Annotated in this window: 89 protein-coding genes, 1 tRNA gene, 2 pseudogenes and 1 riboswitch (1 of these 93 running past the window's edge); of the genes and pseudogenes, 61 read left to right on the forward strand and 31 right to left on the reverse strand. The window is 75.0% G+C overall.

Features of this window, described 5'->3' with window-relative positions; genetic code table 11:
• On the forward strand, window positions 1-660 hold the final stretch of the coding sequence (locus AC5K6T_RS11740) for an ABC-F family ATP-binding cassette domain-containing protein (protein ID WP_493208226.1). The gene continues 987 nt to the left of window position 1, outside the view; the window shows 660 of its 1,647 coding nt (coding positions 988-1,647); the start codon falls outside the window, past its left edge; the stop codon is at window positions 658-660.
• A gap of 138 nt (window positions 661-798) precedes the next feature.
• Here the strand turns inward: AC5K6T_RS11740 and AC5K6T_RS11745 are convergent, their stop codons facing one another.
• The 5 genes from AC5K6T_RS11745 to AC5K6T_RS11765 form a co-directional block, all read right to left on the reverse strand.
• Window positions 799-2,478 carry an ABC transporter family substrate-binding protein gene (locus AC5K6T_RS11745; RefSeq protein WP_493208228.1) on the reverse strand — a complete coding sequence of 560 codons (1,680 nt, stop codon included), beginning with the start codon at window positions 2,476-2,478 and terminating at the stop codon, window positions 799-801.
• 21 nt (window positions 2,479-2,499) lie between these two features.
• The gene (locus AC5K6T_RS11750) at window positions 2,500-5,601 is read right to left on the reverse strand and encodes a dipeptide ABC transporter ATP-binding protein (protein WP_493208230.1); all 3,102 of its coding nucleotides are present in this window, start codon (window positions 5,599-5,601) and stop codon (window positions 2,500-2,502) included.
• Between the two features lie 31 nt (window positions 5,602-5,632).
• Complete coding sequence (locus AC5K6T_RS11755; protein ID WP_493208232.1) at window positions 5,633-6,619, reverse strand: ABC transporter permease; 987 nt, start codon at window positions 6,617-6,619, stop codon at window positions 5,633-5,635.
• Window positions 6,620-7,084: 465 nt separating this feature from the next.
• Window positions 7,085-9,976 (reverse strand): helix-turn-helix transcriptional regulator, encoded by a 2,892-nt coding sequence (locus AC5K6T_RS11760; RefSeq protein ID WP_493208233.1) that lies wholly within the window; start codon window positions 9,974-9,976, stop codon window positions 7,085-7,087.
• Between the two features lie 486 nt (window positions 9,977-10,462).
• Window positions 10,463-10,792 carry a hypothetical protein gene (locus AC5K6T_RS11765; RefSeq protein WP_493208235.1) on the reverse strand — a complete coding sequence of 110 codons (330 nt, stop codon included), beginning with the start codon at window positions 10,790-10,792 and terminating at the stop codon, window positions 10,463-10,465.
• A gap of 328 nt (window positions 10,793-11,120) precedes the next feature.
• Between AC5K6T_RS11765 and AC5K6T_RS11770 the strand changes: the two genes are divergently transcribed.
• On the forward strand, window positions 11,121-13,769 hold the full coding sequence (locus AC5K6T_RS11770; RefSeq protein ID WP_493208237.1) for a helix-turn-helix transcriptional regulator: 2,649 nt from the start codon (window positions 11,121-11,123) through the stop codon (window positions 13,767-13,769).
• A 144-nt stretch (window positions 13,770-13,913) separates the two neighbouring features.
• Here AC5K6T_RS11770 and AC5K6T_RS11775 read toward each other — a convergent pair whose 3' ends face one another.
• Window positions 13,914-15,644, reverse strand: coding sequence for a ricin-type beta-trefoil lectin domain protein (locus AC5K6T_RS11775; protein ID WP_493208239.1), 1,731 nt, complete (start codon window positions 15,642-15,644; stop codon window positions 13,914-13,916).
• 637 nt (window positions 15,645-16,281) lie between these two features.
• Between AC5K6T_RS11775 and AC5K6T_RS11780 the strand changes: the two genes are divergently transcribed.
• On the forward strand, window positions 16,282-17,862 hold the full coding sequence (locus AC5K6T_RS11780) for an IS1182 family transposase (RefSeq protein ID WP_493206409.1): 1,581 nt from the start codon (window positions 16,282-16,284) through the stop codon (window positions 17,860-17,862).
• A gap of 239 nt (window positions 17,863-18,101) precedes the next feature.
• Here the strand turns inward: AC5K6T_RS11780 and AC5K6T_RS11785 are convergent, their stop codons facing one another.
• Together AC5K6T_RS11785 and AC5K6T_RS11790 are read right to left on the reverse strand one after the other, a co-directional pair.
• Complete coding sequence (locus tag AC5K6T_RS11785; RefSeq protein WP_493208241.1) at window positions 18,102-18,560, reverse strand: transglycosylase SLT domain-containing protein; 459 nt, start codon at window positions 18,558-18,560, stop codon at window positions 18,102-18,104.
• 79 nt (window positions 18,561-18,639) lie between these two features.
• Window positions 18,640-19,614: a peptidoglycan DD-metalloendopeptidase family protein gene (locus tag AC5K6T_RS11790; RefSeq protein WP_493208243.1), complete on the reverse strand. Its 975-nt coding sequence runs from the start codon at window positions 19,612-19,614 to the stop codon at window positions 18,640-18,642.
• 713 nt (window positions 19,615-20,327) lie between these two features.
• On the opposite strand from AC5K6T_RS11790, the gene AC5K6T_RS11795 reads away from it, so the two are divergent.
• Window positions 20,328-21,650 (forward strand): ricin-type beta-trefoil lectin domain protein, encoded by a 1,323-nt coding sequence (locus tag AC5K6T_RS11795; RefSeq protein WP_493208245.1) that lies wholly within the window; start codon window positions 20,328-20,330, stop codon window positions 21,648-21,650.
• Between the two features lie 170 nt (window positions 21,651-21,820).
• Here the strand turns inward: AC5K6T_RS11795 and AC5K6T_RS11800 are convergent, their stop codons facing one another.
• The 6 genes and pseudogenes from AC5K6T_RS11800 to AC5K6T_RS11825 form a co-directional block, all read right to left on the reverse strand.
• A complete protein-coding gene (locus tag AC5K6T_RS11800; protein ID WP_493208247.1) occupies window positions 21,821-21,979 on the reverse strand; it encodes a transposase in 159 nt (52 codons plus the stop codon).
• A 28-nt stretch (window positions 21,980-22,007) separates the two neighbouring features.
• Window positions 22,008-22,313, reverse strand: a pseudogene (locus tag AC5K6T_RS11805) (transposase); the annotation flags it as partial.
• Window positions 22,314-22,392: 79 nt separating this feature from the next.
• Window positions 22,393-22,842 carry a hypothetical protein gene (locus tag AC5K6T_RS11810; protein WP_493208249.1) on the reverse strand — a complete coding sequence of 150 codons (450 nt, stop codon included), beginning with the start codon at window positions 22,840-22,842 and terminating at the stop codon, window positions 22,393-22,395.
• Window positions 22,843-22,921: 79 nt separating this feature from the next.
• Window positions 22,922-23,407, reverse strand: coding sequence for a transposase family protein (locus AC5K6T_RS11815; protein ID WP_493208250.1), 486 nt, complete (start codon window positions 23,405-23,407; stop codon window positions 22,922-22,924).
• Between the two features lie 343 nt (window positions 23,408-23,750).
• On the reverse strand, window positions 23,751-26,180 hold the full coding sequence (locus AC5K6T_RS11820) for a Tex family protein (RefSeq protein ID WP_493208251.1): 2,430 nt from the start codon (window positions 26,178-26,180) through the stop codon (window positions 23,751-23,753).
• A gap of 133 nt (window positions 26,181-26,313) precedes the next feature.
• Window positions 26,314-27,066, reverse strand: a complete 753-nt coding sequence (locus tag AC5K6T_RS11825) for an enoyl-CoA hydratase/isomerase family protein (protein ID WP_493208253.1) — start codon at window positions 27,064-27,066, stop codon at window positions 26,314-26,316.
• A 425-nt stretch (window positions 27,067-27,491) separates the two neighbouring features.
• Between AC5K6T_RS11825 and AC5K6T_RS11830 the strand changes: the two genes are divergently transcribed.
• Window positions 27,492-28,001 (forward strand): ATP-binding protein, encoded by a 510-nt coding sequence (locus AC5K6T_RS11830; protein ID WP_493209307.1) that lies wholly within the window; start codon window positions 27,492-27,494, stop codon window positions 27,999-28,001.
• Between the two features lie 426 nt (window positions 28,002-28,427).
• Here the strand turns inward: AC5K6T_RS11830 and idi are convergent, their stop codons facing one another.
• From idi to galE, 3 genes are all read right to left on the reverse strand, one after another.
• Window positions 28,428-29,021 (reverse strand): isopentenyl-diphosphate Delta-isomerase, encoded by a 594-nt coding sequence (idi, locus tag AC5K6T_RS11835; RefSeq protein WP_493208255.1) that lies wholly within the window; start codon window positions 29,019-29,021, stop codon window positions 28,428-28,430.
• Window positions 29,022-29,185: 164 nt separating this feature from the next.
• The gene (locus AC5K6T_RS11840; RefSeq protein ID WP_493208257.1) at window positions 29,186-30,118 is read right to left on the reverse strand and encodes a cation diffusion facilitator family transporter; all 933 of its coding nucleotides are present in this window, start codon (window positions 30,116-30,118) and stop codon (window positions 29,186-29,188) included.
• 132 nt (window positions 30,119-30,250) lie between these two features.
• Window positions 30,251-31,219: a UDP-glucose 4-epimerase GalE gene (galE, locus tag AC5K6T_RS11845; RefSeq protein WP_493208259.1), complete on the reverse strand. Its 969-nt coding sequence runs from the start codon at window positions 31,217-31,219 to the stop codon at window positions 30,251-30,253.
• A gap of 315 nt (window positions 31,220-31,534) precedes the next feature.
• On the opposite strand from galE, the gene AC5K6T_RS11850 reads away from it, so the two are divergent.
• The 20 genes from AC5K6T_RS11850 (at window position 31,535) to AC5K6T_RS11945 (ending at window position 53,296) form a co-directional block, all read left to right on the forward strand.
• The gene (locus AC5K6T_RS11850) at window positions 31,535-33,511 is read left to right on the forward strand and encodes a DUF5941 domain-containing protein (RefSeq protein ID WP_493208261.1); all 1,977 of its coding nucleotides are present in this window, start codon (window positions 31,535-31,537) and stop codon (window positions 33,509-33,511) included.
• Complete coding sequence (locus tag AC5K6T_RS11855) at window positions 33,508-34,260, forward strand: phosphocholine cytidylyltransferase family protein (protein ID WP_493208262.1); 753 nt, start codon at window positions 33,508-33,510, stop codon at window positions 34,258-34,260. Before AC5K6T_RS11850 ends, AC5K6T_RS11855 begins: the two co-directional genes overlap by 4 nt.
• A complete protein-coding gene (locus tag AC5K6T_RS11860; RefSeq protein ID WP_493208264.1) occupies window positions 34,248-35,309 on the forward strand; it encodes an iron-containing alcohol dehydrogenase family protein in 1,062 nt (353 codons plus the stop codon). The genes AC5K6T_RS11855 and AC5K6T_RS11860 overlap by 13 nt, the downstream gene beginning before the upstream one ends.
• Complete coding sequence (locus tag AC5K6T_RS11865; RefSeq protein WP_493208266.1) at window positions 35,287-36,066, forward strand: CDP-alcohol phosphatidyltransferase family protein; 780 nt, start codon at window positions 35,287-35,289, stop codon at window positions 36,064-36,066. Before AC5K6T_RS11860 ends, AC5K6T_RS11865 begins: the two co-directional genes overlap by 23 nt.
• A gap of 38 nt (window positions 36,067-36,104) precedes the next feature.
• A complete protein-coding gene (locus AC5K6T_RS11870; RefSeq protein ID WP_493209308.1) occupies window positions 36,105-36,950 on the forward strand; it encodes a glycosyltransferase family 2 protein in 846 nt (281 codons plus the stop codon).
• Window positions 36,951-37,037: 87 nt separating this feature from the next.
• Window positions 37,038-37,967 carry an ABC transporter permease gene (locus AC5K6T_RS11875; protein WP_493208268.1) on the forward strand — a complete coding sequence of 310 codons (930 nt, stop codon included), beginning with the start codon at window positions 37,038-37,040 and terminating at the stop codon, window positions 37,965-37,967.
• Window positions 37,960-38,736, forward strand: a complete 777-nt coding sequence (locus AC5K6T_RS11880; protein WP_493208270.1) for an ABC transporter ATP-binding protein — start codon at window positions 37,960-37,962, stop codon at window positions 38,734-38,736. Before AC5K6T_RS11875 ends, AC5K6T_RS11880 begins: the two co-directional genes overlap by 8 nt.
• Window positions 38,737-39,197: 461 nt before the next feature.
• Window positions 39,198-40,100, forward strand: a complete 903-nt coding sequence (gene hpnC / locus AC5K6T_RS11885; protein WP_493208272.1) for a squalene synthase HpnC — start codon at window positions 39,198-39,200, stop codon at window positions 40,098-40,100.
• Window positions 40,097-41,047: a presqualene diphosphate synthase HpnD gene (gene hpnD / locus AC5K6T_RS11890; protein WP_493208274.1), complete on the forward strand. Its 951-nt coding sequence runs from the start codon at window positions 40,097-40,099 to the stop codon at window positions 41,045-41,047. Before hpnC ends, hpnD begins: the two co-directional genes overlap by 4 nt.
• 161 nt (window positions 41,048-41,208) lie before the next feature.
• A complete protein-coding gene (locus AC5K6T_RS11895; protein WP_493209310.1) occupies window positions 41,209-41,328 on the forward strand; it encodes a DUF6380 family protein in 120 nt (39 codons plus the stop codon).
• Window positions 41,325-42,761, forward strand: a complete 1,437-nt coding sequence (hpnE, locus tag AC5K6T_RS11900; RefSeq protein WP_493208276.1) for a hydroxysqualene dehydroxylase HpnE — start codon at window positions 41,325-41,327, stop codon at window positions 42,759-42,761. Before AC5K6T_RS11895 ends, hpnE begins: the two co-directional genes overlap by 4 nt.
• Entirely contained in the window at window positions 42,758-43,894 is a 1,137-nt protein-coding gene (locus tag AC5K6T_RS11905) for a polyprenyl synthetase family protein (protein ID WP_493208278.1), read from the forward strand. The genes hpnE and AC5K6T_RS11905 overlap by 4 nt, the downstream gene beginning before the upstream one ends.
• Before the next feature lie 121 nt (window positions 43,895-44,015).
• Window positions 44,016-46,019 (forward strand): squalene--hopene cyclase, encoded by a 2,004-nt coding sequence (gene shc / locus AC5K6T_RS11910; protein WP_493208280.1) that lies wholly within the window; start codon window positions 44,016-44,018, stop codon window positions 46,017-46,019.
• Window positions 46,019-46,660, forward strand: coding sequence for a phosphorylase family protein (locus AC5K6T_RS11915; RefSeq protein ID WP_493208282.1), 642 nt, complete (start codon window positions 46,019-46,021; stop codon window positions 46,658-46,660). Before shc ends, AC5K6T_RS11915 begins: the two co-directional genes overlap by 1 nt.
• Before the next feature lie 5 nt (window positions 46,661-46,665).
• Entirely contained in the window at window positions 46,666-47,688 is a 1,023-nt protein-coding gene (gene hpnH, locus AC5K6T_RS11920) for an adenosyl-hopene transferase HpnH (RefSeq protein WP_493208283.1), read from the forward strand.
• 4 nt (window positions 47,689-47,692) lie between these two features.
• Window positions 47,693-48,850: a flavodoxin-dependent (E)-4-hydroxy-3-methylbut-2-enyl-diphosphate synthase gene (gene ispG / locus AC5K6T_RS11925; protein ID WP_493208284.1), complete on the forward strand. Its 1,158-nt coding sequence runs from the start codon at window positions 47,693-47,695 to the stop codon at window positions 48,848-48,850.
• 26 nt (window positions 48,851-48,876) lie between these two features.
• Window positions 48,877-50,937: a 1-deoxy-D-xylulose-5-phosphate synthase gene (dxs, locus tag AC5K6T_RS11930; protein ID WP_493208286.1), complete on the forward strand. Its 2,061-nt coding sequence runs from the start codon at window positions 48,877-48,879 to the stop codon at window positions 50,935-50,937.
• On the forward strand, window positions 50,934-52,352 hold the full coding sequence (locus tag AC5K6T_RS11935; protein ID WP_493208288.1) for an aspartate aminotransferase family protein: 1,419 nt from the start codon (window positions 50,934-50,936) through the stop codon (window positions 52,350-52,352). The genes dxs and AC5K6T_RS11935 overlap by 4 nt, the downstream gene beginning before the upstream one ends.
• A gap of 96 nt (window positions 52,353-52,448) precedes the next feature.
• Window positions 52,449-53,180: a helix-turn-helix domain-containing protein gene (locus AC5K6T_RS11940; protein WP_493208289.1), complete on the forward strand. Its 732-nt coding sequence runs from the start codon at window positions 52,449-52,451 to the stop codon at window positions 53,178-53,180.
• On the forward strand, window positions 53,177-53,296 hold the full coding sequence (locus AC5K6T_RS11945) for a DUF6126 family protein (RefSeq protein ID WP_493208291.1): 120 nt from the start codon (window positions 53,177-53,179) through the stop codon (window positions 53,294-53,296). The genes AC5K6T_RS11940 and AC5K6T_RS11945 overlap by 4 nt, the downstream gene beginning before the upstream one ends.
• A 67-nt stretch (window positions 53,297-53,363) precedes the next feature.
• On the opposite strand, the gene AC5K6T_RS11950 is transcribed toward AC5K6T_RS11945, so the two are convergent.
• Window positions 53,364-54,161 (reverse strand): tyrosine-protein phosphatase, encoded by a 798-nt coding sequence (locus AC5K6T_RS11950; protein WP_493208292.1) that lies wholly within the window; start codon window positions 54,159-54,161, stop codon window positions 53,364-53,366.
• A gap of 894 nt (window positions 54,162-55,055) precedes the next feature.
• Window positions 55,056-55,213, forward strand: a riboswitch (cyclic di-AMP (ydaO/yuaA leader).
• A gap of 4 nt (window positions 55,214-55,217) precedes the next feature.
• On the opposite strand from AC5K6T_RS11950, the gene AC5K6T_RS11955 reads away from it, so the two are divergent.
• From AC5K6T_RS11955 to AC5K6T_RS11965, 3 genes are all read left to right on the forward strand, one after another.
• The gene (locus tag AC5K6T_RS11955; protein WP_493208294.1) at window positions 55,218-56,228 is read left to right on the forward strand and encodes a M23 family metallopeptidase; all 1,011 of its coding nucleotides are present in this window, start codon (window positions 55,218-55,220) and stop codon (window positions 56,226-56,228) included.
• Between the two features lie 261 nt (window positions 56,229-56,489).
• Window positions 56,490-57,275, forward strand: coding sequence for an SGNH/GDSL hydrolase family protein (locus tag AC5K6T_RS11960; RefSeq protein ID WP_493209312.1), 786 nt, complete (start codon window positions 56,490-56,492; stop codon window positions 57,273-57,275).
• 164 nt (window positions 57,276-57,439) lie between these two features.
• Window positions 57,440-58,204, forward strand: coding sequence for an SIMPL domain-containing protein (locus AC5K6T_RS11965; protein WP_493208295.1), 765 nt, complete (start codon window positions 57,440-57,442; stop codon window positions 58,202-58,204).
• 38 nt (window positions 58,205-58,242) lie between these two features.
• Here AC5K6T_RS11965 and AC5K6T_RS11970 read toward each other — a convergent pair whose 3' ends face one another.
• Window positions 58,243-58,866, reverse strand: a complete 624-nt coding sequence (locus tag AC5K6T_RS11970) for a TetR family transcriptional regulator C-terminal domain-containing protein (protein ID WP_493208296.1) — start codon at window positions 58,864-58,866, stop codon at window positions 58,243-58,245.
• A gap of 140 nt (window positions 58,867-59,006) precedes the next feature.
• Complete coding sequence (locus AC5K6T_RS11975) at window positions 59,007-60,185, reverse strand: glutamate dehydrogenase (RefSeq protein WP_493208298.1); 1,179 nt, start codon at window positions 60,183-60,185, stop codon at window positions 59,007-59,009.
• Between the two features lie 429 nt (window positions 60,186-60,614).
• Between AC5K6T_RS11975 and AC5K6T_RS11980 the strand changes: the two genes are divergently transcribed.
• From AC5K6T_RS11980 to AC5K6T_RS12005, 6 genes are all read left to right on the forward strand, one after another.
• Window positions 60,615-61,802 (forward strand): MBL fold metallo-hydrolase, encoded by a 1,188-nt coding sequence (locus tag AC5K6T_RS11980; RefSeq protein ID WP_493208300.1) that lies wholly within the window; start codon window positions 60,615-60,617, stop codon window positions 61,800-61,802.
• A 381-nt stretch (window positions 61,803-62,183) separates the two neighbouring features.
• On the forward strand, window positions 62,184-63,050 hold the full coding sequence (locus tag AC5K6T_RS11985; protein WP_493208302.1) for a DUF4132 domain-containing protein: 867 nt from the start codon (window positions 62,184-62,186) through the stop codon (window positions 63,048-63,050).
• Window positions 63,047-68,173: a DNA-binding protein gene (locus AC5K6T_RS11990; RefSeq protein ID WP_493208303.1), complete on the forward strand. Its 5,127-nt coding sequence runs from the start codon at window positions 63,047-63,049 to the stop codon at window positions 68,171-68,173. The genes AC5K6T_RS11985 and AC5K6T_RS11990 overlap by 4 nt, the downstream gene beginning before the upstream one ends.
• Window positions 68,174-68,257: 84 nt before the next feature.
• Complete coding sequence (locus AC5K6T_RS11995) at window positions 68,258-69,430, forward strand: ATP-binding protein (RefSeq protein ID WP_493208305.1); 1,173 nt, start codon at window positions 68,258-68,260, stop codon at window positions 69,428-69,430.
• 110 nt (window positions 69,431-69,540) lie between these two features.
• Complete coding sequence (locus AC5K6T_RS12000; RefSeq protein ID WP_493209314.1) at window positions 69,541-73,575, forward strand: DUF5682 family protein; 4,035 nt, start codon at window positions 69,541-69,543, stop codon at window positions 73,573-73,575.
• A gap of 83 nt (window positions 73,576-73,658) precedes the next feature.
• Complete coding sequence (locus AC5K6T_RS12005; protein ID WP_493209316.1) at window positions 73,659-75,755, forward strand: hypothetical protein; 2,097 nt, start codon at window positions 73,659-73,661, stop codon at window positions 75,753-75,755.
• 160 nt (window positions 75,756-75,915) lie between these two features.
• On the opposite strand, the gene AC5K6T_RS12010 is transcribed toward AC5K6T_RS12005, so the two are convergent.
• Complete coding sequence (locus AC5K6T_RS12010) at window positions 75,916-77,241, reverse strand: MFS transporter (RefSeq protein WP_493208307.1); 1,326 nt, start codon at window positions 77,239-77,241, stop codon at window positions 75,916-75,918.
• Window positions 77,242-77,392: 151 nt separating this feature from the next.
• Between AC5K6T_RS12010 and AC5K6T_RS12015 the strand changes: the two genes are divergently transcribed.
• The 9 genes from AC5K6T_RS12015 (at window position 77,393) to AC5K6T_RS12055 (ending at window position 86,507) form a co-directional block, all read left to right on the forward strand.
• On the forward strand, window positions 77,393-78,424 hold the full coding sequence (locus AC5K6T_RS12015) for an ABC transporter substrate-binding protein (protein WP_493208308.1): 1,032 nt from the start codon (window positions 77,393-77,395) through the stop codon (window positions 78,422-78,424).
• Window positions 78,414-79,610 carry a FecCD family ABC transporter permease gene (locus AC5K6T_RS12020; protein WP_493208310.1) on the forward strand — a complete coding sequence of 399 codons (1,197 nt, stop codon included), beginning with the start codon at window positions 78,414-78,416 and terminating at the stop codon, window positions 79,608-79,610. The genes AC5K6T_RS12015 and AC5K6T_RS12020 overlap by 11 nt, the downstream gene beginning before the upstream one ends.
• Window positions 79,607-80,407 (forward strand): ABC transporter ATP-binding protein, encoded by an 801-nt coding sequence (locus AC5K6T_RS12025; RefSeq protein ID WP_493208311.1) that lies wholly within the window; start codon window positions 79,607-79,609, stop codon window positions 80,405-80,407. Before AC5K6T_RS12020 ends, AC5K6T_RS12025 begins: the two co-directional genes overlap by 4 nt.
• Window positions 80,408-80,415: 8 nt before the next feature.
• Entirely contained in the window at window positions 80,416-80,649 is a 234-nt protein-coding gene (locus tag AC5K6T_RS12030; RefSeq protein WP_493208313.1) for a hypothetical protein, read from the forward strand.
• 11 nt (window positions 80,650-80,660) lie between these two features.
• Window positions 80,661-81,515 carry a Rossmann-like domain-containing protein gene (locus AC5K6T_RS12035; RefSeq protein ID WP_493208315.1) on the forward strand — a complete coding sequence of 285 codons (855 nt, stop codon included), beginning with the start codon at window positions 80,661-80,663 and terminating at the stop codon, window positions 81,513-81,515.
• Complete coding sequence (locus AC5K6T_RS12040; RefSeq protein ID WP_493208317.1) at window positions 81,512-82,585, forward strand: GHMP family kinase ATP-binding protein; 1,074 nt, start codon at window positions 81,512-81,514, stop codon at window positions 82,583-82,585. Before AC5K6T_RS12035 ends, AC5K6T_RS12040 begins: the two co-directional genes overlap by 4 nt.
• Window positions 82,543-83,619: a pyridoxal-phosphate dependent enzyme gene (locus tag AC5K6T_RS12045; RefSeq protein WP_493208318.1), complete on the forward strand. Its 1,077-nt coding sequence runs from the start codon at window positions 82,543-82,545 to the stop codon at window positions 83,617-83,619. Before AC5K6T_RS12040 ends, AC5K6T_RS12045 begins: the two co-directional genes overlap by 43 nt.
• 423 nt (window positions 83,620-84,042) lie before the next feature.
• On the forward strand, window positions 84,043-85,353 hold the full coding sequence (locus tag AC5K6T_RS12050) for an MFS transporter (RefSeq protein ID WP_493208320.1): 1,311 nt from the start codon (window positions 84,043-84,045) through the stop codon (window positions 85,351-85,353).
• On the forward strand, window positions 85,350-86,507 hold the full coding sequence (locus AC5K6T_RS12055; RefSeq protein WP_493208322.1) for a sugar ABC transporter permease: 1,158 nt from the start codon (window positions 85,350-85,352) through the stop codon (window positions 86,505-86,507). Before AC5K6T_RS12050 ends, AC5K6T_RS12055 begins: the two co-directional genes overlap by 4 nt.
• A gap of 240 nt (window positions 86,508-86,747) precedes the next feature.
• On the opposite strand, the gene AC5K6T_RS12060 is transcribed toward AC5K6T_RS12055, so the two are convergent.
• Window positions 86,748-87,929, reverse strand: coding sequence for an acyl-CoA dehydrogenase family protein (locus AC5K6T_RS12060; RefSeq protein WP_493208323.1), 1,182 nt, complete (start codon window positions 87,927-87,929; stop codon window positions 86,748-86,750).
• Window positions 87,930-88,080: 151 nt separating this feature from the next.
• On the opposite strand from AC5K6T_RS12060, the gene AC5K6T_RS12065 reads away from it, so the two are divergent.
• Both AC5K6T_RS12065 and AC5K6T_RS12070 read left to right on the forward strand, forming a co-directional pair.
• Window positions 88,081-89,880: a CoA transferase gene (locus AC5K6T_RS12065; protein WP_493208325.1), complete on the forward strand. Its 1,800-nt coding sequence runs from the start codon at window positions 88,081-88,083 to the stop codon at window positions 89,878-89,880.
• Window positions 89,877-91,664: a class I adenylate-forming enzyme family protein gene (locus AC5K6T_RS12070; protein WP_493208327.1), complete on the forward strand. Its 1,788-nt coding sequence runs from the start codon at window positions 89,877-89,879 to the stop codon at window positions 91,662-91,664. Before AC5K6T_RS12065 ends, AC5K6T_RS12070 begins: the two co-directional genes overlap by 4 nt.
• An 88-nt stretch (window positions 91,665-91,752) precedes the next feature.
• Here AC5K6T_RS12070 and AC5K6T_RS12075 read toward each other — a convergent pair whose 3' ends face one another.
• The 3 genes from AC5K6T_RS12075 to AC5K6T_RS12085 are packed head-to-tail and all read right to left on the reverse strand — an operon-like array spanning window position 91,753 to window position 94,054.
• Window positions 91,753-92,595 carry a metal ABC transporter solute-binding protein, Zn/Mn family gene (locus AC5K6T_RS12075; RefSeq protein WP_493208328.1) on the reverse strand — a complete coding sequence of 281 codons (843 nt, stop codon included), beginning with the start codon at window positions 92,593-92,595 and terminating at the stop codon, window positions 91,753-91,755.
• Window positions 92,526-93,422 (reverse strand): metal ABC transporter permease, encoded by an 897-nt coding sequence (locus tag AC5K6T_RS12080; protein WP_493208330.1) that lies wholly within the window; start codon window positions 93,420-93,422, stop codon window positions 92,526-92,528. Before AC5K6T_RS12080 ends, AC5K6T_RS12075 begins: the two co-directional genes overlap by 70 nt.
• Window positions 93,419-94,054 carry a metal ABC transporter ATP-binding protein gene (locus AC5K6T_RS12085; RefSeq protein WP_493208332.1) on the reverse strand — a complete coding sequence of 212 codons (636 nt, stop codon included), beginning with the start codon at window positions 94,052-94,054 and terminating at the stop codon, window positions 93,419-93,421. The genes AC5K6T_RS12080 and AC5K6T_RS12085 overlap by 4 nt, the downstream gene beginning before the upstream one ends.
• A gap of 652 nt (window positions 94,055-94,706) precedes the next feature.
• Between AC5K6T_RS12085 and AC5K6T_RS12090 the strand changes: the two genes are divergently transcribed.
• From AC5K6T_RS12090 to AC5K6T_RS12145, 12 genes and pseudogenes are all read left to right on the forward strand, one after another.
• Window positions 94,707-96,122 (forward strand): glycoside hydrolase family 5 protein, encoded by a 1,416-nt coding sequence (locus AC5K6T_RS12090; protein ID WP_493208334.1) that lies wholly within the window; start codon window positions 94,707-94,709, stop codon window positions 96,120-96,122.
• A gap of 614 nt (window positions 96,123-96,736) precedes the next feature.
• Window positions 96,737-98,887 carry a sensor histidine kinase gene (locus AC5K6T_RS12095; RefSeq protein ID WP_493208335.1) on the forward strand — a complete coding sequence of 717 codons (2,151 nt, stop codon included), beginning with the start codon at window positions 96,737-96,739 and terminating at the stop codon, window positions 98,885-98,887.
• Window positions 98,888-98,982: 95 nt separating this feature from the next.
• Window positions 98,983-99,417 carry a roadblock/LC7 domain-containing protein gene (locus tag AC5K6T_RS12100; RefSeq protein ID WP_493208337.1) on the forward strand — a complete coding sequence of 145 codons (435 nt, stop codon included), beginning with the start codon at window positions 98,983-98,985 and terminating at the stop codon, window positions 99,415-99,417.
• A 2-nt stretch (window positions 99,418-99,419) separates the two neighbouring features.
• Entirely contained in the window at window positions 99,420-99,791 is a 372-nt protein-coding gene (locus AC5K6T_RS12105; RefSeq protein ID WP_493209318.1) for a DUF742 domain-containing protein, read from the forward strand.
• Window positions 99,769-100,389 (forward strand): GTP-binding protein, encoded by a 621-nt coding sequence (locus AC5K6T_RS12110; RefSeq protein ID WP_493208339.1) that lies wholly within the window; start codon window positions 99,769-99,771, stop codon window positions 100,387-100,389. Before AC5K6T_RS12105 ends, AC5K6T_RS12110 begins: the two co-directional genes overlap by 23 nt.
• Before the next feature lie 49 nt (window positions 100,390-100,438).
• Window positions 100,439-101,014, forward strand: a complete 576-nt coding sequence (locus AC5K6T_RS12115; protein WP_493208340.1) for a GAF domain-containing protein — start codon at window positions 100,439-100,441, stop codon at window positions 101,012-101,014.
• Window positions 101,015-101,433: 419 nt separating this feature from the next.
• Window positions 101,434-102,462, forward strand: coding sequence for an L-threonine 3-dehydrogenase (gene tdh, locus AC5K6T_RS12120; protein ID WP_493208342.1), 1,029 nt, complete (start codon window positions 101,434-101,436; stop codon window positions 102,460-102,462).
• Window positions 102,463-102,500: 38 nt separating this feature from the next.
• Window positions 102,501-103,700, forward strand: a complete 1,200-nt coding sequence (locus AC5K6T_RS12125; RefSeq protein ID WP_493208343.1) for a glycine C-acetyltransferase — start codon at window positions 102,501-102,503, stop codon at window positions 103,698-103,700.
• A gap of 18 nt (window positions 103,701-103,718) precedes the next feature.
• Window positions 103,719-104,627 carry a LysR family transcriptional regulator gene (locus tag AC5K6T_RS12130; RefSeq protein WP_493208345.1) on the forward strand — a complete coding sequence of 303 codons (909 nt, stop codon included), beginning with the start codon at window positions 103,719-103,721 and terminating at the stop codon, window positions 104,625-104,627.
• Window positions 104,628-104,754: 127 nt separating this feature from the next.
• A pseudogene (locus tag AC5K6T_RS12135) lies at window positions 104,755-104,928 on the forward strand (GNAT family N-acetyltransferase); the annotation flags it as partial.
• 33 nt (window positions 104,929-104,961) lie between these two features.
• On the forward strand, window positions 104,962-105,318 hold the full coding sequence (locus AC5K6T_RS12140; RefSeq protein ID WP_493209320.1) for an MmcQ/YjbR family DNA-binding protein: 357 nt from the start codon (window positions 104,962-104,964) through the stop codon (window positions 105,316-105,318).
• Window positions 105,319-105,497: 179 nt separating this feature from the next.
• Window positions 105,498-105,571: transfer RNA gene (locus AC5K6T_RS12145), tRNA-Pro, on the forward strand.
• Between the two features lie 280 nt (window positions 105,572-105,851).
• On the opposite strand, the gene AC5K6T_RS12150 is transcribed toward AC5K6T_RS12145, so the two are convergent.
• The 3 genes from AC5K6T_RS12150 to AC5K6T_RS12160 form a co-directional block, all read right to left on the reverse strand.
• Window positions 105,852-106,388 (reverse strand): NUDIX hydrolase family protein, encoded by a 537-nt coding sequence (locus tag AC5K6T_RS12150; RefSeq protein WP_493208347.1) that lies wholly within the window; start codon window positions 106,386-106,388, stop codon window positions 105,852-105,854.
• Entirely contained in the window at window positions 106,376-106,711 is a 336-nt protein-coding gene (locus tag AC5K6T_RS12155) for a hypothetical protein (RefSeq protein WP_493208348.1), read from the reverse strand. Before AC5K6T_RS12155 ends, AC5K6T_RS12150 begins: the two co-directional genes overlap by 13 nt.
• 364 nt (window positions 106,712-107,075) lie before the next feature.
• A complete protein-coding gene (locus AC5K6T_RS12160; protein WP_493208350.1) occupies window positions 107,076-107,879 on the reverse strand; it encodes an SAM-dependent methyltransferase in 804 nt (267 codons plus the stop codon).
• A gap of 186 nt (window positions 107,880-108,065) precedes the next feature.
• Here AC5K6T_RS12160 and AC5K6T_RS12165 point away from each other — a divergent pair, with 186 nt between their 5' ends.
• A complete protein-coding gene (locus AC5K6T_RS12165) occupies window positions 108,066-108,950 on the forward strand; it encodes a Cof-type HAD-IIB family hydrolase (RefSeq protein ID WP_493208351.1) in 885 nt (294 codons plus the stop codon).
• 336 nt (window positions 108,951-109,286) lie between these two features.
• The gene (locus AC5K6T_RS12170; protein WP_493208353.1) at window positions 109,287-110,534 is read left to right on the forward strand and encodes an amidohydrolase; all 1,248 of its coding nucleotides are present in this window, start codon (window positions 109,287-109,289) and stop codon (window positions 110,532-110,534) included.
• A 121-nt stretch (window positions 110,535-110,655) separates the two neighbouring features.
• Here AC5K6T_RS12170 and AC5K6T_RS12175 read toward each other — a convergent pair whose 3' ends face one another.
• Window positions 110,656-111,468 (reverse strand): SAM-dependent methyltransferase, encoded by an 813-nt coding sequence (locus AC5K6T_RS12175; RefSeq protein ID WP_493208355.1) that lies wholly within the window; start codon window positions 111,466-111,468, stop codon window positions 110,656-110,658.
• Between the two features lie 103 nt (window positions 111,469-111,571).
• Complete coding sequence (locus AC5K6T_RS12180; RefSeq protein WP_493208356.1) at window positions 111,572-112,402, reverse strand: alpha/beta hydrolase; 831 nt, start codon at window positions 112,400-112,402, stop codon at window positions 111,572-111,574.
• A 146-nt stretch (window positions 112,403-112,548) separates the two neighbouring features.
• Here AC5K6T_RS12180 and AC5K6T_RS12185 point away from each other — a divergent pair, with 146 nt between their 5' ends.
• Both AC5K6T_RS12185 and AC5K6T_RS12190 read left to right on the forward strand, forming a co-directional pair.
• The gene (locus AC5K6T_RS12185) at window positions 112,549-113,736 is read left to right on the forward strand and encodes a thiolase family protein (RefSeq protein WP_493208357.1); all 1,188 of its coding nucleotides are present in this window, start codon (window positions 112,549-112,551) and stop codon (window positions 113,734-113,736) included.
• 183 nt (window positions 113,737-113,919) lie between these two features.
• The gene (locus AC5K6T_RS12190) at window positions 113,920-114,693 is read left to right on the forward strand and encodes a sulfite exporter TauE/SafE family protein (RefSeq protein ID WP_493208359.1); all 774 of its coding nucleotides are present in this window, start codon (window positions 113,920-113,922) and stop codon (window positions 114,691-114,693) included.
• A gap of 106 nt (window positions 114,694-114,799) precedes the next feature.
• Here the strand turns inward: AC5K6T_RS12190 and AC5K6T_RS12195 are convergent, their stop codons facing one another.
• Window positions 114,800-115,333, reverse strand: a complete 534-nt coding sequence (locus AC5K6T_RS12195; protein ID WP_493208360.1) for a hypothetical protein — start codon at window positions 115,331-115,333, stop codon at window positions 114,800-114,802.
• Between the last annotated feature and the right edge of the window lie 10 nt (window positions 115,334-115,343).

Genomic DNA, 115,343 nt, shown 5'->3' on the forward strand with positions numbered 1-115,343 from the left:
GAGCCCCGCAAGGAGTGGGAACTGCGCATGGAGATCGCCTCCGCGCCCCGCTCCGGCACGGTCGTCGCGACGCTGCGGGACGCGGAGGTGCGCCGTGGGGCGTTCACCCTGGGCCCGGTGTCCCTCCAGGTCGACTGGGCCGACCGCGTCGCGGTGACCGGCGCGAACGGGGCGGGCAAGTCCACGCTGCTCGGGGCCCTGCTGGGCCGCGTGCCGCTGGACGCGGGGCACGCGGCGCTCGGCTCGGGGGTGCTGGTGGGGGAGGTGGACCAGGCCCGCGGGCTGTTCCACGGCCCGCACAGCCTGCTCGACGCGTTCGGTGCGGCCGTACCGGAGACCGAGCCGGTCCAGGTGCGCACGCTGCTCGCCAAGTTCGGGCTGAAGGCGGAGCATGTGCTGCGGCCGGCCGGGACGCTGTCGCCCGGGGAGCGGACCCGGGCCGCGCTGGCCCTGCTCCAGGGCAGGGGCGTCAACCTTCTCGTGCTCGACGAGCCGACCAACCATCTGGACCTGCCCGCGATCGAACAGCTGGAGTCCGCACTGGACGCCTATGAGGGGACGCTGCTGCTGGTCACGCACGACCGCCGGATGCTGGACGCGGTGCGGGTCACGCGGCGTCTGGAGGTCGCCGACGGCAAGGTGTGCGAGCAGCAGGGCTGAGGGGTGCTCTCCCGCTCCGCCGGAGGCGCCGCGGGCGCGGGGGCGCCGACCGCGGCGCCGCCCCCGCGGCGTGACCACCCGCTGTCCGGCTCCCGGGGGATTGAGGGCGGACGCGGGTGCAGCGGCGGGTCTGCGAGGCTACGCGGTGAAGCCGATGTTCTGGTACACGGGCAGGGAGAGGCCCATGGCTCCGAGGTTGGCGAGGGTGTTCTTGGCGGCGACGATCTCGGGTTGCTGGTAGAGGGGGAGCATGGCGGCCTGTTCCCAGATGAGGGTGTCGGCGGCGTTGAGGTCCGCGATCGTCCGGTCGGGGTCGAGTGAGGTGGCGGCCCGGTCGAGGGCCTGGTCGATCCGGGCGCTGCCGGTGCGGGTGTAGTTCTGCTGGATGTCGGCGCCGTCCGGTGCGATGAACAGGGAGCGGCCGGAGGAGGCGGGGAAGGGGGTGCCGAACCAGGCGAAGGCGGTGAGGTCGAAGTTGCCGGTGGCGACGGACCGGGTGATGAACTGGTCGGCGGGGACGGTGGTGATGTCGACGTCGGCGCCGACTTCCCGGAGCATGTTCTGCACGAGACGGGCCTCGTTGGTGGAGACGGCCTGACCGGCCTGGGCGACGAAGCGGAGCCTGAGCGGTGTTCCGTTCTTGGCACGGATGTCGCCCTGCTGCCGCCAGCCGGCCTCGTCGAGTTCCCGGCGGGCCTGGTCGGGGTCGTAGTCGGCGAGGCCGCCGGAGTTGTCCTGGTAGCCCTTCTGGGTGTTGACGAGCAGGTGGTTGTTCAGGAGGGTGGCCGGCCAGTCGAGCCCGCGCAGGTCGGAGGTGGCGATGGCCTCGCGGTCGATGGCGTGGAAGAGGGCTTTGCGGACCCCGGCGTCGGACAGGATGGCGCCCTGCGCGTTGAAGGTGATCTGCCGCCAGTTGGGGGCGGCCGCGCGCAGGACGCGTGCGTCGCTGACGGCGCGGACCTGGTCGTAGGCGGCCGGGTCGGAGCCGATCTTGACGAAGTCGATCTCGCCGTTCGCGAAGGCTCCGGTGGTGGCGGCGGGGTCGAGGGCGCGGTAGACGATGCGGTCGAGGAGCGGGGGGTCTGCCCACCAGTCGGGGTCGGGGACGAGGGTGAGGGTCTTGGCGCTCCGGTTGACGGAGTCGAGCTGGAAGGGTCCGGCGCTGACGGGGACGGCGTTTCGGTATCCGGTGTTGAAGCCGTCGGGCTCGGAGACGACGGAGGCCGGGTACAGGGGGGTGAACAGGGAGCGCCAGTCGCCGAAGGGGCTGGAGAAGGTGACGACGGCTTCCCTGTCGTCGGCGCCGCGGGTGACGCCGGTGATCAGGTCGTAGCCGGTGGTGGAGGCGGGGCGGTAGGCGGTGTCGGCGCCGTTGAGGGCCTTCCAGTTGGCTTGGAAGTCGCGCCAGGTCAGGGGGGTGCCGTCGGACCACCGGGCGTCGGGGTTGATGCGGTAGGTGACGGTCTGGCCGTCGCCGGTCGCGGTGGCCCGGGCCTCGGTGAGGTAGTCGGGGTTGGTGTCGACGGTGCCTTCCGCGTCGACGGTCATCAGGACGGGCATGACCGCGAACATGATCTCCTGGGTTTCCAGGGTGGTGCCCTCCACGGTCTGGAAGTTGAGGTTTCCGGGGATCTGGGCGACCGGCCAGGTGAGGGTTCCACCCCGGCGCAGGTCGTCGCGGTCCACGCGGTGCACGTCACTGGCGGGTGCGGACTGGTCGGTGTCGGCTGTGTCGCTGCTGCTGCTGCAGGCGGTCGCGGTCAGGGCGAGCGCGGTGAGCACGGCCAGCAGGGCGGCTGGGATGCGGAAGGGCTTCATGCGTTCCGTGGCGCTTTCCGGTCAGGACGGCTGGGCGTCGGGGGGTGTGCTGGGCAGCGGTCGGAGGGCGTAGTGGCAGGCTGCCCGCCGGCCCGGGGCGTGTTCCCGCAGCACAGGCGGCTCGTCGCGGCAGCGGAGCTGCTCGCGGCCGGCCAGGGTGGGGTACAGGGGGCAGCGGCTGCGGAAGGGACAGCCGGGCGGCCGGACCAGGGCGACGGCCTGTTCGCCGGGCAGGGGGATGCGGCGCCGGTGGCGCTCGACGCGGGGGTCGGGTACGGGGACGGCGGAGATCAGGGCGCGGGTGTACGGGTGCAGGGGGCGGGTGAGCACGGGGTCGGCGTCGCCGGTCTCCACGATCTGGCCGCCGTGCATGACGGCGATGCGGTCGGCGATGTGCCCGAGCAGGGACAGGTCGTGCGCGACGAGCAGGTAGCTCAGGGACAGCCGCTGTTTCAGGTCGCGGAGCAGGCCCAGGACTCCGGCCCGCACGGAGGCGTCGAGCGCGGAGACGGGTTCGTCCAGGAGCAGGATGCGGGGCTGTGGGGCGAGGGCCCGGGCGATGCCGACGCGCTGGCGCTGGCCGGTGGACAGTTCCCGGGGGAAGCGGTGGACGTGCTCGGTGCCGAGGTGGACCAGGGTGAGCAGTTCGGCGACGCGTGCGGGGATCCGGTCCTTGGGCCAGTGGGCCGCTTTGAGGGGTTCCGCGAGGCTGGCGCCGACGGGCAGGTGTGCGTCGAGGCCGGCGGTCGGGTCCTGGAACACGGCCTGCACGCCGCGGTGCAGCTCCCGTCTGCTCCGGCGGTCGAGGTCGCGCGGATCGGATCCGAGAACCGTGACGGTGCCGGGCCGGTCCCGGTCGAAGTCGAGGATCTCACGCAGGGCGGTGGTCTTGCCGCAGCCGGACTCGCCCACCAGCGCCAGCGCCTGACCCTGGTGGAGGGTGAGACTGATGCCGTCGACGGCCCGCAGGGGCCGTGGTGCCCGTCTGAGCCCGCGACCGGTGGTGACGGGGAAGTGCCTGACCAGGTCCCGCACTTCCAGCACCGCCGGCCGCCCCGGCGGACGGCCCGGCCCCGGGGGCGGAGGCGTCGGGGAGGGCGGGTAGAGGCTGCGCGGGTCCAGAGCGCCGGTGCACAGTTCGTCGCTGCGATGGCAGGCGCTCTCGTGGGTGCCGTGCGCGGGGACGGCCAGAGCCGGCTCGACGCTGTGGCACAGGCCGGTCGCGATCGGACAGCGCGGAGCGAAGGGGCAGCCGGCGGGCAGGGCGGCCATGCCGGGAGGCGCGCCCCGCAGAGGCGTCGGAAGGCGGCGGGTGCCCGGGCGCGGTGCCGCGGCCAGCAGGCCGATGGTGTACGGCATGCGTGGCTGGTGGAAGATCTCGTCGGCCGGGCCGCTCTCCACCGTCCGCCCGGCGTACATGACCTGGACGCGGTCGGCGACTCTGGCGGCGACCCCCAGGTCGTGGGTGATCAGCACGAGGGCGGCTCCGGCTGTCTCCCGGGCGGTGCGCAGGGTGTCCAGGACTTCGGCCTGGACGGTGACGTCGAGGGCGGCGGTGGGCTCGTCGGCGATGATGACGTCGGGGTGGTTGGCCGCTGCCATGGCGATCATGGCGCGTTGGCGCATTCCGCCGGACAGCTGTTCCGGGTAGGCGGCGTAGACGCGCTCCGGGTCGGGGGTGCCGTATCGGCGGAGCAGGTCCAGCGCCGCGCGCCGCGCGGTGGCGCGGTCGAGTGCCTGATGGGCGCGCAGGGCCTCGGCGAGCTGGTCCCCGAGCCGTTTGACGGGGGTGAAGGCGGACTGGGAGTCCTGGAAGACGATGGCGATCTCGTCGCCGCGCACGGCGGACAGCCCGCGGTCGTTCAGCGCGAGCAGGTCCCGTCCGCGCAGCCGCACCGCCCCGTGGACCCGTGTGCCGGCGGGGAGCAGCCCGAGGACGGCGAGCGCAGCGGCGCTCTTCCCGGAGCCGGACTCGCCGACGACGGCGAGGGCCTCGCCGGGGTGCAGGGTGCAGGACAGGCCGCGGACCGCGTGCACCGGACCGGTCTCGCCGGGAAACGTCACCTGCAGGTGGTCCACTTCGAGCAGCGGCACCCCCGCGGGCCGCTCGGAGGCCGGGACGGCCGAAGGGAGGAGGGGTGTCGTCCCGCCCTGCTGTTCGGCGTCGGGGCCGCGGCGGGGGAGGCGGGTGCGGGCGCGGGTCGCGCCGGGGTCGAGGGCGTCGCGCAGACCGTCGCCGATGACGGCGGCGGACAGTGCGGTCAGCGTCAGGCAGGCGGCGGGGCCGTAGAACAGCCAGGGGAAGGAGGCCACCGCCGGGGTTCCGGCGGCGATCACGGTGCCGAGGGAGACGTCGGGGAGCTGGATGCCGAACCCCAGGTAGGACAGACCGGCCTCGCCCAGAATCGCCGCTTCCACCTGGATCACGGCGTCGATCAGCAGGAGCGATGCCGCGGCCGGGGCGATGTGCCGCAGGATGATCGCACGGGTGGGCACTCCGGCGTAGGCGGCGGCGAGGACGAACTCGCGGCCTCTGACCGTCAGGGCCGTGGCGCGTACCGCCCGGGCGGTGATCATCCAGCTGAAGGCGGCCAGCAGCAGCGCGAGCAGCAGCCAGCTGGTGCCGCGGCGTGCCGGGGAGAGCACCGCGACGATGAGGAAGGCGGGCAGCACCAGCAGCAGGTCGATGATCCGCATCAGGACCGCTGCCGGCCGGCCCCCGCGGTATCCGGCCCAGGTGCCCGCCAGCGCCGCGAGCACGGTGCACACGGCGGCCACGACCAGACCGATCACCAGGGACTTCTGCAGGCCGCGCAGGGTCAGGGCGAAGACGTCGGCCCCGGCCCGGTCCGTGCCGAACCAGTGCCGTCGGCTCGGGGGCGAGAGGAGCGCGGCCGGGTCGAGCTCCCGGTAGGACCAGGGGTAGAACAGCGGTACGAGATAGGCCAGCGCGAACAGGGCGGCCAGGACGGCCAGCCCGGCGACGGCGGTGCGGCTGCGCAGGAAGCGGCGCAGCACCAGCCGGGCGTGCGGGGCTCGGACGGCGGGCCGGACGGCGGGGGCCTGCCCGGCGGTGTCGACCCCGCCGGCCGGGGAGTAGCCCGGTCCCGGGCCGAGCGCCATCACCACCACCCCGGCACCGGCGTCGGGCCGGTCAGCGGGGGCGGGCCCGCGGATCGAGCAGAACGCCCAGCAGGCTGGACAGCGTCCCGGCCGCGAGGACGAGCACCGCGGTGAACAGGCCGATGGCCGCCACCGCGTTGACGTCGTCGGTGGCGATCGAGTCGACGAGCCATTCGCCCATCCCGTGCCACCCGAAGACCTTCTCGACGAACGCGGCCCCCGCGAACACCAGCAGGGAGTTGTAGACCAGCAGCGGCAGGACCGGCAGGATGGCCACCCGCAGCCCGTGCCTGAGCAGTGCGGTACGGCGGCGCAGCCCCTTGGCGCGGGCGGTGCGTACGAAGTCGCTGGCGAGCACGTCCAGCATGGTGCTGCGCTGGTAGAGGGCGAACAGCGCGGCCTGCACGGTGACCAGGGCGATGCTGGGCAGCAGCAGGTGCTGCAGCCGGCTGGCCAGGACCTCCCACGTTCCCTGTGCCTGCGGCGAGTACTCGCCGGTGTACGCGATCAGGGTGCGGCCCGCCGCCCGGTTGATCTGCCGTGCCCCGGCCTGCAGGACGACGGCGGTCACGAACAGCGGCGTCGCCAGCACGACGTACGCCGCCGTGGTCACCACGCGGTCGCCCGGGCGGTACTGCCGCGCCGCGCTCCAGGCTCCCAGCAGCACACCGCCGGCCGCTCCCAGCACGGTCGCCCCGGTCAGCAGCCGCAGGCTCACCCCCGCCCGGTCGAGGAACTCCTCGCCGACCCTGCCGCCCGTGACCGTACGCCCCAGATCCCCCCGCAGGACCCCTGTCGCCCAGCGGGCGAGGCGCTGGACCAGCGGCGTGTCGGGATTGAGGTTGTACGAGTCCAGCAGGGCGGACACCGCCTGCGGCGAGGGCGGCGGGGTGCGCCCGGTGAAGGCCGCTCTCGGGTCGAGGCTCGCGGCGGCCAGCAGATAGGTGACGCAGGCGGCGAGCGCGGCCAGCAGCGCGAAACCGGCGACCCCTCGCAGCAGTCGGACCAGCCTCGTCATCCGCGCAGTGCGGTCCCTTCTGTGAGGCGGCCGCACCCGCGGCAGCCGCCGAGTCCCGGTACCTGCCGCCGCACGGCCGCGCCGCGGCCCCCACCGCCCCGGCCGGGGCGCCGGTGAGATCCCGCCGTGGCCGGGGCCGGCCCGTGACGTCCGCGGCGTGCACGCTCTCCTCGCTGATGCCGCCGGCACCGGTGTACGCCCCCGGGGCACGGTGCCCGACTGCCCGGTTCACCAGGGTGACGTCCCCCTTCCTGCGCAGGGCCGCGGTGTGTCCTCCCGGCGGCCCGCCCGGGACGTGCGGCAGGTTCCCGGGCGGGAGGGGAGGACGCCGCCGGGCTCGGCGCGCACCCGTGCGGTGCGCCCCCGACGAGGGTGGTCGTGAAGATGCTGCCGAAGCGGGAGAAAAACTAGCACCGGCGCACTCCGGACGGTGCTCTCGGCGGCCCGGCGTGTTGGGCCGGCTGATCAGCGCTCGACGTGTGCGAGTGCGTCGGCGACGCCGTCGCGGGTGACGCCCAGCTTCTTCAGCACGCGTGCCACATGGTTCTCGACCGTGCGCGGGGACAGGAACAGGGCCTCGGCGATGGCGCGGTTGCCGGAGCCGCCGGCCAGCAGCCGGGCGACCTGCAGCTCCCGGGGGGAGAGGGCGGAACCGTAGCCGCGGCGTCCGGGGTGCGCGTGACGCCGGGTGCTCAGCTCCCGCAGTGTCTGCTGGCAGCGCGCGGCGTCGGACTCGGCCCCGAGCCGGTCGTAGGTGTGGATGATCTCGGCGAGTCGCCGGGCGGCGTCGTGCGGTGCGGTGGCGGCGGTGGCCCGGACGGCGTACTCGGCGGCCTGCGCGCCGTCGTAGGGACGGCCGATCACCTGGTAGATCAGCCGTGCCCGGTCGAAGTGCTGCGCGCCGCGCCCGGGGTCCGCGGTCTCCGCGAGGTGGCCCAGGCACAGCTGCAGTTCCGCGCTCGCGGCCGGTGAGTCCCGGTCGGCCAGTCCGTCCTGCATGGCCTGGCTCAGCTGTTCGGCCTGATCGCGCCGCCCGCGTCCCAGGAGCGTCCGGACAGCTGCCGGGACCAGCCCGTTGGCCCAGACCCACACGTCCTTGCGACGCTGCCGTTCGACCGCGGGCCCGATGCAGTCCCATGCGGCGTCCGTCTCGCCGCGGGCCAGCGCCAGGCGGGCGAGTCCGACGGCGGCCGGTATCCCGATGGGATTGTCGAAGCTGTCCCTGCGCGCGGTGACCGTGCGGAAGTGCTCCTCCGCCCGTTTCCATTCCCCGCGCGCGGCGGCCAGGCGCCCGCACGGCAGGGCGATTCCCACGTCGAGCATCGGCATGTCGGGGTTCTCGGCCTCCAGCGCCGCATACCGTGCTTCGAGGCCGGCCCACCGGCCCGCGTACCAGTCGAGCTCCATGTGGAGCCAGCGGTTCCAGAAGTCGAGCAGCGGCCGTCCCGAGCGTTCGGCCAGGTCCACGCTCTCCTCCAGCAGCACCGCGGCCCGCTCGTCGTGCCCGAGGTCCAGCGCGAGGGACGCGACGTTGAACAGGGTCTGGGCCGCCTGCTTCAGAGTCGCGGGGCTGGCCGACTCCCGGGGGAGCCGGTCGACCAGTTCCCACACCTCGGGGTCCCCGGTCATGGCCCACAGGGTGATCTTGCTGCTGTGCACGGCGGCCCGGGCTTCGGGGTCCTTGCTGACCCCGACCGTCTCCTCGGCGCGCCGCATCCAGTCCAGATCCTCCGACACGGGTTGGTCGCCGGCCCGCAGCGCCATGCCCGCCATGGCGCGTCCGGCGAGGTCGGGGCGGCTGTCCAGTTCCCCGAGGGCACGCCGCATCTCCCGCATGCCGGCCTGGTCCAGCGTCTGGTCGATCATGAACCGGCCCAGGCTCAGCCGGATCTCTCCGCGTGCGGGCCGGGGCAGCTGCGGGTCGGCCATCAGCCGGCGCAGGGCGGAGACGGTCGTGCGGTAGTCGGCGCCGTCGGACGCCACCCGCCCGGCCGCCAGCAGCACACCGCTCATCGACAGCGCGGCCCGCGCGCGGGTGCCGGGCTCGAGGGCGGGATCGGCCAGGACGTCGTGCAGGATCTCCATGGCCGTACGGTCGTCGCCTGCCGCCGCGGCCTCGTCCGCGGCGGGAAGCGCCCGGGCGAGCCATGCCTGGTGTTCGCCCAGCTGCCTGGTGTGCCGTGCGATCTGCACCAGCGGCGGCTCGGCCAGCGCATCGAGTGCTTCCACGGCGCGCAGATGCATCTGGCGGCGCCGGGGCCCCGGAATGCGGTCGTAGACCACCCGGCCCGCCAGGGAGTGACGGAAGCGGTACCGGTCGGGCCCGCTCTCCTGCAGTAGTCCGGCTTCCAGTGCTTCGGTCAGCGCTGCCGCCCCCGGGCCGTCGTCGAGGCCGGCCAGACGGGCGATCAGGCTCTGCGGGGCCGCCTCGGCGAGCACCGCTGCCGCTTCGGCGACGGATCGGGCACCGGGGGACAGGCCGGCGAAGCGCTCGGCGACCAGGACGCGCAGGCCCGCGGGCGGCGGGGCACGCCGAAGCCGGTCCGGCAGCGCCTCACCGCGGGAGGCCGACCGGGCGGCCGCCCGCAGGTCTTCCGCGAGGATCAGCGGCAGCCCCTCGCTGCGTTCGAACAGCGCCCGGCCCACGGATCTCGTCGCCCGGTCGCCGAGTACGTGTCCGGCGAGCAGCTGCACGTCACCTGACGTCAACGGGGCGAGGTGCACGACGGTCGCCTCCGCTCCCGCCGGGTGCAGACGGGCGACATCGAGGACCGGATGCCCTCCCGGCACCGCGTCGCTGCGGTAGGCCAGCACCAGCCCGAGCCGGGACGGCGGGTCCCGGGCCAGAAAGGTGAGCAGGTCGCGCGTCGTCCGGTCCGCCAGGTGCACATCGTCCACGGCCAGCATCGCCGGACCTGCCGCATCCAGCGCGGACCGGACGGCGCCGAGCAGATGGAAGCGGCCCACACGCCCTCCGTCACCCTGAGGCGGTCGGGGGCCGGGCGGCAGACGGTCGCCCAGTTCCGGCAGGAAGGCGCGCAGCAGTCCGGTCTGGGGATTGAGGGCGTCCGGCGCGGGCAGCCAGTCGCCCGCCGTCCGCAGGGCGTCGAGAACGGGCTCGAACGGCAGCGGCTCGTCCACGGTGCGGCACACGCCCGACAGAACCCGCCCGCCGCCTTCCTCGAAGGCCGAGGCGGCCTCGCGGACCAGGCGGGTCTTGCCCACTCCCGCCTCGCCCTCCACCAGCACCACGGCCGGGGGCCGGGCCAGCGCGGCCAGCACGGCCGCACGCTCCTCGTCCCGTCCCACCACGGGAGACGCGCGCCCCGCACGGGTCGCCGGCATGCTCTCCGCCACCGCCGACCTCCTTCGGACCGACGGACTGCGCCGTACGCGAACCTCCCCCCACCTGCACGCTAGCCCTCTCGCGGGGTGCGCGGCAATGGCCGGCCCGCAGCGGCCCGGCAGCCTCACCCGGGGCACCCGCACTACCTACGGATCCCCTATGGCATGCATGAGCCGTTACCCAACGCGGCCCGGGAATGCCTGGACCCGACTCCCCCGAACCGGTCTCCTGGAAGAGGAAGAAACACCCGGAATATCCCGATTTATCGGGACAGGGTCCCTCCCAGGAAGGTCCGGTGAGACGCCGTGAACCGCCCCGAAAGCAGCAGCAGAATGCCGAGGGCAGCAATATACCTCCGCTGCTACCCGTATGACACGTGGCAAATGGAGACGCACCGGAGAGCCCTCCTTCGATACGCCCGCGAAATCGGGATCCCGGAGCCGGTGGTGTTCTTCGACAACGGGTTGTCCTCGCGGGAGGTGTGCCCCTTTCTGGAATCACTGATTCACAGAGTGGACGACGGAGAGTTCGATGTCGTCCTCGTTCCGGGGGCCTTCGCCTTCTCCCTCGACGACCTGGTGGCACGTGCGGTCGTCCTCTACCTTGAGGACGCCGGGTGCCAGGTCGTGGAAATGCCGTCCCCCCGATCGGACGTGACGCAGACGGGAAGTGATCGTGATGATCGTCGCAAACCCCGCGTGGGAGAAATGGACCGGCAGGCGGATCACCCTTCCGAACGGAAGACCCGCGGTGATCAGAATGGCCAGTCGGGAGGCGTCGGCAGACGCGCTGTGGGTGGTGGACGACCGCGGAACAATGTGCCGCATCAGTGCCCGCAGAATCCTTGAGGAAGCAGCGGACGCGAGCGAATCCTCTTTCCAGGAAAGTCGATGGGCGCAATGCGTGCGGCACAGTCTCGCCGTCCGGCAGGCGACGGACTGACCAGCGCAGGGCGCGCCATGTCGCCAGATCACCGTCACATAACGAAGAGATTACGGACGTCGTCCCGGTCTTCAGCGGCCGAACGACCACCCCCTCCTCCCGGGGCGCCGCATCCCGCCGCATCCCGCCGCAGAGGCCGGTGCCCCTGACGCTCCTGACGGCGCCTTTCGAACACGCCCGCCGCACGACACGCCCGACGCATCTGTGATCCCCATGCACGAACACCGCACCGGCACCACGGCCCCCGCTCACCGGCCCGGCTCCCCGGCACTCGCTCACCCCCCGCTGACGGGCCGCGAGGACATCACGGACCTGCTGCGAAGGTTCCTGCTCCGCCCGGTCCGCGGCGGCCTGGCCATCGCGGGCGGCCCCGGGAGCGGCCGCACCCGCCTCCTGTACGAAGCCGCGGCCCTCGCGTCCACCCACGGGATGCGCCCCGTCCTCCTGCATCCGGACGACGCCCCCGTGCCGGAGCCCCTGCGCGCGCTGGCCATCGCGATGGGATCCGCCCGGCTCCCCGTCCCCGGACGGCCCGAGCAGGCCGCCGCCGTCCTCGCCGAGGAGAGCCGACGACGCCCTCTCCTGATCGGCGTGGACGACGCCCAGTGGCTGGACCGTGCCTCCGCCGCCGTCCTGCGTCACCTGCTCGACGACGCGGCCTGCCGCGTCGTCCTGGCCGTCCCGGCGGAAGCCGACACGCCCCGGCATGTCGCCGGCCTGTGGCGGGACGGACGCATCGACCGCGTGCCGCTGCAGCCGCTCGGCCACGGTCACACGACAGCGGTCTGCAGCGGCCTGCTGCCCCGGCCCGTGCAGTACGCGACGGCTGCCCGGCTGGCCGCCCTCGCGGACGGAAACCTGACCCACCTGAGAGAACTGGCCGCGGACGCGGTCGAATCCGGTGCCCTCGTCCTCCGGCACGGGCAGTACGTCCTCAGCGACAGCTGGGCACCCTCCCACCGGGCGGCCAACCTGATCCACACGCGCCTCGCGGGCCTCTCCCGCCCCAGCCGCACCGCGCTGGAGTACCTCTGCCTGAGCGGCGTCCTGCCGCTCGCCACCGCACTGCGGCTGGCCGACGACACCGCCTGGGAGGACCTCGAACACCGCGGGATGGTCCGCGTCCACGCCACGGATCCCTTCGGCTGCATGCTCCGCGCCGACCCTCTGGCGGCCCACACCCTCACCCCGCGCCTCCCGGCTCTCCGGCGCCGCCGCCTGCTCACCGCACTCCTCGCGGAGCTCGACGACGACCCGGTCGCACGCACCGTGCTGCGGGTACGGCACGCAGCGTGGAGAGCCGAACTCGGCCTCCCCCTCGGCGAGGAGGAGCTCATGCGCGCCGCGAACACCGCGTGGTGGTCACTCGACTGGTCCACGGCCCTGCGCCTCGCACGCCACGCGTGGCAGCTGCACCGCACCCCCCGCACAGCGCACCACTACCGCAGCCTCCTCTCACAGCTCGGCGACCCGGAGGAGGCCGACGCCCCGTCCGACGAGGCGGTGTCCCGCGGGGCGGGCACCTCCTGCCGACGGTCCGTGCCCGAGCCTCCGGCAGGCGGCGGCACACCCGCCGCCGCGGGCCCGGGCGTACCGCACCGGCGAAGCCGTGTCCGCCCCGCCGAGCCGGCGGCCCTCGTCTCCACGCCGCAGCACCTGCTGGACATCGGGAACTGCGCACAGGCGCTGGCCGCCGCCGAAGCGCAGCTCGACCATCCCGACCCCGCCCGCGTGGCGGCGGTCGGCGGAACGGCGCTCCGGGCACTGCTCCGGATGGGACGCCCCCAGGACTGCCTCGCTCTGGGCCCCCGGCTTCACCGGGCCACCGCCCGGGCCGCCGACAGCGGCCCGGCCGGTCCCGACACCTCGCACATCCCCGCGCTTCTCGCCCTCGCCCTCGCCCGGACGGGAAGACCGGCGGAAGCCATCGAGACCCTCAGAACCCTCATCCGCACCGCCGCGCACGCGGCGAACGCCACCCTGGTCACCCACACCGCGGTCCTGCTGGCCGACCTGCTCGCCGAGCACGGCCACCTCACCGAGGCACACCGCATCTACTCCACCGCGGTGGGCACCCACCCCCGCACACGCCGGCTCGCCCGCTCCGGAGCCCTCGAAACCGCAGTCCGGATCGGTTCCCCCGAAGGCGTCCGCGCCGCCGCACAGCACTTCCACCCGCACGCGTCCGGCGGCCACGACCACCGGGCCTCCATCGCCCAGGCAGCGCACGACCTGTTCCACGGCCGACGCCAGGCGGCCGCGACGACCCTGCACACCGCAGGCCGGCACGCCGCCCGGCAGGGTGCCCTCGCACCTCTGGCGCGCATCGTCCACGAACTCACCCGCATCGGCCACTTCACCGCCGCCACGGACCTGTGCGGCGACTGGACCCGCGGCCTGCAGAGCCCCCTCGACCGCCTGCGCATCGACTTCGCGCACGCCTGCGCAACGGCCTCCGCCTCCGCGGCAGCCGACTCGGCCGCACACTTCGAACAGGCCGGGACCCCTCTGTACGCCGCGGAGGCCTGGGCGGTGACCTGGCGCCTGCACCAGCACGCAGGCGAAACGCGCCAGGCCGCGGCGGCAGCTCAGCGCGGCACGACCGCTCGGCGACGTCATGAGGGGAGAGCCACGTTCCTGCTCGACGCCATGGAGACGGCCGAGCCCCTCAGCGCCCGGGAACGCGAAGTCGCCCTGCTCGCCGCCGCAGGACACACCAACCAGGAGATAGCCCGGCAGCTCACCCTCTCCCACCGCACCATCGACCGCCACCTCTCCAGCGCCTACCGCAAGCTCGGGCTCACCAGCCGAAGAGAACTGCCCGACGCCCTCGACCACATCGCCGAGGGGGGTGTCCGGTAGACGGTGCTCCGGAGGGTGAGGTCCCCGAGCATGTCGGCGCTGCCCGCCAGGCCGGACCGGCCAGGGCAGGTGACGAGGCCGCAGCCCAGGAGCCGAGGCCTCGTCACACGGAGCGTCATGGCCGTAGCCGGCTCTCGTCGGGAGCTACCAGGGGCACGGGGCGCCACTGGGGGTGCGGCAGGGCTCGGAACCGCCGCCCGACGTGCTGCCGGTGCCGGAGGAACCTCCCGGGGTGTTCAAGGTGGTGCCGGACGAGCCACCCGGAGTGCTCGGGGTGCCGGAGCACGGAACGAAGCCGGTGGACCCGAGGCAGTCTCCGGTGCCGGAGGAGCCGCTGGTGGTGCCGGTGGAGCCGGACGGGGTGCTCGGAGATGTCAGGGCCGGAGGCGTCGGCATCTGAGGTATCCCGTCTGATGTAGACGCTGTTCCGTCCGGAACGCTGCGCTTGGTCTCGTCGTGGACGGGGGGTCGAGAGGGGTTGAGGCCGTTGGGGTCGGAGGATGCCCCGGACCCTGCGGTCTGGGCGTCTTCCTGACCGGTTGCGGGGCCGAAGCGGGACAGGAATCCGTATACGTACGGACTGACGGAGCGCACGATCCACTCTTGCTCGGGTTTCGCAGGAGTGCACTCGTTGATGATCAGTTTCTCGTTGCCGCCGACCTCCACACACTTTCCTGACTGATCGGCCAGGAGTGCCGAATCATCCGTGCGCCGAAAAATCTGGTTGCGTCCAAGACCGCAGCTGTACCACAAGACTTGGGTCCCGTTGGAGGTCCCTTCGCCACGGACATCGAGGCAGTAGGGGCCACGAGTCAGCGAAGGCTGGAGATCCGTGAAAGTGCCGTGGGACGAGAATTGGCCGCTGAAGGAGAATTCCTCTGTGCCCTGGTCATCGCAGATGCCCTGGACGTCGACAGTGTCGTCGTATCGGGCGTTGATGCACTTACGAGGGTCCTTCCCGTATTGGATCTTGTATTCCGAGGAAGCTGCTGCGAAGGTGAATTCGACTGCGTAGTGGTCGGAGCCCGCGCCGTTGAGGCGGCGTCCGGTCCAGCCTTGCATGTTCTGTTGGTCGTTGGAGACCATGTAGTCGAGTTCGCCGCCGCTCTGCTGTGTGCCTTGGCCACTGGAGTAGATCTGTGAGCCGGCGGGGAGGTTGGCGAGGTTGACGGGATTGCGGTTGAAGTCGCCGAGGACCGCCCACTGGCCTCCGCGGCTGGCGATCTGGTACATCATGTTCTCGGCGTCGTTGCTGCGGTTGTCACCGTTGGAGCTGGCGTGGAAGCTCCAGAACCAGCTGCCGTCGGAGAGCTGGACGCCGAGTGCGGGGCGCATGCCCCAGTGTCTGTTGTCGGCCTGCCGTGCGGCCACGGCGGTGACGTTTCTGGGCTGTTCGTGGGTGACGAGGGCGACGTTGTTGCGGTTTCCGGTGGGGTCGGAGTTCATCCAGGTGATGTAGACGTCCCGGCCGCGGCTTCCGCTGCCGATGCGCCACCTGCGCACCTCGTATTGATAGGTGGCCTGCCGTCCGCTGACGGCGACGGTGCCGGACCGGACGGCGGTCCCGGGGAGGCTGCCACGGGGGCCGGCCTCCTGGAGGGCGACCACGTCGTGGGGCAGGTAGTTGTAGCCACCGGCGGAGAGCCTGGCCACGGTGGTGGTCCATTTGCTGTCGCTGGAGCTGAAGGCACCCTGCATGTTCCAGGTGGCCGGGCGGTGGTGTCCCGGGGCCGCGTGGCCGGCGGTCGCGGTGGCCAGGACGAGGGACGCGGCGACGAGTGCGGCGGTGACGAGGTGGATGAGCAGCGTGCGCGGTGTGACGCGCGCCGGGTGTGGCTGCGCCGCCACTGGGCGCGGCTGGGCTGTGGGTGACATGGTGACCTCTGCCTTCGGGGTAACGCGACCGGGTGCCCGGCCCGGCCTGGGCTGGAGCTGGGGTGGGGGCGTCTGCCGTACGGAGATCCGGAGTGGGAGGGGCGTGGCCGGTTCGGCGGTGCCCGGGACTGAGTCGGTGGTCGCAACTCGGGGCCTCCTGATGCCGTGCGGTGCAGGGGCACTCCGGGGCCGAACCGGCCGCGACGCCCGCGGCGCGGGACCGGGTACGCGCGAGCCGGTCGGCGGGAGGTGGGGGAGACGCCGGTCTCGAAGCGCTCCGCGCGATCCGGGGCGGGAGAGGGAACGCGTCTCCTGGGGGAGACAGCAAAGCACCCGGGTGACCTGATCCGCATGGGTGATACACACCCAAACGCCGACCACGTCCACCGGCGCGGTGTACGGCGGAGCTTCCGGACCGGTCCCCGGGACAGCGACACCGGGCTCCCTACGGCGAGTGGCGGGCGCGTGAGGTGACCAGGTGTCGCCATCGGCCGGACGCGGACCCGGTTCGGGGCGTTGAGGTTCGGACGTGCCATCGGCGAGTGAGCCCGTCAAGGCCCTGCCGAGGCGCTAGAAGATCACTGAAAATCTTCGGTTCTGGCCCCGCGTGTGCTGACGCGGGGCCAGACTGTTGTGTGTGCAGGGGGAATGGGCCGGGGAGCCGGTCGGGCCGGATGTATGGGAGACCTGCCGGGAGCTGATCCCGGCGGGGAGTGTGTTCGCGTTCCTGGCCGAGCACCGCGAGCGGTTGCTGCCGCCGGAGATGTTCGCGGACATGTACCCCTCGGCCAACGGCCGGCCGTCGTTGCCGCCGCAGGTGCTGGCGGCGGCGGTGGTGCTGCAGAGCCTGTTCGGGACCTCGGACGTGGAGACTGTGCTGGAGCTGCGGTGCGACCTGCGGTGGAAGGCGGCATGCGGGCTGGGCCTGTACGACACCGCGTTCGACCCCTCGCTGCTGACCTACTTCCGGCGCCGTCTGCAGCGCTCGGCGGACCCGGGGCGGATCTTCACCCGGGTCAAGGAGGTCGTGGCCGCCACCGGCATCCTGCGCGGGAAGCGGCGCCGCGCGCTGGACTCCACGGTGTTCGACGACGCGGTGGCCACCCAGGACACGGTCACCCAGCTGATCTCGGCCATCCGCCGGGTGATCCGCGAGGTGCCCGGCGCCGGCCAGGTCGCCGCCACGTACTTAGCCGCGCACGACTACGCCGATGCGGGCAAGCCGAGGATCGCCTGGGACGATGAGCAGGCCCGCGCCGAGCTGGTCGACGCGCTGGTGAGCGACGCGCTCAACCTGCTGGGCCGTCTGCCTGAGCAGGAGCTGGGCGAGCGGGCGGCGAACGCGGTCGGCCTGCTGGCACTGGTCGCCGGCCAGGATGTCGAGCCCGCCGAGGACTCCGACGGCCGCGACGGCCGCTGGCGCATCACCCGCGGCACCGCCCCTGACCGGGTGGTCTCCACCGTGGACCCCGAGGCCAGACACATCCACAAGAACCGCACCCGCCACCAGGAGGGCTTCAAGGGCCACGCTGCCGTGGAGCCGGAGACCGGCCTGTTCACCGAGGTCGCCCTGGCCCCCGGCAGCGGGCCCGCCAACCACGAGGCGAGAGTCGCCGAGGACCTCCTGGCAGACGAGACCGAACCGGTCGAAGTGCTCGGCGATTCCGCCTACGGCACCGCCGGCCTGCGCGAACACCTCGAACAGGCCGGCCACGACGCGATCCTCAAACCGCCGCCGCTCCGGATGGCGGTCCCCGGCGGCTTCACCAGCGACGACTTCCACATCGACACCGAGACCAGCCAGGTCACCTGCCCGGCAGGGCACACCCTCCCGCTCGGCAAGCCCCTGAAGGGAGGGTTCCGTCAGGCCCAGTTCAAGACGCTGTGCACCGGATGCCCGCTGCGCGAACGCTGCACCACCTCCAAGACCGGCCGCGTCCTGCGGGTCCACCCCCAGCACCGGCGCCTGGCCGACGCCCGTGCCCAGGCCGCCGACCCCGTCTGGAAGGACACCTACCGCCGCTGGCGGCCACCCGTCGAACGCGGCATCGCCTGGCTGACCGCCAAAGGCAACCGCAGACTCCGCTACCTCGGCACCCTCAAGAACGACACCTGGCTCCGCAACCGAGCCGCCGCCCTCAACCTCCGCCGACTCATCAACCTCGGCCTCGAACCCGCCAACGACGGCACGTGGACCCTGACCCCGGCCACACCATGAAGCACGGAGGGCGGCCCCGCCACCGGCGGAACCACCCTCACAGCAAGATTTTCAGTGATCTTCTAGGGCGTGTTTCGAAAGTCCCGCCTGCCTGGCGGCGTCTGGCACGCACGCTCGCCGCGTTGTCGGGCTCGCCCCGATACATCCAGTATCGGGGCGACCCTCCGCCTTGCGATCGCACGCACCAGACGCCGCCAGACCTGCCCTTCGGGCAGACGACGCTACTTTCGAAACACGCCCTAGTACGGGCCGTCGACGTTGTCGATGGAGCCGTAGCGGTGGGCTGCGTAGTTGCAGGCGGCGGTGATGTTGGCGATGGGGTCGTAGATGTCCCAGGAGGTGCCGTCGACATGGAATGCGGTGAAGGTGGGGTCGATGACCTGCATCAGGCCTTTGGAAGGAGTGCCGGCGCGTGCGTTGGAGTCCCAGAGGTTGATCGCGAGGGGATCGCCGCTGGACTCGCGCATGAGGTTGCGTCTGATGCCGTCGAAGCTGCCGGGGATGTGGTGCAGGCGCATGACGGCCAGCGAGTGGTGGATCCAGTCGTCGACGCGTTCTTCGCCCGCGGCGGCCGCGGAGGCCTGACCCGGTGCGACGGCTGCGCCGAGGAGAAGGGCGGCGATGACGGCGGCGGAGGTCCTGCCGAGGCGGGCGACGATTCCGAAGGCGGTACGCCTGAGGCGGGGGATGACATGCACGTGGGGGTCCTCGGGTGCGGTGTGACGGGGGCGTGTGCGCGTGTGGCACGGGCTCGGTCGTCCGTGCCGGGTGGGGCGGTCAGACGGTGACGCCGATGCTGCGGAGGTAGGCGAGGGGGTCGATGTCGGCCCCGTAGGTGTTGCGGGTGCGGACCTCGAAGTGCAGGTGCGGGCCGGTGGAGTTGCCGGTGCTGCCCGACAGGCCGATCTGCTGTCCGGCGGTGAGGTGTTCACCGGGGGTGACACCTGTCGTGGAGAGGTGGGCGGAGAGGGTGTGGATGCCGTCGTCGTGCTGGATGACGACGGCGTTGCCGTAGGCGCCGGCCCATCCGGAGGAGACGACGGTGCCGTCGGCCACGGCCTTGACCGGCGTCCCGGTGGGGACGGCGAAGTCGACACCGGTGTGGTGGCCGGCGGCCCAGGCGCCGGGTGTGCCGTAGGCGGTGGACACGGTCAGGGCATCGAGGGGGACGCCGACCGCCGGGCGGGACGCCGGGTGTGGTGCCGCGGGGCCCGGCTCGGCGGCGGTCGCGGGGCGGTCGACGGTCCCGGGCCGTCCTGCCGTGCCTGCTGCGTCGGGGCGAGTGCCGGCGGCGTCCTGGGCGGTCGGAACGGCGTCCTGGGCGGTCGGAGGGGCGCCGGTGGCCGGGACCGTGCCGGGTTCCAGTCCGGCGCCGAGCGAGCACTGCGGCCAGGCACCGGGGCCCTGCACGGACAGGACCCGTTCAGCCACGGTGATCTGCTGTTCCCGTGTGGCCCGGTGGGCGTTCTCGGCGAAGTCGCGTCCACCGAACTCGGCCCATGTGGCGGGCTGGAACTGCAGCCCGCCGAAGTAGCCGTTGCCGCTGTCCAGCGACCAGTCGCCGCCGCTCTCGCACGCCGCGACCACGTCCCAGGCCTCGGCCGTGGCAGCGTCGGCAGCCGTTGCCGCTGCGAGGGAACCTCCCGTGCCCAGGGCGCCGGCCAGGGCCAGGACGGACGCGAGGCGAAGCGGCGACCGTCCCCGGGGCGCGGCGCGGCGGGCTCTGCGGGACGGTGAGGGAAGGGAAGGCATGGCGGAGGCTCCTTGCTGGGGGGAGAGCCGGCACAGCGCGCCGGGCGGTGGCGGACTCGGCGCGACGCCCGCCTCCGGGGCGGCCCGGCGAAGGGGACACCTGGTGGCGCGGAGTGGAGCGCTGTCCTCGGAACTGGGGGACAGCCAAGCAGCCGGGCGACGCCCGCCACATGGGCGATACACACCCAAATCAGACGACCGGTGTGCACGTCCGGCGCCAGCGGCGCGACCGGGGCCGAAGGCCCTGAGGGCGGTGCCACGGTGACGGTGCGGCGGTGGCGGGGTACCGCAAAGCCCGGCGGTACCGGCCAGGCGGGCACTCGGAACTGCTACCGGGCTCCCGGGCGGCGGCGGTGACCGCGCGTCGCGCCGACGCGGCAGGCGCTCCCGCCTCCCTGCTTTGGGTGTGCCTCACCCATGCGGTCGGCGCCGAGAGGGTGCTTGCCTGTCCTGGCACACCACACAGACGTCACACACCCATCTCTCCGACACCCGCCCGGCACGCTCCTCCACGGCCTCAAGGGCGTGGGCGGAGCCCCCACCCGCCGCACCGCCCGAAAGCCCGAGCGTCTCCCATGCGAAGGCTTCCGGTCGGCCCGCAGCCGTCGGCCGAGGGGACCCCCCACGGCACGCACCGGACGCCGCTCCCTGACGGACGGACGTCACCTGCCGCGGCACCAGCCCGACCTGCCACTCACGACGCAGAGGTCACCATGTCCCTCACTTCTCCACCTCCGGCCCCACACCCCGCCCGGCTGCACCCGGCACGGACCAGCCTGCGCACCCTCCTCGCCTACCTCCTCACCGCGGCACTGGCCGCAACCTGTCTCGTTCTCGCCGCCGCACCCAGCAGCCACGCGGCAGCCGGTCACCACACCCCGATCACCTGGAACATGCAGGGAGGGAACGCGGGGAAGTGGACCACCGTCGCCTCCATGGCGAACGGACGGGGAAGCAACTACCTGTCCCATGACGTGGTCGCCCTGCAGGAAGCCGGTCCCCTCAGCTCCGTCCCCGGCACCACCATCAGAAGGTCGACCATGACGGTGCCCAACGGAGGGGGAACGTTCGACTACGAGATCCGCCAGTGGCATGTCGGCTCATCGACGCGAGGCCGCGACGTGTACATCACCTGGGTGAACACCGACCCGGGCGGAAACCGCAACAACGTGGCCATCGTGACGCACGACTACCCCGTCGCGGCAGAGCTGGTACGCAGTCGGAATGCCAACGGCAGCTGGGGTGCCCGCCCCGCCGTCGGGGTCGTGCTCGCGGACGGCAGCTGGTTCTACAGCTTCCACGCCAGCTCGAACGGCGACAACAGCAGCAACGACGCACAGAACATGGTGTCTGACATCGCCTCCGCGCGGAGCGCCGGCAGCTGGGCCGTGCTCGGTGACTTCAACCGCCGGCCGGCCCTGCTGAATCCGCCCTCGGGTGTGGGGATGTACCGCAGCAACCAGGGCACCCATCAGAGCGGTGGCGAACTGGACTACATGCTGTCCAACGACACCCAGAACATGGCCGGCTGGACGGGGCGTCGGCTGGGCATCGGCGGGTCCGACCACTTCGCGGTCGAGTTCAGCTTCCGGGCCGCCGCCGAGAAGCAGTCGATCATGTCGGGGCTCTATCAGGACGAGTGCATCAACAGGACATGGAACGACTGGGTCATGGCCGACCACTGTGACGGCATCGGCTACGAGGACTGGACCTATGACGTGGACAAGGTCAACTTCTTCGAGATCAACACCCCGTCGGTGAAGTGCATGGACGTCCAAGGGCAATGGACCTCCAACGGCACGTCGATAGACACATACGAATGCAACGGTCAGCCCAACCAGGGGTGGACGGTCCGGTCCGACGGGACCATCACGTCCTGGGCGTCCGGCAAGTGCCTGAACCTGAACACGGGCAGCGGACACTGGCTGAACATCTGGGACTGCAACAACGACCTCAGCCAGCAGTGGATCGTCCTCGCCATGGCGCCGTACGTCTGGACGGACCTGACCCAGGCGTGGAACGGAAACGATCACTAGGTAGCTGGTGTTAAGCGGGGCTTCCTGGGCGTGCGGTGTCGTCACTGGGGCGTCAGGGGCGTGTCGCCGGGGCGGTGCTCCGGGCGGCCCGTGGCCTGGTCTTGAGGCTGTTGAGGGTTTGGTGCGTCCGGGTGCGGTCGTTCGTGTGTGCCCTGGGCCTTGCTGGCCGGTCAGCCGGTGGCGATGGCCCAGTTTCCAGCGGCTGTGGACATGATTCCGAGCACGCCGAGCCGCGCGATGTTGGCGGCGGCGGCCAGCAGGGAGAAGTCGGCGGCGACCTTGGCCCGCCCCCGCACCCGGGCCCGGCGTCCGCCGTGTCGCCGCCGCATGAGGTGGGCGATCTTGCGTTTCCACCTTGGGCCGGGTGGCCCGGTAGGTAGCCAGCCAGGCCGGGTCGGCGCTGCGTGCCCGGCCGCGTGCCAGGTGTTCCTCGGGCGGGCCGATGGTGATGACGCGTCCGTCCCTGGCGGTCGTGCACTGGGCCGCGAGCGGGCAGGCGGCGCAGGCGGCCTTGAAGCAGGCCGCCCCACGGCCGTCGGACTTCGGGCGGATGGGGACGGTCACCTGGTTCGGGCAGGTGACCTGCCCCGCCCCCAGGTCGACGGTGAAGGCGTCCTTGGAGAACCGTCCGCCGGGCGCGTTGGCGGCCTGCACTTTGACCATCACCTCGACGCCGGCCCCGTCCAGCTCGGCCAGCAGCGGTCCGGTCCCGTAGGCGGCGTCGCCGTAGACCTCGGCCCGCTCACCCGCGGCCCCTTCGTTCGGGGCGGGCGCGTTCAGGACGTCGGCCAGCAGCTCGGCGGCGGGCTCGGCGTCGCCGGCGTTGCCCGCAGTGATCCGCGGTTGCGGTGATGACCTCGCTGTCGGGGTCTTCGGCCACGTGCCCCTTGTAGCCGTCGAAGGACCGGTTGACGGTTTTGTGCCCGTGCCGGGCCTCGGGATCGACCGTGGAGATCACCCGGTCCGTGGCCACCTTCCGGCAGGTATCCGGCAGGATCTCGTTACCGTCCTGGTCCAGGTCCTGGCCGAGCACGGTGGCCAGCAGGCGCGCGGCCTGGTCCGCCTCCGGCTCCAGCACCCGGCCCTCCAGCACGGCCAAGAGCGCGTACCCGTCCCGGGCCCGCGAATCGATCAGCGCCTCCCGCTCACCGGCGTCCGTCCAGTCGATGACCGGTGGCGTCGGTGTAGGCATCGCCGCTGGTCAGTCGCGCCCAGCCTCGCTCGCAGCCCGTGATCGGCCGCCCGCAGCAGGCCGCGGACGGCCGAGCGGATCAGCGTGATGGTGTCCTGCGTGGCCACGGCGTCATAGACCGGAGCCGAGTCCAGCACCCGCCGACGACCCACCAGCCCGGCCTGGCTGCACCGTCCACCGTCCGCTCGAAGATCCGGTCCGGGCGGGCGGACGCGGCCAGCCGCGCGCGCATGTCCACCAGCACGGTGTGCACGAACCCGGGATGATCGAAGTCCAGCCCGCCGGCGGCGTACTTCCAGCGGACATCGAATGTGGCGAACTGCTCGACCGCTTCACGGGACAAGCCTTCCAGGCGCTGCAGGACCATCACGACCGCCACGATCACCGGCGGCACCGACCTGCGGCCGTCCTCGGCGAACAGATCGGCGAACATCTCATCGGGGAACAACGCCCGGCACTCGCGGTGCAGCACCGCGTAGATCGAGTTCGGCGCCAGCCGACCCTCGCAGAAACCCGCCGTGGAGGAGAGCAACCCCGGCTGCATCGGGGTCCGGCCCACTGCCATCGCTCAACCTCTCCCCACACCCAGCGACCAACACCAAGCAGCCTGGCACACGTTGAAGAACCGACGCGAGCTCACACGATTAACACCAGTCACCTAGGGCGTGTTTCGAAAGTCCCGCCTGCCTGGCGGCGTCTGGCACGCACGCTCGCCGCGTTGTCGGGCTCGCCCCGATACATCCAGTATCGGGGCGCCCCTCCGCCTTGCGATCGCACGCACCAGACGCCGCCAGACCTGCCCTTCGGGCAGACGACGCTACTTTCGAAACACGCCCTAGCCCCGATCGTGCACACAGCGCTCGGGCGTGCCGCCGGTCCGGGGCGTATCCGGACCGGCGGCGGGAGGGTCAGCCGCGGCCGCTCTTCTTCGGGTCCAGCAGCCCCGCCTTGCGCAGCGCGTCCGCCATCGCGCTGTTGGCCGGCGGGGCCGCCTGCCGGGAGCCGCCGCCCCCGCCCCCGCGGCCCTGGCGCTCGCCCCCGCGGCCCTGCCGCTGCTGGGGCGGGCGCCCGCCGCCGCGCTGCCGGCGCCCGTCCGGGGACGCGCCGCCGCCCTTCGGGGCCGCCTCGTCGTCCAGCCGCAGCGTCAGGGAGATCCGCTTGCGCGGGATGTCCACGTCCAGGACCTTCACCTTGACGATGTCACCCGGTTTGACCACGTCCCGCGGGTCCTTGACGAACGTCTTCGACATGGCCGACACATGCACGAGCCCGTCCTGGTGGACGCCGACGTCGACGAACGCGCCGAACGCGGCCACGTTCGTGACGACGCCCTCCAGCACCATCCCGGAGGTCAGGTCGGCGATCTTCTCCACGCCTTCCTTGAAGGTGGCCGTCCGGAACGCCGGACGGGGGTCGCGCCCCGGCTTCTCCAGCTCCCTGAGGATGTCGGCGACGGTCGGCAGACCGAAGGTGCCGTCCACGAAGTCCCCGGGCTTCAGCGAGCGCAGCACCGACGTGTTGCCGATCAGCGCCGCGACCTCCTGCCCGGCGGCCTTCACCATCCGCCGCACCACCGGGTACGCCTCCGGGTGCACACTGGAGGCGTCCAGCGGGTCGGCGCCGCCGCGGATCCGCAGGAAGCCCGCACACTGCTCGTACGCCTTGGGGCCGAGCCGGGCCACCCTCTTCAGCTCCGCGCGCGACCGGAAGGGACCGTTGGCGTCGCGGTGCGCCACGATGTTCTCGGCGAGCCCCGAGGAGACGCCGGACACCCGGGCCAGCAGGGGCGCCGAGGCGGTGTTGACGTCCACACCGACGCCGTTCACACAGTCCTCGACCACCGCGTCCAGCGACCGCGAGAGCTTCACCTCGGACAGGTCGTGCTGGTACTGGCCGACACCGATCGACTTCGGGTCGATCTTCACCAGCTCGGCGAGCGGGTCCTGCAGCCGCCGCGCGATCGACACCGCGCCGCGCAGCGACACGTCGAGGCCGGGCAGCTCCTGCGAGGCGAACGCGGACGCCGAGTACACCGAGGCGCCCGCCTCGGACACCATCACCTTGGTGAGGTTCAGCTCCGGGTGCCGGGAGATGAGGTCGCCGGCGAGCCTGTCGGTCTCGCGGGACGCGGTGCCGTTGCCGATCGCGACCAGCTCGACGGCGTGCTCCCGCGCCAGCCCGGCCAGCCTGGCCACGGCCTCGTCCCAGCGGTTGGCGGGCACATGCGGGTGGATGACGTCGGTGGCGACGACCTTGCCGGTGGCGTCGACGACGGCGACCTTCACCCCGGTACGGAAGCCGGGGTCGAGACCGAGGGTGGCGCGGGTGCCCGCCGGGGCGGCGAGCAGCAGGTCGCGCAGGTTGGCGGCGAACACCCCGACCGCGTCGTCCTCGGCGGCCGTCCGCAGCCGCAGCCGCAGGTCGATGCCCAGATGCACCAGGATGCGGGTGCGCCACGCCCAGCGGACGGTGTCCAGGAGCCACTTGTCGGCGGGCCGGCCCCGGTCGGCGACACCGAACCGCCCGGCCACGATCGCCTCGTACGACGAGGGCGCGGTCGGCGCGGTCGGCGCCGACGACGGCTCGGCCGGCTCCTCGGGCTCCAGCACGAGGTCGAGGACCTCCTCCTTCTCACCGCGCAGCATCGCCAGGATCCGGTGCGAGGGCAGCTCGGTGAACGGCTCGGAGAAGTCGAAGTAGTCGGCGAACTTGGCGCCCGCCTCCTCCTTGCCCTCGCGGACCCGGGCGGCCAGCCGGCCGCGCACCCACATGCGCTCGCGCAGCTCGCCGATCAGGTCGGCGTCCTCGGCGAACCGCTCGGTCAGGATCGCCCGAGCGCCGTCCAGCGCGGCCTGCGGACCGTCGACGCCCTTGCCGGCGTCGACGAAGGCCGTGGCGGCGGCGAGCGGCTCCACCGAGGGGTCGCCGAGCAGTCCCTCCGCCAGCGGCTCCAGTCCGGCCTCCCGCGCGATCTGCGCCTTGGTGCGCCGCTTGGGCTTGTAGGGCAGGTACACGTCCTCCAGGCGGGCCTTGGTCTCCGCGCCGCGGATCCGCGCCTGCAGCTCCTCGGTGAGCTTGCCCTGCTCGCGCACCGATTCGAGGATCGCCGTGCGGCGCTCCTCCAGCTCACGCAGGTAGCGCAGCCGCTCCTCGAGCGTGCGCAGCTGCGCGTCGTCGAGCATCTCGGTGGCTTCCTTGCGGTAGCGGGCGATGAAGGGCACCGTCGAACCGCCGTCCAGCAGCTCCACGGCAGCCTTGACCTGCCGCTCCCGTACGCCGAGCTCGTCGGCGATCCTGCCTTCGATGGACCCTGCTGCGAGGGATCCGGGTGTCGTCACGATGCCGTACCGCCTTCTCCACTTCGGGTTGCGCGGCAATTGTGGCAGGTGGCGCCGACAGTGCGGGATCAGGGCGCGCCACCGGCGGCCGGGGCGCACCGGCGGGCACCCCGGGCGGGCCGGGGCGGACGCCTCAGCCGGTGCCGGCGGTCCAGGTGAAGTGCGGCTCCCGGCGCTCCAGGAACGCGGCGACGCCCTCCGCCGCGTCGGCGCTGTCGCGCGCCTGCTCGGCCCAGTGGGCGTCGCGGTCCGTGCGGCCGTCGGCGTACTCCTTCGCCGCGGCCTGCGTCAGCTGCGAGCGCGCGGCCAGGGTCCGGGTGAACTCCGCCACCCGCTTGCCGAGTTCGCCCTCCGGCAGCACCTCGTCCACCAGGCCGGTGCGCAGCGCTCGCCCGGCGTCGATCAACTCGCCGGAGAACAACAGGTACTTGGCGGCGGAGGGTCCGGTCAGCGACACCAGGCGGCGGGTGGAGGAGGCGGGGTAGACGATCCCCAGCTTCGCCGGGGTCACCCCGAACAGGGCGTCCTCCTGGGCGAACCGCAGGTCGCAGGCGGCCGCGAGCTGCGCACCGCCGCCCACGCAGTGCCCCCGGACGGCCGCGAGGGTGGGCTTGGGGAAGGCGGCCAGCGCCTCCTCGGCCCGCACCGACAGCTCCTGCGCCGCACGGGGCGATTCCCGCAGCGTGGAGATGTCGGCGCCCGCGCAGAACGTGCCGCCCTCCCCGGTGAGCACCAGGGCCCGTACGGCGGGATCGCGGGCCAGCGTGTCGAGCAGCGGGGGCAGCGCGGCCCACATCGCCGCGGTCATGGCGTTCCGCTTGGCCGGGTGGTGGATGACGACCGTGGCGACGGAGTCGGTCACACGGTGCAGCAGCTGGGGCTCCATGGGCCGGATGCTACTGCCGCGGCCCCCGGTGCTCCGCGGGGCGGGTCGCATCCTCCCCGGGGCGCACCGGGCCGTGGGGCGGCTGCGGCCCGGTCGTGCCTGGTCGGGTGCTTGTCCGCGCCCTCCTTCGGGGCGCTGCCGGGCGCGGTCCGTCCGGCGGACGAGCCGGTCGGAGGGGGGTGCGGGCAGGACGGGACGGCCGGGACGGCCGGGACGGCCGGGGCGGGCCGCAACCCTGACAACCCGAAGAGTTCGCGAAGACGGCACCGGGGACGCAGGAGCAGTCCCCGAGCCGACCCGGTCATGCGGCAACGGTCAGAAACGCTCGATAGTCGCTGACTTGTGTTCAGTCATCCGGGGTGGCGCGGCGTGTTCCCAACACTCGACGTGTGGTGACAATCGAGCGCGAGGGTGGCGACCGGACGATGGAGACCCACGGGCGTGGCCCCGGCCCGCGCCCCGCAGACGGCGCGGACGCACCCCTTCAGGCGGGCCCGCCGGAGCCGCGGCCGTACGAGGGTGTCTGGCGGTTCTCCGCCCCGGCCGTGGAGGCCTCGGTTCCGCAGGCGCGGCACGCCGTGCGGGACCTGTTGTACCGGCAGGGCGTGCCCGCCCCGGAGGACCTCGTCCAGGGCCTGCTGCTGATCGTCTCGGAACTGGTGACCAACGCCGTCCGGCACGCCGCGCTGCTGTCGCCGGTGCTCGCCGTGGAGGTCGCCGTCGGCGCGGAGTGGGTGAGGGTGTCCGTGGAGGACAGCCACCCCTACCGGCCGACCGCCCTGGAGGCCGATCACGGCCAGACGGGCGGGCGGGGGCTGCTGCTGGTGCGGGAGATCACCCGGGAGGCGGGCGGGGCCTGCGACGTGGAGCACACCGCGAGCGGCGGCAAGGTGATCTGGGCCGTGATGCCGCTCCCCCCTGCCGTTCGGCCCTGACCCGCGCCGCGGTGCCCGGACCGGTCCGGGCGGCGTACGGCCGGAGCCTCGCAGGCACCGAGCGGCCTGAGCCTCGCAGGCACCGAGCGGCCTGAGCCTCGCAGGCACCGAGCGGCCTGAGCCTCGCAGGCACCGAGCGGCCTGAGCCTCGCAGGCGCCGCGCGGCCGGAACTCGTCCGGCGCCGTGCGGTGCGACCCGTCCGGCGCCGGACGGGCTGCGCCCCCGGGGGCCCGCCGTACGGCTCCGCGACCGGTGCGGTGCCCGCCGGCCGGCTCCGCTTCCGTCCCGCGGCCGCCCGGCCGCCCGGCCGCCCTGCCGGTCCGGCCCCGACGTCCGCCGTGCGGCCCGGGCTCCGCGGCCGGTGCTCTCGCCCGACCGCCCCGCCGGACCCCGCCGAGGCCCGGCGGTGCCGCCGGCCCGCGGTGTCACCAGCCCGCGTTGTCGCCCGTGAGCTCGCGGATCGCGGGGCGGGCGGCATCCAGCACGGTCGTGAACCAGGCGGAGAACACGTCCCGGGACTGCCGCTCGGCCAGTTCGGCGGCCGTCACGAAGGCGGTGTCGCCGACCTCCTCCGGGTCCGGCCGCAGCGGGGGCCGGACCAGCCCGACGAAGAGGTGGTTGTACTCCTGCTCCACCAGGCCGGACGCCGGGTCCGGGTGGTTGTAGCGGACCGTGCCCGCCTCCGCCAGCAGCGCCGGGGACACCCCGAGCTCCTCCCAGGTCCGCCGGGCCGCCGCCGCGAACGGCGACTCGCCCGGGTAGGGGTGGCCGCAGCAGGTGTTGGACCACACGCCGGGGGAGTGGTACTTGCCCTGCGCCCGCTGCTGCAGCAGAAGCCGCCCGCGCTCGTCGAAGAGGAACACCGAGAACGCGCGGTGCAGCATCCCCGGCGCCCGGTGCGCGGCCAGCTTCTCCGCGGTGCCGGTCGTCACGCCGTCCTCGTCGACGAGTTCCAGCAAGATGGCTTCCGCGGTGCCCTCCGGCGCGTTCTGCGCCGCGGTGGCAGGTGTGATCGGCATGTCCGTCCTTCGCCTCGGTCCTCGTGCCCCAGTCTGCCGTACGAAACCGGCGGTTCGGGCGCATCCCGTCATCGGGGCGCCGCAAGGGGGGCTCGGTGGGTGATCATGCCCGGGTGCCCCGGGACCGGAACCCCTGCGACGAACCACCGGACACCGCTGCGGCCTCAGTGGCAGAGCCGGGCCTCGTGTTCGGCGTGTCCGCCGGGCTCCAGCTGGAAGGTGCAGTGCTCCACGTCGAAGTGGTCGCCGAGGCAGCCCTGGAGCTCGTGCAGCAGCTTCTCGTGGCCGGTCGCGTCGAGGACGTCCTCGCGGACCACCACGTGCGCGGAGAGCACCGGCATGCCGGAGGTGATCGTCCAGGCGTGCAGGTCGTGCACGTCCACCACGCCGTCCAGCGCCAGCACGTGCTCGCGCACCTCGGCCATGTCGACGCCCTCGGGGGCGGACTCCAGCAGTACGTCGAGGGTCTCGCGCAGCAGCCGCAGGGTCCGCGGGACGATCATCAGGGCGATGAGCAGGGAGGCGATCGGGTCCGCCGCCTGCCAGCCGGTGGTGAGGATCACGGTGGCCGAGACGAGCACCGCCAGCGAACCGAGCGCGTCCGCCACGACCTCCAGGAACGCGCCGCGCACGTTGAGGCTCTCCCGGCTGCCGCGCATCAGCAGGGCCAGCGAGACCGCGTTCGCGGCGAGGCCCACCAGGGCGAAGACGATGGTCGGGCCGCCCTCGGTGGCGGCCGGGGTGATGAACCGCTGCACCGCCTCGTACAGCACGTAGCCGCCGACCCCGAGGAGCAGCAGGCAGTTGGCGAGGGCGGCGAGGATCTCCGCGCGGGCGTAGCCGAAGGTGCGGCGGGCGGTCGGGGGCAGGCTCGCGAAGCGGATCGCCAGCAGCGCCATGCCGAGGCCGAGCGCGTCGGTCGCCATGTGCGCGGCGTCCGCGATCAGCGCCAGGGAGTCGGCGACCAGGCCGCCGGCGATCTCGACCACCATCACGCTCAGGGTGATGGTGAGCGCGATCCGCAGCCGGCCCCGGTAGGCCGCGGTGGCCGTGCCGCCGCCGGCCCGCGCGTGCCCGTGGTCGTGCCCTGCCCCCATCGCTCCCGCCTTCCTGTGATCCGCCCGGGATCACAGTGAACTACGGGTGGGGGGTATCCGGCAACGCGGCAGTGAACACCGTTGTCATATGCCCTGACCTGCGGAAACGAAGAGCAGGTCAGGGCGGTGCGGTCACTGGCCGTGGTGGTGCCGCCACCCCTGCCAGGCCGATTCGACCATCTCCCGCACACCGTGCCGCGCCCTCCAGCCCAGCTCCTCGGCGGCGCGTGCGGCACAGGCCACGGCCCGGGGCGCGTCCCCGGGGCGCCGGCCCTCGACGAGGGCGGGGCGCCGGTCGCCGGTGACCTCGCCGATCAGGGCGACGAGCTCGCGTACGGACACGCCCTCCCCGCGGCCGATGTTGACCGTGAGGTCGCCCGTCGCGCCGCCGTCGAGCCGCCGGGTGGCCGCCAGATGGGCCTCCGCGAGGTCGGTCACGTGGATGTAGTCGCGGACGCAGGTGCCGTCCGGGGTGGGGTAGTCGGCGCCGAAGATCCGCGGGGCCTCGCCGCGGGTGAGCCGGTCCAGGACCATCGGGACGATGTTGAACACGCCCGTGTCGGCCAGCTGGGGCGCGCCCGCCCCGGCCACGTTGAAGTAGCGCAGGCACACCGTGGAGATGCCGTGCGCCCGGCCCGCCGCCCGCACCAGCCACTCCCCGGCCAGCTTGGTCTCCCCGTAGGGGTTCACCGGCGCGCACGGGGTGTCCTCGGTGATGAGGCCGGTGTCCGGGATGCCGTAGACGGCCGCGGAGGAGGAGAAGACGAACCGGTCGATCCCGGCCCCGGTGACGGCGTCCAGGAGGGTGGCGAGGCCGCCCACGTTCTCCGCGTAGTACCAGGCGGGGCGCGCCACCGACTCCGCCACCTGCTTGCGTGCCGCCAGGTGCACCACACCGGTCACCCGGTGCTCGGCGAGCACCCGGCGCAGCAGCGCACCGTCCAGGACGGAGCCCTCGACGAGTGCCACGCCGGCCGGAAGCCGCGCGGGGACGCCCGCCGAGAGGTCGTCCAGCGCCACCACGTGCTCCCCGGCGTCCGTCAGGGCCCGCGCCACATGGGCGCCGATGTATCCGGCGCCGCCGGTGATCAGCCATGTCATGGTGGCCCAGCCTAAGCGGAGCGCGTTCCGCGTCCGGTCCCGGCGTCCCTCCCGGGGCGGACGCCGGACGAGACCGGTGTCCTGAATGCCCGGTCCTGTTCCGGGATGTTGTCCGTCCGGCCCGCGATCGCTGATGATGATCACGTCGGAGGGGTGGAGCAGACCGCGTCGACCGGACCGTTAACGTCCGGTGAACACGGCTTTCCCGCGATCCGATAGCCTCTGCCGACATGCCGCCCGCCCGGCGCTGCCCGGGGGCGCCTCATCATGCACATGACCGGCGCGGACGCGCCGCGACTCAGGGAGTGAGCTCGGTTGCCGACCGCCATCCTCACCGGGCAACCGGTCCCCGGTTCGTCGATCGAGGGCGATCTGCGCTCCCTCGGCTTCGACGTCCGGACGGCCTCCGGCAGCGCCGGCACCGCGGCACTCCTGGCGCAGGCCCCCGCCGACGAGCGCGTCGCGGTCGTCGACCCCCGGTTCGTCGGCCATCTGCACGCCCTGCGGCTGGGCCTGACCGACCCGCGCTTCGCGCTCGCCGCCGTCCCCGGTGCCGTCACCGCGCAGCCGGACGGCCGTGAGGCCCTCGTCCGAGCCCTGGACGCCGCCCTGGCCCGGGAGCACGCCCCGAGCGCCGGCGGCCCGGCCGCCGGCCGCCCCGCCCCGGGCGGCCTCGCCGCGGACCGCCCCGCCGCCGGGCACCTCGTGGCCGACGGCCTCGCCGCCGGGAGCATCCCCGCCGCCGCCCCCGCCGACGGCTCCGCGGACGATCCCGCCGACGACCTCGCCGACGACCTCGCCGACCGGCTCGCCGCGGCGCTGACCGCCGACGGCGCCGACGTGCACCGCCCCGAACTGGGCACGCTCGTCGCGACCGTCCCCGCCGACCCGCAGGCCCGCAACGAGGCCCGGCAGGCCGTCTCCGCCGTCGACGACGAGGCCGTCCGCCTGAAGTCGGCGGTGAAGGCCCGCGACGGCTTCTTCACCACGTTCTTCATCAGCCCCTACTCGCGCCACCTCGCCCGCTGGTGCGCCCGCCGCGGCCTGACCCCCAACCAGGTCACCACGGCCTCCCTGGTCACCGCGCTGGTCGCGGCCGGCTGCGCGGCCACCGGCACCCGCGGCGGCTTCGTCGCCGCGGGCGCCCTGCTGATCCTGTCCTTCGTACTGGACTGCACCGACGGCCAGCTCGCCCGCTACTCCCTGCAGTACTCCACGCTCGGCGCCTGGCTGGACGCCACCTTCGACCGTGCCAAGGAGTACGCCTACTACGCGGGACTCGCCCTCGGGGCGGCCCGCGGCCAGGACGACGTGTGGGCCCTCGCGCTCGGCGCGATGATCCTCCAGACCTGCCGCCACGTCGTCGACTTCTCCTACAACGAGGCGAACCCCGGCGGCGCCGCGGGCACCGGCCCCACCGCCGCCCTGTCCGGCCGGCTCGACGGCGTCGGCTGGACGGTGTGGGCGCGCCGCATGATCGTCCTGCCGATCGGCGAGCGCTGGGCGATGATCGCGGTCCTCACCGCGGCCACCACACCCCGCATCACCTTCTCCGCGCTGCTCATCGGCTGCGCCGTCGCCGCGGCCTACACCACGGCCGGCCGGGTGCTGCGCTCGGTGAGCCGCCGGGCCCCCGGCGCCGGGCCGGGCTCCGACCGTGCCGCGACCGCCCTGGCCGACCTCGCGGACTGCGGTCCGCTCGCCCTCGGCCTCGCCCGCGGGTTCCGCGGCGCCGCCCGTGCGCTGCCCTCGCTCGCGGTCCCCGCGCTCGCCCTGCTGGGCGGACTCGCCGTCGTCGGCACGGCGGCGTCGGCCGGCTTCGGCAGCCTCTGGCCGGTGCTCGCCGCCGCCGGGTACGTCGTGACCTCCGGGCTCGCCCTGGCCCGCCCGCTCAAGGGCGCCTTCGACTGGCTCGTCCCGCCGTTCTTCCGGGCGGCCGAGTACGGCACCGTGCTGGTGCTCGCGAGTGAAGCGGAGGTGAACGGTGCGCTTCCGGCAGCTTTCGGACTGGTGGCGGCCGTCGCCTACCATCACTACGACACCGTGTACCGCATCCGGGGCGGGGCCGGCGCGCCGCCGGCCTGGCTGGTGCGTGCCGTCGCAGGGCAGGAGGGGCGGACGCTGCTGGTGGCCGTCCTGGCCGCGACGCTCACCGGCGCGCAGTTCACGGTCGCGCTCACGGTCTCGGCCGTGGCCGTCGCCCTGGTGGTGCTCGTCGAGAGCATCCGCTTCTGGGTGGCCTCCCACCGGGGAGGCGCACCCGCCGTACACGATGAAGGAGAACCCGCATGATCGGCCTCGTGCTGGCGGCCGGCGCCGGACGGCGCCTGCGCCCCTACACCGACACCCTGCCCAAGGCACTGGTGCCGGTGGGGCCGACGGGCACCGAAGACGGACCCACGGTCCTGGACCTCACGCTCGGCAACTTCGCCGAGATCGGCCTGACCGAGGCCGCGATCATCGTCGGCTACCGCAGGGAAGCGGTCTACGCGCGCCAGGCGGCACTGGAGGCCAGGTACGGCCTCAAGCTCACCCTCATCGACAACGACCGCGCCGAGGACTGGAACAACGCCTACTCCCTGTGGTGCGGCCGCGACGCCCTCAAGGACGGCGTGATCCTCGCCAACGGCGACACCGTCCACCCGGTCTCCGTCGAGAAGACGCTGCTCGCCGCCCGCGGCGAGGGCCGCCGGATCATCCTCGCCCTGGACACCGTCAAGGACCTGGCCGACGAGGAGATGAAGGTCGTCGCCGACCCCGCCGGCGGCGTCCGGAGGATCACCAAGCTGATGGACCCGGCGGAGGCCACCGGCGAGTACATCGGCGTCACCCTGATCGAGGGCGAGGCCGCCGGTGACCTGGCCGACGCGCTGAAGACCGTGTGGGAGACCGACCCGCAGCAGTTCTACGAGCACGGCTACCAGGAGCTCGTGAACCGCGGCTTCACGATCGACGTCGCACCGATTGGCGACGTCGACTGGGTGGAGATCGACAACCACGACGACCTCGCCCGCGGACGGGAGATCGCATGCCGGTACTGACCAGGCTGATCCCCTCGCCGGTCGTCGTCGACATCCGCCCGGGCGCCCTGGACGACCTGGCCGGCGTGCTCGCCGACGAGCGCGTCTCGCCCTCGGGCCGGCTCGCCGTCGCCGTCAGCGGCGGCTCCGGCGCCCGGCTGCGCGAGCGGCTCGCCCCGGCCCTGCCCGGCGCCACCTGGTACGAGGTCGGCGGCGGCACCCTCGACGACGCGGTACGGCTGGCCGCCGACATGCGGGCCGGGCACTACGACGCCCTGGTCGGACTGGGCGGCGGCAAGATCATCGACTGTGCCAAGTTCGCCGCCGCCCGCGTCGGCCTGCCGCTGGTCGCCGTCCCCACCAACCTCGCCCACGACGGCCTCTGCTCGCCGGTGGCCACGCTCGACAACGACGCCGGCCGCGGCTCGTACGGTGTGCCCACCCCGATCGCCGTGGTGATCGACCTGGACGTCATCCGCGAGGCCCCGGTGCGCTTCGTCCGGGCCGGCATCGGCGACGCCGTCTCCAACCTCTCCGCCGTCGCGGACTGGGAACTGGCCCACCGGGTCAAGGGGGAGAAGGTCGACGGCCTGGCCGCCGCCATCGCCCGGCAGGCCGGCGAGGCCGTCCTGCGGCACCCCGGGACCGTCGCCGACACCGGCTTCCTCCAGGTGCTGGCCGAGGCGCTGGTGCTCAGCGGCATCGCCATGTCGGTGTCGGGCGACTCCCGCCCCTCCTCCGGCGCCTGCCACGAGATCAACCACGCCTTCGACCTGCTCCACCCGCGGCGCGCGGCCGCCCACGGCGAGCAGTGCGGCCTGGGCGCGGCCTTCGCGATGTACCTGCGCGGAGCCCACGAGGAGTCGGCCACCATGGCCGGCGTGCTGCGCAGGCACGGCCTTCCGGTGCTGCCGGAGGAGATCGGCTTCACGACCGAGGAGTTCGTCGCCGTCGTGGAGTTCGCCCCGGAGACCCGGCCCGGCCGCTACACGATCCTCGAACACCTCGACCTGACAACCGACCAGATCAAGGACGTCTACGCCGACTATGTCAAGGCCATCGGTAGCTGAACTCCGTCCGGTCGTCCACCCCGCAGGGGTCAAGGACCGGCGCAGCGGTGAGCACTGGATGGGACGCCTCTACATGCGCGAGGTGTCCCTGCGGGTGGACCGCTACCTGGTGAACACCCGGGTCACGCCCAACCAGCTCACGTACCTGATGACCGTGTTCGGTGTGCTCGCGGCCCCCGCCCTGCTGGTGCCGGGCGTCTGGGGCGCCGTGCTCGGCGTGCTGTGCGTCCAGCTGTACCTGCTGCTGGACTGCGTCGACGGCGAGATCGCGCGCTGGAGGAAGCAGTACTCTCTCAGCGGCGTCTACCTCGACCGGGTCGGCGCCTACCTCACCGACGCCGCGGTGCTCGTCGGGCTCGGGCTGCGTGCCGCCGACCTGTGGGGCGGCGGCCGCATCGACTGGCTGTGGGCGTTCCTGGGCACCCTGGCCGCGCTCGGAGCCGTCCTCATCAAGGCGGAGACCGACCTGGTCCAGGTCGCCCGGCACCAGGCCGGCGAACCGCCGGTCAAGGAGGCCGCCGCCGAGATGCGCTCCCCGGGCATGGCGCTGGCCCGCCGGGCGGCCGCCGCGCTGAAGTTCCACCGGCTGATCCTCGGCATCGAGGCGTCGCTGCTGATCCTGCTGCTGGCCGTCGCCGACCAGGTGCGCGGCGACCTGTTCTTCACGCGGCTCGGCGTGGCCGTGCTGGCCGGCATCGCGCTCCTGCAGACGCTGCTCCACCTGGTGTCCGTCCTCGCGTCGAGCAGGCTGAAGTGAGCACGGACCGCCTCCGCGCCGGCGCGGTGATCATCACCATGGGCAACCGCCCGGACGAACTGCGCGCCCTCCTCGACTCGGTCGCCAAGCAGGACGGCGACCCGGTCGAGGTCGTCGTGGTCGGCAACGGCTCGCCCGTCCCGGACGTCCCCGACGGCGTCCGCACGGTCGAGCTGCCCGAGAACCTCGGCATCCCCGGCGGCCGCAACGTCGGCATCGAGGCCTTCGGCCCGGCCGGCCGCGACGTCGACATATTGCTGTTCCTCGACGACGACGGCCTGCTCGCCCGGACGGACACCGCCGAACTGTGCCGGCAGGCCTTCGCCGCCGACGACCGGCTCGGCATCATCAGCTTCCGCATCGCCGACCCGGACACCGGTGTCACGCAGCGCCGGCACGTGCCCCGGCTGCGTGCCTCCGACCCGATGCGCTCCTCCCGGGTCACCACGTTCCTCGGCGGCGCCAACGCCGTCCGCACCCGTGTCTTCGCCGAGGTCGGCGCCCTGCCGGACGCGTTCTTCTACGCCCACGAGGAGACCGACCTGGCCTGGCGCGCGCTGGACGCCGGCTGGCTGATCGACTACCGCTCCGACATGGTGCTGAACCATCCGACGACCGCCCCCTCGCGGCACGCCGTCTACCACCGTATGGTCGCCCGCAACCGGGTCTGGCTGGCCCGCCGCAACCTGCCCGTCCCGCTGGTCCCGGTCTACCTCGGGGTGTGGCTGCTGCTCACCCTCGTACGCCGTCCGTCGCGGTCCGCGCTGAAGGCGTGGTTCGGCGGGTTCCGGGAAGGCTGGACCACGTCCTGCGGGCCGCGCAGACCGATGCGGTGGCGTACCGTGTGGCGGCTGACCAGGCTGGGCCGGCCCCCGGTGATCTGACAAGCTCGACCAGGGAGCGCCGGTGCCGGGCCGGCCGCCCGCCGTCCCGGCACCGGCTGAGCACACCGAAGACGAAAGTAACCACCAGTGAGTGAGACCACGCAGGACGAGGGGGTCGCCGTGAGCGTGCCCGCGTCCCCCGAAGAGTCGCCGACGGCGGCCCAGCTCGCCGAGAAGTACGGCCTGGCGGTCAGCGGTGCCCGCCCCACGCTCGCCGAGTACGTCCGGCAGCTCTGGGGCCGCCGCCACTTCATCGTGGCGTTCTCCCAGGCCAAGCTGACCGCGCAGTACAGCCAGGCCAAGCTCGGCCAGCTGTGGCAGGTGGTCACCCCGCTGCTGAACGCCGCCGTCTACTTCTTCATCTTCGGCGTGATCCTGCAGGCCGACCGGGGCATGTCCCGCAGCGTCTACATCCCCTTCCTGGTCACCGGGGTGTTCGTGTTCACCTTCACGCAGAGCTCGGTGATGGCGGGCGTACGGGCCATCTCCGGGAACCTCGGACTGGTGCGCGCGCTGCACTTCCCGCGCGCCTCGCTGCCCATCTCCTTCTCGCTCCAGCAGCTCCAGCAGCTGCTGTTCTCCATGATCGTGCTGGTCGTGGTGATCACCGCGTTCGGCAGCTACCCGGGCCTGTCCTGGCTGCTGGTGGTCCCGGTGCTGGCGCTGCAGTTCCTGTTCAACACCGGCCTCGCCCTGATCATCGCGCGGGCCGGCGCCCGGACCCCGGACCTCGCGCAGCTGATGCCGTTCGTGATGCGGACCTGGATGTACGCCTCCGGCGTCATGTACTCCATCCCGATCATGCTGGCGAACAAGCCGCAGTGGATCGCCACGGTCCTGCAGTGGAACCCCGCCGCGGTCTACATGGACCTGATGCGGTTCGCGCTCATCGACGACTACGGTGCGCAGAACCTCCCCGACCACGTGTGGGCGGGCGCGGCCGGCTGGGCCGTGCTGTTCGCGGTGGGCGGCTTCGTGTACTTCTGGAAGGCGGAGGAGCGGTACGGCCGTGGCTGAGCAGCGCATTCCCACCGTCATCGCCGACGAACTGCACATCGTCTACCGCGTCAACGGCTCCAAGGCGGGCAAGGGCGGCGCGACGGCCGCCCTGAGCCGGATCCTCAGGCGCGGCTCCGACGACGCGGCGCGCGGCGTGCGCAAGGTGCACGCGGTGCGGGGCGTGTCGTTCGTCGCGCACCGGGGCGAGGCGATCGGCCTGATCGGCTCCAACGGCTCCGGCAAGTCCACCCTGCTCCGGGCCATCGCCGGACTGCTGCCCGCTGAGAGCGGCAAGGTCTACACCAACGGCCAGCCGTCCCTGCTGGGCGTGAACGCGGCCCTGATGAACGACCTCACCGGAGAGCGCAACGTCATCCTCGGCGGACTCGCCATGGGCATGTCCCGCGAGCAGGTCAGGGAGCGCTACCGGGAGATCGTCGACTTCTCCGGCATCAACGAGAAGGGCGACTTCATCACCCTGCCCATGCGGACGTACTCCTCCGGCATGGCCGCCCGCCTGCGCTTCTCCATCGCCGCGGCCAAGGACCACGACGTCCTCATGATCGACGAGGCGCTCGCCACCGGCGACCGCTCCTTCCAGAAGCGCTCCGAGGCCCGCATCCGGGAGCTGCGGCAGCACGCGGGCACGGTGTTCCTGGTCAGCCACAACAACAAGTCGATCCGGGACACCTGCGACCGGGTGCTCTGGCTGGAGCGCGGCGAGCTGCGCATGGACGGGCCCACCGAAGAGGTGCTCAAGGAGTACACCAAGTTCACGGCCAAGTGAGCACGCCACCGCCGGGGGAGAACGCCACCGCCGGGTGAGCCGGCGGACTCGGGGCGGGTGCCCGCAGGCCGGTGCCCGCAGCCCGGCGGCGCCGGAGTCCCGCCGGAGCCCCGGCGGAGTCCCGCCGGCGGGGCCCGCCCGCGCGGCGCCCCGCAAAGGAAGCGTCAACTTCGTCTTCGCGCAGGAATCTTGGACGCCGATCGGTGTTGTCTTGTGATGTGCCGGACACCCCCACGGTCCGGGCCGGGTTGTACAACGTAAGCTGTACCGGTGCCCAATCACGGCAAGTGGGGTGATAATGCGCGCCACCCTCCACCGGGGCATCGCGGCGCGCGCCGGGCGGCGTGTCCGAAATAGTGTGTATTGGGTCGGCAGTGTAGAACGGGAGATGTGACGGCAATGGCTACGGAAACTCCCCAGCTCCGCGAGGCGTGCGCCGTCCCCGCCCGAGGCAGCGAACGGTGACGGGAACCCGCACGACGCGGCGCGGCGACCCCGAGCGCGCCACCCTGGCCAAGGCCGCGGCCGAGAACTTCCCCGTGGCCCCCTTCTTCCTGCCCCGCGCCTGGCGCGCCGACCTCATGGCCGTCTACGGCTTCGCCCGGCTCGTCGACGACATCGGCGACGGCGACCTGGCCCCCGGCGGCGCCGACGCCCGCCTCCTCGGGGTCCCGCCGGAGCGCGCCGGGGACCGCCCGGCCATGCTGGACGCCTTCGAGGCCGACCTGCGCCGGGTCTTCGACGGCGAGCCCCGCCACCCCCTGCTGCGCCGCCTGCGGCCGACCGTCCGCAGCCGCGCGCTGACCCCCGCGCCGTTCCTCGACCTGATCGCCGCGAACCGGCAGGACCAGCTGGTCACCCGGTACGAGACCTATGACGACCTGCTGGCCTACTGCGCCCTGTCCGCCAACCCCGTGGGCCGCCTCGTCCTCGCCGTCACCGGCACCTCCACCCCTGAGCGGATCCGCCGCTCCGACGCGGTGTGCACCGCCCTGCAGATCGTCGAGCACCTCCAGGACGTGGCCGAGGACCTCGCCCGGGACCGCGTCTACCTGCCCGCCGCGGACCTGAAGCGCTTCCACGTCCAGGTCTCCGACCTCGCCGCGGGCAGCGCGGGCGCGTCGGTGCGCGCCCTCGTCGCGTTCGAGGCCCAACGCGCCCGCGAGCTGCTGAATGAAGGCGCCCCTCTGGTGGGTAGCGTCCACGGCAGGCTGAGACTGCTGCTCGCAGGGTTCGTGGCAGGGGGGAGGGCGGCGCTCCACGCGATCGCCGCCGCCGACTACGACGTACTTCCCGGCCCGCCCACGTCCGGCAAGGTCCAGTTGCTGCGCGAGGTGGGCGTCGCTCTGCGAGGAGAGGGGTGATCCGGGCCGTGGATCCCGCACCATCCGTGTCCGCACCGGTGCTCGCCGCCTACAGCTACTGCGAGACCGTCACCGGCCAGCAGGCCCGTAACTTCGCGTACGGGATCCGGCTGCTGCCCACCGCCAAGCGGCGGGCGATGTCGGCGCTGTACACGTTCTCCCGCCGCGTCGACGACATCGGCGACGGCACCCTCGCCGCCGAGGTCAAGGCCGCCCGGCTTCAGGACACCCGGGCCATGCTGGACCGGGTGCGCGCGGGCGCGGTCGACGAGGACGACACCGACCCGGTCGCGGTCGCCCTCGCTCACGCCGCCCAGGCCTTCCCGATCCCGCTCGGCGGCCTGGACGAGCTCATCGACGGCGTCCTGATGGACGTACGCGGCCAGACGTACGAGACGTGGGACGACCTGAAGGTGTACTGCCGCTGCGTGGCGGGCGCCATCGGACGGCTCTCCCTCGGTGTCTTCGGTCCCGCCGCGGGGGCGCGCGGCGCCGAGCGCGCTCCGGAGTACGCCGACACGCTCGGGCTCGCGCTCCAGCTCACCAACATCCTCCGCGACGTCCGCGAGGACGCCGCGAACGGGCGCGTCTACCTGCCCGGGGACGACCTCGCGAAGTTCGGCTGCTCCGCCGGGTTCGACGGCGGGCCCACCCCGCCGGAGGGCTCCGACTTCGCCGGTCTGGTGCACTTCGAGGTGCGCCGGGCCCGGGCCCTGTTCGCCGAGGGCTACCGGCTGCTGCCGATGCTGGACCGGCGCAGCGGCGCCTGCGTCGCGGCCATGGCCGGGATCTACCGCAGGCTCCTGGACCGGATCGAGCGCGACCCGGGGGCGGTGCTGCGCGGCCGGGTCTCCCTGCCCGGCCGCGAGAAGGCCTACGTCGCCGTGCGGGGGCTGTCCGGACTCGACACCCGGCATGTCACGCGCACCGTCAGGGGGCGCACGTGAGGGCCGCCGACACTCCCGGCCGGTCCCCGCGCACGCCCGCCCGCGCACGGGCGGGCGAATCGGTCCTGCCCGCCCTGCCCGCCCTGATCCTCCTGCCTGTTCTCCCCGCTCCGGCCGCCGACGGCGGACACCGGCACGGGCACCGGAACGGGCACGGCACGGTGCTCGACGGCGGGAAGCGGTGGGCAACCTTCCGCTGCCGGGGCGCGTCCCTGAGGGCAGCGGGCCGCCGTGCGCCGTTCGACCGCCGCGGGGTCCGCGCAGGGGAGGGCGCACGATGACCGACGGCACCGGGCCGCACGGCCCACGCACCGACCACGCCGACGCCTCCCGCGGCGGCGGCCGGGACGCCGTCGTCGTCGGCGGCGGCCTCGCCGGCGTCACCGCCGCGCTCGCGCTCGCCGACGCCGGACTGCGCGTCACCCTGCTCGAAGGCCGGCCCAGACTCGGCGGCCTCGCGTTCTCCTTCCGGCGCGGCGACCTCACCGTGGACAACGGGCAGCACGTCTACCTCCGCTGCTGCACCGCCTACCGCTGGTTCCTCGACCGGATCGGCGGCGCGGCCCTCGCACCGCTCCAGAACCGGCTGGACGTGCCCGTCGTCGACGTGGCCCGGCCCGCCGGCGCACGCCTGGGCAGACTGCGCCGCGACCCGCTGCCCGTGCCCCTGCACCTCGGGCGCAGCCTCGCCGCCTACCCGCACCTCCCGCTCGCCGACCGCGCCCGCGTGGGCCGTGCCGCACTCGCCCTGCGGGGCCTGGACCTCACCGATCCCGCCCTGGACGAGCAGGACTTCGGCACCTGGCTCGCCGCACACGGCCAGTCCGCGCGGGCCGTCGAGGCTCTGTGGGACCTGGTCGGGGTCGCCACCCTCAACGCGGTCGCCGCCGACTCCTCCCTGGCGCTCGCCGCGATGGTGTTCAAGACCGGCCTGCTGTCCGACCCGGGCGCCGCCGACATCGGCTGGGCGCACGTCCCGCTGGGCGAACTGCACGACCGGCTCGCCCGCAGGGCGCTCGACTCCGCGGGCGTCCGCACCGAGGTCCGTACACGCGTCACCTCCGTCTCCCGGTACGAGAACGGACGCTGGCGCGTTCAGGTTCCCGGCGGGACGCTGGAGGCGGACGCCGTCGTCCTCGCCGTACCCCAGCGCGAGACGCACGGCCTGCTGCCCGCCGGCGCCCTCGACGACCCCGGGCGGCTGCTGGAGATCGGCACCGCGCCCATCCTGAACGTGCACGCCGTCTACGACCGCAGGGTGCTCGACGCGCCGTTTCTCGCCGCGCTCGGCACGCCCGTGCAGTGGGTCTTCGACCGCACCGAGGCCTCCGGGCTGCGCCGCGGCCAGTACCTCGCCCTGTCCCAGTCGGCCGCCCAGGACGAGATCGACGAGCCGGTCGCCGTGCTGCGCGAGCGCTACCTGCCCGAGCTGGAGCGACTGCTGCCGCTCGCCCGCCACGCCCAGGTGGTGGACTTCTTCGTGACCCGGGAGCGCACCGCGACGTTCGCCCCCGCGCCCGGCGTCGGGCGGCTCAGGCCCGGCGCCCGCACCAAGGCCCCCGGCCTGTACCTGGCCGGAGCGTGGACCGCCACCGGGTGGCCCGCGACCATGGAGAGTGCGGTCCGCAGCGGTGTCGGCGCGGCTCAGGCCGCGCTCGGCGCCCTCGGCCGGCCCCGCCCCCGCCGCCTCTTCGCGTTCGAGGAGGCGGCATGAGACTCGACGAGCGCGCGGCAGGTCCCCGCACCTCCGGCACCGCAACAAGAGGAGAACCCGTGCCCACTGTGCCCCCGGCCTGGACGGCCGCCCATGAGACCGCGGTGGACGTGACCGCGCTCCTGGAGCGTGCCCGGACCCTGGCCACACCGGTGCTGCGGGCGGCCGTCGACCGCCTGGCCTCTCCTATGGACACCGTGTCCGCCTACCACTTCGGCTGGATCGACGCCGACGGCAGGCCCAGCGACGGCGACGGCGGCAAGGCCGTGCGCCCCGCCCTCGCCGTGCTGTCCGCCGAGGCCGCCGGCGCCGCACCGGAGGTCGGCGTACCCGGCGCGGTCGCCGTCGAGCTGGTGCACAACTTCTCGCTGCTGCACGACGACCTGATGGACGGCGACGAGCAGCGGCGCCACCGCGACACCGTCTGGAAGGTGCACGGCCCCGCCCAGGCCATCCTGGTCGGTGACGCCATGCTGGCCCTCGCCAACGAGATCCTGCTGGAGCTGGGCACCGCCGACGCGGCACGCGCCACCCGTCGGCTGACCACCGCCACCCGCGCCCTGATCGACGGACAGGCCCAGGACATCTCCTACGAGCACCGCGACCGCGTCAGCGTCGAGGAGTGCCTGGAGATGGAGGGCAACAAGACCGGTGCCCTGCTCGCCTGCGCCTGCTCCATCGGGGCCGTGCTCGGCGGCGCCGACGACCGCACCGCCGACCACCTGGAGCGCTACGGCTACCACCTGGGCCTCGCCTTCCAGGCCGTCGACGACCTGCTCGGCATCTGGGGCGACCCCCGGGCCACCGGCAAGCAGGCCTGGAGCGACCTGCGCCAGCGCAAGAAGTCCCTGCCGGTCGTCGCCGCGCTCGCGGCCGGCGGACCCGCCTCCGACCGGCTCGCCGGACTGCTCGCCGCCGACGCCGGGAGCAGCGACTCCGCGGACTTCTCCGAGGCCGAATTCGCCGCCCGGGCCGCGCTCATCGAGGAGGCCGGCGGCCGCGAGTGGACCAGCGGGGAGGCCCGCCGCCAGTACGACGTGGCCCTGGACGCGCTGCACGCCGTCGACCTGCCCGAGCGGGTGCGGGCGCAGTTCACGGCGCTCGCCGACTTCGTCGTCGTACGGAAGAGATGACCGCCATCGGCCGGACGCACCTCGCTTAGTCGCCGGCCGGCGGCGCGCTCGCGGCGCGCACCGGCCGACGGCGGACCCGCAGCAGACGCACCATCAGCACGACTGCAGTGAAGGGGAAGCCATGACAGCGACGACCGACGGAAGCGCCGGGGCCCTGCCGCCCCACGCTGCCGCGGCCACCACCACACACCGCACCGCCCCCGAGGCGGCGGGGACGCACGGTGCCGCCGAACGTGCGATGCGGCACGCCAGAGACCATCTGCTGGCCCGGCAGGACCCTCAGGGATGGTGGAAGGGCGACCTGGAGACCAACGTCACCATGGACGCCGAGGACCTGTTGCTCCGCCAGTTCCTGGGCATCCTCGACGCGGACACCGCCCGCGCCGCCGCGCTCTTCGTCCGCGGCGAGCAGCGCGCCGACGGCGCCTGGGCCACCTTCTTCGGCGGACCGGGCGAGCTGTCCGCCACCATCGAGGCCTATGTCGCGCTCCGGCTGGCCGGGGACCGGCCCGACGAGCCCCACATGGCCCGGGCCTCGGCCTGGGTCCGCGAGCGCGGCGGCATCGCCGCGGCGCGCGTCTTCACCCGCATCTGGCTCGCCCTGTTCGGCTGGTGGAAGTGGGAGGACCTGCCCGAACTCCCCCCGGAGATCATCTACCTGCCGCCGTGGGTGCCGCTCAACATCTACGACTTCGGCTGCTGGGCCCGCCAGACCATCGTCCCGCTGACGATCGTCTCCGCGCAGCGCCCGGTCCGCCCCGCCCCGTTCCCGCTCGACGAGCTGCACACCGACCCGGCCCGCCCCAGCCCGGCCCGCCCGCTGGCCCCGGTGGCCAGCTGGGACGGCGCGTTCCAGCGACTGGACCGGGGCCTGCACGCGCTGCGCAAGGTCGCCCCGCGCCGGCTGCGCAGGGCGGCGATGAACACCGCGGCCCGCTGGATCATCGAACGGCAGGAGAACGACGGCTGCTGGGGCGGCATCCAGCCCCCGGCCGTGTACTCGCTGATCGCCCTCCACCTGCTCGGCTACGACCTGAAGCATCCGGTCATGCGCGAGGGCCTCGCCTCGCTGGACCGTTTCGCCGTGTGGCGCGAGGACGGCGCCCGGATGATCGAGGCCTGTCAGTCCCCGGTGTGGGACACCTGCCTGGCGACCATCGCGCTCGCCGACGCCGGCGTGCCCGCGGACCATCCCCAGCTGGTCAAGGCCGCCGACTGGATGCTCGGTGAGGAGATCGTCCGGCCCGGCGACTGGTCCGTGAAGCGGCCCGGACTCCCGCCCGGCGGCTGGGCGTTCGAGTTCCACAACGACAACTACCCCGACATCGACGACACCGCCGAGGTGGTGCTCGCGCTGCGCCGGGTCCGCCACCCCGACGCCCAGCGTCTGGACCGGGCCGTCGGACGGGCCGTGCGATGGAATCTCGGCATGCAGTCCCGGAACGGCGCCTGGGGCGCGTTCGACGTCGACAACACCAGCCCCTTCCCCAACCGGCTGCCGTTCTGCGACTTCGGCGAGGTCATCGACCCGCCCTCGGCCGACGTCACCGCGCACGTGGTGGAGATGCTCGCCGTGGAGGGCCTCGCCCACGACCCGCGCACCCGGCGCGGCGTCTCCTGGCTGCTGGCCGAACAGGAGCCGGACGGCTCCTGGTTCGGGCGCTGGGGCGTCAACTACATCTACGGCACCGGCTCCGTGGTGCCCGCGCTGACCGCGGCCGGCCTGCCCGGCTCCCACCCGGCGATCCGCCGGGCGGTGAGCTGGCTGCGGTCCGTGCAGAACGAGGACGGCGGCTGGGGCGAGGACCTGCGCTCCTACCAGGACACCCGGGGCTGGAGCGGACGCGGGCCGTCCACCGCCTCGCAGACCGCCTGGGCGCTGCTCGCCCTGCTGGCCGCCGGAGAACGGGACACCCCCACCGTCCGGCAGGGCGTCGACTGGCTCGTCCGCACCCAGCGGGAGGACGGCTCCTGGGACGAGCCCTACTTCACCGGCACCGGTTTCCCCTGGGACTTCTCCATCAACTACCACCTGTACCGGCTGGTCTTCCCGCTGACCGCGCTCGGCCGGTACGTCCACGGCGAGCCCTTCACCGCCCGTCCCGCCGAGGCCGGGGAGGGCTGATGACGGCCAGGCCCGCCCCCGCCCCGCTGCTGATCGCCTGTGCGCTCGGCATCGAGCACCTCGCCCTGCGCCTGGGCGACCGCGGCGGCGCGGGCGGGCCGGTGACCGTGCTCCGCACCGGGATGGGCCCGAGGGCCGCCGAACGCTCCGTCACCCGGGTCCTGGCCACCGCTGAACTCGCCGGCGCCGCGGTGCTCGCCACCGGCTTCTGCGCCGGGCTCGCCCCCGGCATGCACCCCGGCGACCTCGTCGTCGCCGAGGAGACCCGCGACCCGCACGGCCGCACCCCCTGCACCGGCACCGACCTGCTCGTCAAGGAGCTGGCGCGGGCCGTGCCGGGCCGCACCGTGCACACCGGGCCGCTCACCGGCTCCGACCACGTCGTGCGGGGTGCCGAGCGGTCCGCGCTGCTCGCCACCGGCGCGATCGCGGCGGACATGGAGTCGGCCGCCACGCTCCTGAACGCCGTACGGGCCGGCGCGCGCCCGGTTGCGGCCGTCCGGGTGGTCGTGGACGCTCCAGAACACGAACTCGTCCGAATCGGCACCCTGCGCGGTGGAATATCAGCCTTCCGCGTGCTTCGCTCCGTGCTTCCCGCTTTCTTCGAATGGCACCGTTCTTTGCTGCTCCCCCGGAGGTGAGCCAGATGGCCATGCCGCTGCGACAGTCCATCAAGGTTGCTACATACCTGGCCGAACAGAAGCTTCGCCGGCGTGAGAAGTTCCCGCTGATCGTCGAGCTGGAACCGCTCTTCGCCTGCAATCTCAAGTGCGAGGGCTGCGGCAAGATCCAGCATCCGGCCGGTGTGCTCAAGCAGCGCATGCCGGTGGCGCAGGCGGTGGGCGCGGTGCTGGAGTCGGGTGCACCGATGGTGTCCATCGCCGGCGGCGAGCCGCTGATGCATCCTCAGATCGACGAGATCGTACGCCAGTTGGTGGCCAAGCGGAAGTACGTCTTCCTGTGCACCAACGCGATGCTGCTGCGCAAGAAGATCGAGAAGTTCACGCCCTCGCCGTACTTCGCGTTCGCCGTGCACATCGACGGACTGCGCGAGCGGCACGACGAGTCGGTCGCCAAGGAGGGCGTCTTCGACGAGGCGGTGGAGGCGATCAAGGAGGCCAAGCGGCGCGGCTTCCGGGTCACCACCAACTCCACCTTCTTCAACACCGACACCCCGCAGACCATCGTGGAGGTCCTCGACTTCCTCAACGACGACCTCCAGGTCGACGAGATGATGATCTCGCCCGCCTACGCGTACGAGAAGGCCCCCGACCAGGAGCACTTCCTCGGTGTGGAGCAGACCCGCGAGCTGTTCCGCAAGGCGTTCTCCGGCGGCAACCGGCGCCGCTGGCGGCTCAACCACTCCCCGCTCTTCCTGGACTTCCTGGAGGGCAGGGTCGACTTCCCCTGCACCGCCTGGGCGATCCCCAACTACTCCCTCTTCGGCTGGCAGCGCCCCTGCTACCTGATGAGCGACGGCTACGTCCCGACGTACCGCGAGCTCATCGAGGACACCGACTGGGACAAGTACGGACGCGGCAAGGACCCGCGCTGCGCCAACTGCATGGCGCACTGCGGCTACGAGCCCACCGCCGTGCTGGCCACCATGGGCTCGCTCAAGGAGTCCCTGCGGGCCATGCGCGAGACGGTCGGCGGGAACCGGGAGTGACCTCATGACCGCCATCCCCCTGGGCGTCCCCGAGGTGCCGGTCCGGCCGGTCGCCGAGCGGCGCAAGAGCCGGCGGATCCAGGTCGGCTCCGTGGCGGTCGGCGGTGACGCGCCGGTGTCGGTGCAGTCCATGACGACGACGCGGACCTCCGACATCGGTGCCACGCTCCAGCAGATCGCCGAGCTGACGGCGTCGGGCTGCCAGATCGTACGGGTGGCGTGTCCCACGCAGGACGACGCGGACGCGCTGGCGACGATCGCCCGCAAGTCGCAGATCCCGGTGATCGCGGACATCCATTTCCAGCCCAAGTACGTGTTCGCCGCGATCGAGGCCGGCTGTGCGGCCGTGCGCGTCAACCCGGGCAACATCAAGAAGTTCGACGACCAGGTCAGGGAGATCGCCAGGGCCGCGAAGGACCACGGCACCCCGATCCGGATCGGGGTCAACGCCGGTTCTCTGGACCGGCGGCTGCTGGAGAAGTACGGCAGGGCCACGCCTCAGGCCCTGGTGGAGTCGGCGCTGTGGGAGGCGTCGCTGTTCGAGGAGCACGGTTTCCACGACATCAAGATCTCGGTCAAGCACAACGACCCGGTGGTGATGATCGAGGCCTACCGGCAGCTCGCCGCCCGGTGCGACTATCCCCTGCACCTGGGCGTCACCGAGGCCGGCCCGGCCTTCCAGGGCACGGTGAAGTCGGCCGTGGCGTTCGGCGCGCTGCTCTCCGAGGGTATCGGCGACACCATCCGTGTCTCGCTGAGCGCGCCGCCGGCCGAGGAGGTCAAGGTCGGTATCCAGATCCTGGAGTCGCTGAACCTCAGGGAGCGTGGTCTGGAGATCGTCTCCTGTCCGTCCTGCGGCCGCGCCCAGGTCGACGTGTACAAGCTCGCGGAGGAGGTGACCGCCGGTCTCACGGGTATGGACGTCCCGCTGCGGGTGGCGGTCATGGGCTGCGTGGTCAACGGGCCGGGCGAGGCCCGTGAGGCCGACCTCGGTGTCGCCTCCGGCAACGGCAAGGGGCAGATCTTCGTCAAGGGCGAGGTCGTCAAGACCGTCCCCGAGTCGAAGATCGTGGAGACCCTCATCGAGGAGGCCATGAAGCTGGCCGAGCAGAAGGAACAGGACGGCGCCGCACCGGGGAAGCCGACCGTCAGCGTGAGGTGAACAGCACGGACCGAAGGGGGCCGAGTGTGACGATCCTGGAGAACATCCGCCAACCACGCGATCTCAGAGCGCTGACCGGGGCGCAGCTTCGCGAACTGTCGGAGGAGATCAGGCAGTTCCTCGTGCACGCGGTCGCCAGGACCGGCGGACACCTCGGGCCCAACCTGGGCGTGGTGGAGCTGTCCGTCGCCCTGCACCGGGTCTTCGAGTCGCCGGCCGACCGCATCCTGTGGGACACCGGCCACCAGAGCTACGTGCACAAGCTGCTGACAGGGCGTCAGGACTTCTCCAAGCTGCGCGGCAAGGGAGGCCTGTCCGGCTACCCCTGCCGCGAGGAGTCCGAGCACGACGTCATCGAGAACAGCCACGCCTCCACCGCGCTGGGCTGGGCCGACGGACTCGCCAAGGCCCGCCAGGTGCAGGGCGGCGAGGGGCACGTCGTCGCGGTCATCGGCGACGGAGCCCTCACCGGCGGCATGGCCTGGGAAGCCCTCAACAACATCGCCGCCGCCAAGGACCGGCCGCTGATCATCGTCGTCAACGACAACGAGCGCTCCTACGCCCCCACCATCGGCGGTCTCGCCAACCACCTGGCGACGCTGCGCACCACCGACGGCTACGAGAGGTTCCTCGCCTGGGGCAAGGGCGTCCTGCTGCGCACCCCCGTCCTCGGCCGGCCCGTCTACGAGGCCCTGCACGGCGCGAAGAAGGGCTTCAAGGACGCCTTCGCCCCGCAGGGCATGTTCGAGGACCTGGGCCTGAAGTACGTCGGCCCCATCGACGGCCACGACATCGGCGCCGTCGAGTCCGCGCTGCGCCGCGCCAAGCGCTTCCACGGGCCGGTCCTGGTGCACTGCCTCACCGTGAAGGGCCGCGGCTACCAGCCCGCCCTCGCCCACGAGGAGGACCACTTCCACACCGTCGGTGTCATGGACCCGCTCACCTGCGCCCCGCTCGCCCCGCCGGGCGCGCCGTCCTGGACGTCGGTCTTCGGCGAGGAACTGGTGCGGATCGGCGAGGAGCGCGAGGACGTCGTCGCCGTCACCGCGGCCATGCTGCACCCGGTCGGCCTCGCCCGGTTCGCCGAGCGGTTCCCGGACCGGGTCTGGGACGTCGGCATCGCCGAGCAGCACGCCACCGTCTCCGCGGCGGGCCTGGCCACCGGCGGGCTGCACCCCGTCGTCGCCGTCTACGCCACCTTCCTCAACCGCGCCTTCGACCAGCTCCTGATGGACGTCGCCCTGCACCGCTGCCCGGTCACCTTCGTCCTGGACCGGGCCGGAGTGACCGGCGTGGACGGGCCCTCGCACAACGGCATGTGGGACCTGTCCGTGCTCCAGGTGGTTCCGGGGCTGCGCATCGCCGCGCCCCGTGACGCCGCCCGGCTGCGCGCCCAGCTGCGGGAGGCCGTGGCGGTGGACGACGCGCCGACCCTGGTCCGCTTCCCGAAGGAGACCGTCGGCCCGGACATCCCGGCGCTCGACCGGGTGGGCGGGATGGACGTCCTGCACCGCGCCGAACGCCCGGAGGTGCTGCTGGTGGCCGTCGGGGTGATGGCCCCGGTGTGCCTCCAGGCGGCCGAGCTGCTCGAAGCCCGCGGCATCGGCTGCACCGTGGTGGACCCGCGCTGGGTCAAGCCCGTCGACCCGGCCCTGCCGCAACTGGCGGGCGGACACCGGCTGGTGGCGGTCGTGGAGGACAACAGCCGTGCCGCCGGGGTCGGTTCGGCCGTCGCCCTGGCGCTGGGCGACGCCGGGGTCGACGTACCCGTACGGCGGTTCGGCATCCCCGAGCAGTTCCTCGCGCACGCCAAACGGGGCGAGGTGCTGGCGGACATCGGGCTGACCCCGGTCGAGATCGCCGGAGCCGTCGGGGCGGGTCTGGCCTCGGCCGCCGGCGCCGGTACGGGGTCCGGGACCGGTTCCGGTGGTCCGGGGACGGTCGACGGGGCCGGCGGGTTCGACGGATCCGGCCCGCCCGGCGCGCCCGCCGCCGCTCCCGGTGGCCCGAGGGGCCGGGGTGCGGCCCGGGATGAGGCGGACGCGGCCCCGGACGGCGGCGACGGCACGGACGAGGAGACGGTATGAGCACCGCCGAACCCGCGGCGCAGTCACCGGGAGCAGGGCAGTTCGACCTCGGCAGACTGCTCGCCGAGCGCGGCGCCGAGCGCTATGAGCTGCACGGCAGATACCTCAACCACCAGCTTCCGCGGATGCTGCACACCATCGGTTTCGACAAGGTGTACGAGCGGGCCGAGGGCGCCTACTTCTGGGACGCGGCCGGGGACGACTACCTGGACATGCTCGCCGGGTTCGGGGTGATGGGCCTGGGCCGGCACCACCCGGTGGTCCGGCGGGCGCTCCACGACGTGCTCGACGCCGGCCTCGCCGACCTCACCCGCTTCGACTGCCAGCCGCTGCCCGGCCTGCTGGCCGAGCGGCTGCTCGCGCACAGCCCGCACCTGGACCGGGTGTTCTTCGGCAACAGCGGCACCGAGGCGGTGGAGACCGCGCTGAAGTTCGCCCGCCGCGCCACCGGCAGGCCACGGGTGCTCTACTGGGACCACGCCTTCCACGGCCTGACCACGGGCTCCCTGTCCGTCAACGGTGAGAGCGGCTTCCGTGAGGGCTTCGCCCCGCTGCTGCCGGACACCGCCGTCCCCCTCGGAGACCTCGACGCGCTGGCCGGGGAACTGCGCAAGGGGGACGTGGCCGCCCTGATCGTCGAGCCCATCCAGGGCAAGGGCGTGCACGAGGCCCCGCCCGGCCACCTGCGTGCCGCACAGGATCTGCTGCACCGGCACAAGGCGCTGCTGATCGCCGACGAGGTGCAGACCGGTCTCGGCCGCACCGGCGACTTCTACGCCTACCAGCACGAGGAGGGTGTGGAGCCGGACCTGGTGTGTGTGGCCAAAGCGCTGTCCGGGGGATACGTGCCGGTGGGCGCGACCCTCGGCAAGGACTGGATCTTCAAGCAGGTCTACTCGTCCATGGACCGGGTCCTGGTCCACTCCGCGAGCTTCGGATCCAACGCCCAGGCCATGGCGGCGGGCCTGGCCGTGCTGTCCGTGATGGAGAACGAGCAGATCGTCGCGAACGCGCGGGCCACCGGCGACCTGCTGAAGGCGCGGCTCGCCGCCCTGGTGGACCGCTACGAGCTGCTCGCCGACGTGCGCGGCCGGGGTCTGATGATCGGCATCGAGTTCGGACGGCCCAGGTCGCTGAAGCTGCGCAGCCGCTGGGCCATGCTCCAGGCGGCCCGCAAGGGCCTGTTCGCACAGATGGTGGTCGTACCCCTGCTCCGGCGGCACCGGATCCTCACCCAGGTGTCCGGGGACCATCTGGAGGTGATCAAGCTCATTCCGCCGCTGGTCATCGGGGAGCGGGAGGTGGACCGCTTCGTGGACGCCTTCACCGAGGTCATGGACGACGCCCACAGCGGAGGCGGGCTGATGTGGGAGTTCGGCAGGACGCTGGTGAAGCAGGCGGTGGCCCAGCGCTGAGCACCCTCGGGCCGGAGTGCTGCGCGGGAGGAGCCGGGTTTGCCCCTCAGGCAAGAAACTTGCCCCGGGGGCAACGGCTGCGGCTGAATGGAGGGCATGAGCCCTTCCGAGACCGGGCCCGTCCCGCCCGCCGCGGCCGACGGGACCGCGTCCCCCGACTCTCCCGCGTCCCCCGACTCTCCCGCGGTCGCCGACTCTCCCGCGGTCGCCGACTCTCCCGCGGTCGCCGACTCTCCCGCGGTCCCCGGCCTTCCCGCGGTGGCCCCACAGCTGCGCGCCCTGCGCCGCCGGGCGTCGCTCACTCTGGAGGCCGCGGCGCGCACCGCCGGGCTGTCGCCGGCGCACCTGTCCCGGCTGGAGACCGGGCAGCGCCAGCCGTCGCTGCCGATGCTGCTCGCGCTCGCCCGCGTCTACGGTACGACCGTCTCCGAGCTGCTCGGTGAGAGGGTCGCCGACCGGGACGCCGTCGTGCGGGCCGCCGGCATGGAGCCGACCCGGGCGGGCGGCTGGACGTACTGGCAGGCCGGCGCGCCCGGCCGCGGGATGCAGGCTCTGCGGGTGCACGTACCGCGCGGCTCCCAGGGCGACATCGTGCGTGTGCATCCCGGCGAGGAGTGGCTGCACGTCCTCGGCGGGCGGCTGCGGCTCGACCTCGGTGACGCCGCGCACCGTCTGGGGCCCGGCGACAGCGCGCACTTCGACTCGCTGACCCCGCACCGCATCGCCGCCGAGGACCCCGGCGGCGTCGACCTGCTCTTCGTCCACACGCTGTTGCAGAGTCCCACGGCCTCGCTGTGCCTGGGGCCGCCGACGGGAGACACACCATGAGTGACATCGAACAGAAGTTCCCCCGCACGCTCTGGGTGCGGCTGCTGATCTACATCGCCGCCGGGCACCTGTTCGCCGGGTTCCTGTACCTGCTGTTCGCCGTGGGCGCGGACTGACCCGGCCCCGGGCGGGCTCCGGGACGGGGCAGAGGGGGCGGGCGCGGGGCCGGCGCTTCGGGCCGGCTCAGTCCAGCAGGCGGTCCCGCAGCCGCTCCCGGGTCTCGGGTGTCACCCCGAGCCCCTGCTCCAGATAGGCGTCGACCCCGCCCCAGGTCTGCTCGATGGTCTCCATCGCCGCGGTGAGGTACTCGGCGCGCGCGTCGAACAGCGGGCTGAGCAGATCCATGACCTCGGGGGAGTAGGCGGCGGCCGCATCGCCGTTGCGGCGCACCTTGTAGCGGCGGTGGGTGGCGTTGGACTCCAGGTAGTCGGCGAGGATCGCGTCCTGCTCGACGCCGATCGCGAGCAGCGTCACCGCGATCGACAGTCCGGCGCGGTCCTTGCCCGCGGCACAGTGCATCAGGGCGGGCACGCTGTCCTCGGCGAGGGCGTGCAGCACCCGCGAGTGCTCACCGGTGCGCTCCACGACGATCATGCGGTACGACGCGATCATGCGGCCCGCGGCCCTGCCGTCCGCGAGGACGGAGCGCAGCTGCGCGAGATCGCCGTCGCGGACCATCCTCCAGAACTCGGCGCCGTCGGCCGGGTCGCTCAGCGGAAGGTTCAGGTTGCGCACGCCCGGCAGGTCGACGTCCGGGCCCTCCAGCTTCTGGTCGGCGGCGTTGCGGAAGTCGAAGATCGTGTGCAGGCCCAGGGAGGAGAGGAACGCCGCGTCGTCGGAGGTCGCGTGGGCCAGGTGGCCGCTGCGGAACAGCACGCCGTGGCGCACCCGGCGTCCGTCGACCGTCGGCAGTCCGCCCACGTCGCGGAAATTACGCACGCCGGCCAGCTCGGGTTCGGTCGACGGGACCTGCTGCGTCACGGGGGCTCCCTCCCGGTAGGGCCCCGTCGGCGCGGCTCGTCGACGGGCACGGTCTGACGATACGACATGGCTTCCCGGGGCCACCGGTCGTCCATGCCGTCGGGCCCGGGGCTCCCGGGCGCTGACCGCACGGCCCGGCGTGCGCCCGCGGCGCGCGCCGGTGTCCCCCGTGGCGCCTCTCAGGCCCGGGCTCTCACGCCCGGGCTCTCGGCCCGATTCCGCGAGCCCCTGCGCGGGAGGGCCGGTGGACGGACGGCCGGGTGGGGGTGCCTTGGGGGGTGCGTGGGAGGGCGTGGGGGTGCGTGGGGGGCGCGCGGGTGGGGGGAATGAGGAGGAATGAGGAGGAATGTGAGACATCCGGAGACATCCGGAGACATCCGGAGCGGGCGGAGAGGTGTGGAGGGGTGTGGAGGGGCGGGGCGCCCCGGGGGGGGATGTATTGCCTGTCGTGTGACGAAAGGTGCTCAACGGATGAAGTGCGGGAATCGGACTCTTGCCGCCTGAGCGTGGGCCGGTTCGTCGAGTGGTGTCGCTTTGGTGGGGCAAGCGGACTCAATGTGTGAGTCCTCCTTCTCAATGCCTTCTGGGGCTTCTGTCCGAATTAGTGTCTTCATTCCAACTCGCTCTGGAATAAAGAAACCTGGAGACGTGTCACGTGAGGAGCGTCATATCCGTGACGGTGAGTCGCCCGTCATGCTCACGTAATCAGTCAGCCTTTCAAGGGGATTCGGGGAACGCGGGGCGTCCGCATTGCACGCAGGGTGACCGTGAACCACCTGTAAGGATCAAGAACCGACGCTTCGCCTGGAACCTCTTGCTTGTCCGTTTGCGTCTTGGTCGCTTACGTTCCCAACCGATCCGGACGGACGCCTAATCCTGCCGCCGACCGGAGCCCGCGCAAACCCACCCGTGTACGGCAGGAGCGGGGGACCCACAGGTACAAACGCCTGTTCCGGTCTCCGGAACGGCTTGGGGTAAAGCCGCGCCCCGGCGCGGCCGGACATCTCCAGTCCGCACCCGACAGCTCACCTCGCAGGCGCCGGAGAGGAATCCCCCATGCCCGTGAAGGGTAAGCACCGCCGTCCCAAGGCCGCTCAGCGCCTCAGCCGTTCTCTCGTCGTCGCCGGCACCGGCAGCGCCGCACTCGCCCTCCCGCTGCTGGGCGCCGCGGTCGCCGTCGCCGCGCCCGGGCAGGCCGCTCCGCAGTCGGCCGTCCAGTCGGTGACCACGCAGACCAAGGCCGCCCAGAAGCCGGCCGCCGCCCAGAAGGCCACGCACCTCTACACCGTCAAGAGCGGCGACTGCCTGTCGAAGATCGCCGACGAGCACCACGTCCGCGGCGGCTGGCACAAGCTCTACCAGGACAACCGCGAGGCTGTCGGCGCCGACCCGTCGCTGATCCATCCGGGCCTGAAGCTCACCCTCGGCAAGAAGGCGGCCGCGGCCCACACCCCGGCCACCGCCCGGGCGCCGAAGCCCGCGACGTCCTCCGGCTCCTCGAAGTCCTCCGGCTCTACCGCGTCGTCCGGGGCCGCCAAGCCGTCCACCGCGTCGAAGTCGTCCGCGGCCGCGCCGAAGCCCGCCGCGGCCCCCGCGCAGGAGTCCTCCGCACAGCAGTCCTCCACGGACGCCGTGCAGACCGCCACCACCGCGGCGAGCGGCTACGCCGCCCCCGTCGCCGGTGCCGGTGTCGGCACCGCCTACCACGTGGCGGGCAGCATGTGGTCCAGCGGCTACCACACCGGTGTCGACCTCGTCGTGCCGACCGGTACCCCGCTGAAGGCCGTGGGCACGGGCACCGTGGTCTCCGCGGGCTGGGGCGGCGCGTACGGCAACCAGGTCGTCATCAGGCTGGCCGACGGCTACTACGCCCAGTACGCCCACCTGTCCTCGCTGTCCGTCTCGGCCGGCCAGAGCGTGGCCGCCGGTCAGCAGGTCGGCCTCTCCGGCGCGACCGGCAACGTCACCGGCCCGCACCTGCACTTCGAGATCCGGACCACCCCCGACTACGGCTCGGACGTGGACCCGGTCGCGTACCTCCGCTCGCACGGCGTGTCCCTCGGCTGACGCCCTGCACCCGCCGCCGAAGGCCGGACCCCGATCCCCGGGTCCGGCCTTCGGCGCACCCGAACACCCCCCGCGGGCCACCCGTATGCGGACCGCCCGCCGCGCGGACCGCCCGTGCGCGGACCCTATTCCGCAGATGCCAAGACTTGACCAGTGGTCTATCTCACCGCCCGTCAACCCCTGCCTACGGTCGCGTAGGTCACATTCGAGGGGGAATCATGGTCCGACGTGGCAGACGATGCGAAGAACGACAACAGATCAGTGATCGGGTCGTACGTGGCGGTGGGGGACAGCTTCACCGAAGGCGTCGGCGACCCGGGCCCCGACGGGGCGTTCGTCGGCTGGGCCGACCGGTTCGCGGTGCTGCTCGCCGACCGGCGGCCCGAGGGCGACTTCGACTACACCAACCTCGCCGTACGCGGCAAACTGCTGGACCAGATCGTGGCCGACCAGGTGCCGCGCGCCGCGGAACTCGCCCCGGACCTGGTCTCGTTCTGCGCGGGCGGCAACGACATCATCCGGCCCGGCACCGACCCCGACGACGTCGCCGAGCGGTTCGAGCGGGCCGTGGCCGCGCTGACCGAGCGGGCCGGCACGGTGCTGGTGACCACCGGCTTCGACACCCGGGGCGTCCCCCTCCTCAAGCACCTGCGCGGGAAGATCGCCACCTACAACGGGCACGTACGGGCGATCGCCGACCGGTACCGCTGCCCCGTGCTGGACCTGTGGTCGCTGAAGTCCGTACAGGACCGCAGGGCCTGGGACCACGACCGGCTGCACCTCTCGCCCGAGGGCCACACCCGGGTGGCGCTGCGCGCCGGGCAGGCCCTCGGCGTCGAGATCCCCGCGGACCCCGAGCAGCCCTGGCCCCCGCTGCCGCCCCGCGGCACCCTGGAGGTCCGTCGCGACGACGTCCACTGGGCCCGCGAGTACCTGGTCCCCTGGATCGGCCGCCGCCTGCGCGGTGAGTCCTCCGGCGACAACGTCACGGCCAAGGGCGCGCTGAGCCCCGACGACATCAGGCTCCGCATCGACGCCGTGGCCTGACAGCGGGCCGCGCAGGGGGGCCGCGCTGCGCGCAGGGGCGCGGGCCGCGCCGCAACGCCCGCGCTCCACCAGAGAGGTGACGGTGCGGGAGTGGTGCCGGACGACGGCACGGCCGCGGTGCTGGGATGACGGCGACACCCCCCGCCCACCGGAAGGACCCCCGCATGCCGCTCGCACGCACCCCCGCCGTGCTGTCCCGCGCCACCACCGCCCTGGCCCTCGCCCTGCTCGCCCTCGGCGCCCCGGCGCTCGCCGCTCCCGCCGCCCTCGCGCTGCCCGCGCCGGCCGCCGTCCAGGAGCCCGGCGTCGCGGCCGTCACCGTGACCGGTGAGGGAAGCGCCGCGACGGAACCCGACCTCGCCGTCGTCGGGGCCGGTGTCGAGGCGGTCGCCGCGACACCCCAGACGGCGCTGGACGCCCAGAGCAAGGCCGCCGCCGCGCTGCTGCGGGCGGCCAGGGAGCAGGGCGTCGCCGAACGCGACATGCGCACCGAGAGCGTGTCCCTCGCCCCGGTCTACGAGTACCAGGACGGCGCCTCCCGGCTGAAGGGCTACCAGGCCTCGCAGTCCTTCTTCCTGAAGGTGCGCCAGGTGGACCGCACCGGCGCGGTCCTCCAGGCGCTCACCGACGCCGCCGGCACCGCGGGCCGCATCCACTCCGTGTCCTTCGACGTGGCCGACCCGGGCCCGCTGCGCGCCCGGGCCCGCCAGGCGGCGTTCGAGGACGCGCGCGCCAAGGCCGAGCAGTACGCCCGGCTCGGCGGTCACCGGCTGGGCCGGCTGGTCTCGCTGACCGAGGACGCGATGAGCCCGCCGCGCCCCTCCCCGCCCGCCGCGGACGCCCCGCAGGGATCGGGCGCGGGCGTGCCCATCGTGCCCGGTGAGATCCGTGCCACGGCGACGGTCACGGCCGTGTACGAGCTGATCTGAGCCCGTGGCCCGCGGACCTGTGCGTCCCGGCCGGGCGGTCAGCGCCCGAGCGGCGCGGCCCGCGTCTCCCGGTCCAGTCCCAGTTCCCGCGCGAGCGCCTCGTCCACCCACCGCGCCGCCAGGGTCCGCGACACCGCGCCCGGGTAGGAGATCAGCTGGACGGCGAGGCCGTCGAGGAGCGCGGTCAGCCGCAGGGCGCTGGCGGCGGGGTCGGGGCAGTGGAACTCGCCCGCGGCGACGCCCTCGGCGATCACCTCGCCGAGCGCGGCCTTCCACTGCCGGTCCAGGTCGCGGCTGACCTGACGCAGGCCGGGATCGCGCAGAGCGGCGGCCCAGCCCTCGATCCACAGCCGCCAGCCCTTGGCCTGCCCGGTCGGCGCGTACCACCGCACGACGGCACGCAGCCGGCGCAGCGCGCTGGTGCGGCGGGCCAGCAGCCCGCGCAGGTGGGCCAGGTCGCCCTCGGCGGCGTGCGCGAACGCGGCGGCGACGAGCTTCTCCTTGGTGGAGAAGTGGTAGAGCACCAGCGCGTTGCTCACGCCGAGCGCCGAGGCGACGTCGGAGATCCGCACCGAGACCACGCCGCGTACCTCGATCTGCTCGATGGCGGCCCGCAGCAGTTCCTCGCGCCGCTCCTGAACGCCCAACCGCACTCTCGCCACGCGCTTCACCCTACACAGCGGCCCGGACGTGGGCAGACGCCTGCGCAGCGCCCCCGGCCGCCCCGCGGGCGCCGGCCACGCCCCCGTCCGGAGCAGGCCGCGAAGGCGCCGGCCCGGTCCCCGGGAGGCGGTGGCGTCCGTCAGCGGTACCACCCGAACTGCTCGGCGATCACCGGCAGCCGTTCGGCCACGATGGCGTGCGCGGCCGCCCTCGGGGTCGTCCCCCCGGCGTCCGCGCGCGTGAGCATCTCGTCGACCAGGGTCCGCATCGACCGGCGGATGCGGGCGAACGCCTCGTCGGGGTCCGCGCCGACGTCCCCGAACAGGGTCCACCACCACCAGGCGTTCGTGCCGGAGTTGGCCACCACGTCGGGCAGCACGCACACGCCGCGCGCGGCGAGCGGCTCCTCGGCGGCGGGGGCGACCGGCATGTTGGCGGCCTCCACGATCCAGCGGGCCGTGACGCGCTCGTGGTTCGTGCCGTCGATCGCGTACGACACCGCCGCCGGGACCAGGATCTCCGCGTCCGCGGACAGCCAGGCGTCGTCCGGCAGCTCGCGGTCGCCGGGGCGCAGCGCCGCCCGGTCCACGGTGCCGTGGGCGTCCCGCGCGGCGAGCAGCTCCTCCACGTCCAGGCCGGCCGGGTTGGCGACGGTGCCCTTGACGTCGGCGACCGCCACGACGGTCAGGCCGGCCCGTACCAGGAAGCGGGCGGTGGCGCCGCCCATCGTGCCGAAGCCCTGCACGGCGACCCGCGTGCCGGCGTACGGCGCGCCCGCCCGGTCCAGGGCCGCGAGCACGACCTCGGCGACCCCGCAGCCGCCCACCAGCTCGCCGAGCCCGATCCCGCCGACCCGCGCCGCGGACGCCTCGGCGAGCCGGGCCCGCGCCGACACCTCGTCGTCCAGCAGCGGGAACACGGCCTGGACCGGGGACACCAGGCCCGCCTCGGCGGCGGCCCGGTCCACGAGGTCCTGGGTGAGGCCGAGGTCCTCGCCGGTGGTCCAGCACTGCTCGACGTACGGCCGCATCGCCCGCAGGTAGCGGACCAGCAGCCCGTACGCCGCGGGGTCCCGCGGGTCGCAGTCGATGCCGCCCTTGGCGCCGCCCAGCGGGACGTACCGCCCCAGCGGGTCGTAGTGCAGCGCCTCCTTCATGGTCATGCCGCGGGCGAGTCCGGCGACCTCCTCCAGGGAGCAGCCCGGCCGCATCCGCAGACCGCCGCTGCACACCCCGCGCACCAGCCGGTCGACGACCAGGAACCCCTGCCGGCCGGTGACGTGATCGGTCCAGGTGAGGGAGAGCAGGGGGCTGGTCACGGAGGCTCCTCGGGGGCGGTGGCCGGGACGGGGCGGAGGGGCGCCCGGCGGACGTGGCCGCGCGGAGCAGGGCCGGCGCACGCCTGCGGGCCGGTCCCGGCACCCGGCGGACGGTCACGCAGCGTACTGAACCGGCGGTCAGTATCGAAACATGGCCCGAACCTGTCAACCCTGATACTTCCCGCCGGGCCCGTGCGGCCGGGCCCGAGCCGCGCCGTGCCTGTGGCGCCGTGCCTGTGGCGCCGGGCCTGTGCCGCCGTGCCCGGCACGCCCGAGCCCGGGCCGCCCGGGCCCGGCACGCCCGGGCCGGGCCCGTGTGCGCCCGGAGATTCCACGGCGGCGGCCCGGGGGCGCCCAGCCGGGCCGGTCCGGGCCGTCGGGCGCGGCGGACCATAATGGAAGGCCTCACCGACTCCACCTGGAGGTACCGTGGCCGGTTCCCGTTCCCTGAGCGCCGGACTCAGCGCGCTTCAGCCCGAGGCCTTCGGCGCGGATCCCAGCGGTGAGCGCATGGCGCGGATCCGCAGATCCCCGCACTTCGCGGACGGTGTCTTCCAGAACCCGGGCGGCCCGGCCCGCACCCGCCCCTCCGGCTCGGCCCTGGACTTCGCGAAGCTCTACTTCGACAAGGACGCCCGCACCCGCAGGGCGCCGCACGGGCGCATCCCCGTGCACGCCACGACCCTCGCCGACCTCGCCCGGCCGCCCGCCTCGGGGCTGCGCCTGACCTGGATGGGGCACTCCAGTGTGCTCGCCGAGATCGACGGCGCCCGGGTGCTCCTCGACCCCGTGTGGGGCCGGCGCTGCTCACCGTTCGCGTTCGTCGGGCCCAAGCGTCTGCACCCCGCACCGGTGCCGCTGACCGCGCTCGGCACGGTCGACGCCGTGGTGATCTCCCACGACCACTACGACCATCTGGACCTGCCCACGATCAAGGCGCTGGCCGGTACGGACACCGTGTTCGCGGTGCCCCTCGGGGTGGGCGCGCACCTGGAGCGCTGGGGGGTGTCCGCCGACCGGCTGCGCGAGCTGGACTGGCACGAGTCGACGCGCGTCGGCGGCCTCACCCTGACCGCGACCCCGGCCCGCCACTTCTGCGGCCGCGGCCTGCGCAACACCCAGCACACCCTGTGGGCCTCCTGGTCCGTCACCGGTGACGAGCACCGCGTCTACCACAGCGGCGACACCGGCTACTTCGAGGGCTTCCGTGACATCGGGGCCGCGCACGGCCCGTTCGACGCCACGATGATCCAGCTCGGCGCGTACAGCGAGTTCTGGCCGGACATCCACATGACGCCCGAGGAAGCCCTGCGCGCCCACGTGGACCTCCAGGCAGGCACCCCCGCGGGCGTCCTGCTCCCGATCCACTGGGGCACGTTCAACCTGGCCCCGCACCCGTGGGCGGAGCCCGCGGAATGGACCGCCTCCGCCGCCGAGGCGATCGGCCAGCCCGTGGCCTTTCCCGTCCCCGGCCGGCCCTTCGAGCCCGCCGGAGACCTGCCGACCGCGACGTGGTGGCGCTCCGTGGGCCACGTCCCCGCCGACCGGAAGTGGCCCGCCCCCGAACTCCCCGACGCCACCTCCCGCGACGGCCTGGACCTGGTGGGGGAGGGCTGATCCGAGGCGAGGACGAGCAGTCCCCGGCCGGCCGGGCGGTGCCCCCGGTACTCCGCGGCGGTGCCGGGACCCTGCCCCGGGGCCCCGTCCGGGCAGGGGCTCCTCGCCCCGTACATCCGGTGCCGCGGTCGACTCCGCGTTGTGCCGCGGCCTTTCGGGACGCGGCCGCCGGGTCCGGCCGGCGGACGCCCGTGCAGCCGGTTCCTCCCGCCCGGCCACGTTGACGGAGCCCGCTGCCGGGGCGACCGCGGCGGCGGTTGTCAGTGGCGGGATATAGCGTCATCGCATCAGTACGGCAGGACCGGGATCCCGGACACCCCTGTGCCGGTGTGTGCGCGGGCAGGTGTGTCCCGGGAGCGGAAGTGAAGGGCGGGGACTGGTGTGGGTTGGCTGACGGCGGGCGAGGGGTACGAAGTCGCCCTGGTGGGAGGCCGGGTGACGGCGCGGTCCACCTCGGGGCGGTCCGCGGGGCGGCAGTTGAAGTCGCTGCCCAAGGCGTTGCGGGGACACCCCGAGGTGGACCGGCTGCGGCGGTTCGCCGAATGGCTGGAACGGCACGCCGCAGGATGCCTGGCCCAGGTCGACCACTGGATGGTGTCGTCGCTGCCGGTGCCGACCGGCCTGCTGGCCCGGGTGTGGCCGGACGAGGCGTGGCAGGCGGCGCTGCGTGACCTGGTCGTGGTGGGCGACGACCCGGACGAGCCGGGGTTCCTGCGGGATGTCACCGACTCCGGTGAACTGCGGGTGGTCGACCTGGACGGCGAGACCGTGCGGATGGCGCCGCCGACCGTGCTGCTGCCGCACCCCGTACTCCTCCCCGACCTCGACGACCTGCGGGAGTTCGCCTCCGAACTGGGCGTGGTGCAGAAGGTCGAGCAGATCCACCGGGCCACCTGGAGCAGGCCCGGCGACCTCGCCGAGTGGAGCACCGAGGTCCGCGACCACGCCGGCGGGAGGTACGCCTCACGGTTCGGCCTGGCGGCGCGGGCCGCCTCCCTGGGCTACCGCGTCTCCGGCGGCAGCGCCACCTGCCCGGTCAGCGAGGGCGGGCGGGCCGTCGAGGCGGCGGTGTGGATCGGGGAGCCGTACTGGGACGACGAGACCGAGACCGGCGCGCTGAGCTGGAGCGACGCCGACGGCCGGACCCTGCGGCTGCGTGAGGTGGGGCCCGTGGCCTGGTCGGAGGGCATGCGGATGGCCGCGGCGCTGTACGCCGGCCGGATCATCGAGGAAGGCAAGGACGCATGAGCAACCACCCCGCGACGCAGCCGGACGCCACCGCCCCGGCGGCCTTCGACCCGGAGGAGCTGCTGGCCGCAGGCGCCGTGCTGCCGCCCGGCACCGAGGGCGCCGGCCCGCGGGCGGTGGAGCTCACCGCCCGCGCCTACCGGCACCCGGGACTCGACGACCGCACCGTGGTACGGCTGGTCCCCGGGCAGCTGGGAGCGGCCGAGGACCAGGTCGCCGGATTCCTCGGGATGCGCCCGCACGGGCAGCCGGAGGTCGTCGGCCTGGGCGCCGCGCAGGCGCTGGGCTTCCCGGAGTGGGTGCTGGTGCACCACCCGGAGGACGGGCACCGCGCGCTGGACCTCGTCCCGGAGCTGGAACGCGCCGCACAGCGGGCGAAGACCAAGCCGAAGGCGGCCCTGGACGCCTGCCGGAAGCTCGCCGACCGCCTGGCCGGGTCGGTCCCGCACTTCCTGCCCACGTTCTACGAGCAGGCCGGGCGGCTCTTCCTCGCCGTGGACAACGCCGGCTTCGCGGGCCGGATGTTCACCGCGGCCCGCAAGGCGGAGGCCGAGCACGGGCTCGCGGTCGACGAGGACCGACTGGACGCGGTCTTCCTGGAGTTCGCGCTCGCGGGCGCGCTGCCGGTGAAGGCGATGTCCGCCTACGCGAAGGACCTGGCGGCCCGCGTCCCCGCCGAGGAGGCGCTGCGGCGCTACGTCCGGCTGTGTGTCCGCCGCACCGCCGGCGGACTGCCGCCGTCGGCGCAGCTGGCGGCGGATGTGCGCCGGCTGGCGAAGGCGGTGTCCGGACCGGGGGCCGGTGAGGCCGAACAGGACTACGTGACACAGCTGCTGGGGCTGGCGGGCACCCTGCGGGCCGCGCACGGCTGGTGGAAGGCCCACCGGGCCGCGCTGGTGGCGCTCGCCCGGCGGGACCGGCGGGTGTGCGGCAGGCTGCTGGACAGCATGCCGCTCACCGACGACGACGGACTGGCCGTCCTCTGGCTGGAGATGCTGGAGGAGTCCGGGGCCGTCGCCGGGCTCTGCGACGACGACGCCCCCGCCGAACTGCGCCCCGCCGACGGCAGCGCCGGCTGGCTGGAGCGCTTCCTGGGGTTCCGGCGCCCGCCGTGGAACGGGCCCGACCGGATGCCGGAGCTGTACGCGCTGGTGGAGCGGATGGCCCCCCGGCTGCGACGGGAACTCGCCGAGCGCGGAACCCCGCTGCCGCCCACCGGCGACGTGGACCTCCTGGACCTGCTGCTGTCGCTGGACGTACCGGTGGCCGACCCGGGGAACACGGCGCTGCGCCTGGCCCAGTGGGCGCAGGGGGAGGGGCAGCGGGACCTGCTGGCGCTGGCGGCCGACCTCCGGTTCCGGCCCGCCTTCCGCCGGAGTGCCGACTCGTCCTTCGACAGCGAGGCCGGACGGCGCGCCGTACGGCTGCTGGCCGCCTCGCCCGGCGGGCGGCCGATGCTGACGGAGTGGGTGCGCCAGGTCGCCGAGCGGTCGACGGCCGCGGGCCTGCCCCGGCTCCCGGCGGCGCTCACCCGGCTGTCCGCGCTCCCGGGCGAGGCGCTGGCCCTCGCCCCCGACGAGGTGCGGCAGGCGGCCGCCCGCGGGCGGGTCGACGAACTGCTCGCCCGGACCCTGCGGGGCGGACTCTTCGACGAACTGAGCTGGCCCGCCTGGGAGGAGGCGGCCGCGGCCCTGGTCCGCAAGCAGGACGTCGACGACCTGATCGTCGCGGAGGCCTGGCCCCACCTGATCGTCGCCGGCCCCGCGCAGGCCCGCGTCCTCGGCCCCGAGGGCACGGTCCTCACCCACGACCTGCGGATACCGGCCGGGGACAGCTGGGGCGACCCCGGCTTCCACTTCGTGGACGGCGCCCTTCTCGTGCACTGGAGGTCCCGGGCGCTGGACGGCGCGCTGCGCGGCTACTGGCACACCGCCCCCGGCCGGCTGCTGGAACTGGAAGGCGCGGACCGCCCGCGGGGCACGCGGATGGACTACTACGACGGCATCACGAGGTTCAGCCTCCCGCTGCCCTCCGGCGGCCGCACAACCGGCGGCGGCGTGCTGCACGCCGGGGACAGCGTGCTGCCCGCCGAGCACCCGGTGATCAGCGACGGCACCGCGTACTGGGTGTGGAAGCCGGACACGGACGGTGCGGTGGGACGCGGCCGCGCGAGCGGCACCAGCTGGTACGCGTACGACCCGGCCACCGGCGAGCACGGGCGGCGCAGCATGCCCGGCTTCCTCGCCGACGCGCTGCGCACGGTCCCCGAGGGCAGCGTGCTGCGCACGGGCCGGCTGCTGCCCGCGACCGCCGGGGCCGCGACCGCCGGGGCCGCGGACGGCACAACCGCGACGGCCGGCGCCGTGACCGGCGGGACCACGCCCGCCGGGGCCGCCGCGTCGGCCGGTCTCCCCGGGACCCCGGCGTCCGGGAACGCCGAGCCCGGTGCCGCCGCGCCCGGGACTCGGGCCGGAGGCGGTCCGCTCGGCTGGCGGGAGGTGCGGCTGCCCGACGGCTCACAGCGCGGTGCCGACCCCGAGGGGCGGGCCGTCGCGGTGCCGGCCGGGCGCGGCAGGCCCGCCGCCGCCGTACTGTTCCCCGGCGACGACCGGCCGCGTGCCGTCACCCGAGGGAGCTACTCGGTCGGCCTGGTCGACCCCGACGGCGTGGTCACGGCCGTCGCCGACACCGACGACCCGCCCGGCCCCTTCGGCGCGGGCACCCCGATCCTGCCGCCCGTCGAGTACTGGCACTGCCTGCGGCCCCGCGACCCGGAGGGCTCGGCCGTGCTGCGCCGGGCCGACCGGGAGACGGCGGTGGCGCTGCTGAAGGCGGCCGCCGACCACGAGGGGGCGGGTCTGCACGCCGCGGTGCGCACCCTGCTTCCCGGGCTCACCCACGAGGCGCTGGTGGCCGGGGTCGCCGCCCTGGTGCGGTACGCCGCGGCACAGCAGACGGTGCTGGACGACGTGGCACAGCGGCTCGCCGGGGCCCTCGCCGTCACCCCCGAGCGGGAACCGGCGGGGCCGAGCGGCGACCTGTTCCAGCAGGCGCTCTCCGGACTCCTCGGAGAGGCCCACAGCTGGTACGGCGACGGCTCCTCCGACCGGGTGTTCCGCCGGCTGCGCGCCGTCGCCCGGCTCGCCCGCGAGGCGCGGGGCACGCAGGGCGCACCGGAGGCCGCCGGGGCCGACGGCCGGCCCGCCGCCCGGCTCCACGTCGACGGCCCGCCGCTGCTGGAGCGGGCCTGGCCGGACCTGCTGGCGGTCGCCGACCGGTGCGCCTCGGTCGCCTTCCGCGCCGCCGCCCCGACCACCGTCCCCGAGCACCGCAAGGCCCTGGTCACCCTGGTGCGGGAGCTGGACTCCGCCGGACTCGCCTCGGCCCTCGGACCCGCCGGGTGGCGCCGCCTCGAACTCCGTGTGGACGGGAGCCTGCTGACCCCGTACACCGGCAGGCGGCGGACCGGCAACTGGTCGGGCGTGCTGCCGCTGGACGGCGGTGCCCTCCTCGCCGTCGTGAACTGGTCGGGGACGCCCGAGGAGAACGAGGGCTTCGACCTCACCGCACTGCTGCACGACCCGTCCGGCCGCTTCGAGGTGCCCGCCCCGTACACCGTGCGGTCCTCGGAACCGGTCGGCGAGCCGGAGCGGGGCCCGGGGTGGGCGAGCGCCTTCCTCGCCGAGCTGGCCGAGCGCGGTCCGGCCCCCTGGCAGCCGGCGGCGGCCGAGGAGTTCGCCCGGCTCACCGGGGTGACCGCGGCGACCGCCCGGCTGGTGCTGGCGAGCCTGCCCGGTGTCGACGAGTACGGCCGCTCCTTCCTCTCGAAGGAGGCGCGGACCCTCCTCGGACTGAAGGTCGCGGACGCGACCGTGGCCAAGGACATGCTCCAGCGTCTCCGCGCCGGGCTCCGGCAGGCCGTCGTCTCGGCGCTGCTGCCCGCCGAGCCCGCACGTCTGTGGACCGAGGGCCCCGACGTCGCCGCCGCCGCGCGGGTGTGGAACGCCGGCCTGGGACGGCGTACCGCGATCCCCGAGGAACTGCTCGGCGACGCCGTCCGCACGGTACGGATCCCCTGGGAGCCCGCCGAAGCGCTGCCCGCCCTGCTCGACCCCGCCGCCGAACCCCGGCTCGCCCAGGACCTGCAGTGGCAGATCCGGGGCGACCGGGCCCGGCCGGCCGGCGGGGAGGCCTTCGGGTTCGACTCGCGTACCCTGCAGAGCACCGTGGCGCTGACCGCCTGGCTGGCCCACCGCCTCCCCGGGGGAGACCCGGTCCGCGCGGCACTCCCCGGCGCGCTGGCCGCGGTCCGGGAGCGGCTGGCCCATCCGGGACTGCTGCTGGACCTGGACCGCTACATCGACCTGCCGCGGTTCCGCGCGGCGGCCGGTGCCCCCACCGAGACCGGCGACGGATGGGAGCGCTACGGGGCGGTCGTGCTGGCCACCCACGACGACCAGCCCGCGCCCGCCATCCGCACCGCGGCGCTGGACGCCGTCGGAGGCGACCCGTACCTGCCCGCCCTGCGCACCGCGGAACAGACGCCGTTCCCCGCCGAGGCGGCGCTCCGGCTGGCGCTCGACCCCCGGTTCGAGGCGCTGCTCACGGGGCCCGGCGACCCGGTGGCTGGGGCCCGCGCGGAGGACGGCACGTGGTGGCCGCAGGACCCGGCCCGGTCCGTGCCCGAACTGGTCGGGGAGGCGGCCGGGGCGTACGGTCTCGGAGCGGACGCGGCCGCGCTGTACCTGATGCTGCTGGCGATGCCCGACCCGACCGACCGCAACACGGCGCGGTGGACCGGGTGGAGACCGGCCCGCCTCAAGGCCGCCCGGGCCGAACTGGCCGCGCACGGCGGGCTGGTGGTTCAGGCCAGGCGCACCAGGGCGGGGCGTTCGCTGTTCCTGCCGGGCGGCTGGACGGTCCTCAGAGCCCCGCGCACGCCACTGGAGCAGTGGAAACTCCCGCTCTACGGCGACCTGCTCTGCGGGGAGGAGACACCGCTGTACGTGGTCGTGCCGGTCGAACCGGCCGCGGAGCTGTACCGCAGGGCCTGGCAGCGGGTCCAGGACGGCGACGCGCCCCGCTTCGAGGAGCTGAGGGTGCCGCGCGGCGGACGCCGCTGAGCCGGCGAACGCCCGCCCGTCCACCCGCCACCCCCGACAGCCTGCCCGCGCACGGCCCGGACACACACCCTGGAGCACGAACCCATGACGCAGACCGCCGACCGGAGCACCCCCTCCGCGGCCACCCAGACCCAGCCCGCCGAGCAGCGGTACGCCGCCGAACTGGCCTTCCTCGCCGCCCACGACGACGGCCCCCGCCCCCCGGGCTGGGCGCTGACCCCGCGTGCCGTGGTCACCTTCGTCTGCGGCAGCGACGGCGAACCCCTCGCCCTGGCCGGTGAACCGCCCGCCCAACTGCCCGCGAAGCTGGAGATAACCCGCAAGTTCGTCGGGGAACGCGCCCTGGTGGAGCGGTGCGTGGTCACCCTCGCCGGGGAGCGCGGACTGCTGCTCGTGGGCGAGCCCGGCACCGCCAAGTCGATGCTGTCCGAGCTGCTCGCCGCGGCCGTCTGCGGCACCAGCGCGCTGACCGTCCAGGGCACGGCGGGCACCACCGAGGACGCCTTCCGCTACGGCTGGAACTACGCCCTGCTGCTCGCCCAGGGACCGACGCCACAGGCGCTCGTCGACTCCCCGGTGCTCACCGCCATGCGCACCGGAAGGGTGGCCCGGATCGAGGAGGTCACCCGCTGCCTGCCCGAGGTGCAGGACGCCCTGGTGTCGATCCTGTCGGACCGGCGGCTGAGCGTGCCCGAACTCGCCGGTGCCGGGGCGGGCGACGGCCTGGTGCCCGCCGCGCCCGGCTTCACCGTGATCGCCACGGCCAACCTGCGCGACCGAGGGGTCTCGGAGATGTCGGCCGCGCTCAAACGGCGTTTCAACTTCGAGACCGTGCACCCCATCGCCGACGCCGACGCCGAGACCGCGCTGGTACGCCGCCAGGCGACGGCCGCGGTGCAGCGCGCCGGAGCCGCCTTCGGCGTGGACGACGCCGTCCTGGACGCGCTGGTCACCGTCTTCCGGGACCTGCGGGCCGGCCGCTCGGACGAGGGCTGGGACGTGGAGCGGCCCGGCACGGTGATGTCCACCGCCGAGGCGGTGCAGGTGGCCGCCTCCCTCGGCGTGGCCTCGGCCTACCTGCCCGTCGGGGACGCCCTCGATCTGATGCCCGGTCATCTCCTGGGCGTCGTCCGCAAGGACGACCCCGCCGACCACGGCAGACTGCTGGGCTACTGGGACGGGCCGGTCCGCCGCCGGGCGGAGAGCGGCTCCGCCCTCTGGCGCCGCCTCTGGGACCTGCGGGAGAACCTGCGGTGACCGGACAGCACGGCATCACAGCGGCTCGGGCCGCCGGGGACCGGCCGCCCGGCCTCCCCGACCGCCCACAGCCGGGCCCGTACCGGGACGACACCGGGCCCCGGGACTCCGTGGCCGCGCTCGCCGGATCGGCCACCCCGTACCTGCTGGGTGTACGTCACCACAGTCCCGCCCTGGCGGCGGCCGTGCCGGACCTGCTGGACGCCTGCGGCGCGGAGACGGTCTGCGTGGAGCTGCCGGCCGAGTTCCAGCCGTGGCTGCCCCACCTCGCCGACCCGGCCACCCGGGCGCCGGTGGCGCTCGCCGGCGCCGTCGAAGGGCGGCTCGGCTTCTACCCGTTCGCCGACTTCTCGCCCGAGCTGGCCGCCGTCCGCTGGGCCCGGGAACGCGGAGCCGAGGTCGTGTGCTGCGACCTCCCGCTCGCCGACCCGGTCCGCTCCGGGGCCGGCGCGGCCCGGCCCGCGGCAGCCGGGGTCCGCGGCCCCGCGACCGCCTTCACCGAAGGGCTCACCGCCGCGGGCACGGGCCGGGACGGCGACGACCTGTGGGACCGGGCCGTGGAGGTCCTCGCCCCCGGCTGCCCGCCCGACGCGGTGCGCAGGGCGGCGCTCGGCGTCGGCTGGGCGCTGCGCCGGGACGCCGAGGCCGGGAGCGGCGTGGCACCCGTGGACCTGGCCCGTGAGGCGCACATGCGCCGGGCCGTCGCCCGCGCGGCCGCGGCCGGCCGGAGGGTCGCCGCCGTGGTCGGCGCCTTCCACGCTCCCGCCCTGCTCGGCGCGGCATCCGCCCCTTCTGCTTCTGCGACCGCCCCGTCTGTGCCGGGGGGTTCGGCTTCGGCGGGTTCCGTGTCGGTCCGGTCTGTGCCGGGGGGTTCGGCTTCGGCGGGTTCTGTGTCGGTCCGGTCTGTGCCGGGGGGTTCGGCTTCGGCGGGTTCTGTGTCGGTCCCGTCTGTGCCGGGGGGTTCGGCTTCCGCGGGTTCCGTGCCCGGCCCGTCCGTGCCTGCGGGTTCCGTTCCCGCCGGTTCCGTGCCCGCCCGTGCCGGGTCCTCCCCCTCCGAGCCGCCGTCCGGGCTCGCGGAATCGGACGGCCCCGTGGCGCCGTCCGATTCCGCGACCGGTCGTGCCCAGGCGTCCGGGGGTACGGTCACCTCGCTCGTTCCCTACACGTTCGCGCTGCTCGACGCCCGTTCCGGATATCCCGCGGGCATCCGCGACCCCCGGTGGCAGCAGGCCGTGTTCGAAGCCGGAGGGGACCCGGAGCGGGTGCACGACGCCGCGGCCCGCGCGGTCACCGGCCTCTGCCGTGAACTGCGTGCCGCGGGGCACACCGCCGGCACCGGTGAGGCCGCCGAGACCCTGCGCCTCGCCTGCGACCTCGCCCGGCTGCGCGGGCTGCCCGCCCCCGGCCGCGGCGAGCTGCTGGAGGCGGTGACGACCGTGCTCGGGCAGGGCGAACCCCTCGGCCGGGGCCGCGCTCTGGCCCGGGCCCTGGAGGCGGTCCTGGTCGGCTCCGACCGGGGCAGCACCGCGCCCGGCACACCGCGCTCCGGGCTCGGCCCGTCCGTGGAGGCCGAACTCGCCGCACTGCGCCTGCCGTGCCCGGACCGGCCCGATGCCCGCGAGGTCCGGCTCGACCCGCTCCGCTCGACACCCGACCGGCGTCGCGAGACCCTGCTGCGGCGGCTTCAGGCCTGCGGCGTGGACTACGGCCATCCGCTCGACGTCGCCGGCACCGGTGACGCGGCCGCGCTCACCAGCCGGTGGCGGCTGTCCTGGACCCCGTCCGTCGCCGCGCTGCTCGACCTCGCGGGCGTACGGGGCGTCACCGCCGCCCAGGCCGCGGCCGGTACGCTCCGCGAGACCTTCCGCCGGGAGACCGCCGACGGCGGCGCCACCAGCACGCAGATCCTTGCCGCGCTGGGCGCCGCGGCCCGGTGCGACCTCCCGGACCTGGTCGCCGACCGGCTCGCCGACGCGGCCGCCGTGCTGCCCGCCTCCGCCACCCTCCCCGAACTCCTGGAAGGCCTGGACCTGCTGGAGGCACTGCGGCGCCGGCACCTGCCCGGTACGACGCCCGGGAGCCGGGAGCAGGCGGGTGAACTGGCCACCGCCCTGCTGGAGACGGCCGTCCGATCGCTGCCCGGGCTCGCGGGCAGCGACGAGCAGGAGGACGCCGCCGCTCTGGTGGCGTTCGCCGCGCGGGCCGGTGAGCACCGCCTCGGCCTGCGGCTGGACGACGTGCTGGGCGACCTGGCCGCCGCCGGCGCTCCGCTCGTCCAGGGCGCCGCCCTGGCCTCCCGGGTCCTGCTCGACCTCGACACGCCCGGCACCCTCGGCACCCGTGCCGCGGGCTGGGTCGACGGCGCTACGGCCCCGGACGGCCGCCGCCGGCTGGCCCGGCTGCTCACCGGCCTGCTCACGGCCGCGGCCCCGCTGCTCCAGTCGGCCCCCGCCGCGCTCGATCCGCTGCTGGACCGTATCGGCACGCTGGGCGACCGGGAGTTCCTGGACCGCCTGCCCGCCCTGCGCGGAGGCTTCGACGCCCTCACCCCGGCCGGCCGCGACCGGGTGCTGCGTGCCGTCACCGACCGGCTCGGCGACCGGCCCGACCTCGCCCTGGACACCCCGCCGGAACTCCTCGCCCTGTGGACCGCGGCGGACGCCGAGGGACGGACGGCCCTGCACGGGCTGAGCCTGCCCGTCCCCGGCGGCGACCCGGCGGCCCAGGGCGGCTCCCCGGCAGCGGGAGGCGACGGGCGGCCGGCCGGGGGCGCCCCGCCCACATCCGGCGGCACAGCACCGACGGCGGGGGCCGTCGTGTCCTCCCCCGGGGGACCGGGGACGCCCTGCGCCGACGACACACCCGCGCACGGCATCGTGCCCGGGGCCGTCACCCACGGCGAGTCCGCAGCCGGGCCCGCGGCCGAGAACGCAGCCGAGAACGCAGTCGAGAACGCAACCGGGTCCGCAACCGGGTCCGCGGCGGTGCCCGTGAACGACGCGGCCGCCGCCCCCGGCGGCGCCCCGGCGCCCCGTCTGGCCCCCACCGACCGGTGGCGCCTGCTCCTCGGCCGGGAGACCGACCGGCTCCCCGACGGCGCCCGCGGCTTCGCACAGGCCCTCGACGAGCTGTACGGCCACGGCAGCGGCGAGGGCGCCACCGACTACGCGCAGGGCAGCGGCGGCGGCCGGGAGGCGTCCTTCCCCACCGCGCGCGAGTGGGCCGAGGAACTCCGGGCCCTGTTCGGCGCGGAGATCCGGGAGGAGGTCCTGGCCGGCGCCGCCGCGCAGGGCCGCACCGATGTCCTCACCGAGCTCGACCCCGCCACCGTACGCCCCTCCGTCGAACTGCTGACCTCGGTGCTGTCCCTGGCCGGCGGCCTGCCCGAACAGAAACTGGCCCGACTGCGCCCGCTGGTGCGCCGCCTGGTCGACGAACTCGCCAGGGAACTCGCCACCCGTGTCCGGCCCGCGCTCACCGGACTCGCCAGACCGCGGCCCACCCGCCGGCCCGGCGGACGGCTGGACCTGCCCCGCACCCTGCGCGCCAACCTGGCCCACACCCGCCGCCTCGGCGACGGCCGGACCGTCGTCGTGCCGGAGCGGCCGGTGTTCAGCACCCGTTCGCGGGGGGAGGCGGACTGGCGGCTGATCCTGGTCGTCGACGTGTCCGGCTCGATGGAGGCGTCCGTGGTCTGGTCCGCGCTGACCGCTGCCGTGCTGGGCGGCGTACCCACCCTCTCCACCCACTTCCTCGCCTTCTCCACCCAGGTGCTCGACCTCACCGACCGGGTGGACGACCCGCTGTCCCTGCTGCTGGAGGTACGGGTCGGCGGCGGCACCCACATCGCGGCGGGACTCGCGCACGCACGCTCGCTGGTGACCGTGCCGAGCCGCACCCTGGTGGCCGTGGTCAGCGACTTCGAGGAGGGCGGTCCGCTCGGCGGACTGCTCGGCGAGGTCCGCGCCCTGGCGGCGTCCGGCGTCCACCTGATGGGCTGCGCCGCACTGGACGACGCCGGAACGCCGCGCTACTCGGTGTCCGTCGCCCGGCAGCTCGTCGCGGCCGGGATGCCGGTCGCCGCTCTCAGCCCGCTCGCCCTCGCCCGCTGGGTGGGCGACCGCCTCCGTGGAGAACCCCGTTGACACAGCTCCCCAGCGCCCGGACCGCCCAGACCCCGCCGGCCGGTCCGGGTGCGCCCGTCCCGCTTCCGCCGGCGGCACCGGACGTGGTGGCGGCCGCCGTGGAAGGTCTCACCTCACGGCTCCGCAAGAGGCTGGACGAAGCGGTCGAGCGGTACGCCGCGGCGCCGGTCACCGCGGCGGACGGCATGCTGCGCGTCGACTGCGGCGCGGACGCCGAGGTCACACTGGATCCGGGACCCTCCGGCACGGTCACCCTGGCCGAGCAGGCGCGCTGCACCTGCCTGCTCGCCCCGCGCTGCCTGCACCGGGCGGCCGTCCTCGGAGCCTGCCCCCTCGCCGGCCCGGAGCCGGAGCCCCCCGAGGCGGGGGAGGGGCCCTTGCCCGCGGGCGGGGCGGCCGAGACCCCGAGGACGCGGCCGGCCGGCGCCCGGGCTCGTCCGTCCGCGTCCCGCGCCACTCCCGGCGCCCCCTCCGCTGCCGCGGCGTCCCCGACGGACGGCGCCCCACCCGGCCTTCCCGCCGCGCCCGTTCCGGCCCGGCCCGCCCCCGCCCCGCTCACGTCCGCCCAGGTGTCGGCGGCGGCGGGGCTGTGGACGGCGGCCGCGGCCGTGCTCGCGCCCGGCCTGCCCGCCGTGGGCGCCGTACCGCAGGCGGAACTGCTCCGTGCCGCCCACACCGCACGGCTGGCCGGGCTCGTGCGGGCGGAGGCCGCGGCCCTGCGGGTGATCCGCGGCCTGCGGGCCGCCCGCGCCCGTCACGACGGCCACCGGCTGTCCGACCTCACCTCGGCGCTGTGCGACCTGCTCCGTACGGCGGGCCTCCTCGCCGCCGGGAACGCCGACCCGGCCCTGGTCGGCGCCGTCCGCCGCGACTACCGGCCGGGAGGCGGCCTGCGGGTGCACGGCGTGTTCCGGGAACCGGTGGTCAGCGCGACCGGGTACGGCGGGGTGGCGACCCATCTGCTCGGGGAGGACGGGCGCTGGTACACCGTCGCCGACGTCAGGCCGGGCGGCCCGTCGCGGGCCCGTGGAGCGGGAACCGCCGCCGTCGCACTCGGCGGGGGCGCGCTCGACCACCGCCGACTCGCCCGCGGGGGGCTGCTGATAGCGGGGGCGACCGTCTCCCCGGACGGCCGGCTCGGCTCCGGCCGCGGGGTGCGGGCCACCCCGCTGCCCGGCCTGCCGTGGTCCGAGGGGCCGCTCGGCGCCCTGTTCGCCCGCCCGGTCTCCGAGTCGGCCGCGGAACGGCTGTCCGCGGCGCCGTGGGAGGACCCGGAGGCGGCGGAGCGCGCCGCCCGTGAGCCGGTCGGCTGCGATGTGGTCATCACCGGTGCGGACGGGGACCAGGTGCTCGCCCGCGTCCTGCCTCCCGCCGGGACGGCCGCACCGCCGGTGGCGACGGTGGCGACGGTTCCTGCCGACGCGCCGGCCGGAACCGCGTCCGCCGGCGGTTTTGGCCCCGGGGCCGGAACCCGCGCGGCCTGGGCCGGGGCCCTCGCCGTCGGCTCCCCGGCGCCCCCGGCCGGCCTGTCGATCCGTCTGGTGGCCGCCGACGGCCGTCCCGACCTCGCCCACACGGCCAACCTCCGCCGGCTCGCGTCCCGTCCCGGGCTGCGGCTGCGCGTGCTCGGACGCATCGACACCGGACGGGCCGCCACCCTGCGCCCGTTGGCGGTCGGCCCGGTGCCCGGTACCCGGGCGACCCTCCGGCTGCCCCCGGACTGGCACGGACACGCGGACCTCGGCTACGACCGGCTGCTGGGCTCGCACCTCCCGCCGCCCGAGGCGCTCGGACCTGTGCCCGCCGTGCCGTCCGGGCCCGACCCGCTGGCCGACTCGCCGCTGTGGCAGGCCCGGCATCTGGTGGAGCTGGCCGTGGCCGGAGGGCGCAGGACCGTCGCCGAGCACGTCCGCGGCGACGGGCGCGCCACGCCGCCCGGCTCCGGGTTCGCACGGTTGCGGCGTGCGGGCTTCCACACGGCCGCCGACCTGGCCGCCGGGCTCGCCGCGGAGGCCGGGAGGCGGGACCGGGACGTCTTCGGCCGGCCGGCCGACCCCGACCCCGGCCGGTACGCGCGGGCCTGGCTGGCCGCCGCCGTCCACCTGGAGGCCACCGAACGCGCGCTGATCCGCGCCACCTGGCAGGTCTCCCACCCCGGTGCGGCCGTGTCCGGCCGCTGACCGCGGTGCGGAGGCCGCTCCGGCCCGCCCGTGCGGAGCCGCGGAGCCCCGCGCCGGGCGGTGCGCGGGGTGGCCGGAGCCGGGGTGGAGGCGCGGCGGGGGGCGGCGGAGGGGTGGCGGACCTCCGCCGCCCCCTGCCTCCCGGGTCTCGGGCGTGCGTTCAGTGCGACGGCCCCGTCGCGGGCCCGGTCGCCCTCGTGCCCGGCGGGGTCCGTGCGAAGTGCCGGGCCGAGGGGACGAGCGCCGCCGCCGCCGGGACGAGGAAGCACGCCGCGGCGCACGCGCCGAGCACGGCCGTGACCCCCAGCAGGCCGATGGCGGGGGCGATCAGCGCGAGCCCGACCGGGGCCAGGCCGTAGGACACGAGGAAGTCCAGCGAGGAGACGCGGGCCAGTGCACCGGGGGCCACCTCGCGCTGGGTCGCCGTGAACCAGGGCACGTTGAACAGTTCGATGCCCAGGCCGGCCACGGCGTACGCGGCCACGACCACCACGGGCGGGGACACGGGAAGCATCAGGCTCAGCGGGGCCACTCCGTACGCGGCGAGTCCGGCCAGCGCCGCCCAGCCCTGGGAGCGCGGCCGCCACCGGGCGACGACCAGGGCCCCGACGAGCGCGCCCACGGTGTACGCGGTCACGGCCGCCGCCAGGACCCACTCGGTGCCGTAGCGGTCCCGGCTGATCAGGGGCAGGGCCACGCTGGTGGCGGAGTAGCCCAGGGCGACGACGGCGGCGAGGGCGGCCAGTCCGGCGAGGAACCAGGGGTGGCGGCGCGCCTCCCGTATGCCCTCCAGGAACTCGGCGCGGAACCCGGCGCGTTCGGAGACGGTTCCGCGGGCGGCCCCGGGGACCGGTTCGGGGGCCGGCGCCGAGCGGGAGGACGCCGCGGCACCGCCGGGCACGAGCGCGGCGGCCAGCCACAGCAGGCCGATGCCGAGCAGCAGGGCCGGGACGTCCACGACGGTCGCCAGCAGCGCGGTCAGGGCGGGGCCGGCGAGGGTGGCGGAGCGCACGGCCAGGGTCATGGCGGCGTTGGCCTGCCGGCGGCGCTCCGGATCGACGGTCTCCGCGGTGAGTGCCTGGAACGCCGGGCGGCAGGCACCCTGTCCGGCGCCCGCGAGCACGGCGGCGGCCGTCATCAGCAGCAGCGAGCGGCCGAGCCCGAGGGCGAGCAGAGGCGCGGAGACGGCCGCCGTGAGGGCGGACCACCGGACGACGGCGCGGCGGGAGTGGCGGTCGGCCAGGACACCGCCGACCGCCACGGCGAGCAGGAATCCCGCGGTGCGGGCGGCGAGGGCCAGGCCGAGCCCGGCGGCTCCGAGGTCGCGGTGGAGCACGGCGAGCCCGAGGACGAAGGGCAGCGCCCAGGTGGCCAGGCCCGAGGCGGTGGTGCCCGCCCACAGACGCAGGAAGGCGGGCTCGCGCAGCACCGAACGTGCGGGCGGTGGGGCGGACTCGGCCGCGAGGGGAGTGGGTGTGGTGGCCATGTGCGACTGCTCCTCGGCAGCGGGGGGCGGCGCCGGTGGCGCACCCCCCGGAATCGTTATTGAAAATGATTGCCATTACAGTACCCTTCGTTCGCGGCAGTCCTGCCCCGTTCACGGCACCACCCATGACCCGCGAGACCGGAGAATCCCCATGCGCCACCCCACCCGCCCGGGCGTCGCCCTGGCCCTTGTGCTCGCCACCGCCGGCTGCTCCGCCGCGGCCGGCGGCCCGGACGCGGACGGCAGGTCCGCCGCCCGCACCCCGGCCGGCCCGGCCTCCGTCACGAGCTGCGGCCGCGACGTGCCCCTCGGCACGCCGCCCGAACGGGCCGTCGCCCTGGACCAGACCTCCACCGAGACCCTGCTCGAACTCGGCCTCCAGGACCGGATGGCGGGCACCGCCAACCTCAAGACGAAGATCCCCGAGCGGTATGCCGCCGCCTACCGGACCGTCCCGGTCATCGCCCCGAAGATCGCCATCGCCGAGCAACTGCGCGCCGCCGCACCGGACTTCGTGGTCGCCGGATCCGCCGACCTGTTCACCGGGGACCGGGCCGGCACCCGCGAGGAGCTGGGCGCCCTCAAGGTGCCCACGTTCGTCAGCGCCGTCGACTGCCCGGAGCGGAACCCGTCCGGCGCGACCCCCTTCGAGCTGCTGTTCTCCGACTACGAGAACCTCGGCAAGGTGTTCGGCGCCGAGGAGCGGGCCGCCGGACTCGCCGCCGGACAGCGCGCCGTGGTCGCGCGCGCGGCACGACGCGGCGCGGCGGCCGCCGACGGCGCGGACCGGCCGACCGTCGTCTACCTGTACTCCGTCTTCAACGGCCTGCCCTACGTGGCCGGCGGGACCGGCCTGCCCAGCGAGATGAGCCGGATCGTCGGCGCGAGGAACGCCTTCGACGACGTGCACGAGGACTGGCCGGAGGTCACCTGGGAGGAAGTCGCCCGGCGCGACCCCGACGTCATCGTGATCGGCGACCTGTCGGAGCGCGGCCGGCCGGGCGACAGCGCGGCCGAGAAGCGGGCCGCCATGCGGCGCCACCCGGTCGTCTCCCGGCTCGACGCGGTCCGCGAGCAGCGCGTCATCGAGGTCCCCGGGATCGAACTGGATCCCTCGGTACGCTCCGTGCACGCCCTCGAACTGCTCGCCGACGGCATGAAGGACCTCGGGTATGTCTCCTGACCCGGTTGCGGCCCGGGCCGGCGAACCGCGCCGGCCGCCGGCCGCCGGCACCGCGACCGCACCGGCCCGCGGCACCCCCGGCCGTCCCCCGCGGTACGACCGCGCCGACGGGCACGAGGGCGCCCACCCCGGTGACGGCCCGGTTCCGGACGGCGGCGCGGCGCGGGGCGGCCCGTCCGTCGCGGTCCGGGCCCTGCGGGGCGCCGCCGCCGCGGCGGTGCTGGCCGGGTCGGTGGCCGCCGCCACCCGCATCGGCACCGCCGACGTGGGCTGGGCCGGTCTCGCCCGGGTCCTGGGCACCCGCCTCGGGCTGGCCGTGGAGCCGCTCCCCCCGCTCCTCGACTCCCTCGTGTGGGACCTGCGGCTGCCGCGCGTGCTCATGGCCGCCCTGGTCGGCGCCTCGCTCGCCGTGTGCGGCACCGTGCTCCAGGCGGTCACCCGCAACGCGCTGGCCGACCCCTATCTGCTCGGGGTGTCCTCCGGAGCCTCGGCCGGCGCCGTCACCGTCGTCGTCCTCGGCGTCGGCGCGGGCTCGCTCGGAGTCGGCGGCGGCGCGCTCGCCGGAGCCCTGCTCTCCTTCGCGCTGCTGCTGGCGCTGCTGCGGCGCACCGGCCTCGACTCGGTCCGCATCGTGCTCACCGGTGTGGTCGTCGGCCAGCTCTTCACCGCGCTGACCTCGCTCGTCCTGATGGCCTCCGCGGACGCCGACACCACCCGGGCCGTCACCCACTGGCTGCTCGGCTCGATGGCGCCGGCCCGCTGGGACACCGTCGTCCTCTGCGCCGTCGTCACCCCGCTGGGGCTCGCGGCCGCCTGGCTGTGCGCCGACGCCCTGGACGGGCTGGCCTTCGGCGCCGACACCGCCGCCTCCCTGGGCGTCGGCGTGCGGTCCACCCGCCTGCTGCTGCTCGCCGTCACCGCCGTGCTGACCGCCGTGGCGGTGGCCACGGTCGGCGCCATCGGCTTCGTCGGGCTGATCGTCCCGCACGGGGCGCGGTTCCTGGCCGGACCGAGGCACCGGGTGCTGCTGCCGTACGCGGCCCTCGCCGGCGCGGTGTTCCTGGTCTGGACGGACGCCCTCGCCCGGGTGGCGTTCGCGCCCCGCGAACTCCCGGTAGGCGTGATCACCGCACTGCTCGGTGTGCCGCTGTTCCTGCTCGTCCTGCGCAGGCGGGGTGAGTTGTGAGGATCACCGCGGAGAACCTGACCTGGTCGGTGGGCGGCACGGCCGTCGTCCGCGAGGTCGGCGCGGACATCGCCCCCGGCGAGACCGTCGCCCTGCTCGGCCCCAACGGCTCCGGCAAGTCCTCGCTGCTGCGCTGTCTGGCCGGGCTGCGCATCCCCGACACCGGCACCGTCCGCTACGACGGCGCCCTCGTACGGGACTGGAACGCCCGCCGGATCGCCCGGCACGCCGCCTTCGTCGCCCAGGACGCGGGCACGGACAGCGACCTGCGGGTCGCCGACGTCGTGGACCTGGGGCGGACCCCGTTCAGAGACCGCTGGCGCGGACCGGACGCCGCCGACCGGGCGGTGGTCGCCGCCGCCCTGGACCGCGTCGGACTCGCCGCGCTCGCCGGCCGTCCCTTCAGGGCGCTGTCCGGCGGCGAGCGGCAGCGGGTCCAGCTCGCCCGCGCCCTGGCCCAGCAGCCCCGCGCGCTGCTGCTCGACGAACCGACCAACCACCTCGACGTGAGACACCAGTTGGAGCTGATGGAACTGCTGGCCGGAAGCCCGCAGACGGCTCTGGTCGCGCTGCACGACCTGTCCCTCGCCGCCCGCTACTGCGACCGGGTGCTGCTGCTCCACCACGGCCGGCTGGTCGCGTCCGGGCCACCCGCCGCCGTCCTGACCCGCGCCCGTCTCGCCGAGGTGTTCGACGTGGACGCCGACCTCACCACCGACGCCCTGGGACGGCCCCAGGTCTCCTACCGCGGCCCGCTCGGCCGCCCCGCCCCGCTCCTGCGGCCGACCGCGCCGTGATCCGCCCCGTGATCCGCCCCGTCACCCGCCCCGTCACCCGCCCCGCGATCCGCCCCGTGGTGCGCGGGCCCGGCCCGCCGGGCGGGGCCGCGCCCCGGCACCGGGCCCGGTCCCGTGCCCACCCGTCCGTCCGCCCCGAGTTCGCCCGCCCCGAGTTCGCCCGCCCGAAGTCCGCCCGCCCCGAGTTCACCCGCCCGAAGTCCGCCCGCCCCGAGTTCACCCGCCCGAAGTCCGCCCTGTGAGAAGGACGTCCATGACCTCCGCAGCCCCTCGTACCGCCCCCACCCCCACGCCGGGCGTCGACGCCCTCGCCGACGCCGTCCTGGCCGGGCGTCACGGCCCCCGGCCCTCCGGTCTCGCCGCGACGAGCGTGTTCTGGATCCACCACGGCACCCGGCTGGCCGGCGGCGCCACCACCTACCTCAACCAGTACGTCCTGGTGCGCCTCGGCGGCTCGTTCGGCGGCTGCGCCTTCGAGAGCGGCGAGATCGACCCCGCGGTGTGCCGCGACCACTCCGGCGCCCCGCTCGACGTACTGCTGCGCGAGGCGCCGCGTCCGCTGCGGATCGCCGCGCTCGACGCCTACCTGTCCGAGACCCGCCCGCACCCCGAGGCCGCACGGGCGGGCGACGCCGAACCCGTCACCCTTCCCGCCGGCTCCCCGGAGACCCGTGCCGCGGCCCGCGACGCCGCCGTCGCCGGCCTGCTCGACATCGAGGAGGGCACCAAGGTGGGCCTCATCGGCGTGGTCAACCCGCTCGTCGCGGCGATCCGCGCACACGGCGGCGAACCCCTGCTGTGCGACCTCAACCTCAGGACCACCCAGTGGGGCGACCCCGTCACCGCCGACATGCACACCGTGCTGGACACCGCCGGAACCGTCGTCGCCACCGGCATGACCCTGGGCAACGGCTCCTTCGACACCATCCTGGACCGCTGCCGCACACGCCGGATCCCGCTCGTCGTCTACGCCCAGACCGGCAGCGCCGTCGCCCGCGCCTTCCTCGGCTCCGGGGTGACCGCCCTGTCCGCGGAACCCTTCCCCTTCTCCCAGTTCAGCGCGGAGGAGACGGTCCTGTACCGCTACCGGACGGCGGACGGCGCGTGAACCCCGTCCCCGCCGCCCGCCCGCACGCTCCCGCGAACCGCCCGCACGGCCCCGCCGTCCCCCCGGACGCCCTCACCCGCCCCGCGCCGGACGCCACCGCGCACGGTGCCCCGCGCACCGGGACCGGGCACGCCCCCCGCCACCACGGCGAGATCCTCCAGGGCGTGTTCCTCGACCAGGCCGGGCGGCGCTGCCCCGGTCTGGTCACCCTGCCCCTGGCCGGGCCCGGCAGCAGCGCCGAGTTCGTCCGCCGGCCCGGCACCCCGCCGGGCAGCCTCACCGTCGTACCCGCCGACCGGACCAAGGCGGCACGGGCCGCCCGCCTCGCGGTGGCCGAGTGCGCCGGGCGGACCGGCCGGCCCGCCGAGGGCGGACACCTCCGCCTCACCGGCACGGTCCCCGTCGGCCTGGGCATGGGCAGCTCCACCAGCGACGTCCTCGCCACCGTCCGCGCGGTCGCCGACGCCTACGGGCTGCGGATGGACCCCGCCGCCACCGCCCGGCTGGCGGTGCGCGCCGAGCGGGCCTGCGACCCGCTGATGCTGGACGACGGCCGGGCGGTGCTGTTCGCGCAGCGCGAGGGCCGGGTGCTCGAAGTCCTCGGGCCGGCCCTGCCCCCGCTCGTCGTGGTGGGCTGCCTGCTCGGCGGCGGCGCCCCCGTCGACACCCTCGCCCTGCCCGCCGCCGACGTCGGCGACGACGCCGTCCGGCACGGGGAGCGGCTGCGCCGTCTGCTGCGCCGGGCGGTCGCCACCGGCGACGTGCCGCTGCTCGGCGAGGTCGCCACCGCCAGCGCCGTCCGCGGTCAGCGGGTGCTCGCCCACCCGGAGTTCGCAGCGCTCACCGCCGCCGCCCGGCGGGCCGGGGCGGCCGGTGTGCAGATCGCGCACAGCGGCGCCGTCGCGGGCCTGCTGTTCGACCCGGCCGCACCGGACCTGCACCGGCGCGTCCGCGACGGCCGGCGCGCCCTCGCCGGTCACCGCATCCCCGTCACCCGCACCTTCACCACGAGCAAGGAGATCCCGCCATGGACCAGCACATCGCGGAGGCCGTCGGGCGTCCGGACCTGATACGCCTCGACGACCGGCTCGTCTGCCTGCGCTTCGAGACGATGAAGGTGGTCTCCGCCCTCGCGGCGGTGCGCCACCTGCTCGACACCGGGGCGGTGCGCCCGGGGGACACCCTGCTGGACAGCTCCAGCGGCATCTACGCCTATGCCCTCGCCCTGGCCTGCCACCGCCACGGCATGCGCTGCCACATCGTCGGCTCGACCACCGTCGACGACACCCTGCGCACCCAACTGGCCGTCCTCGGGGCGACGCTGGAGCGGATGGAACCCTGCAGCGACCTCAAGCTCGACCAGAAGCGGAGGGTGGAGCGCGTCCACGAGCTCCTGGCCGAACACCCCGAGTACCACTGGATGCGGCAGTACCACGACGACGTCCACTACCTCGGCTACGCGGCCGTCGCCGACCGTGTCCGCGAGGAACTGGGCGCGGAGCGTCTCACCCTCGTCGGCGGGGTCGGTTCAGGGGCCTCCACCGGCGCCCTCGCCCGCCGGCTGCGCGCGCCGGCGGGCACCCGCTCCGGCACCGCGCCCCAGGCACCGGCCGACGTGCAGCTCGTGGGTGTCCAGCCCTACGGCAGCGTCACGTTCGGTGCCGAGCACCTCGCCGACCCGGAGATCATCATCGCCGGCATCGGCAGCTCCATCCCGTTCGGGAACGTACGCCACGAGCTGTACGACACCCTGCACTGGATCTCGTTCGACGCGGCCCGGGCCGGCAGTGTGGACCTGCTGCGGCGGCACGCGGTGTTCGCCGGACTCTCGACCGGCGCGGGCTACCTCGCGGCCCGCCACGAACGCGACCGCTCGCCCGGACGGACCGTTCTGCTCGTCGCCGCCGACACCGGCCACCGCTACGTCGACACGGTCTACGCCGGTCACGAGGGGGCCCCGCCGGTCTCCGCGCTGGCGCCGCAGGAGGTCACCGACCAGCGGGCACTGGCCCTTCCGTGGTCCCGGATGGCGTGGAACCGGGCCGCGGCACCGGCCGCGGCGGTCCCCGCGCCGCAACCGGTGCGCAGCGGCCGCCGTGCCTGACCGCGACGCGGAGGGGAGGGCACGTCCTCCCCTCCCGCGGACCGCGCGGTCCGGGCCGGGCCCGCCAGGGCCTTGCGGAGCCGGCGGGCGGGACCCGCGGCACGCCGCGTCCGAACCCGTCAGGCCGGGCCGGGCCGGGCCAGGTCGGGCCAGGCCAGGGCGGGTCGGGGCGGGTCGGGGCAGGGCCGGGACCGGCGCGGGCCGGGCGTCGCCCGTGGGCGCGGCCCGGTCCGACGCGGCGGCCGGGGCGGCGGGCCGTCCGCGCGCAGGACGCGGCTGTGGCGCGCCCCACGAGGGTTCCCCGGGAACTCCCGGCGGGTGCGCCGCGACTTCTGGACGCGGGCCGCCGACGACGGCGGGCTGCGCAAGGGGCCACGGCCGACCGGCCGGCCCGGCCGGCACGGGAGGGGAGCACGGGAGCACATGGACACAGCGGACGGGGTGCGGTCCGCACCGGCCGAACCCGGCGTCGGCACACGCGGGCTGACGCTGCTGCTGACCACCGCCATGGCCTTCTCCATGATGCAGCTGTTCCTGCTGGGCGCCCTCGGCCCGCGTCTGGTCGGTGCGCTCGGCCTCTCGGAGACGGTGCTCGGCCTGACCACCACCGTGGGGTTCGGCACGGCGGCGGTGCTGTCTCCGGCGGGCGGCCGCATCGTGGACCGGGTCGGTCCGCGGCGGGCGCTGGTGGCGCTGCTCGCGGTGTCGGCGGCGGCGCTCGGCCTGATCGGTGCGGCCCCCGGGCCGGGTCTGCTGCTGGCCGCCGTGGCACTCGGAGGCATCCCGCAGGCGCTCGCCAACCCCGCGACGAACAAGGCCGTCCTCGCCGCCGTCCCGGCGCCGAGGCGCGGCGCGGTGACCGGGGCGAAGCAGTCCGGAGTCCAACTGGGCGCGTTCGCGGCCGGGTTGCCGCTCGCGGTGACGGCGGGGCTGCTCGGCTGGCGCGTCGCGGTGTGGACGGCCGCGGCGGCCGCCCTGTCCGCCGCCGAGTGGGCCCGGCGCGCGCTGCCGGCCGACGACGCGCCGCCCCCCGCGTCCGCCGTGTCCGCCCCGGCCCCCGTATCCGCGGCGTCAGCGTCACCCGCGTCCGCCGCGCGGGCCGTGAGAGCCGTGCAGGCTGCGAAGGCGGCGCCCGCCGTGCGCGGGCCGTCCCGTTCCGGTGGACCGGTGCCGTGGCTGGCGGCGTTCTCCGTCCTCCTGGGCGCCGGCATCGCCTCCGTCAACACCTATCTCGCCCTGTTCGGCGCGCAGCGGCTGGACATGGGGCCCGCGGTGGCGGGCGCGCTGGTCGCGGTCCTCGGCGCCGCCGGGATCGGCGGCCGCGTCGGCTGGTCCCGGGCCGCCACCCCCGGCCGCGCTCCGTGGCTGCCGGGGCTGCTGGCCGCCGGGGCGGTCGGCGCGGCCGTCCTGCTGGCGGCGGCGGTGCGGCTGGGCCCGCTGGTGTGGCCGGCCGCCGTGGCGGTGGGAGTGTTCGCGGTGTCGGCCAACGCCGTGTCGATGGTGCTGGTCATGCAGCGTTCCGCGGCCGGCCGCGCCGGAAGGGACTCGGCGCTGGTCGCGGCCGGGTTCTTCGCCGGGTTCGCGGTGGGCCCGCCGGTGTTCGGCCCGCTCGCCGAACGCGGCCACTACGGCGCGGGCTGGCTGCTGGTCGCCGCGGAGTTCGCGGTCGCCGGGGCGGTCGCCCTGGTCTGGGCGGTCCGGGACCGCCGCGGCGGAACGGGAGCGGCGGCATGAGCGCCGCCGACGCGGCCCGACCGCCGCAGCGGCCGGCGGACCGAGGCGCGGGCACCGCCCGGGGCGCCGTCGGCCCGGACCCCGCCGCCGACGCCCTCGCTCTCGTCCTCGGGCGGGTGGCGGAGACCGCCGCGCAGGTGGGGGAGCGGTTCCCGCTGTACGCGGACCCGGCCGACGGCAGCTGGAGGACCACCGGGCGCGGCTCGTGGACCGGCGGCTTCTGGGCGGGACTGCTCTGGCTGCGGGCCCGGCACACCGCAGCCGCCGCAGACCGCGCGGCGGCGGCCGCCGCGACCGCGCGGCTCACCGCCTGGGCGGGCGCCGACACCGCGACGCGCGGGCTGATCCTCTGGTACGGCACCGCCCTGGCCGACGGGGACCCCGCCGCGCGGCGGCTGCGCGAGCGCGCGGCGCGGGACACCGTCGCCGCCTTCGACAGCAGGCTCGGCGTGGTCCCGTGGGGCGCCGCGCTCGGCGGGCCGCGGCTGCGGGTCCGGGCGGACGGCGTGCCCGGCCTCGTGCCGCTGCTGTCGTCCGCCGGAGCCGAAGGAGCCGCGGCCGCAGCCTCCCACCTGCACCGCCACCTCGACCTGTGCCTGCCCGGCACGGCCGCCGCCCGGCCCCGCCCGGCCTGGAACCGGAGCGAGCCGGACGGCTGGACGCCCGCCCCGGACCCGGCGCCGGGCTGGACCCGGGGCGAGGCCTGGCTGCTGCTGGCCGTCGCGGACGGGCTGCTGCACGCGGGCGAGCCGGGCCCGCACCGGGAGCGGCTCACCGGGGCCGCCGAACTCCTCCTCGACAGCGCCCGCCTGCTCACCGGACCGCTGGTGCCGCCTGCCGACGCCTCGCAGCCCGACGGGCCGCGGGACACCTCCGCCGCCGCCATCGCCGCCGTCGCGCTGCTGAAGCTCGCGGCCGTGCCCGGGGCACCCCGGGCGGGTGCGTGTGCCGGGCGGGCCGACGCCGTCCTCGGCCGGCTCGCCACCGCCCACCTCACCCGGCCCGGTGGCACCGCCCCGCCCGGCATGCTCCTGGACGGCTGCTACGACGCGCAGGCCGGCACCGCCGTACGGCACGAACTGGTCTGGGGTGACTTCTTCCTGGCGCTCGGGCTGTCGGCCCGCCTGGGCCGTGTCGACCTCAGGCAGGTGTAGCGCCCGCGTCGGCCCCGGGCAGGCGCGGTGTCCGCGGCCGCGGAGCGGTGTGCCGGCCCGGGCGTACCGGCTGCGGGCCGCTTCGCCGTCCGTGGCCGTCCCGGGCGGGGTGCCCGGCTCCGGGCCGGCCGCTGCCGGGCGGGGGGCCGCACCGGCCTCGGGCGGGCCTGGCGCCTGTGCCGATCACCAGGGCGTACGGCGGCCCGCGACGGGGCCGGGCGGCGACGGCCCGCCCCGGCCTCAGGCGGGTCCCGCGTCCGGGGCCGTACGGTCGCGCAGGACGCGGCGGGCGACGGAGGCGACGTGCAACTCGTCCGGCCCGTCCAGGATCCTCGCCGTCCGTCCGGTGCGCAGCAGGGCGGGCAGCGCGGTGTCCGGGCCGAGGCCGGCCGCACCGTGCACCTGCACGGCCCGGTCCGCGACCTCCTGCAGGGCGCGGGCCGCGGCCGTCTTCGCCAGCCCCACCTCCAGGTGGGCGTCCCGGCCCGCCGCGACCAGCCGCATCGCCTCCTGCACCAGCGGCCGCGCGGTCCGCAGCACCAGCAGCGACTCGAACACGTGCTGCTGGACGAGCTGCCGGTCCGCGAGTCGCTCCCGCGTCCCGCGCCGCGCCGCGGCCCGGTCGCACAACAGGTCGAACGCCCGCTGGGCCTGCCCGATCCAGCGCAGCGCCCGCAGCGTGCGGCCCAGCCGGAGCCGCTCGGCGGCGACGGCCAGCGCCCGGCCCGGTTCGCCGACGAGCTGCTCCTCGCCGATCTCGACGCCGTCGAGGGCGATCTCGTACTGCCCGGCCGCGCCCAGCACCGGCAGCTCGCGCACCACCCGGAAGCCCGGCGCGGCGGTCGGCACCAGGAACAGGGAGAGCCCGTCCCGGTCGCCCGGAGCGCCGTCGCTCCGCGCGAGCACGGTCACCAGGTCCGCGCCGGCCGCGTGCGACACGAACCACTTGCGTCCCGTCACCCGCCAGCCGCCGCCGGACAGCCGCTCGGCCCGGGCCGCGGTGAGCGCCGGCTCGGTGCCGGGCGTGTCCGGCTCCGTCATCGCGAAGCAGGTCCGCAGATCTCCGGCGACGAGTCCGCGCAACACGTCCGCCCGCACCCGCGCCGACCCGTGCCGGGACAGCATGGTCACGTCCAGCAGCGGCGCCGACCCGAGGGCGGCCGGGCCGTGGTCGCTGGCTCCCTCCGCCTCGGCGAGCGCGCCGTACGCGGCCAACGGCAGCCCCCCGCCGCCGAGTTGGGCCGGCAGCGGCAGCGCCCACAGGCCCTCCTCCCGGGCCCGCCTGCGCAGGTGCTCGCGTACGTCCGCCGCGCCCGGCCCTCCCGCGTCCAACCGGTCCTCCCGCGGGAACACCTGCTCGCGCACGAACGCGGCCACCCGGTCACGCAGGCGCGAGAGATCCCTTACGTCATGGTCCGTCACTGAATCCTCCTCTGTGCCGGGAACTCGGCAGAACGCGCGTACGACTGCCTGCCTGTGGAAGTGGTCGGGCGCATCCGCCCGCCGGTTCCCCCCGTTGACGACTCCGTGCGCCGGCCCGCCGCCGCGCCGGAGGGGACCACAGAGGAGAGGCATGGCGACACCAGCCACCCCGCGCGGCGCGGTCGGCCGCCCACCCGGCGTCCGGCGCCCGCTCGACGCACTCACCTTCGACCTCGCCGGGCCGGCCGCCCTGACCGGGGTCCTCGCCGACCACCTCACCCGGCTCGGGGCGCGGACCCGCACCCCGGACGCCGGGCGCATCACCCTCGGCGGGGCGGGGTTCGGCCCGGTCGCCGCCCGTACCGCCTGGGGTCCGCCCGGACCGGACGTGGCGGACGAGGCGACCGCGCAGGCCGTCACCGGCGTGATGGCCGTGCACGGCCGCCGCCACGGCGGCCCGCGCGGCCTGGGAGCCGACTACCTCGCCACCGCCACCGGCGTGCTCACCGTCCAGGGGCTGCTCGCCGCCCTCCTCGGCCAGGCCCGCGGCGGTGACGCCCCCACCGAGGTGACGACGACGGCCGACCGCGCCGGCCTGCTCACCGTGTCCCAGTACCTCGCCGCGGCCGGCGCGGACGAGCCCGAAGCGGTCCGGCCGGCGCCCGGCGGCCCCCCGTTCACCTCCGCCGACGGCATCCGGTTCGAACTGGAGACCCTGGACCCCGGCGACTGGGCGGCGTTCTGGCGCGCCCTCGACGCCCCCGCGGAAGCACTCCGGGCGGGCTGGCGGCCCTTCCAGTTCCGGTACGCGACCGCCGGCGCGCCCCTCCCGGACGCCCTGCACGAGGTGACCCGCCGTCACACCTTCGCCCACCTGACGCGGGCGGCCGATGCCTCGGGGGCACAGGTGTGCCGGCTGCGCACCCTCGCCGAACGGGCCGCCGAGGACGACGCCGCCGACCCCTGGACCCTGCACGCCCCGCACCCGGGCGGCGCCGGCACCCCCCGCACACCCGCCGCGGCGCCCACCGCCGGTCCGCCACTGGCCGGGCTGACCGTGCTGGAGGCGGGCCGCCGCATCCAGGCACCCCTCGCCGCGCACCTGCTGCGTCTGCTCGGCGCCCGCGTGGTCAGGATCGAGCCGCCGGGCGGCGACCCGCTGCGCGGCATGCCGCCCGCCTGCGACGGCGTCTCCGCCCGCTGGCTCGCCCTCAACCGGGGCAAGGACGCCGTCGAGATCGACATCAAGTCCCCCGGCGGCCGGCGGCGGCTGCGCGAACTCGCCGCCGGGGCCGACGTGTTCCTGCACAACTGGGCACCCGGCAAGGCCGCCGCGCTCGAACTCGACGCCGGGCACCTGGCCGCCGTCAACCCCGCACTCGTGTACGCCTACACCGGCGGCTGGGCGGACCGGCTCGACGACGCCCCCCTGGGCACCGACTTCATGGTGCAGGCCCGCACCGGCACCGGAGAGGCCGTCCACCCGGCCGGAGAGCCCCCCGTGCCGTCCCTGATGACCCTCCTCGACGTGCTCGGCGGCCTGCACGGCGCCGAGGCGGTCCTCGCCGGCCTGCTGCTGCGCGAACGCACCGGGCGCGGCGTCCGCGTCGGCTCCTCGCTCCTCGGCGCGGCCGACACCCTCCTCGCCCCCGCCCTGGACCGGGCCCGCCGGGGCCTCGACCCGCGGCCCCCCGCCGGGTTCCGGCACCCGCTGCCCACCCGTGACGGCTGGATCGCCCCGGGCGACGCCTGCGCCGCGGCCGCCGCCGCGCACCACGACCCGGAGGAGACCACCGAGGACGCGCTGCACGCGCTGCGCACCCGCGGCCTCACGGCCACCGCCGTCACCACCGACCTGTCCCGCCTCCTCGACGACCCGCGCCTGTCCGGCCCGATCGGCCGGGACCCGCACGGCGCCCCCGCCGTTCCCGACCCCTGGAGCTTCGCGTGACCGTCCCCCTGACCGACCTGCTGCCCGCCCGCCTGCGCCGCTCCTGGGCGGCCGACGGCACCTGCCCCGACCTCGACCTCTACAGCCTCTTCCGGGCCCGGCGGATCGCCGGCCCGCACCGTCCGGCGGTCCTCGACGCCGGGGGGACGCTCTGCTACACGGCCCTCGACCGCAAGGTCCGCAGCCTGGCCGGGGGCCTGCGCGGCCTCGGCGTCGCGGCCGGGGACGTCGTGGCCGTCCAGCTCCCCGACCACCGCGACGCCGTCGTCGCCGACCTCGCCCTCGCCGCGCTCGGCGCGGTCGCCCTGCCCTTCCCGGCCGGCCGCGGCGCGGTCGAGGCCGAGTGTCTGCTGCGCCGCGCCGAGGCGGTCGCCGTCGTCGCCGCCGTCGAACACCGGGGGCAGAGCCGCGCCGCCGGCCTCGCCGCGCTCGCCCCCGCCCTGCCGGCCCTGCGCCACATCATCGCCGCGGGGCCGGGCACCGCACCCGAGGGAACGATTCCGCTGCGGGAGCTGCTGCGCACCGACCCGGCCGGGTTCGTGCCGGCCCGCCCCGACCCCGACAGCGCCGCCCGCATCCTGGTGTCCTCCGGCTCCGAGGCGGAACCCAAACTCGTCGCCTACTCCCACAACGCCCTGGCCGGCGGGCGGGGCAACTTCCTCGCCTCCCTGATGCCCGACGGGACACCTCCCCGCTGCCTCTTCCTCGTGCCCCTGGCCTCCGCGTTCGGCTCCAACGGCACCGCCGTCACGCTCGCCCGGCACGGCGGCACCCTCGTCCTGCTGGACCACTTCACCCCCGGGGCCGCGCTCGCGGCGATGCGCGAGCACGCGCCCACCCACGTCCTCGGCGTGCCCACCATGGTCCGGATGATGCTGGAGCACCTTGAGCACCTTGAGCACCTGGAGCACCTTGAGCACCTTGAGCACCTGGAGCACCTGGAGCGCTCCGACGACGCCGGGAGGCTGCCCGCCCCGACCGCGCTCGTGCTGGGCGGCGCGCCGCTCGACGAGGCCACCGCCGAAGCCGCCGCCGAGGCCTTCGGCTGCGCCGTGGTGAACCTCTACGGTTCGGCCGACGGCGTCAACTGCCACACCGGCCTCGGCCACCGGGTCCCGCCCGCCGGCCGCTCCGGCGTCGTCGCCGGCCGCCCGGACCCGCGCGTCACCGAGATCCGCGTCGCCGACCCCGAGACCCACGAGCCGCTCGCCGAGGGCGCCGTCGGCGAGATCCTCTCCCGCGGCCCCATGACCCCGCTGTGCTACGTCGGTTCCCCGGACCTCGACGTCCGCCACCGCACCCCCGACGGCTGGGTCCGCACCGGAGACCTCGGCCACCTCGACCCGGCGGGCGTGCTGCACGTCGTCGGGCGCCTGAAGGACGTCGTGATACGCGGCGGCGCCAACATCAGTCCGGCCGAGGTGGAACGGGAACTCGCCGGGCACCCCGCGATACGCGACGTGGTCTGCGTCGGCGTCCCGGACCCGCTGATGGGGGAGCGGCTCGCGGCCTGCGTGGTGCCCAGAGGCGCGCGGGCCCCCGGCACCGAGGAGCTGAGCGCCCATCTGGCCGGCCGCGGCGTGGACCGCTTCAAGCACCCCGAACTCGTCCTGGTACTCGGCGAACTGCCGCTGACCGCCGCGGGCAAACCGGACCGCGCCGACCTGCGCCGCCGCGTCCGGGAGTCCACCGCCGGGCCCACCGCCGGGCCCACCGCCGGGCCCGCCGCCGGGCCCGCCGCCGGCGCGGAGCCGGCCTCCTCCGCCGTCGCGGCCGGGGCATGAGCACGGGTGAAGGGCGCGCCACCGCGGCGCGCCCCTCACCCTCCCGTCGTCGGCCGGGCGCCGTCACGGCCCGGTCGTCGGGGCGCCGTCAGGCCCCGCTCATCGCCTTCCGCAGCTCGGCCGCCGCATTGCGGTACACCGCGAGCAGATCCAGGTCCTCCGACGGGTAGTTGACGATCATCACCTGCTCGGCGCCCGAGCCGGGCAGCACGGTCCCGGTGGACATGTGCGCGTTGTCCAGCACGAAGGCGGGCTTCTTCGCGGAGAGTTCGGCCAGCCGCGCCGGGGTGACCGGCTCCGGGCCGTAGGTGCCCACCGTCTTCGCCTGCGCGAGCCCCGCGGCCCAGCCCGTGAACACCTGGGTGACCACCTCGGGGCTCCTCCCGTCCGGCCAGGCCGCCTTCAGCTCGCCGTTCAGCTCGGCGACCTCCTCGCCGAGCCGGGCCTTCCACTGCGCGGCGGCGTCCTCGGTGCCGAACAGGCCGCCCAGCCGGGTCACTTCGGCGCCGGCCTTGCCCGGGTCGTTGTCGAGGTCCACCTCCACCAGCTTCGCCGTCGAGCCCGCCGCCTCCTTGATCTTCGCCGCGTACGGTTCGAACGGCGCGTACAGCACGAAGTCCGCCTTCGCGACGGCGGCGAGGTCGGACGGCTTCGGGTCGTAGTCCGGCGCGTGGTGCACCGACTGCGGCACGATCACCGTGACGTCCTCGGCGCCGGCCGCCTTGGCGAAGGCCCCTTCCCAGGTGGTCGTGGCGACCACCACCGGAGCGGAACCCGACGCCCCCGACGGCTTCGACTCCTTGCGGTCCTTCTCCGGGCCGCCGCCGGACCCGCACCCGGCGAGCAGGGGCAGCGCCGCGCTCAGTGCGACGAGGGCAGCGACACGGGAGCTGCGGGAGGGTCGGTCGGTGTGGACGCGGGTGCGCGCCATGAGCGGTGTCTCCGTTCGGGAACGAGGTACACGGCGAGGACGACGGCCCCCGCCGTGAGGACGAGGACCGGGCCGGGAGGCCAGTCCAGCCAGAGGGCCGCGAGGAACCCCGTGAGGTTGACCGCGACCCCGAGGCCGATCGCCCACAGGGTGATGGACCGCAGCGAGCGGCCCAGCCGGCGCGCGGCCAGCGCGGGCAGCAGTGTCAGGGCGTCGACCAGGAGCGCCCCGGTCAGTTTGATCGCCCCGGCCACGGCGACCGCGACGAGCACGAGCAGCGCGGTGGTCAGGAAGCGGACCGGTACGCCCGAACACTGGGCGAGTTCACGGTCGTACAGCAGCAGCGCCAGCTCGCGCCGCCGCCAGAGGAACAGGGCCGGTACGGCCACGGCGAGCGCGCCCAGCACGAGCAGGTCGGCCGGGCCGACCGAGAGGATCGACCCCCACAGCAGCGCGAACGCCCCGGAGGCGTTGACGCCGGACACGGCGAGGACCAGCAGTGCGGCGGCGACGGCGAGACTCATCAGCAGGCCCATGGCGCTGGACAGCCCGTCCGGGGTGCGGGCCAGCGGTGCCACCCCGGCCCCGGACAGCGCGCACGCCACCAGTGCGCACAGCATCGGATCGAGCCCGGTCAGCAGACCGACCGCGATGCCCAGCAGCGCCACGTGCATCATCGCGAACCGCACCGGCATGATGTCCAGACCGACGATGACCACGCCGACCACCGGCAGCCCGACCGCGGCCAGCAGCAGCGCGAGACCCGCCCGCCGCACGGGGACCAGCTGGAGCATGGCGCCGAGGTCGGCGGCCGCGAGCGCGTTCACCGCACCTCCCGCAGCCGGCCGGCGGCCATCTCCAGCACCCGGTCGCAGCGTTCGGCGAGCGCCCGGTCGTGGGTGACGACGACGAGCGTGACCGGCAGCGCCGCCAGCACGTCCGCGGCCTCCTCCTGGCCCGCGAAGTCCAGTGCGGCGGTGGGCTCGTCGGCGAGCAGCACCCGGGCGCCCGCCGCGACACAGCCGAGCGCACGCGCCAGGTACATCCGCTGCAACTGGCCGCCGGACAGCGTGTCCACCGGCCGCCCGGTCAGCGCGCCGACGCCGAGCCGCTCCGCCGCCGCGGCCGCCTCCTCCGGGGCGCCGCCGCTGGCCAGGAGTTCGTCTCCGCGCAGCGGGAACCGTCCGGCGGGCGGCTTCTGCGGGATCCACGCGCAGGCCCGTCGCCGCCACGCCCACTCCGCGGCCGTACGGGCGCTGCGCCCGCCGACCTCGATGGTGCCGCTGGTCCGCCGGTGCAGCCCGATCACCGCGCGCAGCAGCGTCGTCTTCCCGGAGCCGTTCGTCCCGGTCAGCGCGACCCGCGCACCGGCGGCGATCTCCAGATCCACGCCGACGACCGCCTGCTCGCGGCCGTGCCGGCAGGCGACGCCGGTCATGCGTATGTCCAGTCCGCCCATCCTCCGCCCGCCCTTCGCCCTTCACCCCTCGTTACTGTCAAGCCGTGCGCTGAAGGAGTCGTACGGCGCACCCGCCGGGTTCCCGGCCGGCGCCGGCCGCCTCCGCCGGCCGCCGGGAACCGCGCCGGCCGGCCCGCGGAGGCGGACGGTGCCGGGGAGCGGTCCCGGTGCCCGCGGACCGGCCTGCTCCCGCCTCTTGATGGACCGTCAGCCCATCTGGTGTGATCTCCCGCACCAGCCGACCGATCGCGCCGGAGGTCCGCCCGTGCACCGACGTCTGTTCGCCGCGCTCGCCTGTACCGCCCTGCTCGCCGCCGGCCCCGCCGCCCACGCGGGCACCGCGGCCGCCCCGGCCTCCGCCCCCGTGCCCGTGCTCGTCCCCGCTCCTGTCCCCGTCCCCGTCCCCGCCTCTGTGCCCGCTCCCGTGCCCGCTTCCGCGCCCGGCTCTGTGCCCGCTTCCGCTCCCGCCTCTGTGCCCGCTCCCGTGCCCGCTTCCGCGCCCGGCTCTGTGCCCGCTTCCGCTCCCGCGTCTGTGTCCGTCCCCGCGCCCGGCTCTGTGCCCGCTTCCGCTCCCGCCTCTGTGCCCGCTCCCGTGCCCGCCTCTGTGTCCGTCCCCGCTTCCGCCTCCTTGCCCGCTTCCGCTTCCGCCTCTGTGTCCGCTCCCGTGCCCGCTCCCGCGTCCGTCGCCGACCCGGCGCCGGTCGCCGGCCACGGGTCCACCGCGCGCCCCGCGCAGGGGCCGCCCGGCGACGCCGCCACCGGGGCGGTCCGGGACATCCCCCGCCTCACCGACGACCGCGGACGCGTGCTCACCCTGCGCGGCTGGAACGTGGAGGACAAGCAGCACCGCGGGGACCGGGCGCTCTCCGCGATCACCGAGCGGCACTTCAGGGACCTGCGCGACCACGGCTTCAACTTCGCCCGCCTGCTGGTGTTCTGGGACGACCTGGAACCCGAGCCGGGCCGCTACAGCCGGGACTACCTGCGCCGCATCGACCGCGTCCTGGACTGGGCGCACACCTACCGCGTCCAGGTCCTCATCGACGCCCACCAGGACGTCTTCGGCCCCGCGTTCGGCCACCGCGGCATCCCCGCGTGGGCCACCCGCACCGACGGACTGCCGTTCACCCCGCATCCGCAGGACTGGTTCGCCGAGTACTTCGAGCCCGCGGTGCAGCGCGCCTTCACCCACCTCTACGAGGACGAGGACCTGCGGCGCGCCCAGGTCCGCATGTGGCGGGTGCTCGCCGGCCGGTTCGCCCACCACCCGGCCGTCCTCGGCTACGACCTGATGAACGAGCCCATGGGGGAACTGCGCGCGGGCGAGGACCTCGTGACCGCCGCCCGGCGGATCGAGGCTGAGCAGCTCACGCCCCTGTACAACCGTCTCGCCCCCGCGGTCCGGTCCGCAGACCGGGACGCCTGGATCTTCTTCGAGCCCACCCCGATCGTCGGCGAGGGCGTGCCGACCGGACTCGGCCGGGTGCACGACCCGAAGGCCGTGTACGCCCCGCACTTCTACAACACGCAGATGGAGGCCGGCGCCGACTACGACCCGGCCGCGGGCTGGATCGAGGCGTACGAGGCGGCCGTCACGCAGTACCCGGCGCGCCACCGGGTGCCGGTGGTCGTCGGCGAGTGGGGCCCGCTGAACAGCACCCTGCCGAACACGGGCAGGTTCTACGGGGACGCGCTCGCCTCCCTGGACCGCTACACCTCCGGCTGGGCCGGCTACGTCTGGTGCTACGGCGGCGGCTACTGCGCCCTCGACGCCGACGGGCGGCTGCGGCCCGGCAAGCAGCTCACCGCGGCGCCGTACGCCCCGGCCGTGGCGGGAGCGGTCGTCGCCGAGACCCGCATCCCGGAGACCGGCGCCTACCGCCTCGACTACCGCGCCGCCCGCGGGGTGACCGAGATCCGGGTGCCGGCCCGCCCGGGCGGCTGGCGGGTGTCGGTGTCGGGGCGCGCCGGCACGCCCACCCCGCTGCTCCCCGCGGACCGTTCGGCGACCGCCCGTGTCCACGCCCGCCCCGGTACGCGGGTGACCGTCCTGGTCGCCCCGCGCTGAGGCCCCGCGCATCCGCGCCGACCCGCCGCCCGCGTGCGGCACCGCCGACCGGGCCACCGTAGGCCAGTCACTGACCGCCAGTCATTGACCGCCAGTCACTGACCGCCCGGCACGGGCCGCCCGGCACGGGCCGCCCGGCACGGGATGCTCCCCGGCCCCGGGCGGCCGGACGACAGCGGTGCGCCACGGCGGGCCACGGCGGGCCACGGCGGGCCACGGGAGGCAACCGGAGGCAACCGGAAGCGACGGGAAGCGGCTGGGAAGCGGCCGGGAGCGACCGGAGGCGACGGGAAGTGTCGCGAGAACGACCGGCACGGGCGCCCCCGTTCCGGCCGTGCCCGAACCGGGGCCACCCCGGACGACCGGAAGTGATCGGTGCGGACCGGGACGGACCGGTGCGGTATCGGCCTCGACCGGCGTGTCCGCAGGGTTATCGCTCTGCCGTGCGGTCCCTCATACCAGAGCGGGACCGCGAGCGGAGGAGTTTGTCAACTGTCCACCGCGGTCGATGCGGTGGCGACTACGGTGTGTGTCCGTCGGGCGACGCAGGGCCGATCGTCGCGCTCCGCGCGGCCCTCCGACGGACCAGTAGACGGACCAGTACGAGGACACCGATGTCTCACCTCCGCGCACCGGCCGCACGCGCAGACCGCCGCGAGGGCGGGCGGCACGGACGGCCGGTCGCCCGTACCGCACCCGCGCTGCCCGAGGCCCACATACGACCGCAGCTCCTGCGGCTGGCCGTCCTCCCGCCCACCGCGGTGGCGCTCAGCGCCAGCGCCGCCGTGCTCTTCACCGTCCGTTCCACCGGCGTGCGCACCGGCCCCACCCTGTGGGCCGTGCTCGCCGGAGCGGTGGGTGTGGCGTTCGCCGGCATCGCGATCGCCGCCGTGGCCGCCGACCGGGCCGCGCGGTCCGTGCACGAGCGCGTCGGCGCGCTGCGCCGCAGCAGCGCACGCCGGGAGGCCGACCTGCGCGCCCTCGTGGAGGGCCTGCGGCGGGGCGAGACCCCGCCCCGGCGCAGACCCCGGTCCGGGCCGCCCGGGGACGCCGACGACTTCGAACTGCTCGCCGCCGACCTGGCGCGGGCGCACGAGGGCGCCGTCACCGCCGTCGTGCAGGCCGCCCAGCTCTCTAGCCAGGCCGGCAGCGAGCAGAAACTGGAGGTCTTCGTCAGCCTCGCGCGCCGGCTGCAGTCCCTGGTGCACCGCGAGATCGCGATCCTCGACGAGCTGGAGAACGAGATCGAGGACCCCGACCTGCTCAAGGGCCTCTTCCACGTCGACCACCTCGCCACCCGGATCCGCCGGCACGCCGAGAACCTCGCCGTCCTGGGCGGCGCGGTCTCCCGCCGGCAGTGGAGCAACCCGGTCCCTATGACCGAGGTGCTCCGCTCCGCGATCGCCGAGGTCGAGCAGTACTCGCGGGTCAAGCTCGTGCCGCAGGTCGACGGCGAACTGAGCGGGCACGCCGTCGCCGACGTCATCCATCTGCTGGCCGAACTCGTCGAGAACGCCACGGTGTTCTCCTCCCCGCACACCCAGGTCCTGCTCCGGGCCAACCTCGTCACCTCCGGACTCGCCGTGGAGGTCGAGGACCGCGGGCTCGGCATGCCGGCCGGTGAGCAGAGCCGGATGAACGCCCTGCTCACCGACCCGGACCAGGTCAACGTGGCCAGCCTGCTGGCCGACGGGCGCATCGGGCTGTACGTGGTCTCGCAGCTGGCCAGGCGCCACGGCATCGGGGTGCGGCTCCAGAGCAACATCTACGGAGGTGTCCAGGCGGTCCTGGTCGTGCCGCAGGCCCTGCTGGGCGGCGAGGCCCCGGGCGTGCCCGGAGCCGTCGGCCTCCCAGGCGGCGGCCCGCACGGCACCGGCCTGCCCCCCGTACCGGAGGCACCGCCCGGCCCGCCCGGCCCGCCCGGCGGCCCGGAGGAGTACGCCGCCGCGACCGGGCCCGCCGAGTACGGCATGCCCGGTGTCCCCCCGGAGTACGGGGGGAGCGCCGGTGCGGGGCGCACCGGCACGGCCGCCGGGCACGGCGCACCCGGCGGCCCGGCCGGGCCGGCCGAACGGCCCGCCACCCCCGAAGGCCACCGCCGGCCGGACCGGCAGGGCCCCGCCCCCCGTCCGGCGGACGCCGCCCCCGAGACGTCCTCCCCGGGCCGGGCCGGCACCCCGCTGCCGCAGCGCGGCACCCGTGCCGAACGGCGCACGCCCGCCGCGGCCGCCCCCGGCATCCGGCCCGTCGGGCATCCGCTGCCGGAGGAGCACGCGGCCGCCCCGCCCGTGCCCCGCAACGGCCCCGTGCGCGGCACCATGGGCAGGCCCCAGCTGCCCAGGCGGCGCGCCCAGGAGCACCTCGTCCCCCAGCTGCGGGAGCGGCCCGTGCCCCGCCCCGACCCCGACCCCGACCACCCCGGCCACGACCCCGGCCTGATGGCCGCCTTCCAGCGCGGCATCGGCCTGGCCGAGACCCAGCAGACGCCCGGGAACACCTCCGCCGCACCCGATCACCCCGCACCCGGCCCCGGCGCGGGCGTCCGGCCCGAACCGGGCCACGGCCCACTCGGCCAGGCCGTGCCGCCCGGCGGCGAACCCCGCTACGCCACCCCGGCCGACCCGGCCGCGTTCCGGCCCCGTCCCGGCCACCCCGACCCGGCCCCCCACCCCACCGGAGCCGGTCCGGCGCACGCGCCGCACGGCGCCGCCCCGGCCGGCCCCGGCCCGGCGGCCCGGCCCGACGGGAGCACACCGGCCGGATGACCGCCCCCGCCCCGACCCCCGCCCCCACCGGCCCCGCGGCCGCCGACACCCCCGGCGCCCCCGCGGCACCCCGTACCCCAAGGAGCCGAACCACCATGCCGACCGACGTGCCGACCGGCCGTGTCTCCGACCTCGACTGGCTGATGAGCGGCCTCGTGCAGCGGGTGCCCCATACGACCAGCGCGGTCCTGCTGTCCTGCGACGGCCTCGTGAAGTCCGTGCACGGACTCGACCCCGACAGCGCCGACCACATGGCGGCCCTCGCCTCCGGCCTGTACTCCCTGGGCCGCAGCGCCGGCACCAGGTTCGGCGACGGCGGCGACGTCCGGCAGGTGGTCGTCGAACTCGACGCGACCCTGCTGTTCGTCACCACCGCGGGTGCCGGGACCTGCCTCGCCGTGCTGGCCGGCCGCGAGGCGGACGCCGCCGTGCTCGGCTACGAGATGGCCATGCTCGTCAAGAGCGTGCGCCCCTACCTCGCCACCGCGCCCCGCCGGCACACCGTCGAACCCCCGGCGATGAGGCCTTGAGCGTGGCGGCGGCCGGTGACGGGCCCTGGCTCGACGACGCGGCGGGCCGGCTGGTGCGCCCGTTCACCGTCAGCAACGGCCGCACCCGCCCCACCGTCGCGCTCGACCTGATGTCGCAGGTCATGGTCACCGGGGTCACCCCCCTCGACCATCCGGGCCCGGAACACGTCCTCGCCCTCGACCTGTGCCGGGTACCGATCTCGGTCGCCGAGGTGGCAGCCCACCTGAAACTGCCGGCGGCGGTCACCAAGGTGCTGCTGTCCGACCTCGTCGACTGCGGGGCGCTCACCACCAAGCCCCCCGAGTTCCACCACAACCCCACGGACCGGGCCCTTCTGGAGGCAGTGCTCGATGGACTACGACGACAGCTCTGACCACGACGGCGCCGCGGACCCCTTCCCCACCGCACTGAAGATCCTGGTGGCGGGCGGATTCGGCGTCGGCAAGACGACGTTCGTCGGCGCGGTCAGCGAGATCGCCCCGCTCTCCACGGAGGAGCTCCTCACCACGGTCAGCGCCGCGACCGACAGCCTCGACGGCATCGAGAACAAGGTCGAGACGACCGTGGCGATGGACTTCGGCCGCATCACCCTCGACCCGCAGCACGTGCTGTACCTGTTCGGCACCCCCGGCCAGGAACGGTTCTGGTTCATGTGGGACGAACTGTCCGAGGGAGCACTCGGCGCGGTCATCCTCGCCGACACCCGCCGCCTGGAGGAGTGCTTCGCCGCCGTCGACTTCTTCGAGGAGCGCGGCCTCGGCTTCATCGTCGCCGTCAACGAGTTCGACGGCGCCTACCGCTACCACCCCGAGGAGGTGCGCGCCGCCCTCGACCTGGACCCGGAGGTCCCCGTGGTGTGCTGCGACGCCCGGATCTCCAGCTCCGGCGTCCAGACCCTGCTGACCCTGGTGCGGCACCTCATCGCGCACGCGCCCGTCGTGCCCGCGCCCAGCCAGGGCGCGCGCAGATGAGGCGGGTGACGGCGCCCGGGTCCCCCGACGACCGGGACGGAGCCCGGCCATGAGCCACGACCCGCCCCGCCCGGCCGGGCGCCCGCTGCTGACCCCGCAGGACAGCGAGGCCCCCGCCCGCACCCGCCGCCTGCACGGTCTCGGCCTCGGGGAGCGGCCCGAGCCCGCGCTGGACTCCTTCGCGGCCCGGCTGGCGGGCCTGGCCGGGACGACGTACGCCATGGTCAACTTCGTCGGGGAGCGCGGACAGTTCTTCGCCGGGCTGCACGCCCCCGAGACCGCGCCCGTCCTGCGCGAGGACGGCAGCCGCGCCGAGATCGGCCGGTTCCTGCCCCGCGACCACGGCTTCTGCCCCCATGTCGTGGCCCGGCGGCGGGCGCTCGCCCTGGAGGACGTGCGCGACTACCCCCGGTTCGCGGGCAACGCCGTGGTCGACGACCTGGGCATCCGCTCCTACCTGGGCGCACCGCTGCGGGACAGCACCGACATGGTCCTCGGCACGGTGTGCGTCGCCGACGTCGTGCCGCGCGGCTGGGGGCGTGCCGGCCTGGACACCATCAAGTCGGCCGCCGCCGGCCTCGTCGTACGGCTCGAACGGGCGGCGCGGGACGGACTGCCGCTCTGACCCGCGGCCCCGCCACCCCGGCCCCGCCACCCCGGCCCCGCCACCCCGGCCTCGTCGGCCCGGCTTCGCCACCCCGGCCCCGCCGCCGTGGCCGCCGGGCCCGCCGGCCGGGCCGTTGCCGGGGAAGGCCGCCGCCGGGGGCGCCGGGGCGGCCCGCCCGGCCCGCCCGGGGTGCCCGGGGTGCTCGGGGTGCTCGGGGTGCTCGGGGTGCGGGAAGGGCGGGCCCGGCCCAGAGGGCCCGCGGGGTGCGGCACCAGGGTGTGCGGGGGCGTGAAGGAAAGCTGTGGCGGCGGTTAAGAAAACCTCGATGGACCCCGGCCCCGCCGTACGGCAGATTGCTGTGTGCATCCCCATCTGTCCCCGCCCGCGGGCCCCTTCGGCGTGCCCGCGGCCGGGACCACACCCACAGGAGCCGTCGCGTGAAGGCGCTGGTCAAGGAGAAGGCGGAACCCGGGCTCTGGCTCACGGACGTGCCGGAGCCGCAGATCGGACCCGGCGAGGTGCTGATCAAGGTGCTGCGCACCGGCATCTGCGGCACCGACCTGCACATCCGGTCCTGGGACGGCTGGGCCCAGCAGGCGATCCGCACCCCCCTCGTGCTCGGCCACGAGTTCGTCGGCGAGGTCGTCGAGACCGGCGGCGGCGTCAGCGACATCGCGGTCGGCGACCGGGTCAGCGGTGAGGGCCACCTGGTGTGCGGCAAGTGCCGCAACTGCCTGGCCGGCCGCCGCCACCTGTGCCGGGCCACCGTCGGCCTGGGCGTGGGCCGCGACGGGGCCTTCGCCGAGTACGTGGCCCTGCCCGCGTCCAACGTGTGGGTGCACCGCGTGCCCGTCGACCTCGACATCGCCGCGATCTTCGACCCGTTCGGCAACGCCGTGCACACCGCGCTGTCCTTCCCGCTCGTCGGCGAGGACGTCCTGATCACCGGCGCCGGCCCGATCGGCCTGATGGCGGCGGCCGTGGCCCGGCACGCCGGCGCCCGCAACGTCGTGGTCACCGACGTCAGCGAGGAGCGCCTGGACCTCGCCCGCAAGGTCGGAGCCGGCCTCGCCCTCGACGTCTCCCGCGCCTCCATCGCCGACGGCCAGCGCGAACTGGGCCTGCGCGAGGGCTTCGACGTCGGTCTGGAGATGTCCGGCAACCCGGTCGCCCTGCGCGACATGATCGCCAACATGACGCACGGCGGCAGGATCGCCATGCTGGGCCTGCCCGCGCAGGAGTTCCCCGTCGACTGGGCCCGGATCGTCACCTCGATGATCACCATCAAGGGCATCTACGGCCGTGAGATGTTCGAGACCTGGTACGCGATGTCCGTGCTGCTCGAGGGCGGCCTCGACCTCGCCCCCGTGATCACCGGCCGGTACGGCTACCGCGACTTCGAGGCCGCCTTCGACGACGCCGCCGGCGGCCGGGGCGGCAAGGTCATCCTCGACTGGACCGCGTGACCCACCCGTCCTCCCGACCCCTTCCAGGAGCTTCCCCGATGTTCGACTCCGTGCGCGACGACCTGCGCAGCACCCTCGACGAGATCCGCGCCGCGGGCCTGCACAAGCCCGAGCGCGTGATCGGCAGCCCGCAGTCCGCGACCGTCAGCGTCACCGCCGGCGGCCGCCCCGGCGAGGTGCTCAACTTCTGCGCGAACAACTACCTCGGCCTCGCCGACCACCCCGAGGTCGTCGCCGCCGCCCACGAGGCGCTGGACCGCTGGGGCTACGGCATGGCCTCCGTGCGCTTCATCTGCGGCACGCAGGAGGTGCACAAGGAACTGGAGGCCCGGCTGTCGGCGTTCCTCGGCCAGGAGGACACCATCCTGTACTCCTCCTGCTTCGACGCCAACGGCGGCGTCTTCGAGACCCTCCTCGGCCCCGAGGACGCGGTGATCTCCGACGCCCTCAACCACGCCTCCATCATCGACGGCATCCGCCTGTCCAAGGCCCGCCGCCTGCGCTACGCCAACCGCGACATGGCCGAGCTGGAGGCCCGGCTGAAGGAGGCGTCCGAGGGCGGCGCCCGCCGCAAGCTCGTCGTCACCGACGGCGTCTTCTCCATGGACGGCTACGTCGCGCCACTGCGGGAGATCTGCGACCTCGCCGACCGCTACGACGCCATGGTCATGGTCGACGACTCGCACGCCGTCGGCTTCGTCGGCCCCGGCGGCCGCGGCACGCCCGAACTGCACGGCGTGATGGACCGCGTCGACATCATCACCGGCACCCTCGGCAAGGCCCTCGGCGGCGCCTCCGGCGGCTATGTCGCCGCCCGCGCCGAGATCGTCGCCCTGCTGCGCCAGCGCTCGCGCCCCTACCTGTTCTCCAACACCCTCGCCCCGGTGATCGCCGCGGCCTCCCTGAAGGTCCTGGACCTGCTGGAGTCCGCCGACGACCTGCGGGTCCGGCTCGCCGAGAACACCGCCCTGTTCCGCCGCCGGATGACCGAGGAGGGCTTCGACGTCCTCCCCGGCGACCACGCCATCGCCCCCGTCATGATCGGCGACGCGGCCGAGGCCGGCCGGATGGCCGAGCTGCTGCTGGAGCGCGGTGTGTACGTGATCGGCTTCTCCTACCCGGTCGTACCGCAGGGCCAGGCCCGCATCCGGGTCCAGCTGTCGGCCGCGCACTCCACCGCGGACGTCGACCGGGCCGTGGCGGCCTTCGTCGCCGCGCGTGCGGAGCTGACCGTCTGACCTGAGAGAATCGACTCCGTGATCGAGGCACGGCGGCTCCACATCCTCCGTGCGGTGGCCGACCACCGCACGGTGACCGCGGCTGCCGCCGCGCTCTACCTCACCCCGTCGGCGGTCTCCCAGCAGCTCACCGCCCTGGAGCAGGAGACCGGCCACCGGCTCGTCGAGCGCGGCGCCAAGGGCGTGCGGCTCACCCCGGCCGGGGAGATCCTCCTCAGCCACACCAACGCCGTCCTCGCCCAGCTGGAGCGGGCCGAGGCGGAGCTGGCCGCCTACGGCTCCGGAGCCGCCGGCACGGTCACCGTCGCCGCCTTCGCGACCGGCATCGCCCAGGTCGTCGCCCCGGCCGTGGCGCGGCTCGCCGAGGCGGCGCCGGGCATCCGGATCCGGGTGCAGGACGCCGAGGGCGACGCCAGCCTGCCGATGGTGCTCGACCGGCAGGTCGACGTGGCGGTCGCCGTGGAGTACCGCGGCGCACCGTCCGCCGACGACCCCCGCCTCACCCACGTACCGCTGTACGCCGAGCCCTTCGACGCCGTCGTCCCGGTCGGCCACCGGCTGGCCGGAGCGGGGGAGGTGCCGCTGGCGGAGCTGGCCAGGGACCCGTGGATCGGGCCGTACCCCGGCAACCCCTGCCACGACGTGGTCGTGCTGGCCTGCGAGGGCGCCGGGTTCCAGCCGCGGATGGAGCACTCCTCCGACGACTTCCGCGCCGTCGTCGCCCTCGCCTCCGCCGACGCGGGCGTGGCCCTGGTGCCCCGCTCGGCGCTGCGCGGAGTGGACCTGTCGGGCGTGACCGTCCGCCCCGTCGACGGCGTGGCCCCCACCCGGAGGGTGTTCGCCGCCGTACGCCGCGGCGCGGAGGAGCACCCCCTGATCCGCCCGGTCCTGGACGCCCTCCGGGCCGCGGCCGCACCCACGGCGTAACGGACGCCGTCGGGCGCCGCCGCCCGAGCCGCGTTCGGAGGATCACGGCCGTGTACCGGGCGGGCACGGGCGGCCGGCCGGGGGTGCGGTGGCCCCGATCCTCCTTTCACGTTCGCCGGAGCGCCCCCATCTCGACACCGAGACCGGCAGTGCCGCCGAGCACCTGTACCGGTCGGCCGGCTGGACCCGGGCCGGTGAGATCCCGGACTACGCCACCAGCCCGGACGGTGCCCTGTGCGGTACGACGCTCTACTACAAGCGCCCCGGCCCCCGGCCCCCCGGCGCCCCGGACGGAGGCTGACTGTCGGTGCCGGGCGCTACGGTGCGGAGCATGCTGCTGCAAGCCGAAGACGTGCGCCGGGTCGCCCTGTCCCTGCCGGACACCGCGGAGAAGACCGCCTGGAGCATGCCCACGTTCCGGGTCGCCGGGAAGATGTTCGCGACCCTGCCGGAGGACGAGACGTCCATGGCCGTGCGCTGCCCCAAGGAGGAACGCGAGGAGCTGGTGCGGGCCGAGCCGGAGAAGTTCTGGACCGCCGCACACGAGGCCCCGTTCGCCTGGGTCCGCGTCCGGCTGTCCGCCCTGGAGGACGAGGACGAGCTGCGGGACATCCTGGCCGACTCCTGGCGCCAGGCCGCCCCGACCCGGCTGCTCGACGCCCACCCCCGGCTGGGCCTGCCCGGCGGCTGAGGCCTGCCCCGGTCCGGGCCCGGCCCCCGGCCGGTGCCGCCCCCGCCGCCTCGGTCCGGCCGCCGCCGCACGGGCCCTCCCGGCGGTGGCCGTCCGACAAGGGGTGCGCGACCACCGACCCGAGTGGGGTATGGTTGCTCTGCGCGTTCGGCCAGGGGAATGCCCAGGTCAGACGGCAACGGGACGTGGCGCAGCTTGGTAGCGCACTTGACTGGGGGTCAAGGGGTCGCAGGTTCAAATCCTGTCGTCCCGACACTGTTCTACGCAGGTCGGAGGCCGTTTCTCAGCAATGGGAAGCGGCCTTTCCCGTGGCTTGGCGCCCTGCTCCTTGTCGGCTCCTTGTCCGTCTCGGTCCCTCTCGGTCCCTCTCGGTCCCTCTCGGTCCCGCTCGGTGCCTCTCGGTCCCGCTCGGTGCCTCTCGGTCCTTCGTCGCCCGCGTACCCGCCGCGCACCCGTGGCCGCACCCGGGCCCCCGTTCCGCCGCGCCGCCGGGACGGCCCGCTCCGGGCCGGGGGCTCCGGAGCGGACCGCGGTCAGAACGCCAGGCCGACGTGGGCGAGGGCCTGCTTCAGCAGCACACCGTGGCCGCCGGGCATCTCGCTCTGCACGGCCTCGGACGCCGCCTCCTGCGGGCTGAACCACACCAGGTCCAGGGCGTCCTGCCGGGGCCGGCAGTCACCGGTGACCGGGACGACGTAGGCCAGGGACACCGCGTGCTGGCGCGGGTCGTGGTACGCCGTGACGCCCTGGGTGGGGAAGTACTCGGCGACCGTGAAGGGCTGCGGCGAGGACGGCACCCGGGGCAGCGCCACCGGGCCGAGGTCCTTCTCCAGGTGCCGCAGCAGGGCGTCGCGCACCCGCTCGTGATGCATCACCCGGCCCGAGACCAGGGTGCGGCTCACCGTGCCGTCCGGCCCGATGCGCAGGAGCAGCCCGATGCTGGTGACCTCGCCGCTGTCGTCCACGCGCACCGGCACCGCCTCGACGTACAGGATCGGCATGCGGGCACGCGCCAGTTCGAGCTCGTCGGGAGTCAGCCAGCCGGGCGTGGTCTCGGTCAAGTCAGACATTGCTTGATCATACTTTCAGGAGTCGTCGGAAAGGCGGTAGACCCGGCGGGCGTCGTCCGCTCCCGCCCGGCGCGCGCAGCGCACGGCGGCGTCGGCGGCGCTGCGCCCGTCGCCGTCCACCCGGTCCTGGAGCCCTCGCCCGGCCCGCGGCGGCAGGCGAGCGCCCCCAGCCGGTGGAACTCGGCCGGCCCGAAGCCGTCGGAGCTGTACGGCGGTTCGTGGTACGGGCTGATCTCCGTCGCCTCCTCCAGCACCGCCCGCGCCCGCACGGGACCGACACGGTGCGGGGCCGGTCCCACGTCCAGATGCACCTGCTCGAACACGGCTGAAAGATATGCGGCCTGACGCCGATAGGGCCAGCGGTGCAGGAGAAGCACCGGGATCGTGCCCGCCGTCAGCCGCGGCCGGCCGGTCGGCGGGGCGGGTGCGGGGCGGTGCGGACGCAGGCCGTCGTCGCCGGGCCCGCGGCCCGGGCCGACTGCTCCGGTGCGCCCGGCCGGTCCCGGGCGAACCCGGTGCCCACGCGGGACACCGAGGCGCCGGCCCCGGCCGGGAACCTCCGGCCGGCCCCGTCCGGACCCGGCTCCGCACGGCCGGGGCCGGCGTGGCGTCCGGCCGGGGCGGACGGGTGCGGCACCGGCAGGCACCGGCAGGGACCGGCCCGGCCGGACGGTGCCCGGTCCGGGGTCAGGGCTTCACGGCGACCGCCCCGAACTGCGGCACCACGACCGGCGCGTGCAGCTCCGCGCGCCACTGGGAGCACGGCACCAGGCCGGGTTCCAGCAGGTCGAGCCCGGTGAGGAAGCCGGCGATCTCCTCCCGGGAGCGTGCGGTGATCGGCGGGGTGGCGTGGGCGTTCCAGAACTCCATCGCAGCGATGTTGCCCTCGCCGCCGAGGTCCGCGTCGAAGGTGGGATGGGTCAGCACCAGGAAGCTTCCCGAGGGCAGCGCGGCCATGAGCCGGCCCACGACGTCCCGGGCCTCGCCGGTGTCCAGCACGAAGTTGAGGATGCCCAGCATCATCACGGCGACCGGCTGCCCGAGGTCCAGGGTCGCGCCCGCCCGCGCCACGATCGTGGCGGGGTCGTGCACGTCGGCGTCGAGGTAGTCGGTGACCCCCTCCGGGGTACTGGTCAGCAGCGTACGGGCGTGCATCAGCACGATGGGGTCGTTGTCGACGTACACGACCCGGGCCGCCGGGGCGATCCGCTGGGCGATCTCGTGGGTGTTGTCGACGGTGGGCAGGCCCGTGCCGATGTCCAGGAACTGCCGCACCCCGCGCTCCCCGGCCAGATGCCGCACCGCCCGGCCCAGGAAGTCCCGGTCCGCGCGGGCCACGTCCCGGATCACCGGGAACAGCCCGGCGACCTGTGCGCCGACCCGCTGGTCGACCTCGTAGTTGTCCTTGCCGCCGATCCAGTAGTTCCACACCCGCGCGTTGTGCGCCACGGCGGTGTTCAACCGGGCCGCGCCCTCCGGGCCGTCACTCACGTATCTCGCCTTCCTCCTCGCGCGGGGCCGTCGCCGCCATTGTGCCGCGCCCGTGACCGGTCGTCCCACGGACCGGACGCCCGGCGGCGCGCGGCACGACCCCGGCGGACCGGTACAGTGGACGGCCGTTCACGGAGACGACGAGGTGCCGTGGAGGCCCGTACCCCGCCGACCCCGGAAGCAGACATGCCCTACTCCCCGTCGCCCGCGCCCCCGCCCGCCGCCGGCCCGGCGCCCGCCGACATCCGGCTCATCGTGACCGACCTGGACGGCACCCTCCTGGACGACGACAAGAACGTGCCGCCGCAGCTGTGGACGGTGCTGGAGCGGCTGCGCGAGCGGGGCGTGCTGTTCAGTCCGGCCAGCGGCCGCCAGTACGCCACCCTCGCCCGCGCGTTCGCCCCCGCCGCCGACGGCATGGTGTTCATCGCCGAGAACGGCACCTACGTGGTCCGTGACGGCGCGGAGCTCAGCTCCGACCCGCTCGGGCCGGGCGTCGTCGCGGACATCCTGGACACCGTGCGGCGGCTGGCGGAGGGCGGCGTGGACGTCGGCGCGGTGGTCTGCGGCAAGCGGTCCGCGTACGTCGAGCGCGCGGACGGCCCGTTCCTGGCGGAGGTGGGCCGGTACTACGTGGAGCACCGGGTCGTCGACGACGCGCGTGCCGTGGACGACGACATCCTCAAGGTGGCCCTGTTCGACTTCGGGCCCGTCGAGCGCGGCACCGCGCCCGCCCTCGCCCCGCTCACCGCCACCCACCAGGTCGTGGTCTCCGGGGAGCACTGGGTCGACATCATGAACCGCACGGCGGGCAAGGGGCCGGCGATCCGCCGCCTCCAGCGGGAGCTGGGCATCACCCCCGCGCAGACCATGGTGTTCGGGGACTACCTCAACGACCTGGACATGCTCGACGCCGCGGAGTGGTCCTTCGCCATGGCCAACGCCCATCCGGAGGTGCTGCGCCGGGCCAGGCACCGGGCTCCGGCCAACTCGGAGAACGGCGTACTGCGGACGATCACGCGGATGCTGGGGCTGCCCGGCGGGCGGGCGGCCGGAGAGCCGGGGAGCTGAGGGAGCCCCGCCCGCCGGGGAGCGGACCACCGGTGGGCCGCGCCGGCGGTGCGAGGGGAAGCCGGGCCCGCGCTGGGCCGGGCGAGCGGGAACGGATCGCGGACACCGGCGACGGGAGCGCCGTTCCATGTCATGGTGAGCGGGTGGACCGGGCCCGGCGGCGGCCGGTCCGCCGCGCCCGGCGCCCCGCCCAACGGGCACCCCGCCCAACGGGCACCCCGCCCAACGGGCCTCGTGTCCGCGGTCCGAAGTCCGCGGTCCGAAGTCCGACGGCCGGTGTGCGGTGGCGCGGCGCCGCGGTGGCGCGCGCCGGGCCGTGCGACGAGAGGGAGCCAGATGACCGACCCCGCCGTGGCCGCCCGGCTGACCGGGGAGCTGACCGCCCCGCTCGAGCGCGGGGAACTGGAGGGCTTCTACCAGGACCTGCACCGGCATCCGGAGACCGCGTTCGCCGAGCACCGCACCGCCGCCCGGATCGCCCTGCGGCTGCGGGCGGCCGGGTTCACGGTCACCGAGGGCGTGGCCGGCACGGGTGTGGTGGGGGTGCTCGGCAACGGCGCCGGTCCGGTGGTGTGGCTGCGCGGGGACATGGACGCGCTGCCCGTGCGGGAGGAGACCGGGCTGCCGTACGCCTCCGTCGTGGACGGCGTGATGCACGCCTGCGGCCACGACCTGCACGTCACCTGGCTGGTGGCGGCCGCGGAGGCGCTCGCCGCGGGCCGGGCCCGCTGGTCCGGGACGCTCGTGGTGATCGGGCAGCCCGCCGAGGAGGCGGGCGGCGGCGCGGCCGCGATGGTCGCGGACGGGCTGCACGAGCGCTTCCCGCAACCCGACGCGCTGTTCGGCCAGCACGTGGCGCCGGGCCCCGCCGGGTGCGCCCCGCACACCCCCGGCCTGACCATGTCGGCGACCGACGACATCGACGTCGTGGTGCACGGTGTCGGCGGCCACGGCTCGCGCCCGGAGTCGACCGTGGACCCGGTGGTGACGGCCGCGCACATCGTCACCCGGCTGCAGACCGTGGTCTCGCGGGAGATCGCCGCGAAGGACTCGGCCGTGCTGACCGTGGGGGAGTTCCACGCCGGGACCCAGTCCAACGTCATCCCCGCCCGGGCGCGCCTCGCGCTGAACCTGCGCAGCCAGGACCTCCGGGTGCGGGAGCGGGTCCTGGCCGCCGTACGGCGGATCGTCGCGGGCGAGTGCGCGGCCGCCGCCTGCCCGGTGCCGCCGGAGGTGACCCTGCGCCCCGGCAGTTGCCCCGCCACCGTCAACGACCCCGCCCTGGATGCCGAGATCGCCGCCGTGCACCGTGAACTCCTCGGCGCGGACGCGGTGTTCGACTTCGGCCCGGTGATGGGCAGCGAGGACTTCTCCCTGCTCGCGCCGGACGGTGTGCCCTACGACTACTGGTACGTGACCTCGACGCCGCCCGCGGTGTGGGAAGCGGCCCCGGGGCCCGGGCCGTCCGACCGGCTCGCCCAGGTCCCCGGCAACCACAGCCCGCTGTTCGCTCCCGACCCCTCGGTGCTCGTGCCGGGCGTGCGCACGCTGGTGTCGGCCGCGCTGAGCCGCTTCCTCGGGTGAGGAGCGCGGCAGCGGGCCGGCCCGGGCGCGCGAGGCGGCCCGGGGAGCCGGCCGGTGCGGGTGCCGAGCCCGCCGGACCGCCCGGACCGCCCGGACCGCGGGCCGGACCGGGCGGGCCCGCTCAGCGTTTGACGCCGACCGCGCCGTACAGCGACACGGGCGCGGCGCCCGGGTCCGCCTCGCCCTCGGCGAGGTCGCGCCGCCAGTCGGCCACCGACACGATCCCCGGGTCCACCAGGTCCAGCCCGTCGAAGAAGGCGCCCATCTCGGTGCGGCTGCGGGCCACCAGCGTGACGCCCTGCGCCGTGTACAGCTCGATGCCGCGGCGTACGTTCTCCGGTTCGAAGTCGGCCGTCATCGCCGACAGCACCAGGCAGCTGCCCGGTACGAGGGCGTCGACCAGGGTGCCCACCAGCTCGCGGGCGCCGTCCTCGTCGGCGATGAAGTGCAGCAGCGCGATCAGCGAGACGGCGACCGGCCGCCCGAAGTCCAGGACGCGCCCCGCCTGTTCGAGAATGGTCCGCGGTTCGCGTGCGTCGGCCTGGACGTACTCGGTGGCCCCCTCGGGGGTGCCGCGCAGCAGGGCCGCGGCGTGGGCGAGCACGATCGGGTCGTTGTCGACGTAGACCACGCGGGTCTCCGGCGCCACGCCCTGCGCGATCTGGTGCAGGTTGGGCTCGGTCGGTATACCGGTGCCGATGTCCAGGAACTGACGTATCCCCACCTCCCGGGCGAGCAGCCGGGTGGCCCGCTGCATGAACCAGCGGTTGGCGCGCGCGGCCCGGGGCGCGCCGTCGTCGATCGCGCTGATCCGGCGGCCGAGTTCCTCGTCGACCGGATAGTTGTCCTTGCCGCCGAGATACCAGTCGTAGACCCGGGCCGGGTGGGGTCTGGTGGTGTCGATGTGGGGCATGGCCGGCTGGGTCCCGGTCACTCTGAGCTCCTCGGATGCGGGCGGGCGTGGTGCGAGCAGTGTGACATGATCGCGCCGATCCCCTGAGTCGGTGTCCGGCCGGTTCCTCGGGATGCAAGTCCCCTCACGGGGAGTCGAGTTGGTCCCCGTCCGCCGGAAGTGGCAGCACCTCGTCGAGGAAGCCGGTCAGATCGGCGTACACCTCGCGGCGGTTCGTCTCGTGGAACACGGCGTGCCGGGCGCCCGGGTAGATCCGCTCCGTCAGGGTCCCGCCGAGCGCCCGGACCCCGCTACGGCTGCCGGGCAGCGGCACCAGGCGGTCCTCGGTGCCGTGCAGCCACAGCAGCGGCAGCCGCGGGCCCACCGCGCCCTCCCGCGCCACGGTCCGCAGGGTGCGCTCGAACGCCTGGAGCGTGGGCCGCTTCATCGGGCCGTGCCAGACCAGCGGGTCCGCCGCGTACGCGGCCTGCACGGCCGGGTCGCGGGAGAGCGCGGCGGGGCTGACCGGGACGTCGGGGATCTCGTCGTACGCGAGCAGCCGTGCCGGGGTCTCCCAGGCGCCGATCACCGGCCCCGAGAGCACCAGGGCCGCGAGCCCCGCACCGTGCCGCTGTGCGTAGCGTGCCGCGATCAGGCCGCCCATCGAGTGGCCGATCAGCACCACCGGCAGACCCGGGTGCGCGGCCCGCGCGGCACCGGCCGCCGTGTGCAGGTCCGTGACGACGTCCTCGAAGTCCTCGATCAGCACCCGCTCGCCCGCCGACCTGCCGTGCCCGGTGTGGTCCGGCGCGTGGACGGCGGCGCCGTGCCCGCCCAGCACGCCCGCCAGTGACGCGTAGGAGCCGGAGTGCTCGCCGTAGCCGTGGGCCACCAGGGCCACGTACCGGGGCCGGGGGTGCTGCCAGACGCGGACGGCGACACAGCCGCGGGTCCCGGTCAGCGTGTGCTCGGGCATGTGTCCTCCGGCGGCGGCGGTGGAAGGCTTCCGAGGGATCTTCCCAGGGGCGTGCGGGTCGGTCTATAGTCCAAAACTAGCAGTGCTAATTAAGGTCTGGTCAAGTGCCCGCCGGTTCCCGGCATCGTCGGTCAGGAGTCACCCTCGTGCGTTCCGTCCACTTCGCGGCCGCCCGCCGCACGCCCATCGGGAAGCTGCGCGGCGCCCTGTCCCCGGTGCGGCCCGACGACCTCGCGGCCGCCGTGATCCGCGCGCTGGTGGCCGATGTGCCCGCGCTCGACCCGGCCCGCGTCGACGACGTGTACTGGGGTGCCGCCAACCAGGCCGGCGAGGACAACCGCAACGTCGCCCGGATGGCCGCCCTGCTCGCCGGCCTGCCCGAGTCCGTGCCCGGCGCCACCGTCAACCGGCTGTGCGCCTCCGGCCTGGAGGCGGTCACCACCGCCGCCCGCACCGTCGCGGCCGGGGAGGCCGACATCGTCGTGGCGGGCGGCTCGGAGTCGATGAGCCGCGCCCCCTTCGTGCTGCCCCGTCCCGACGAGGCCCTCCCGCACCGCATGGAGACCTTCGACACCCGGCTCGGCTGGCGGCTGGTCAACCCGGCGATGCGGGACCTGCACGGCCTGCTCTCGATGGGCGAGACCGCCGAGGAGGTCGCCGCCCGCTACGGCGTGTCCCGCGAGCGGCAGGACGCGTTCGCGCTGCGCAGCCACCAACGGGCCGCGCTGGCCCGCAAGAACGGCCACTTCGACGACGAACTCCTCGCCGTGGAACGCCCCGACGGGGTGCTCGTGGACGCCGACGAATCCGTCCGCGAGGACACCTCCCCGGAGAAACTCGCCCGCCTCAAGCCGGTGTTCCGGCCGGACGGCACGGTCACCGCGGGCAACGCCTCGCCGATGAACGACGGCGCCGCCGGACTCCTGCTGGTCAGCGAGGAGGCCCTCAACGACCTGGGCCTGGAGTCCCTCGGCTGCTACGTCGCGGGCGCCTCGGCCGGTGTCCACCCCGACGTGATGGGCATCGGCCCGGTCCCGGCCACCCGCAAGGCACTCGCCCGCGCGGGGTGGGACCTCGGCGACGTCCAGGAGGCCGAGTTCAACGAGGCCTTCGCCGCCCAGGCCCTCGCCTGCGTCGACCAGCTCGGCATCGACCCCGGCCTGGTCAACCCCAGCGGCGGCGCCATCGCGCTCGGCCACCCCCTCGGCTGCTCCGGCGCCCGCATCCTCACCACCCTGCTCCACCGCATGCGCCGTACCGGGGCGTCCCGCGGCCTGGCCACGATGTGCGTCGGGGTGGGGCAGGGCACCGCGGTCCTCGTCGAACGGAGCTGAGCGGGCCGGCCCGCCGCCGGAGCCCGGGGTCCTCGCCGGCCCGCGGGGTTCCCGGCGGGCCGTCCGGGGGGCGGGGCCCGCGCAGGCCGCCCCGCGCGGGGAACCGGGCGCGCTCGGGTCCCGTCGCCGGGGAAGGACCTGGGCGCGGCGCGGCCGAGGCGCGGACATAGCATCGGTCCCCGCATGGACACGATGACGCTCTGGCACATATCAGGCTGGGAGTTCGCCGCCCTGGCCGCCGCCGCCCTGCTGGTCGGCTTCTCCAAGACCGCCGTGAGCGGGGCCAACACCGTCAGCCTGGCCGTCTTCGCGGCCGTACTGCCCGCCCGCGCCTCCACCGGGGTGCTGCTGCCGCTGCTGATCGCCGGGGACGTGCTCGCCGTCCTCACCTACCGGCGGCACGCCCACTGGCCCACGCTGTGGCGGCTGTTCCCCGCCGTCGCGGCCGGTGTGGTCGCGGGCACGGCCTTCCTGATGTGGGCCGACGACGCGACGGTCCGCATCAGCATCGGCGCGACCCTGCTGCTGATGACGGCGGTCACCCTGTGGCGTCGGCGTACCGCCGAACGGGACGACACGCCGGACACCGTCACCACCCGCGCCGGCCGGCTCAAGGCGCGCTCCTACGGCGTCCTGGGCGGCTTCACCACCATGGTCGCCAACGCGGGCGGCCCGGTGATGTCGCTGTACCTCCTCTCCGCGGGGTTCCGGAAGCTGGGCTTCCTGGGGACGTCGGCGTTCTTCTTCCTCATCGTCAACCTGGCGAAGGTGCCCTTCAGCGCCGGGCTCGGCCTGATCGACGGCCGCTCCCTGCTCCTCGACGCGGCTCTCGTGGCGTTCGTCGTGCCCGGCGCGCTTCTCGGCGCGTGGGCCGTGCACCGGATCAACCAGCGGCTGTTCGAGCAGATCGTGATCGTGGCGACCGTCCTCGGCGCGCTGCAACTGCTGCTGCGCTGAACCCCGGCGGCGGGGACGGCGGCCCCCGGCCGGACCGGGCCGACCGCCCACGGACGACCGGCGCACCGCGGATCGCCGGGAACGGCCGGACGCCCGCCCCGGCCGGTCAGCCGCGGATCCAGCGCCATGCGTTCGCGCTGTACGCGCACCGGATCCTGTCGCCGCCCGCCGTGGTGGTGACCGCGCCGTGATCGCTGTTCCGGCAGAACTGACCCGCCGCGTAGCAGTTCCCCGCGTTGGAGACGATGCTGCACGTGCCGGTGCTGTCCTGGCTGTTGCTGTTGCTGTTGCTGTTGCTGTTGCTGGTGCTGGTGCTGGTGCTGGTGCCGCCGCCTTCGGCCGCCCTGACCGTGGCCGTCTCGGTGACGGTGACCGTGGGGCCCGGCTCCGCCTCGGCCTCCACCGTCTCGGTGACGGTCTCGGTGACGGTCGGGCCCGGATCGGGGGCGGCCGTGACGGTCGTCGCGGGCGCGGCCCCGGTCACGGCGGACTGCTGCCCGTCGTCCCCGGCCGAGCCGATGAGCGCCCCCGTGACGAACACGGCCGCGCCGCCGGCCCATATCAGGACGCGCCTGTGGAGCGGACGGGAGTCGGGCGGGCGCGGCGTCGGCGGTACGGGAGCGGTGTACGGATTGGTCATCTCGTCCCCC

The organism is Streptomyces sp. B8-7 (genome assembly GCF_058833805.1).

Coding starts and splice junctions, on each gene's coding strand:
- AC5K6T_RS11745 (WP_493208228.1), bottom strand. CDS start 2,478: ATGAAGCCCTTCCGCATCCCAGCCGCCCTGCTGGCCGTGCTCACCGCG.
- AC5K6T_RS11750 (WP_493208230.1), bottom strand. CDS start 5,601: ATGGCGCTCGGCCCGGGACCGGGCTACTCCCCGGCCGGCGGGGTCGAC.
- AC5K6T_RS11755 (WP_493208232.1), bottom strand. CDS start 6,619: ATGACGAGGCTGGTCCGACTGCTGCGAGGGGTCGCCGGTTTCGCGCTG.
- AC5K6T_RS11765 (WP_493208235.1), bottom strand. CDS start 10,792: ATGCGGCACATTGTTCCGCGGTCGTCCACCACCCACAGCGCGTCTGCC.
- AC5K6T_RS11770 (WP_493208237.1), top strand. CDS start 11,121: ATGCACGAACACCGCACCGGCACCACGGCCCCCGCTCACCGGCCCGGC.
- AC5K6T_RS11775 (WP_493208239.1), bottom strand. CDS start 15,644: ATGTCACCCACAGCCCAGCCGCGCCCAGTGGCGGCGCAGCCACACCCG.
- AC5K6T_RS11790 (WP_493208243.1), bottom strand. CDS start 19,614: ATGCCTTCCCTTCCCTCACCGTCCCGCAGAGCCCGCCGCGCCGCGCCC.
- AC5K6T_RS11795 (WP_493208245.1), top strand. CDS start 20,328: ATGTCCCTCACTTCTCCACCTCCGGCCCCACACCCCGCCCGGCTGCAC.
- AC5K6T_RS11800 (WP_493208247.1), bottom strand. CDS start 21,979: ATGCGGCGGCGACACGGCGGACGCCGGGCCCGGGTGCGGGGGCGGGCC.
- AC5K6T_RS11810 (WP_493208249.1), bottom strand. CDS start 22,842: ATGCCTACACCGACGCCACCGGTCATCGACTGGACGGACGCCGGTGAG.
- AC5K6T_RS11815 (WP_493208250.1), bottom strand. CDS start 23,407: ATGGCAGTGGGCCGGACCCCGATGCAGCCGGGGTTGCTCTCCTCCACG.
- AC5K6T_RS11825 (WP_493208253.1), bottom strand. CDS start 27,066: ATGGAGCCCCAGCTGCTGCACCGTGTGACCGACTCCGTCGCCACGGTC.
- AC5K6T_RS11830 (WP_493209307.1), top strand. CDS start 27,492: ATGGAGACCCACGGGCGTGGCCCCGGCCCGCGCCCCGCAGACGGCGCG.
- idi (WP_493208255.1), bottom strand. CDS start 29,021: ATGCCGATCACACCTGCCACCGCGGCGCAGAACGCGCCGGAGGGCACC.
- AC5K6T_RS11840 (WP_493208257.1), bottom strand. CDS start 30,118: ATGGGGGCAGGGCACGACCACGGGCACGCGCGGGCCGGCGGCGGCACG.
- galE (WP_493208259.1), bottom strand. CDS start 31,219: ATGACATGGCTGATCACCGGCGGCGCCGGATACATCGGCGCCCATGTG.
- AC5K6T_RS11855 (WP_493208262.1), top strand. CDS start 33,508: ATGATCGGCCTCGTGCTGGCGGCCGGCGCCGGACGGCGCCTGCGCCCC.
- AC5K6T_RS11860 (WP_493208264.1), top strand. CDS start 34,248: ATGCCGGTACTGACCAGGCTGATCCCCTCGCCGGTCGTCGTCGACATC.
- AC5K6T_RS11865 (WP_493208266.1), top strand. CDS start 35,287: ATGTCAAGGCCATCGGTAGCTGAACTCCGTCCGGTCGTCCACCCCGCA.
- AC5K6T_RS11870 (WP_493209308.1), top strand. CDS start 36,105: ATGGGCAACCGCCCGGACGAACTGCGCGCCCTCCTCGACTCGGTCGCC.
- hpnE (WP_493208276.1), top strand. CDS start 41,325: ATGACCGACGGCACCGGGCCGCACGGCCCACGCACCGACCACGCCGAC.
- AC5K6T_RS11905 (WP_493208278.1), top strand. CDS start 42,758: ATGAGACTCGACGAGCGCGCGGCAGGTCCCCGCACCTCCGGCACCGCA.
- shc (WP_493208280.1), top strand. CDS start 44,016: ATGACAGCGACGACCGACGGAAGCGCCGGGGCCCTGCCGCCCCACGCT.
- AC5K6T_RS11915 (WP_493208282.1), top strand. CDS start 46,019: ATGACGGCCAGGCCCGCCCCCGCCCCGCTGCTGATCGCCTGTGCGCTC.
- hpnH (WP_493208283.1), top strand. CDS start 46,666: ATGGCCATGCCGCTGCGACAGTCCATCAAGGTTGCTACATACCTGGCC.
- ispG (WP_493208284.1), top strand. CDS start 47,693: ATGACCGCCATCCCCCTGGGCGTCCCCGAGGTGCCGGTCCGGCCGGTC.
- AC5K6T_RS11935 (WP_493208288.1), top strand. CDS start 50,934: ATGAGCACCGCCGAACCCGCGGCGCAGTCACCGGGAGCAGGGCAGTTC.
- AC5K6T_RS11940 (WP_493208289.1), top strand. CDS start 52,449: ATGAGCCCTTCCGAGACCGGGCCCGTCCCGCCCGCCGCGGCCGACGGG.
- AC5K6T_RS11945 (WP_493208291.1), top strand. CDS start 53,177: ATGAGTGACATCGAACAGAAGTTCCCCCGCACGCTCTGGGTGCGGCTG.
- AC5K6T_RS11955 (WP_493208294.1), top strand. CDS start 55,218: ATGCCCGTGAAGGGTAAGCACCGCCGTCCCAAGGCCGCTCAGCGCCTC.
- AC5K6T_RS11965 (WP_493208295.1), top strand. CDS start 57,440: ATGCCGCTCGCACGCACCCCCGCCGTGCTGTCCCGCGCCACCACCGCC.
- AC5K6T_RS11990 (WP_493208303.1), top strand. CDS start 63,047: ATGAGCAACCACCCCGCGACGCAGCCGGACGCCACCGCCCCGGCGGCC.
- AC5K6T_RS11995 (WP_493208305.1), top strand. CDS start 68,258: ATGACGCAGACCGCCGACCGGAGCACCCCCTCCGCGGCCACCCAGACC.
- AC5K6T_RS12010 (WP_493208307.1), bottom strand. CDS start 77,241: ATGGCCACCACACCCACTCCCCTCGCGGCCGAGTCCGCCCCACCGCCC.
- AC5K6T_RS12015 (WP_493208308.1), top strand. CDS start 77,393: ATGCGCCACCCCACCCGCCCGGGCGTCGCCCTGGCCCTTGTGCTCGCC.
- AC5K6T_RS12020 (WP_493208310.1), top strand. CDS start 78,414: ATGTCTCCTGACCCGGTTGCGGCCCGGGCCGGCGAACCGCGCCGGCCG.
- AC5K6T_RS12035 (WP_493208315.1), top strand. CDS start 80,661: ATGACCTCCGCAGCCCCTCGTACCGCCCCCACCCCCACGCCGGGCGTC.
- AC5K6T_RS12045 (WP_493208318.1), top strand. CDS start 82,543: ATGGACCAGCACATCGCGGAGGCCGTCGGGCGTCCGGACCTGATACGC.
- AC5K6T_RS12050 (WP_493208320.1), top strand. CDS start 84,043: ATGGACACAGCGGACGGGGTGCGGTCCGCACCGGCCGAACCCGGCGTC.
- AC5K6T_RS12055 (WP_493208322.1), top strand. CDS start 85,350: ATGAGCGCCGCCGACGCGGCCCGACCGCCGCAGCGGCCGGCGGACCGA.
- AC5K6T_RS12065 (WP_493208325.1), top strand. CDS start 88,081: ATGGCGACACCAGCCACCCCGCGCGGCGCGGTCGGCCGCCCACCCGGC.
- AC5K6T_RS12075 (WP_493208328.1), bottom strand. CDS start 92,595: ATGGCGCGCACCCGCGTCCACACCGACCGACCCTCCCGCAGCTCCCGT.
- AC5K6T_RS12085 (WP_493208332.1), bottom strand. CDS start 94,054: ATGGGCGGACTGGACATACGCATGACCGGCGTCGCCTGCCGGCACGGC.
- AC5K6T_RS12095 (WP_493208335.1), top strand. CDS start 96,737: ATGTCTCACCTCCGCGCACCGGCCGCACGCGCAGACCGCCGCGAGGGC.
- AC5K6T_RS12100 (WP_493208337.1), top strand. CDS start 98,983: ATGCCGACCGACGTGCCGACCGGCCGTGTCTCCGACCTCGACTGGCTG.
- AC5K6T_RS12110 (WP_493208339.1), top strand. CDS start 99,769: ATGGACTACGACGACAGCTCTGACCACGACGGCGCCGCGGACCCCTTC.
- AC5K6T_RS12115 (WP_493208340.1), top strand. CDS start 100,439: ATGAGCCACGACCCGCCCCGCCCGGCCGGGCGCCCGCTGCTGACCCCG.
- AC5K6T_RS12125 (WP_493208343.1), top strand. CDS start 102,501: ATGTTCGACTCCGTGCGCGACGACCTGCGCAGCACCCTCGACGAGATC.
- AC5K6T_RS12150 (WP_493208347.1), bottom strand. CDS start 106,388: ATGTCTGACTTGACCGAGACCACGCCCGGCTGGCTGACTCCCGACGAG.
- AC5K6T_RS12165 (WP_493208351.1), top strand. CDS start 108,066: ATGCCCTACTCCCCGTCGCCCGCGCCCCCGCCCGCCGCCGGCCCGGCG.
- AC5K6T_RS12170 (WP_493208353.1), top strand. CDS start 109,287: ATGACCGACCCCGCCGTGGCCGCCCGGCTGACCGGGGAGCTGACCGCC.
- AC5K6T_RS12180 (WP_493208356.1), bottom strand. CDS start 112,402: ATGCCCGAGCACACGCTGACCGGGACCCGCGGCTGTGTCGCCGTCCGC.
- AC5K6T_RS12190 (WP_493208359.1), top strand. CDS start 113,920: ATGGACACGATGACGCTCTGGCACATATCAGGCTGGGAGTTCGCCGCC.
- AC5K6T_RS12195 (WP_493208360.1), bottom strand. CDS start 115,333: ATGACCAATCCGTACACCGCTCCCGTACCGCCGACGCCGCGCCCGCCC.